95 protein-coding genes and 4 pseudogenes (1 of these 99 only partly in view) are annotated in these 112,578 nt (G+C 72.2%); 45 read left to right on the top strand and 54 right to left on the bottom strand.

Annotated features, from left to right (window positions below; all coding sequences use genetic code 11):
• The 3 genes in view from ACWCRJ_RS27355 to ACWCRJ_RS27345 are tightly spaced (each overlapping or abutting the next) and all read left to right on the top strand, a layout consistent with a single transcriptional unit that may run on beyond the window.
• Positions 1-137, top strand: partial view of an ABC transporter transmembrane domain-containing protein gene (locus ACWCRJ_RS27355; protein WP_450941788.1) — the 3' portion only. It extends 1,633 nt beyond the left edge of the window; 137 of the gene's 1,770 nt are visible here — the last part of the coding sequence; its start codon lies beyond the left edge, outside the window; the stop codon is at positions 135-137.
• Entirely contained in the window at positions 134-2,002 is a 1,869-nt protein-coding gene (locus ACWCRJ_RS27350; protein ID WP_450941787.1) for an ABC transporter ATP-binding protein, read from the top strand. Before ACWCRJ_RS27355 ends, ACWCRJ_RS27350 begins: the two co-directional genes overlap by 4 nt.
• Positions 2,002-3,069: an iron-siderophore ABC transporter substrate-binding protein gene (locus ACWCRJ_RS27345; protein WP_450941786.1), complete on the top strand. Its 1,068-nt coding sequence runs from the start codon at positions 2,002-2,004 to the stop codon at positions 3,067-3,069. Before ACWCRJ_RS27350 ends, ACWCRJ_RS27345 begins: the two co-directional genes overlap by 1 nt.
• A gap of 63 nt (positions 3,070-3,132) precedes the next feature.
• Here the strand turns inward: ACWCRJ_RS27345 and ACWCRJ_RS27340 are convergent, their stop codons facing one another.
• Both ACWCRJ_RS27340 and ACWCRJ_RS27335 read right to left on the bottom strand, forming a co-directional pair.
• On the bottom strand, positions 3,133-3,342 hold the full coding sequence (locus tag ACWCRJ_RS27340; protein WP_450941785.1) for an MbtH family protein: 210 nt from the start codon (positions 3,340-3,342) through the stop codon (positions 3,133-3,135).
• Between the two features lie 31 nt (positions 3,343-3,373).
• Positions 3,374-22,351 (bottom strand): amino acid adenylation domain-containing protein, encoded by an 18,978-nt coding sequence (locus ACWCRJ_RS27335; protein WP_450941784.1) that lies wholly within the window; start codon positions 22,349-22,351, stop codon positions 3,374-3,376.
• Between the two features lie 197 nt (positions 22,352-22,548).
• On the opposite strand from ACWCRJ_RS27335, the gene ACWCRJ_RS27330 reads away from it, so the two are divergent.
• The 3 genes from ACWCRJ_RS27330 (at position 22,549) to ACWCRJ_RS27320 (ending at position 25,879) form a co-directional block, all read left to right on the top strand.
• On the top strand, positions 22,549-23,589 hold the full coding sequence (locus tag ACWCRJ_RS27330) for a FecCD family ABC transporter permease (protein ID WP_450941783.1): 1,041 nt from the start codon (positions 22,549-22,551) through the stop codon (positions 23,587-23,589).
• Between the two features lie 231 nt (positions 23,590-23,820).
• The gene (locus ACWCRJ_RS27325) at positions 23,821-24,930 is read left to right on the top strand and encodes a FecCD family ABC transporter permease (RefSeq protein ID WP_450941782.1); all 1,110 of its coding nucleotides are present in this window, start codon (positions 23,821-23,823) and stop codon (positions 24,928-24,930) included.
• Between the two features lie 4 nt (positions 24,931-24,934).
• Positions 24,935-25,879 carry an ABC transporter ATP-binding protein gene (locus ACWCRJ_RS27320; RefSeq protein ID WP_450941781.1) on the top strand — a complete coding sequence of 315 codons (945 nt, stop codon included), beginning with the start codon at positions 24,935-24,937 and terminating at the stop codon, positions 25,877-25,879.
• Between the two features lie 64 nt (positions 25,880-25,943).
• Here the strand turns inward: ACWCRJ_RS27320 and ACWCRJ_RS27315 are convergent, their stop codons facing one another.
• Positions 25,944-26,891 carry a methionyl-tRNA formyltransferase gene (locus tag ACWCRJ_RS27315; RefSeq protein WP_450941780.1) on the bottom strand — a complete coding sequence of 316 codons (948 nt, stop codon included), beginning with the start codon at positions 26,889-26,891 and terminating at the stop codon, positions 25,944-25,946.
• A 124-nt stretch (positions 26,892-27,015) separates the two neighbouring features.
• On the opposite strand from ACWCRJ_RS27315, the gene ACWCRJ_RS27310 reads away from it, so the two are divergent.
• Positions 27,016-28,350, top strand: a complete 1,335-nt coding sequence (locus ACWCRJ_RS27310) for a lysine N(6)-hydroxylase/L-ornithine N(5)-oxygenase family protein (protein ID WP_450941831.1) — start codon at positions 27,016-27,018, stop codon at positions 28,348-28,350.
• 80 nt (positions 28,351-28,430) lie between these two features.
• Here ACWCRJ_RS27310 and ACWCRJ_RS27305 read toward each other — a convergent pair whose 3' ends face one another.
• On the bottom strand, positions 28,431-29,717 hold the full coding sequence (locus tag ACWCRJ_RS27305) for a streptophobe family protein (RefSeq protein WP_450941779.1): 1,287 nt from the start codon (positions 29,715-29,717) through the stop codon (positions 28,431-28,433).
• Between the two features lie 218 nt (positions 29,718-29,935).
• Between ACWCRJ_RS27305 and ACWCRJ_RS27300 the strand changes: the two genes are divergently transcribed.
• On the top strand, positions 29,936-31,273 hold the full coding sequence (locus ACWCRJ_RS27300) for a DUF6777 domain-containing protein (protein WP_450941778.1): 1,338 nt from the start codon (positions 29,936-29,938) through the stop codon (positions 31,271-31,273).
• A 33-nt stretch (positions 31,274-31,306) separates the two neighbouring features.
• Here ACWCRJ_RS27300 and ACWCRJ_RS27295 read toward each other — a convergent pair whose 3' ends face one another.
• Complete coding sequence (locus tag ACWCRJ_RS27295; protein WP_450941777.1) at positions 31,307-32,776, bottom strand: esterase; 1,470 nt, start codon at positions 32,774-32,776, stop codon at positions 31,307-31,309.
• Between the two features lie 256 nt (positions 32,777-33,032).
• Here ACWCRJ_RS27295 and ACWCRJ_RS27290 point away from each other — a divergent pair, with 256 nt between their 5' ends.
• Complete coding sequence (locus ACWCRJ_RS27290; RefSeq protein WP_450941776.1) at positions 33,033-33,626, top strand: DinB family protein; 594 nt, start codon at positions 33,033-33,035, stop codon at positions 33,624-33,626.
• Between the two features lie 101 nt (positions 33,627-33,727).
• Positions 33,728-34,135 carry a helix-turn-helix domain-containing protein gene (locus tag ACWCRJ_RS27285; RefSeq protein ID WP_450941775.1) on the top strand — a complete coding sequence of 136 codons (408 nt, stop codon included), beginning with the start codon at positions 33,728-33,730 and terminating at the stop codon, positions 34,133-34,135.
• Between the two features lie 16 nt (positions 34,136-34,151).
• Here ACWCRJ_RS27285 and ACWCRJ_RS27280 read toward each other — a convergent pair whose 3' ends face one another.
• Positions 34,152-34,754 (bottom strand): ClpP family protease, encoded by a 603-nt coding sequence (locus ACWCRJ_RS27280; protein WP_450941774.1) that lies wholly within the window; start codon positions 34,752-34,754, stop codon positions 34,152-34,154.
• Positions 34,754-35,410, bottom strand: coding sequence for an ATP-dependent Clp protease proteolytic subunit (locus tag ACWCRJ_RS27275; protein WP_450941773.1), 657 nt, complete (start codon positions 35,408-35,410; stop codon positions 34,754-34,756). Before ACWCRJ_RS27275 ends, ACWCRJ_RS27280 begins: the two co-directional genes overlap by 1 nt.
• 221 nt (positions 35,411-35,631) lie before the next feature.
• On the opposite strand from ACWCRJ_RS27275, the gene ACWCRJ_RS27270 reads away from it, so the two are divergent.
• The gene (locus ACWCRJ_RS27270) at positions 35,632-36,111 is read left to right on the top strand and encodes a VOC family protein (protein WP_046913641.1); all 480 of its coding nucleotides are present in this window, start codon (positions 35,632-35,634) and stop codon (positions 36,109-36,111) included.
• A gap of 157 nt (positions 36,112-36,268) precedes the next feature.
• Positions 36,269-37,285, top strand: a complete 1,017-nt coding sequence (locus ACWCRJ_RS27265) for a TerC family protein (RefSeq protein ID WP_450941772.1) — start codon at positions 36,269-36,271, stop codon at positions 37,283-37,285.
• Positions 37,286-37,292: 7 nt separating this feature from the next.
• Here the strand turns inward: ACWCRJ_RS27265 and ACWCRJ_RS27260 are convergent, their stop codons facing one another.
• The 3 genes from ACWCRJ_RS27260 to ACWCRJ_RS27250 form a co-directional block, all read right to left on the bottom strand.
• Positions 37,293-38,225, bottom strand: coding sequence for an SGNH/GDSL hydrolase family protein (locus tag ACWCRJ_RS27260; protein WP_450941771.1), 933 nt, complete (start codon positions 38,223-38,225; stop codon positions 37,293-37,295).
• 195 nt (positions 38,226-38,420) lie between these two features.
• Entirely contained in the window at positions 38,421-39,113 is a 693-nt protein-coding gene (locus ACWCRJ_RS27255) for a DUF3105 domain-containing protein (RefSeq protein ID WP_450941770.1), read from the bottom strand.
• Between the two features lie 87 nt (positions 39,114-39,200).
• Complete coding sequence (locus ACWCRJ_RS27250; protein WP_450941769.1) at positions 39,201-39,620, bottom strand: DUF6153 family protein; 420 nt, start codon at positions 39,618-39,620, stop codon at positions 39,201-39,203.
• A gap of 194 nt (positions 39,621-39,814) precedes the next feature.
• On the opposite strand from ACWCRJ_RS27250, the gene ACWCRJ_RS27245 reads away from it, so the two are divergent.
• Positions 39,815-40,624: a VOC family protein gene (locus ACWCRJ_RS27245; protein WP_450941768.1), complete on the top strand. Its 810-nt coding sequence runs from the start codon at positions 39,815-39,817 to the stop codon at positions 40,622-40,624.
• Positions 40,625-40,688: 64 nt separating this feature from the next.
• Positions 40,689-41,426, top strand: coding sequence for a ribonuclease H family protein (locus ACWCRJ_RS27240; protein ID WP_450941767.1), 738 nt, complete (start codon positions 40,689-40,691; stop codon positions 41,424-41,426).
• 40 nt (positions 41,427-41,466) lie between these two features.
• Here ACWCRJ_RS27240 and ACWCRJ_RS27235 read toward each other — a convergent pair whose 3' ends face one another.
• From ACWCRJ_RS27235 to melC1, 3 genes are all read right to left on the bottom strand, one after another.
• The gene (locus ACWCRJ_RS27235; RefSeq protein WP_046913635.1) at positions 41,467-41,919 is read right to left on the bottom strand and encodes an SRPBCC family protein; all 453 of its coding nucleotides are present in this window, start codon (positions 41,917-41,919) and stop codon (positions 41,467-41,469) included.
• 102 nt (positions 41,920-42,021) lie between these two features.
• Entirely contained in the window at positions 42,022-42,846 is an 825-nt protein-coding gene (gene melC2 / locus ACWCRJ_RS27230; RefSeq protein WP_450941766.1) for a tyrosinase MelC2, read from the bottom strand.
• Positions 42,847-42,903: 57 nt separating this feature from the next.
• On the bottom strand, positions 42,904-43,269 hold the full coding sequence (melC1, locus tag ACWCRJ_RS27225) for an apotyrosinase chaperone MelC1 (protein WP_450941765.1): 366 nt from the start codon (positions 43,267-43,269) through the stop codon (positions 42,904-42,906).
• Positions 43,270-43,607: 338 nt separating this feature from the next.
• Here melC1 and ACWCRJ_RS27220 point away from each other — a divergent pair, with 338 nt between their 5' ends.
• Positions 43,608-44,825, top strand: coding sequence for an FAD-dependent monooxygenase (locus ACWCRJ_RS27220; protein ID WP_450941764.1), 1,218 nt, complete (start codon positions 43,608-43,610; stop codon positions 44,823-44,825).
• Between the two features lie 29 nt (positions 44,826-44,854).
• On the opposite strand, the gene ACWCRJ_RS27215 is transcribed toward ACWCRJ_RS27220, so the two are convergent.
• Both ACWCRJ_RS27215 and ACWCRJ_RS27210 read right to left on the bottom strand, forming a co-directional pair.
• Positions 44,855-45,484 carry an alpha-ketoglutarate-dependent dioxygenase AlkB gene (locus tag ACWCRJ_RS27215; RefSeq protein WP_450941763.1) on the bottom strand — a complete coding sequence of 210 codons (630 nt, stop codon included), beginning with the start codon at positions 45,482-45,484 and terminating at the stop codon, positions 44,855-44,857.
• 95 nt (positions 45,485-45,579) lie between these two features.
• Entirely contained in the window at positions 45,580-46,257 is a 678-nt protein-coding gene (locus tag ACWCRJ_RS27210) for an AIM24 family protein (protein WP_046913630.1), read from the bottom strand.
• Positions 46,258-46,360: 103 nt separating this feature from the next.
• Here ACWCRJ_RS27210 and ACWCRJ_RS27205 point away from each other — a divergent pair, with 103 nt between their 5' ends.
• Positions 46,361-47,044 carry an NUDIX domain-containing protein gene (locus ACWCRJ_RS27205; RefSeq protein WP_450941762.1) on the top strand — a complete coding sequence of 228 codons (684 nt, stop codon included), beginning with the start codon at positions 46,361-46,363 and terminating at the stop codon, positions 47,042-47,044.
• 10 nt (positions 47,045-47,054) lie between these two features.
• On the opposite strand, the gene ACWCRJ_RS27200 is transcribed toward ACWCRJ_RS27205, so the two are convergent.
• On the bottom strand, positions 47,055-47,963 hold the full coding sequence (locus tag ACWCRJ_RS27200) for a LysR family transcriptional regulator ArgP (RefSeq protein WP_450941761.1): 909 nt from the start codon (positions 47,961-47,963) through the stop codon (positions 47,055-47,057).
• A gap of 79 nt (positions 47,964-48,042) precedes the next feature.
• Between ACWCRJ_RS27200 and ACWCRJ_RS27195 the strand changes: the two genes are divergently transcribed.
• The 3 genes from ACWCRJ_RS27195 (at position 48,043) to ACWCRJ_RS27185 (ending at position 51,161) form a co-directional block, all read left to right on the top strand.
• The gene (locus ACWCRJ_RS27195) at positions 48,043-48,648 is read left to right on the top strand and encodes a LysE/ArgO family amino acid transporter (protein WP_450941830.1); all 606 of its coding nucleotides are present in this window, start codon (positions 48,043-48,045) and stop codon (positions 48,646-48,648) included.
• A 151-nt stretch (positions 48,649-48,799) separates the two neighbouring features.
• The gene (locus ACWCRJ_RS27190) at positions 48,800-50,101 is read left to right on the top strand and encodes an MFS transporter (RefSeq protein WP_450941760.1); all 1,302 of its coding nucleotides are present in this window, start codon (positions 48,800-48,802) and stop codon (positions 50,099-50,101) included.
• A gap of 91 nt (positions 50,102-50,192) precedes the next feature.
• Positions 50,193-51,161, top strand: coding sequence for an aldo/keto reductase (locus tag ACWCRJ_RS27185; RefSeq protein WP_450941759.1), 969 nt, complete (start codon positions 50,193-50,195; stop codon positions 51,159-51,161).
• A 58-nt stretch (positions 51,162-51,219) separates the two neighbouring features.
• Here the strand turns inward: ACWCRJ_RS27185 and ACWCRJ_RS27180 are convergent, their stop codons facing one another.
• Positions 51,220-51,720, bottom strand: coding sequence for a hypothetical protein (locus ACWCRJ_RS27180; protein ID WP_450941758.1), 501 nt, complete (start codon positions 51,718-51,720; stop codon positions 51,220-51,222).
• 392 nt (positions 51,721-52,112) lie between these two features.
• Here ACWCRJ_RS27180 and mraY point away from each other — a divergent pair, with 392 nt between their 5' ends.
• Positions 52,113-53,180 (top strand): phospho-N-acetylmuramoyl-pentapeptide-transferase, encoded by a 1,068-nt coding sequence (gene mraY, locus ACWCRJ_RS27175; protein ID WP_450941757.1) that lies wholly within the window; start codon positions 52,113-52,115, stop codon positions 53,178-53,180.
• Positions 53,181-53,235: 55 nt separating this feature from the next.
• On the opposite strand, the pseudogene ACWCRJ_RS27170 reads toward mraY, so the two are convergent.
• Positions 53,236-53,771: pseudogene (locus ACWCRJ_RS27170) on the bottom strand (GNAT family N-acetyltransferase).
• Positions 53,772-53,917: 146 nt separating this feature from the next.
• Complete coding sequence (locus tag ACWCRJ_RS27165; protein WP_450941829.1) at positions 53,918-54,418, bottom strand: DUF6624 domain-containing protein; 501 nt, start codon at positions 54,416-54,418, stop codon at positions 53,918-53,920.
• Between the two features lie 403 nt (positions 54,419-54,821).
• Between ACWCRJ_RS27165 and ACWCRJ_RS27160 the strand changes: the two genes are divergently transcribed.
• Complete coding sequence (locus tag ACWCRJ_RS27160; RefSeq protein WP_450941756.1) at positions 54,822-55,733, top strand: SDR family NAD(P)-dependent oxidoreductase; 912 nt, start codon at positions 54,822-54,824, stop codon at positions 55,731-55,733.
• A 12-nt stretch (positions 55,734-55,745) separates the two neighbouring features.
• On the opposite strand, the gene ACWCRJ_RS27155 is transcribed toward ACWCRJ_RS27160, so the two are convergent.
• Positions 55,746-57,167 carry a hypothetical protein gene (locus tag ACWCRJ_RS27155; protein ID WP_450941755.1) on the bottom strand — a complete coding sequence of 474 codons (1,422 nt, stop codon included), beginning with the start codon at positions 57,165-57,167 and terminating at the stop codon, positions 55,746-55,748.
• A gap of 304 nt (positions 57,168-57,471) precedes the next feature.
• On the opposite strand from ACWCRJ_RS27155, the gene ACWCRJ_RS27150 reads away from it, so the two are divergent.
• The 5 genes from ACWCRJ_RS27150 (at position 57,472) to ACWCRJ_RS27130 (ending at position 60,623) form a co-directional block, all read left to right on the top strand.
• Positions 57,472-58,293 (top strand): helix-turn-helix domain-containing protein, encoded by an 822-nt coding sequence (locus tag ACWCRJ_RS27150; protein ID WP_450941828.1) that lies wholly within the window; start codon positions 57,472-57,474, stop codon positions 58,291-58,293.
• A gap of 2 nt (positions 58,294-58,295) precedes the next feature.
• Positions 58,296-58,547: a DUF397 domain-containing protein gene (locus ACWCRJ_RS27145; RefSeq protein WP_046916678.1), complete on the top strand. Its 252-nt coding sequence runs from the start codon at positions 58,296-58,298 to the stop codon at positions 58,545-58,547.
• Between the two features lie 221 nt (positions 58,548-58,768).
• Positions 58,769-59,263: a hypothetical protein gene (locus ACWCRJ_RS27140; protein WP_450941754.1), complete on the top strand. Its 495-nt coding sequence runs from the start codon at positions 58,769-58,771 to the stop codon at positions 59,261-59,263.
• A 34-nt stretch (positions 59,264-59,297) separates the two neighbouring features.
• A complete protein-coding gene (locus ACWCRJ_RS27135) occupies positions 59,298-60,107 on the top strand; it encodes an SAM-dependent methyltransferase (RefSeq protein WP_450941753.1) in 810 nt (269 codons plus the stop codon).
• A gap of 90 nt (positions 60,108-60,197) precedes the next feature.
• On the top strand, positions 60,198-60,623 hold the full coding sequence (locus tag ACWCRJ_RS27130; protein ID WP_450941752.1) for a MarR family winged helix-turn-helix transcriptional regulator: 426 nt from the start codon (positions 60,198-60,200) through the stop codon (positions 60,621-60,623).
• Here ACWCRJ_RS27130 and ACWCRJ_RS27125 read toward each other — a convergent pair.
• The 6 genes from ACWCRJ_RS27125 to ACWCRJ_RS27100 are packed head-to-tail and all read right to left on the bottom strand — an operon-like array spanning position 60,616 to position 66,451.
• Positions 60,616-62,361 carry a PP2C family protein-serine/threonine phosphatase gene (locus ACWCRJ_RS27125; RefSeq protein WP_450941751.1) on the bottom strand — a complete coding sequence of 582 codons (1,746 nt, stop codon included), beginning with the start codon at positions 62,359-62,361 and terminating at the stop codon, positions 60,616-60,618. The two genes, ACWCRJ_RS27130 and ACWCRJ_RS27125, sit on opposite strands and share 8 nt — an antisense overlap.
• Positions 62,358-63,428, bottom strand: coding sequence for a SpoIIE family protein phosphatase (locus ACWCRJ_RS27120; RefSeq protein WP_450941750.1), 1,071 nt, complete (start codon positions 63,426-63,428; stop codon positions 62,358-62,360). Before ACWCRJ_RS27120 ends, ACWCRJ_RS27125 begins: the two co-directional genes overlap by 4 nt.
• Positions 63,428-63,868: an anti-sigma regulatory factor gene (locus ACWCRJ_RS27115; protein WP_450941827.1), complete on the bottom strand. Its 441-nt coding sequence runs from the start codon at positions 63,866-63,868 to the stop codon at positions 63,428-63,430. Before ACWCRJ_RS27115 ends, ACWCRJ_RS27120 begins: the two co-directional genes overlap by 1 nt.
• Complete coding sequence (locus ACWCRJ_RS27110) at positions 63,868-64,308, bottom strand: STAS domain-containing protein (protein WP_450941749.1); 441 nt, start codon at positions 64,306-64,308, stop codon at positions 63,868-63,870. The genes ACWCRJ_RS27115 and ACWCRJ_RS27110 overlap by 1 nt, the downstream gene beginning before the upstream one ends.
• Positions 64,305-65,204, bottom strand: coding sequence for an STAS domain-containing protein (locus ACWCRJ_RS27105; RefSeq protein ID WP_450941748.1), 900 nt, complete (start codon positions 65,202-65,204; stop codon positions 64,305-64,307). Before ACWCRJ_RS27105 ends, ACWCRJ_RS27110 begins: the two co-directional genes overlap by 4 nt.
• A 59-nt stretch (positions 65,205-65,263) precedes the next feature.
• Positions 65,264-66,451, bottom strand: coding sequence for a PP2C family protein-serine/threonine phosphatase (locus tag ACWCRJ_RS27100; protein ID WP_450941747.1), 1,188 nt, complete (start codon positions 66,449-66,451; stop codon positions 65,264-65,266).
• Positions 66,452-66,556: 105 nt separating this feature from the next.
• Between ACWCRJ_RS27100 and ACWCRJ_RS27095 the strand changes: the two genes are divergently transcribed.
• Positions 66,557-66,991, top strand: coding sequence for a MarR family winged helix-turn-helix transcriptional regulator (locus tag ACWCRJ_RS27095; protein WP_450941746.1), 435 nt, complete (start codon positions 66,557-66,559; stop codon positions 66,989-66,991).
• Between the two features lie 181 nt (positions 66,992-67,172).
• On the opposite strand, the gene ACWCRJ_RS27090 is transcribed toward ACWCRJ_RS27095, so the two are convergent.
• Positions 67,173-67,577, bottom strand: a complete 405-nt coding sequence (locus ACWCRJ_RS27090) for an STAS domain-containing protein (RefSeq protein WP_450941745.1) — start codon at positions 67,575-67,577, stop codon at positions 67,173-67,175.
• Positions 67,578-67,693: 116 nt separating this feature from the next.
• Positions 67,694-68,521, bottom strand: a complete 828-nt coding sequence (locus ACWCRJ_RS27085; protein ID WP_450941744.1) for an RNA polymerase sigma factor SigF — start codon at positions 68,519-68,521, stop codon at positions 67,694-67,696.
• 385 nt (positions 68,522-68,906) lie between these two features.
• Here ACWCRJ_RS27085 and ACWCRJ_RS27080 point away from each other — a divergent pair, with 385 nt between their 5' ends.
• The 3 genes from ACWCRJ_RS27080 to ACWCRJ_RS27070 are packed head-to-tail and all read left to right on the top strand — an operon-like array spanning position 68,907 to position 70,615.
• A complete protein-coding gene (locus ACWCRJ_RS27080; protein WP_005474205.1) occupies positions 68,907-69,746 on the top strand; it encodes a SigB/SigF/SigG family RNA polymerase sigma factor in 840 nt (279 codons plus the stop codon).
• A gap of 59 nt (positions 69,747-69,805) precedes the next feature.
• Entirely contained in the window at positions 69,806-70,108 is a 303-nt protein-coding gene (locus ACWCRJ_RS27075) for a DUF5133 domain-containing protein (protein ID WP_450941743.1), read from the top strand.
• Positions 70,109-70,150: 42 nt separating this feature from the next.
• Positions 70,151-70,615, top strand: a complete 465-nt coding sequence (locus tag ACWCRJ_RS27070; RefSeq protein ID WP_450941742.1) for an ATP-binding protein — start codon at positions 70,151-70,153, stop codon at positions 70,613-70,615.
• A 75-nt stretch (positions 70,616-70,690) separates the two neighbouring features.
• On the opposite strand, the gene ACWCRJ_RS27065 is transcribed toward ACWCRJ_RS27070, so the two are convergent.
• The 3 genes from ACWCRJ_RS27065 to ACWCRJ_RS27055 form a co-directional block, all read right to left on the bottom strand.
• Positions 70,691-71,125: an ATP-binding protein gene (locus ACWCRJ_RS27065; protein WP_450941741.1), complete on the bottom strand. Its 435-nt coding sequence runs from the start codon at positions 71,123-71,125 to the stop codon at positions 70,691-70,693.
• Between the two features lie 164 nt (positions 71,126-71,289).
• Complete coding sequence (locus ACWCRJ_RS27060; protein WP_450941740.1) at positions 71,290-73,017, bottom strand: SpoIIE family protein phosphatase; 1,728 nt, start codon at positions 73,015-73,017, stop codon at positions 71,290-71,292.
• Positions 73,018-73,230: 213 nt separating this feature from the next.
• On the bottom strand, positions 73,231-74,319 hold the full coding sequence (locus ACWCRJ_RS27055; RefSeq protein ID WP_450941739.1) for a glutamate--cysteine ligase 2: 1,089 nt from the start codon (positions 74,317-74,319) through the stop codon (positions 73,231-73,233).
• Between the two features lie 35 nt (positions 74,320-74,354).
• Between ACWCRJ_RS27055 and ACWCRJ_RS27050 the strand changes: the two genes are divergently transcribed.
• From ACWCRJ_RS27050 to ACWCRJ_RS27040, 3 genes and pseudogenes are all read left to right on the top strand, one after another.
• Complete coding sequence (locus tag ACWCRJ_RS27050) at positions 74,355-74,552, top strand: hypothetical protein (RefSeq protein ID WP_450941834.1); 198 nt, start codon at positions 74,355-74,357, stop codon at positions 74,550-74,552.
• 349 nt (positions 74,553-74,901) lie between these two features.
• Positions 74,902-76,327: pseudogene (rox, locus tag ACWCRJ_RS27045) on the top strand (rifampin monooxygenase).
• A gap of 114 nt (positions 76,328-76,441) precedes the next feature.
• On the top strand, positions 76,442-77,095 hold the full coding sequence (locus ACWCRJ_RS27040; protein ID WP_450941738.1) for a GNAT family N-acetyltransferase: 654 nt from the start codon (positions 76,442-76,444) through the stop codon (positions 77,093-77,095).
• Positions 77,096-77,112: 17 nt separating this feature from the next.
• Here ACWCRJ_RS27040 and ACWCRJ_RS27035 read toward each other — a convergent pair whose 3' ends face one another.
• The 6 genes from ACWCRJ_RS27035 to ACWCRJ_RS27010 form a co-directional block, all read right to left on the bottom strand.
• Positions 77,113-77,868 (bottom strand): class I SAM-dependent methyltransferase, encoded by a 756-nt coding sequence (locus ACWCRJ_RS27035; protein WP_450941737.1) that lies wholly within the window; start codon positions 77,866-77,868, stop codon positions 77,113-77,115.
• A 45-nt stretch (positions 77,869-77,913) separates the two neighbouring features.
• Positions 77,914-79,131: an aminotransferase class V-fold PLP-dependent enzyme gene (locus ACWCRJ_RS27030; protein WP_450941826.1), complete on the bottom strand. Its 1,218-nt coding sequence runs from the start codon at positions 79,129-79,131 to the stop codon at positions 77,914-77,916.
• Between the two features lies 1 nt (position 79,132).
• Entirely contained in the window at positions 79,133-80,452 is a 1,320-nt protein-coding gene (locus ACWCRJ_RS27025; RefSeq protein WP_450941736.1) for a pyridoxal-phosphate dependent enzyme, read from the bottom strand.
• The gene (locus ACWCRJ_RS27020; RefSeq protein WP_450941735.1) at positions 80,449-81,918 is read right to left on the bottom strand and encodes a Y4yA family PLP-dependent enzyme; all 1,470 of its coding nucleotides are present in this window, start codon (positions 81,916-81,918) and stop codon (positions 80,449-80,451) included. The genes ACWCRJ_RS27025 and ACWCRJ_RS27020 overlap by 4 nt, the downstream gene beginning before the upstream one ends.
• A gap of 232 nt (positions 81,919-82,150) precedes the next feature.
• Positions 82,151-82,711 (bottom strand): N-acetyltransferase family protein, encoded by a 561-nt coding sequence (locus ACWCRJ_RS27015; RefSeq protein ID WP_450941734.1) that lies wholly within the window; start codon positions 82,709-82,711, stop codon positions 82,151-82,153.
• Positions 82,712-82,847: 136 nt separating this feature from the next.
• Positions 82,848-83,783: a squalene/phytoene synthase family protein gene (locus ACWCRJ_RS27010; protein ID WP_450941733.1), complete on the bottom strand. Its 936-nt coding sequence runs from the start codon at positions 83,781-83,783 to the stop codon at positions 82,848-82,850.
• 167 nt (positions 83,784-83,950) lie between these two features.
• On the opposite strand from ACWCRJ_RS27010, the gene ACWCRJ_RS27005 reads away from it, so the two are divergent.
• The 3 genes and pseudogenes from ACWCRJ_RS27005 (at position 83,951) to ACWCRJ_RS26995 (ending at position 86,469) form a co-directional block, all read left to right on the top strand.
• Positions 83,951-84,937 (top strand): helix-turn-helix domain-containing protein, encoded by a 987-nt coding sequence (locus tag ACWCRJ_RS27005; protein ID WP_450941732.1) that lies wholly within the window; start codon positions 83,951-83,953, stop codon positions 84,935-84,937.
• Between the two features lie 22 nt (positions 84,938-84,959).
• Positions 84,960-85,420: pseudogene (locus ACWCRJ_RS27000) on the top strand (SRPBCC domain-containing protein).
• Between the two features lie 5 nt (positions 85,421-85,425).
• Complete coding sequence (locus tag ACWCRJ_RS26995; RefSeq protein ID WP_450941731.1) at positions 85,426-86,469, top strand: 2-oxoglutarate and iron-dependent oxygenase domain-containing protein; 1,044 nt, start codon at positions 85,426-85,428, stop codon at positions 86,467-86,469.
• Between the two features lie 72 nt (positions 86,470-86,541).
• Here the strand turns inward: ACWCRJ_RS26995 and ACWCRJ_RS26990 are convergent, their stop codons facing one another.
• A complete protein-coding gene (locus ACWCRJ_RS26990) occupies positions 86,542-87,411 on the bottom strand; it encodes a response regulator transcription factor (protein WP_450941730.1) in 870 nt (289 codons plus the stop codon).
• A gap of 455 nt (positions 87,412-87,866) precedes the next feature.
• On the opposite strand from ACWCRJ_RS26990, the gene ACWCRJ_RS26985 reads away from it, so the two are divergent.
• Complete coding sequence (locus ACWCRJ_RS26985) at positions 87,867-88,733, top strand: LuxR C-terminal-related transcriptional regulator (protein WP_450941729.1); 867 nt, start codon at positions 87,867-87,869, stop codon at positions 88,731-88,733.
• A 76-nt stretch (positions 88,734-88,809) separates the two neighbouring features.
• Here ACWCRJ_RS26985 and ACWCRJ_RS26980 read toward each other — a convergent pair whose 3' ends face one another.
• The 4 genes from ACWCRJ_RS26980 to ACWCRJ_RS26965 form a co-directional block, all read right to left on the bottom strand.
• Positions 88,810-89,082 carry a hypothetical protein gene (locus tag ACWCRJ_RS26980; RefSeq protein WP_450941728.1) on the bottom strand — a complete coding sequence of 91 codons (273 nt, stop codon included), beginning with the start codon at positions 89,080-89,082 and terminating at the stop codon, positions 88,810-88,812.
• 133 nt (positions 89,083-89,215) lie between these two features.
• Complete coding sequence (locus tag ACWCRJ_RS26975) at positions 89,216-90,244, bottom strand: glycoside hydrolase family 5 protein (protein ID WP_450941727.1); 1,029 nt, start codon at positions 90,242-90,244, stop codon at positions 89,216-89,218.
• Between the two features lie 135 nt (positions 90,245-90,379).
• Positions 90,380-91,642 (bottom strand): LmeA family phospholipid-binding protein, encoded by a 1,263-nt coding sequence (locus tag ACWCRJ_RS26970; RefSeq protein WP_450941726.1) that lies wholly within the window; start codon positions 91,640-91,642, stop codon positions 90,380-90,382.
• Positions 91,643-91,705: 63 nt separating this feature from the next.
• Positions 91,706-92,431 (bottom strand): DinB family protein, encoded by a 726-nt coding sequence (locus ACWCRJ_RS26965; RefSeq protein ID WP_450941725.1) that lies wholly within the window; start codon positions 92,429-92,431, stop codon positions 91,706-91,708.
• Between the two features lie 195 nt (positions 92,432-92,626).
• On the opposite strand from ACWCRJ_RS26965, the gene ACWCRJ_RS26960 reads away from it, so the two are divergent.
• Both ACWCRJ_RS26960 and ACWCRJ_RS26955 read left to right on the top strand, forming a co-directional pair.
• Positions 92,627-93,958 carry a cytochrome P450 gene (locus ACWCRJ_RS26960; RefSeq protein ID WP_450941724.1) on the top strand — a complete coding sequence of 444 codons (1,332 nt, stop codon included), beginning with the start codon at positions 92,627-92,629 and terminating at the stop codon, positions 93,956-93,958.
• Between the two features lie 891 nt (positions 93,959-94,849).
• A complete protein-coding gene (locus tag ACWCRJ_RS26955; protein ID WP_450941825.1) occupies positions 94,850-96,427 on the top strand; it encodes an acyl-CoA synthetase in 1,578 nt (525 codons plus the stop codon).
• Positions 96,428-96,454: 27 nt separating this feature from the next.
• On the opposite strand, the gene ACWCRJ_RS26950 is transcribed toward ACWCRJ_RS26955, so the two are convergent.
• On the bottom strand, positions 96,455-97,015 hold the full coding sequence (locus ACWCRJ_RS26950; RefSeq protein WP_450941723.1) for a cytochrome b: 561 nt from the start codon (positions 97,013-97,015) through the stop codon (positions 96,455-96,457).
• Between the two features lie 113 nt (positions 97,016-97,128).
• Positions 97,129-98,163 carry a glycoside hydrolase family 5 protein gene (locus ACWCRJ_RS26945; RefSeq protein ID WP_450941722.1) on the bottom strand — a complete coding sequence of 345 codons (1,035 nt, stop codon included), beginning with the start codon at positions 98,161-98,163 and terminating at the stop codon, positions 97,129-97,131.
• A gap of 189 nt (positions 98,164-98,352) precedes the next feature.
• Between ACWCRJ_RS26945 and ACWCRJ_RS26940 the strand changes: the two genes are divergently transcribed.
• Positions 98,353-99,168 carry a hypothetical protein gene (locus tag ACWCRJ_RS26940; RefSeq protein ID WP_450941721.1) on the top strand — a complete coding sequence of 272 codons (816 nt, stop codon included), beginning with the start codon at positions 98,353-98,355 and terminating at the stop codon, positions 99,166-99,168.
• 99 nt (positions 99,169-99,267) lie between these two features.
• Here the strand turns inward: ACWCRJ_RS26940 and ACWCRJ_RS26935 are convergent, their stop codons facing one another.
• From ACWCRJ_RS26935 to ACWCRJ_RS26920, 4 genes are all read right to left on the bottom strand, one after another.
• On the bottom strand, positions 99,268-100,170 hold the full coding sequence (locus ACWCRJ_RS26935) for a UTP--glucose-1-phosphate uridylyltransferase (RefSeq protein ID WP_450941720.1): 903 nt from the start codon (positions 100,168-100,170) through the stop codon (positions 99,268-99,270).
• A gap of 144 nt (positions 100,171-100,314) precedes the next feature.
• Positions 100,315-100,815 carry a group III truncated hemoglobin gene (locus ACWCRJ_RS26930; RefSeq protein ID WP_450941719.1) on the bottom strand — a complete coding sequence of 167 codons (501 nt, stop codon included), beginning with the start codon at positions 100,813-100,815 and terminating at the stop codon, positions 100,315-100,317.
• A gap of 121 nt (positions 100,816-100,936) precedes the next feature.
• Positions 100,937-102,142, bottom strand: coding sequence for a globin domain-containing protein (locus ACWCRJ_RS26925; RefSeq protein ID WP_450941718.1), 1,206 nt, complete (start codon positions 102,140-102,142; stop codon positions 100,937-100,939).
• Between the two features lie 112 nt (positions 102,143-102,254).
• Positions 102,255-102,695, bottom strand: coding sequence for an RrF2 family transcriptional regulator (locus tag ACWCRJ_RS26920; protein ID WP_450941717.1), 441 nt, complete (start codon positions 102,693-102,695; stop codon positions 102,255-102,257).
• A 151-nt stretch (positions 102,696-102,846) separates the two neighbouring features.
• Here ACWCRJ_RS26920 and ACWCRJ_RS26915 point away from each other — a divergent pair, with 151 nt between their 5' ends.
• Positions 102,847-103,695, top strand: coding sequence for an SDR family oxidoreductase (locus tag ACWCRJ_RS26915; protein WP_450941716.1), 849 nt, complete (start codon positions 102,847-102,849; stop codon positions 103,693-103,695).
• 259 nt (positions 103,696-103,954) lie between these two features.
• Here ACWCRJ_RS26915 and ACWCRJ_RS26910 read toward each other — a convergent pair whose 3' ends face one another.
• The 5 genes from ACWCRJ_RS26910 to ACWCRJ_RS26890 form a co-directional block, all read right to left on the bottom strand.
• On the bottom strand, positions 103,955-104,893 hold the full coding sequence (locus ACWCRJ_RS26910) for a hypothetical protein (RefSeq protein WP_450941715.1): 939 nt from the start codon (positions 104,891-104,893) through the stop codon (positions 103,955-103,957).
• Positions 104,883-105,029 (bottom strand): hypothetical protein, encoded by a 147-nt coding sequence (locus ACWCRJ_RS26905; RefSeq protein WP_450941714.1) that lies wholly within the window; start codon positions 105,027-105,029, stop codon positions 104,883-104,885. Before ACWCRJ_RS26905 ends, ACWCRJ_RS26910 begins: the two co-directional genes overlap by 11 nt.
• Before the next feature lie 129 nt (positions 105,030-105,158).
• Positions 105,159-106,037 carry an SDR family oxidoreductase gene (locus ACWCRJ_RS26900; protein ID WP_450941713.1) on the bottom strand — a complete coding sequence of 293 codons (879 nt, stop codon included), beginning with the start codon at positions 106,035-106,037 and terminating at the stop codon, positions 105,159-105,161.
• Complete coding sequence (locus ACWCRJ_RS26895) at positions 106,034-107,677, bottom strand: phytoene desaturase family protein (RefSeq protein ID WP_450941712.1); 1,644 nt, start codon at positions 107,675-107,677, stop codon at positions 106,034-106,036. The genes ACWCRJ_RS26900 and ACWCRJ_RS26895 overlap by 4 nt, the downstream gene beginning before the upstream one ends.
• Entirely contained in the window at positions 107,670-108,209 is a 540-nt protein-coding gene (locus ACWCRJ_RS26890) for an SRPBCC family protein (RefSeq protein ID WP_450941711.1), read from the bottom strand. The genes ACWCRJ_RS26895 and ACWCRJ_RS26890 overlap by 8 nt, the downstream gene beginning before the upstream one ends.
• A 204-nt stretch (positions 108,210-108,413) precedes the next feature.
• On the opposite strand from ACWCRJ_RS26890, the gene ACWCRJ_RS26885 reads away from it, so the two are divergent.
• The 4 genes and pseudogenes from ACWCRJ_RS26885 to ACWCRJ_RS26870 all read left to right on the top strand — a co-directional run bounded on the left by ACWCRJ_RS26885 (position 108,414) and on the right by ACWCRJ_RS26870 (position 111,703).
• Positions 108,414-109,904 carry an eCIS core domain-containing protein gene (locus ACWCRJ_RS26885; protein ID WP_450941710.1) on the top strand — a complete coding sequence of 497 codons (1,491 nt, stop codon included), beginning with the start codon at positions 108,414-108,416 and terminating at the stop codon, positions 109,902-109,904.
• A 94-nt stretch (positions 109,905-109,998) separates the two neighbouring features.
• Positions 109,999-110,905 (top strand): annotated as a pseudogene (locus ACWCRJ_RS26880) (amidohydrolase family protein).
• Between the two features lie 106 nt (positions 110,906-111,011).
• Entirely contained in the window at positions 111,012-111,314 is a 303-nt protein-coding gene (locus ACWCRJ_RS26875) for an ArsR/SmtB family transcription factor (RefSeq protein ID WP_450941709.1), read from the top strand.
• On the top strand, positions 111,311-111,703 hold the full coding sequence (locus tag ACWCRJ_RS26870) for a VOC family protein (RefSeq protein ID WP_450941708.1): 393 nt from the start codon (positions 111,311-111,313) through the stop codon (positions 111,701-111,703). Before ACWCRJ_RS26875 ends, ACWCRJ_RS26870 begins: the two co-directional genes overlap by 4 nt.
• Before the next feature lie 43 nt (positions 111,704-111,746).
• Here ACWCRJ_RS26870 and ACWCRJ_RS26865 read toward each other — a convergent pair whose 3' ends face one another.
• Positions 111,747-112,391, bottom strand: a complete 645-nt coding sequence (locus tag ACWCRJ_RS26865) for a DNA alkylation repair protein (RefSeq protein ID WP_450941824.1) — start codon at positions 112,389-112,391, stop codon at positions 111,747-111,749.
• Positions 112,392-112,578 lie beyond the last annotated feature (187 nt).

Below are 112,578 nucleotides of genomic sequence, written 5' to 3'. Positions count from 1 at the left end.
TGGTGACCAACAGCCCGGCCCTGCTCGCCGTCACCGACCGCGCGGTCCTCCTTCGCGACGGCCGGGTCACCGCGACCGGCGACCACGAGCGCCTCGTCCACGAGTGCGCCGACTACCGTACGGCGGTACTCACATGACCGAGCCATCCGACGCCGTCGAAGCCGCTCCCCGCGACGACGACCGCACCGGACCCGAACTGCTGCCCGTCGCCACACCCGCCCGCACCCGCGCCGCCGTCGCCGAACTGCTGCGCCCGCAGCGGCGACTGGCGTTGTCCGCCTTCACCGTCATGGTCGCCTCCACCGCCGTCGGCCTGCTGGTCCAGCCCCTGCTGGGGCGGATCGTCGACCTGGCCGCCGACCGTGGGTCCGCCGACGCCATCACCGTCACGGCCGTCCTCCTGGTGTCCGTCGCCGTGGTCCAGGGCGTCACCGCCGGATTCGGGCTGTCGCAGATCGCCCGGCTGGGCGAGACGACCCTGGCCCGGCTGCGCGAACGCTTCGTCGAACGGGCCCTCGCCCTCCCGCTGGAGCGCGTCGAGAAAGCCGGCGCCGGCGACCTGACCGCCCGGGTCACCGCCGACGTCTCCCTCATCGCCGACGCCGTCCGCAACGCGCTGCCCGCGCTGGGCAGTTCCCTGCTCACCATCGTCCTCACCCTCGGCGCCATGGCCCTGCTCGACTGGCGGTTCCTGCTGGCCGCGCTGCTCGCGGTCCCCGTACAGGCGGCCACCGCACGCTGGTACGTCAGCCGCGCCATCCCGCTCTACGCCGAGCAGCGGGTGGCCGCCGGCGCCCAGCAGCAGCAGATGCTGGACACCATCGGCGGCAGCTCCACCGTGCGGGCGTTCCGGCTCGGCCGCGAGCACACCGAGCGGGTCACCGAACGCTCCCGGTCCGTGGTGGCACTGACGATGCGGGGCGTACGGCTCGTCCTCGGCTTCTACAGCCGGCTGCACATCGCCGAGTACATCGGTCTCGCCGCCGTCCTGGTGACCGGATACTGGCTGGTCCGCGACGGCTCGGCCAGCATCGGTACGGCGACCGCCGCAGCCCTGTACTTCCACAACCTCTTCGGTCCCGTCAACGCGGCCCTGGCTCTCCTCGACGACGCCCAGTCGGCCACGGCCGGCCTCGCCCGGCTCGTCGGCGTCACCGACGAGCCCGTGCCCCCGGCGCCGGCGCACACCGTGCGGACCGGCGGCGCCGACGTCACCGTCCGGGGTCTCGGTCACGCCTACCGGCCCGGCCATCCCGTCCTGCACGACATCGACCTGACCATCCGGCACGGCGAACGCGTGGCCCTCGTCGGCGCCAGCGGCGCGGGCAAGACCACCCTGGCCAAGCTCGTCGCGGGCATCCAGCCCCCCACCACCGGCAGCGTCCTGGTCGGCGGCGTCCCACCCACCGAGCTCGGCTCCGCCGCCTCCCGCACGATCGCCCTGATCACCCAGGAGACACATGTCTTCGCGGGCCCCCTCGCCGACGACCTGCGGCTCGCCAAGCCCGACGCCGGCGACGACGAACTGCGCGCCGCCCTCGACCGCGTCGACGCCCTCGCCTGGGCCGAGGCCCTGCCCGACGGGCTCGCCACGGTCGTCGGCGACGGGGGCCACCGGCTCAGCGGCGAACGGACCCAGGCCCTCGCCCTGGCCCGGCTGATCCTCGCCGACCCGCCCCTGGTGATCCTCGACGAGGCCACCGCCGAGGCCGGCAGCGCCGGCGCGCGCACGCTGGAGAAGGCGGTCGCCCGCGCGGTGGACGGCCGGACCGCGCTGATCGTCGCCCACCGCCTCAGCCAGGCCGCCACCGCCGACCGCGTCGTCGTCATGGAGGCCGGCCGGGTGGTCGAGAGCGGCACCCACGACGAACTCCACGCCGCGCGGGGCCCCTACGCCGCCCTCTGGTCGGCCTGGTCCGACGCCCGCGACACCGGCCCTCGGCCGGCCCCCGAGACCCCCACACGTACCGCTCCGCAGAACCCCGAACCGAAGGACCTCTGATGTTCCGCTCCCGCAGAGCGCCACGGCTCGCCGTCGTGCTCGCCTCCGCCACCCTGCTCCTCGCCACCGCGTGCGGTGGCGGCGATTCGGACTCCGACACCTCGGGCGCCGGCGCGGAGGCGAGCACGTCCTCCGACGGGTCCGCCTTTCCGGTCTCCATCGACCACAAGTACGGCAGTACGACCATCAAGGCCGAGCCCGAGCGGATCGTCACCGTCGGCCTCACCGACCAGGACGCGGTCCTCGCCCTCGGCAAGGTCCCCGTCGGCACCACCGAGTGGCTCGGCGGCTACAAGGGCGCCATCGGCCCCTGGGCCGAGGACAAGCTCGGCTCCGCGAAGACCCCGACCGTCCTCAAGGACACGGGCACCGGCCCGCAGGTGGAGAAGATCGCCGCCCTCAAGCCCGACCTGATCCTCGCGGTGTACGGCGGACTCACCAAGGAGCAGTACGAGTCGCTGTCCAAGTTCGCGCCCGTGGTCGCCCAGCCGAAGGCGTACAACGACTACGGCGTGCCGTGGCAGGAGCAGACCGAGACGATCGGCAAGGCGCTCGGCAAGGAAAAGGACGCCACCGAGGCGGTCGCCGACACCGAGGCGAAGATCAAGGCCGCCGCCGACAAGTTCCCGGCGTTCAAGGGCGCGACGGCCGTCATGGCCACCCCGTACGAGGGCATGTTCGTCTTCGGCAGCCAGGACGCCCGCTCGCGGCTCCTGACCGGCCTCGGCTTCTCCCTGCCGACGGACCTGGACAAGGCGATCGGCGACCGGTTCGGGGCGAACATCAGCAAGGAGCGCACCGACCTGCTGGACCAGGACGCCATCGTGTGGATCGTCGGCGACCCGGCCAAGGACGCCGCGAAGCTGCACAAGGACGCCTCGTACAAGGACCTGGGGGTCGTGAAGGAGGGCCGCGAGGTCTTCGTGAACGAGACCAGCGACTACGGCAACGCCACGTCCTTCGTCTCCGTCCTCAGCCTGCCGTACGTCGTCGAGCGGCTGGCCCCGCAGCTGGCGGCGGCCGTCGACGGCAAGACGGACACCGAGGTGGAGCAGCCCGCGTCCTGACACGGCAGAAGGTACGAGGAGGGGGGCCGGTCACCGACCGGCCCCCCTCCTCGTGTCCCTCTGTCAGCCGTCCATCGACTCGGCCAGGCTCCGGGGCCGCATGTCGGTCCAGTGGGTCTCGACGTGGTCCAGGCAGGACTGGCGCGAGTCGGGTCCGTGCACCGCCCGCCAGCCGGCCGGCACCTCCACGAAGTCCGGCCACAGGCTGTGCTGGTTCTCGTCGTTGACCAGCACCAGGTACGTGCCCTCGGGGTCCTCGAACGGGTTGCTCATCGCATTCCTCTTTCTCGCTTCGCGTGCTTTCTCACTTCGGGTTCCGCTCCGCCCACGCGACGAGCCCCTTCAGGGCCCGGAACCAGGTCTCGGCGAGATCCTGGACCATGTCGCGCGGCAGCAGTCCTTCCAGGTACGACCAGTGCGCGGCCAGCACCGGCCCGTCCGCCCGGTCCTCGGTCACCACGTTGATCTCCAGCGCGTGACCCTCCCGCATCGAGTCCTCCGACCCGATGTCCGCCGCGTCCTCCTCCGGCGCGTACGACCAGTCCGTCTCCTCCGGGATGCCGAACCGGCCCAGGTAGTTGAACTCCACGCGCGGCGGCTCGTAGGCCGCCAGCACCTCGCGGGTACGGGGGTTGAGGTGCCGCAGCAGCCCGTACCCGACGCCGTTCGCGGGCAGCGCCGCCAGATGCTCGCGCACCCGTCGGACGGCCTCCTCGGCGGCCGGACCGCCGGCGAAGGCGTCGGCGGGGTCGGCCGGGCCCGCGTCGAGGCGGACCGGGTGGACGCCGGTGAACCAGCCGACCGTACGGGAGAGATCGATCCCGTCGCCGCCCAGCTCCTCCTCGCGGCCGTGGCCTTCGAGGTCGACCAGCACCGAGGTGCCCGTGCCGCCGTCGCGCCGCCGCAGGTCGGCGAAGGCGAGGGCGAGTCCGGCGAGCAGCACGTCGTCGACGGCGGCGCCGAACGCGGCGGGTACGGCCGACAGCAGCGGTCCGGTGTGCTCGGCGGGCAGCCGGAGCACGACCTCGCGCTGGGTGGCGGTGGTGTCGCGGTCGGGATCGCGCTCCCGGGTGAGCGGCAGCGACTCCGCGCCGCCGTCGAGGATCGCCTCCCACACGGGCAGTTCGGCCTCCCGCTCCGGTGCCTGGGCGAGATCCGTGAGCAGCCGGGACCAGCGGGCGAACGACGTCTCGACGGGGAGCAGGCCGACGGGCCGGCCGGCCGAGACGTCCCGCCAGGCCGCTTCGAGGTCGGGCAGCAGCACCCGCCAGGACACCCCGTCCACGACGAGGTGGTGGCCCATCAGCAGCAGCCGGCCGGGCGCGTCGCCCGCGTCGAACCACACGGCCCTGACCATGGTCCCGGCGTCCGGGTCGAGCGACGCCCGCGCCGCGGTGGTGTGCCGCCGTACGGTCTCGCCCAGCGCGGTGGCGTCCAGACCTGACACGTCGACCCGGTCGATCCAGCCGGCCGCGTCGACCGCGCCGACGGGCGGCACGTGCAGCGACCAGTTCTCGGTGTCCTCGCGGGAGGGCCGGACCAGGGTGGCGCGGAGCAGGTCGTGGCGGTCGGCGAGCGCCTGGAGCACGGTCGTCAGACCGGGCAGGTCCAGCTCCGCCGGGGTGCGGACCAGGGCCGCCTGATGGTAGGTGGCGAAGGGGCCGCCCAGTTCGCGCAGCCAGTGCATGACCGGGGTGAGCGGCACGTTGCCGGTGCCGTCGTCCGCCGGGCGCGGCGCGCCGACGTCGGCCGTCTCCGCGACGGTGCAGAGCGCGGCCACCGTGCGGTGCCGGAACACCAGCCTCGGGCTGATCCGCAGACCGGCCGCGCGGGCCCGCCCCACGAGCTGCATGGCGACGATGCTGTCACCGCCCAGGGCGAAGAAGTCGTCGTCCACACCGACCTGTTCGAGCCCCAGCACCTCCGCGACGACCGTGCACAGCAGCTCCTCCACGGGGGTCGCGGGGGCCCGTCCGGAGGACAGGGCGGAGAAGTCGGGCGCGGGCAGGGCGGACCGGTCCAGCTTGCCGTTGGCCAGCTGAGGGAACCGCTCCAGGGCGACGACGGCCGCCGGGACCATGTGGTCCGGGAGCCGGCCGCCGACGTGGGCGCGCAGCCGCGCCGGGTCGGGCGCGGTGTCCGGGGCCGGTACGACGTACGCCACGAGCAGCTTGCGCGGGCCGTCCTGGTGGACGGTCACCAGGGCCTGCCCGACCTCCGGGTGGGAGGTGAGGGCCGCCTCGATCTCGGCGGGCTCGATGCGGAACCCGCGGATCTTGACCTGGTCGTCGGCGCGGCCCAGGTAGTCGATCCGGCCGTCGGCGGTCCAGCGGGCCAGGTCGCCCGTGCGGTACAGCCGTGATCCGGCGGGACCGAACGGGTCGGCGACGAACCGCTCGGCCGTCAGGGCGGGGCCGCCCAGGTAGCCGCGGGCGAGACCGCCGCCAGCGAGGTACAGCTCGCCGGGAACACCGGGCGGCAGCGGCTGCAGACGGTCGTCGAGGACGTAGGCCCGGGTGCCGGCCACCGGCCGTCCCACGAGCGGGCGTTCGCTGTCGCGGACGCGTCCCACGAGGGCGTCCACGGTCGACTCGGTCGGCCCGTACAGGTTGAACGCCTCGGTGCCGGGCAGCTCGGACAGGCGCTTCCACAGGGCGACGGGGACGGCCTCGCCGCCCACGCCGACGACCGCGAGCGGGCAGTCGCCGCCCCGCAGCAGACCGCTGTCGGCCATCTGCGTGAAGAACGACGGCGTGACCTCCAGGAAGTCGAAGCGGTGCCGGAGCACGGCCTCGGTGACCAGTTCGGGATCGCGGCGAACCTCTTCGGACAGCACATGGACGCAGTGCCCGTCCAGCAGCCACAACTGCGGCTGCCAGGAGGCGTCGAAGAAGAACGACCAGGCGTGCCCGACCCGCAGATGCCGCCGTCCGGCCGCCTCGATCGCGGGCGCGTAGAGCGTCTCGCGGTGGCTGTGGAACAGGGTGCCGAGGGTCTCGTGGGTGATCACGACGCCCTTGGGCCGGCCGGTGGAGCCCGAGGTGTAGATGACGTACGCCGGGTGCCGGGGCGTCAGCGGGGCGCTGCGGTCGGCGTCGGTGAGGTCGGCGGGGTCCTGGGCCGCGAGGCGGTCCCGGGTGCCGGGGTCGTCCAGCAGCAGGGACGCCGTGCCGGGCGGCAGCGTGGCCGCCAGGGCGCGGGTGGTCAGGGTGAGCACCGGTCCGGCGTCGGCGAGGACGTCCGCGGTGCGCTCGACCGGGGCGTCCGGGTCGAGCGGCAGATAGCCGGCGCCCGCCTTGTGGACCGCGAGGACGGCCGTGAGGAAGTGCGCGGTGCGGGGCAGCGCGAGCGCCACGAACCGCTCGGGGCCGGCGCCCGCCTCCACCAGCAGCCGGGCCAGCCGGTTGGCGTCCGCGTTGAGTTCGGCGAACGTCAGCTCCACCCCGTCGGACGCGGCGGCGGGCAGGTCACCGTGGAGGCGCGCCCGCTCCTCGAACAGGGCGGGCACCGTGGTCGGCGCGCCGGCCGCGGGCCTGCTGTGCCAGCCGCCGACCAGGCGGGCCCGCTCGTCCGCGCCGAGGATGTCGACCCTCGCGAGTGCCGTGTCCGGGTCGGCGGTCACGGCCCGCAGGACGCGCAGCAGCCGGTCCGCGAACGACTGGGCGGTGTCGTGGTCGAACAGGTCGGCGCTGTACTCCAGCACGCCGTCCACCCCGGTGCCGTCGCCGCGTTCGACGAAGTCGAAGGACAGGTCGAACTTGGCGGTCGTCTGCGCCACGTCGTCCCGGCGAGTGTCCAGCCCGGGCAGTCCGGTGTCGTCGCCGCCCGACGCCAGGTACACGACCATCACCTGGAACAGCGGGTGACGGGCGAGCGACCGGGCCGGGTTGACCACCTCCACCAGCCGCTCGAAGGGCACGTCCTGGTGGTCGAACGCCGCCAGGTCGGCCTCCCTGACCCGGCCGAGCAGCTCCCGGAACGTCGGATCGCCGGAGGTGTCGGTGCGCAGCACCAGCGTGTTGAGGAAGAACCCGACCAGGTCGTCCAGCCCGGCGTCGGTGCGCCCGGAGATCGGACTGCCGATCGGGATGTCGTGCCCCGCCCCGAGCCGCGACAGCAGGGTGGCCACGGCCGCCTGCAGCACCATGAACACGCTGACCCCGTTGTCGCGGGCCAACGCGTGCAGGGCGGCGGCGAGTTCGGCGTCCAGCGACAGGTCGGCGGAGCCGCCGCGGTAGGTCGCCTCCAGCGGGCGGGCCCGGTCCACGGGCAGCGCCAGCTCCTCGGGCAGTCCGGCCAACGCCTGCTTCCAGTACGCGAGTTGGCGGGCGGCGAGACTGTCCCCGTCGTTCTCGTCGCCCAGGACCTCCCGCTGCCACAGCGTGTAGTCGGCGTACTGCACGGGCAGCGGCTCCCACGCGGGGGCGTGTCCGGCCGTACGGGCGGCGTAGGCGAGCGCGAGGTCCCGGTGGAGCGGGCCCTCCGACCACTCGTCCCCGGCGATGTGGTGCAGGAGCAGCAGGACGGTCCAGTCCTCGTCGCCGGTACGGAACACCTGGACCCGCAAGGGGAGTTCACGGTCCAGGGCGAAGCCGTAGGCGCCGGCCTCCGCGAGCAGTTCCGGCAGCAGCGCGTCGTCGGTGTCGACGACCTCGAACGGGACGCGGACCTGCTCGGGCGTCAGCACCAGCTGGTGGGCCCGGCCCTCGTCGTCGGGGAAGACCGTGCGCAGCGTCTCGTGCCGGACGACCACGTCGTGCACGGCGGCCCGCAGCGCCGCCACGTCCAGCGCGCCCGTCAGCCGCCAGGCCGAGGGGATGTTGTACGTCGCGCTGGGGCCCTCCACCTGGTACAGCACCCACAGGCGCTGCTGGGCGGAGGACAACGGCAGCCGCTCGGGACGCGGCCGGACCGTCAGGGCCGGACGGGTCGTGCCCGTGCCGTCGGCGGTGTCGGCGAGGTGCCGGGCGAGCCGGGCCGGAGTCGGCGCGTCGAAGACCGTGCGCAGCGACACCTCGGCGCCGAGCGCCGTCCGGACGCGCGCGGTCAGGCGCATCGCGAGCAGCGAGTGGCCGCCGAGCGCGAAGAAGTCGTCGTCGACGCCCACCTCGGGCACGTCCAGAACGGCGGCGAACGCCTCGCACAGCAGGTCCTCGCGCGGGGTGCGGGGCCCCCGGCCGGAGGTGGGCGCGGCGAGGTCGGGCGCGGGGAGCGCCTTCTCGTCGAGCTTGCCCGCGACCGTGCGCGGCAGGGCCGCCACCGTGACGAAGGCGGACGGCACCATGTGCGCGGGCAGGGCGCCGGCCGTGTGGCCGCGCAGCTCCGCCGGGTCCGGGACGCGCCCGGCGGCCGGGAGGACGTAGGCGACGAGCCTGCGCACGCCCGGGGTGTCCTCGCGGACGACGACGGCGGCCGTGGCCACGTCGGGGTGGTCGGCGAGCAGCGCCTCGATCTCGCCGAGTTCGATACGGAAACCGCGCAGCTTGACCTGTCCGTCGGCGCGGCCCTGGAACTCCAGGGAGCCGTCGCGCCGGCGTCGTACGAGGTCGCCCGTGCGGTACATCCGCGTGCCGGGCGCGCCGAACGGGTCCGCCGTGAACCGCTCGGCGGTCAGCCCCGGACGGTTGAGGTAACCCCGCGCGAGGCCCTCGCCGGCGAGGTACAGCTCACCGGTGACACCCACGGGGACGGGCCGCAGCAGCTCGTCCAGGACGTGGGCGCGGATGTTGTCCAGGGGCGCGGCCCAGCGGCCGGTGGCGTCGCCGTGCCAGCCGTAGGCGTCGACCGCGCTCTCGGTGGGCCCGTACAGGTCGTGGACCTGGGTGCCGGGCAGGGCGCACAGGCGCTCCCAGAGCGGGGCCGGGGTCGCCTCGCCGCCCACGGCGATCACACCGGGGAGGTGGGCGCCGGGCTCCAGGAAACCGTGGTGGATCAGCTCGCGCAGGTAGGTCGGGGTGACGTCGAGGAAGTCGATGTCCTCCCGGCCCAGGTACGCGAGCAGCGCGGCCGGGTCGGCCATCACGGCCTCGTCGGTGACGTGCAGTTCGTGGCCGGCGAGCAGCCAGATCAGCGGCTCCCAGGAACCGTCGAAGCTGAACGAGGCCGCGTGCACGGCCCGCAGCCGGTCCCGGCCGAGGGACCGCTCGGCGGGCCGGATCAGGTCGTCGCGGTGGGCGGCGAAGAAGTTGCTCAGGCCGCGGTGGGTGCCGACGACGCCCTTGGGAGCACCGGTGGACCCGGAGGTGAAGATGAGATAGGCGGAGCCGGCGGAGGCGGGCGGCAGGGCCGTCGGCGCCTCCTCCATGTCCGCGAGCCGGTCGTCGATCAGGACGACCGGGCACCCCTGCGGCAGCCTCGCCGCCAGCTCCGCCGTGGTGAGCACGCACAGCGGGGCCGCGTCGCGGAGCATGAACTCCAGCCGGTCGGCGGGATATTCTGGGTCGAGCGGCAGATAGGCGGCACCTGACTTCAGGACGCCGAGGAGCGACGGGACCATCAGGTGCCGGGGCAGGGCGAGCCCCACCACGCGCTCGGCGGCGGCGCCCCGGCGCAGCAGCAGCCGGGCGACCGCGTCCACCCGCTCGCCCAGCTCCCGGAAGGTGAGCCGGGAGGCCCCCGTGACGAGGGCGGGGGCGTCGGGCCGGGAGCGGACGACGTCGTCGAGGATCTCCGGGACGGACCGGGTCTCCAGGGGCCGGGCGGTGTCGTTCCAGACGGCCGCGAGGGCCGTCTCCTCCGCATCGGTGAGGACGTCGAGGGAGCGCAGCGGCCGGGAGGGCTCCGCGACGACCCGCTCCAGCAGCCGCAGCAGCCGCTCGGCGAGCCCGGCGGCGCTCTCCTCGTCGGTGAGGTCGGCGGCGTACTCCAGCAGCAGGGCCATGTCCTGGCCGGGACCGTGGTCGACGAAGGTGAAGTCCAGGTCGAACTTCGCCATGCCGTTGTCCATGTCGAACCACTCGGTGGGCAGCCCGAACAGGTCCGGGTCGCCGTCGGGCCGGTGGTGGTAGCCGAGCATGACCTGGAAGAGCGGGTTGCGGTCGGCGGTCCGGACCGGGTTGACGGCCTCGACGACCCGGTCGAACGGGACGTCCTGGTGCTCGAACGCGGCCAGGGCCGCCTCCCGCACCCGGCCGAGGAGCCCCTCGAAGGAGGGGGTGCCGGACAGATCGGTGCGCAGCACCAGCGTGTTGACGAAGAAGCCGACCAGATCGTCCACCGCGCTGTCGGTGCGTCCCGCGATGGGCGCGCCGAGCGGGATGTCGTCCCCGGCGCCCAGCCGGTGCAGCAGCGCCGCCGTGGCGGCCTGGAACAGCATGAACATACTGACCTGGTGGGTGCCGGCGAGGTCGCGCAGCGCGTCCCCGGTGGAGCCCGGGAGCGTGGCGCGGACGACCGCCCCGCGCCCGGTGGCGCGGGCCGCTCCCGGCCGGTCCAGGGGCAGCGGGATCTCCTCCGGGAGCCCGCTCAAAGCCTCCTTCCAGTAGGCGAGTTGTGCCTCCTCCACCTCGGCGAGCAGCCGCTCCTGCCAGAGGGTGTAGTCGGCGTACTGCACCGGGAGCGGAGCCCACTCGGGCGCCCCGCCCGCGGCGCGGGCCGCGTACGCGCGGTGCAGGTCGGCGAGGAAGGGACGGTCGGACCACTCGTCGGTGGTGATGTGGTGCAGGACGACGGCCACCACGTGGTCGTCGTCGGCCAGCCGCAGCACCTCGGCCCGCACCGGGAGGTCGGAGCCCAGGTCGAACGGGCGGCGCTGGGCCTCCTCGATCCACCCCGCGAGCCCTGCCTCGGTGCCTTCGGAGATCCGGAACGCGGCCTCGGCCTCACCGGGCGCCGCGACCCACTGGTACGGCTCCCCGTCCGCGTCCACGAACCGTGTCCGCAGCGTCTCGTGACGATCCGTCACATCACGCAGGGCGGCACGCAGGGCGTCGAGGTCCAGGGCGCCGCGAAGCCGGAACACCAGCGGGAAGTTGTACGCGACACCGTCGCCGGTGATCCGCTCCACGAGCCACAGCCGGCGTTGGGCGGCCGACAGCGGTATACGGGCGGGTCGTTCGGCGGCAGGCTCAAGGACGGGCCGGGCCGGCTGCCCGGTGGCCGCCCGCAGCGCCAGCGTCTCCGGGGTGGGTGCCTCGAACAGGTCGCGGATGGCCAGTTCGGCGCCCAGCTCGGTGCGGGCGCGGCTGATCAGCCGGGTCGCGAGCAGCGAATGACCGCCCAGGTCGAAGAAGTTGTCCTCCGCTCCCGTGCGGGGCAGGCCCAGCACCTCCGCGAAGAGGCGGCACAGCACCTCCTCGATGGGGGTGCGCGGGCCACGCCCGGCCGACAGGGCGACCGCGGGCTCTGCGTCCGGCAGGGCGCGGACGTCGAGCTTGCCGTTGTCGTTCATCGGCAGTCCGGGCAGGACCACGAAGGCGGCGGGCACCATGTAGCCGGGCAGCCGCTGTCCGAGGTCGTCGCGGAGCCGCCTGACGAGCGCGGTGTGACCGCGCCCGGCGGCCGGGGTGTTGGCGTAGGGGGCCTCGTCGCCACGGTCGGCGCGCGGCCGGTACAGGCCGGCCGTGCGGGCGGTGTCGGTGCCGGGGTTCCGGTTGCCGGGCACGAAGACGGCCTCGTAGGAGCCCGGTTCGGTGGACCAGGTGGTGAGCAGCCGGTAGCCGTGCGCCTCGGCGGTCTCCCGCAGGTCCTCCGGTTCCACGCCCGTCGCCGCGACGGCCGTCGGCCGGCCGCTGTCCAGGGCGCGCAGTCCGGCGAGGTCACCGGCGGTGCGGGGGTCCGGGACGCCCCGCACCCGGAGCGGCCTCGTGCCGTCGAGCCGGGAGAGGAGCGCGTCCCGTCCGGTCCAGCTGACCGCCGGGACCCCGTCCAGCGAGAGCCCGGCGTCTCCCTCGTACAGCACCACGTCGTACCGGTAGCGGGTCAGCTCGTTGTGGTGGCGGCCCGCCTTGGTGCGCAGGTCGACGCCGACGCCGAGGGTGGTGAACCAGTCCGGGTCGACGAGGAGTTCCTTCTCCAGCGCGAGGCCCCGCTCCACGGCCCGGCGCAGACTCTCCGGCTCCGTGTGCGCGTCGGCGCGGGCCGCCTGGATGCCGGCCTGGAACACCCGGGCCTGGCGCAGGTCGCGGACGTCACCGAGGAACAGGGCACCGCCGGGCGCGAGCAGGTCAAGCGCGCCCCGGATCACCTGGTGGAGGTGGTCCAGGCTCGGGAAGTACTGGACGACGGAGTTGATGACGACCGTGTCGAAGAAGCCGGTGGGCAGACCCTCGGTCACCTCGGCGGGCTGGCAGCGCAGTTCCACCTTGCCCGCCAGCACGGGGTCGCTCTTGATGCCCTCGGTGAGCTTGCGGATCACGGGTGCGGCGAAGTCGGTCGCCCAGTACGCCTCGGCGTCCGGCGCGAGCTTCGACAGCAGCAGACCCGAGCCGACGCCGATCTCCAGGATGCGGCGGGGCCGCAGCTCGCGGATGCGCTCCACGGTGGCCTCACGCCACTCCCGCATGTGCTCCACGGGGATGGGGGAGCCGTCGTAGGAGCTGTCCCAGCCCGCGAAGTCCTCGGTGAAGAGGGCGGTGCCGATCTCGGTGTACTCGGCGGAGTAGATCTCCTGCCACTCACCGATCTGCTCCCGCTCGGCCGACTCGCGTGCCTCGGCGTCGGGTTCGGCCGGGACGACATAGCCGACCAGCCGCTTGGTGCCGGGGGCGTTGAGGTCGTCGCGGGCGACGACGGCTGCCCGGGACACCTCGGGGTGCTGGACGAGCGCGGTCTCGATCTCGCCCAGCTCCACCCGGTAGCCCCGGATCTTGACCTGGTCGTCGGTACGGCCGAGGAAGTCCAGATTGCCGTCCGGGCGACGTCGTACGAGGTCACCGGTGCGGTACATCCGCTCGCCCGGCCGCCCGTACGGGTCGGCCACGAAGCGCTCGGCGGTGAGGCCGGGCCGGTCGAGATACCCGCGCGCCAGACCGACGCCCGCGATGTACAGCTCACCGGCCACACCGTCCGGCACCGGCCGCAGCCAGGTGTCGAGGATGCGGGCCCGTGTGGCGCGGATGGGCTTGCCGACGGTCGGGGTGGCGCTGTCCTCGGTGCCACCGCCGAGCGTGTTGATCGTGTACTCGGTCGGGCCGTACAGGTTGTAGCCGTACGTCCCCTCCGTGTCCCGCAGCGTGTTCCACACCGTCTCGGTGACGGCCTCACCGCCGAGCAGCACCAGCGGCGGCCGGTGCCCCTCCAGCAGGCCCTCCTCCAGCAGGAGATGGGCGTACGTCGGGGTCACATTGACGACATCGACGCGGTGTTCCTCGCAGTACGCCACCAGCGCGGTCGCGTCCCGCCGCAGCTCCTCGTCGCAGACGTGCACCTCGTGTCCCTCGACGAGCCACAGCAGCTCCTCCCAGGACATGTCGAACGCGAACGACACCGTGTGCGCGATGCGCAGCCGCCGTCCGCCCGCCGACGCGATCGCCGGGGCGAAGATCTCCTTCTGGTGGTTGAGCTGCATGTTCGTCAGACCGAGGTACGGCGTGACGACACCCTTCGGGCGGCCCGTCGACCCCGAGGTGTAGATCACGTACGCCGGGTGGTCCAGGCTGAAGGACACCGACACCGGACCGGCCGGGAAGGACGCCAGTTCGGCCGCCACCGCCGGGTCGTCGAGCAGTACGCGGGGCGTGTCGCCCGTCAGCGTCGCCGACACGCCCGCCGTGGACAGCAGGAGCAGCGGCCGGGCGTCCGCCAGCATCAGCGACAGCCGGTCGGCCGGGTGGTCCAGCTCCAGCGGCAGATACGCCGACCCCGTCCGCAGCACGGCGAACAGCGCCACCACCATGTCGATCGAGCGCGGCAGCCCGAGCGCGATCACCCGCTCGGGTCCGGCGCCGCGCGCGAGCAGCAGCCGGGCCATCCGGTCGCAGCGCTCGTCGAGTTCGGCGTAGGTGAGGGTCTGCGCGCCGAAGACGAGGGCGGACTCGTCCGGGGTCCGGGCGGCCTGCGCGGCCAGCATGTCGGCCACCGTCTCGTGCGGCACGGGCTGCCGCTGCTCCGCCTCCTCGTGGGCGAGTGCGGCGGCCTCGGCGGGCAGCAGGGAGTCCAGCGAGCCGACGGGAGCGTGCGGGTCGGCCACCAGACGGCAGACCAACAGCACGAATCGGTCCAACAGGCTCTGGGCGTAGGCGCCGTCCAGCAGGTCGGGCCGGTAGGCGAGGGTGGCCCTGACGCGGTCGCCGGGCGTGACGACCAGGTTCGCCGGGTAGTGCGTGGCGTCCACGTTGGCCACGGCCGTCGCGCCGTGCCGCGCGCGCAGTTCGGCCAGCCGCTCGTCGGTGTCGGCGTTGCGCAGCACGAACAGCGTGTCGAACAGCCGCCGGTGACCCGACTCGGCCTGGAGCACACCCAGACCCAGGTGCTCGTACGGCATGACCTCCAGCCGTTCGCCCTGGATCCGGCGCAGCAGACCGAGGACCGGCTCACGCGGGTCGAAGGCGATGCGCGCGGGCACGGTGTTGAGGAACATGCCGATGACGTTCTCGACGTCCGGCACCTCGCTGGGCCGCCCGGCGACCGTGGTACCGAACGCGATGTCGGTACGGCCCGTGGCGCCGGCCAGGACCAGTCCCCAGGCCGCGTTGAGCACGGTGTTGAGGGTCAGACCGTGGGTGCGTGCGGTGTCCCGCAGCCGCTCCGCGACCGTCACGTCCAGGACCGCGTCCAACTGCTCCGGGATCACCGGCTCCCGCCCCCGGTCGTCGGCGGCCGGCACCAGCAGCGTGGGCTCCTCGAAACCGGACAGGGCCGCCCGCCACGCCCGGGTGGCCTCGGTGTCGTCCTGCCGTTCCAGCCAGGTCAGGTAGTCACGGTAGGAGCCGGGGCGGGCGAGGCCCGCCGGGTCGCCGCCGCTCTCGTACAGCGCGAACAGCTGGTCCAGGAACAGCCAGGCCGACCAGCCGTCCCACAGGATCAGATGACGGCCGACGATCAGCCGGTCGCCGCGCTCCTCGCCGAGCCGTACGAGCAGCATCCGGAAGAGAAGGGGGCTGGTGAGGTCGAAACGGCGGGCGCGTGAGTCGTCCAGCAACTCCCGCATTCTGCGGTCCTGTTCGGCGGCCGGGAGCCCGGCGAGATCCACCTCGGTCAGCGGGACGGCGGCGTCCCGCACGATGAACTGCACCGGCTGGCGCAGCCCTTCGCTGGTGAACCCGGCCCGCAGGCTGGGGTTGCGGGCCAGCAGGGTGCGTACGGCCGCCGAGAGCCGCTCGGCGTCCACGCGCTCGGCGAAGTCGAAGGACTCGTGGACCGTGTAGACGTCCAGGGAGCTGTCGTCGAAGTTCGAGTGGAAGAACAGGCCCTCCTGGAGCGGGGCGAGGGGCCACACGTCCTCGATCCGGCCCGGCGCGAGCCGCTCGACGCGCTCCCGCTCCTCCTCGGTCAGCGCGAACACGGACGCCGCGGGGATGCCGTCCGCGGCCGTCTCGTCGAGGGCGGCCGTCGCCGCGAGCGCCGCCGGGGTGCGGTGCTCGAACACCTCGCGCGGGCCGATCACCAGACCCGCGCGACGGGCCCGGCTGGACACGGCGATCGAGCTGATGCTGTCGCCGCCCAGCAGGAAGAAGTCGTCGTCGACACCGACCTCGGCGAGCTTCAGCACGGCCGCGAAGATCTCGACGAGCAGCTGCTCCCGGGGGTTGCCCGGAGCGCGGGTGACGGTACCGCGTACGGCCCGCGGAGCGGGCAGCGCGGTCCGGTCCAGCTTGCCGCTCGGGGTGAGCGGCAGGGCGTCGAGGAGCACCCAGGCTCCCGGAACCATGGGGGCGGGGAGCGCGTCGGTGACGGCCGCACGGAGGTCGCCCACCTCGGCGGCGTTGCCTGCGGCGGGCACGACGTAGGCGACGAGCGCGTCCTCCCGGACCGTCACCGCGGCCTGCGCGACCTGCGGCAGCCGGACGAGGGCCGCCTCGATCTCGCCGAGTTCGATCCGGTTGCCGCGCAGCTTGACCTGCCGGTCCGTGCGGCCCAGGTACTCGATCACCCCGTCCGCGCGCCGCCGGACCAGGTCACCCGTGCGGTACATCCGGCTGCCGGGCGGTCCGTACGGGTCGGCGGTGAACCGCTCGGCGGTCAGTGCCGGACGGGCGTGGTAGCCGCGGGCCAGCTGGACACCGGTCAGGTACAGCTCGCCGGGGACACCGTCGGGGACGGGCCGCAGACAGGTGTCCAGGACCCGCAGTCCGGTGTTCCACACGGGGCGCCCGATGGGCACCGCGGCGTCCCGGTCCTCGTCGGGGACGTACGGGTGGTACGTGACGTCCACGGCCGCCTCGGTCGGCCCGTACAGGTTGTGCAGTGGTACGCCGGTGAGCGCGTGCCAGCGGCTCGCGGCGGCGACCGGCAGTGCCTCGCCGCTGCTCAGCACGCGGCGCAGCGACGTGGACCAGGCGGGGTCGGAGGTGACCTCGTCGTGCCGGAGGAAAGCCTCCAGCATCGACGGCACGAAGTGCAGGGTCGTGACGGCCTGTTCGCGGACGAGTCCGGCCAGGTGGGCGGGGTCGCGGTGGCCGTCCGGGCGGGCGAGCACCACGGTCGCGCCCGCGAGGAGCGGCCAGAAGAACTCCCACACGGACACGTCGAAGCTGGACGGCGTCTTCTGCAGCACCCGGTCGTCGGCACCGAGCCCGTACTCGCCCTGCGTCCAGGCAAGCCGGTTCACGACGGCGCGGTGGGTGACGACCACGCCCTTGGGCAGGCCGGTCGAGCCGGAGGTGTAGATGAGGTAGGCGGGGTCGTCGGGGCGTGCGTGAACCGGAGGCTGCCCGGCGGGCGGTTCGTGGTCGGGGGCGTCGAGCAGCAGCGCGGCAGGAGCCCGCTCGGGCAGCCGGCCGGCCGTGGCCGACAGCGTGATGACGGTCGTGGCGCCCGAGTCGGTGAGCATGTGGGCCACCCGGTCCGCCGGATAGTCCAGGTCCACCGGCAGATAGGCGGCGCCCGACTTCAGCACGCCCAGCAGCGCCACCATCAGCTCCGCCGAACGCGGCACGGCGACCGCCACGAAGGTGCCCGGCCGGGCACCCCGGTCGCGCAGCCGTACGGCCAACTCCTCGGCTCGGGCGTCGAGTTCGGCGTAGCTCAGCCGCTCGCCCTCGAAGACGACCGCCGTCGCGTCGGGCGTCCGGGCGACCTGCGCCGCGAAGCCCTCGGCCAGGGTGTGTTCCGCAACGAGGCGCTCCTCGCCGGCGGGGTGGGCGCGCAGGGCCTCGTCGGGGGAGAGGAGTTCGACGGAGGCGGCCGTGCGGTCCGGTGCCTCGGCGATGGCCTCCAGGACACGGGCCAGACGGTCGCCCAGCGCGCGCACGGCTTCGCCGTCGAGGCGCTCCGCGTGGTGCTTGAGCCGCAGGTCGAGCCGTCGGCCGGGCTTCACGACGAGGGCGAGGGGATAGTGCACGGCGTCGTGGAAGGCGTCGCCGGTGATGCGCACGGTGCCCGAGGCGTCCCGGAGGTCGGTCTCGGCGGGGTAGTTCTCGAACACCAGCAGGGTGTCGAAGAGTTCCCCGGAGCCCGCGTGGCCGGTGAGCCGCTGGATCTCGGCGAGACCGAGGTGCTGGTGGTCGAGCAGCCGGGCCTGCTCCTCCTGGAGCCGGACGAGCAGCGTTCCGAGGGATTCGCGAGGGGTCCAACGGAAGCGGGTCGGCAGGGTGTTGATGAACAGGCCCACCATGGAGGCGATGCCCTCGACCTCGCCGTCGCGTCCGGAGACCGTGGTGCCGAACACGACGTCGTCGCGGCCGGTCAGTCTGCCGAGCAACAGACCCCAGGCGCCCTGGACGACCGTGCCGAGGGTGACCCCGTGCTCCCGGGCCCGCTCGGCGAGTCGCGCGGTGGTCCGCTCGGACAGCTCCACCCGGACGTGCTCCGGTCGCACGGGAGCCGTGGCGGCCGGGGTGCCGACCAGCCGCGTCGGCTCCTCCAGCCCGGTGAGCGCGTCGAGCCAGGCGTCACGGGCCGCGTCGCGGTCCTGTGCGGCGAGGCGGCGGAGGAAGCCCCGGTAGGGGGCGACTTCTGGAAGGGCGGGCGCGTCGGTGCCGTAGAACGCCATCAGTTCGCGGTGGAGCACCGGCAACGACCAGCCGTCGGCGACGATGTGATGGAAGGTCAGCACGAGGCGGCTGCGCTCCTCGCCGAGGCGGACCAGGGCGCAGCGCACCAGAGGCGGCGCGGACAGGTCGAAGCCCCGGGCCCGCTCGTCGGCGGCCACCGCGTCGCCGAGCGCCTCGCGGACCTCGCCGTCCTGCGCCGACAGGTCGACCTCACGCCACGGCAGCTCCGCGTTCCGTGTGATGATCTGCACCGGGGTGCCGTCCGGGCGCTGCCGGAACGCGGCCCGCAGCGGCGCGTGCCGGTCCAGCAGGCTCTGCGCGGCCCGGCGCAGCACCGTGCCGTCGACGGGCCCGGCGAGGTCCAGTACCTGCTGGACGACATAGGTGTCCCCGTCGGCGCCGCCGGTCAGGGAGTGGAAGAAGAAGCCCTGCTGGAGCGGGGTGAGGGGCAGCAGCTCCTCGACCGGCAGCGGGCGCGTGCCCTGGATCTCGGCGAGTTCGGTGTCGTCGACCACCACGAGCGGCGCGTCGGCGCTGTGTTCGGTGACCCGCTCGACGGCGGCCTCGGCCAGCGCCTCGACCGTGCGGTGCCGGAACACGTCACGGGTGGTGAGCCTGAGGCCCGACTCCCGTGCGCGGATGAGGAGTTGGATGGCGCTGATGCTGTCACCGCCGAGCGCGAGGAAGTCGTCCTCGGCCGTCACCGCGTCCAGCCCGAGCACTTCCGCGTAGAGCGCGCACAGCAGCTTCTCGCGAGGGGTGCGCGGGGCGCGGCCGGCGCTCATGGCGGCGTGGTCCGGGGCCGGCAGGGCTCTCGCGTCGATCTTGCCGCTGGGGGTGACCGGCAGGGCGTGCAGCGGGACGAACGCCGAGGGGACCATGTAGTCGGGCAGCCACTCGGCGGCGTGCCCGCGCAGGGTCCGCATGAGGGCGGCGACGTCACGGAAGGGCGCGGGCCGGTTGGCGTGCGGATGGGCGCCGGCCGTCCGGTACAGCGGCCCGAAGGGCCCGTCGAGGACGAACACGGCGTCGAACGCGCCGTCGTCGGCACTGCCGTTCCAGGTGAGCGCGGCCCGGTAGCCGTGCTCAGCCGCCAGCGCGTGCACGTCCTCCGGGTCGGCCCCCGAGGCCGCCTCCCCGCTGCTGCCGTCCAGCCGCCGCAGGTCCGCCAGGTCGTCCGCGAGGCGCGCGTTGGGCACACCGACGACGCGTATCCCGTCCGGCCGCCCGGCCAGCAGCTCGCCGAGTCCGGCGAGTCCGCCGACGGCCGCCCAGTCGGTCTCCGGCAGCTCCCGGGCCGCCGCCGGAGTTCCGGAGCGCAGCACGACGTCGTACCGGTACCGGCTCAGTTCGTTGTGGTGCGTGGCCCGCTTGATCCGGATCTCCGCGTCGAAGCCGTCGAGAGCGGCGAAGAAGTCCGGGTCGAGGAGGAGTTCGCCCTCCCAGCGCACCGACCGCTCGACGGCCGTCCGCAGCGCGCTCTTGTCCTCGTCCTCGCCCTCGGCGCCGGCCGCCCGCCGGGTCTCCACGGCCGCGCGCAGGGTGCGCAGCAGCCGCAGGTTGCGGACGTCACCGACGAAGATCCGGCCGCCGGGGGCCAGCAGGCCCGCCACCTGGCGCAGCACGTCGACGAGGTATTCCCCGCCGGGGAAGTACTGGGCGACGGAGTTGATGACGACCGTGTCGAAGTACCCGGTGGGAAGACCGGTGGTGTCGTGGGCGGGCTGGGCCCGCAGCTCGACCTTCGCGGCCAGTTCCGGATCGGTGCCGACCTGGGCGCGCAGGGCCGCGACGGCCCGCGCCGAGAGGTCGGTGCCCCAGTACGCCTCGCAGTCGGGCGCGATCCGGGACAGGATCAGACCGCTGCCGACGCCGATCTCCAGGACCCGCCCGGCCGGGCCCAGTCCGCGGATACGCTCCACGGTCGCCGCCCGCCACTCCCGCATCTCCTCGACGGGGATCGGCGTGCCGTCGTACATGCTGTTCCAGCCGGCGTAGTTCTCCCGCAGACCGGAACCGGCGGGGTCCGTGCCGAAATCGCCAGCCAGCGCCGCGTCCCGCGCGTCGCCCGCGTCCTCGGAACCGGCCGCCCCGTACAGGAGTTCGTGCAGTTCCCTCCACTCCTCGACCCGGGTGTCCGGGTCCGCGTCGCGCGGCGCGTCGAGGGCGGGGACGACATAGGCGGCCAGGCGGCGGTCGCCGGGCCGGTCCTCGCGGACGACCACCGTGACCTGGTCGACGGCCGGGTGGCCGCGCAACACCGACTCGATCTCGCCCGGCTCGATCCGGAACCCGCGGATCTTCACCTGGGCGTCGGCGCGCCCGAGGAACTCCAGCCGTCCGTCGGCCCGCCAACGGACCAGGTCACCGGTGCGGTAGAGCCGCTCGCCGGGCTCCCCGAACGGGTCGGCGACGAACCGCTCGGCGGTCAGGTCCGGCCGCCCGAGATAGCCCCGGGCCAGACCCGCGCCGCCGAGGTACAGCTCGCCCGTGACACCGGCGGGCACCGGCCGCAGGAAGGCGTCCAGGACGTACGCCCGGGTCCCCGGGTCGGGCACGCCGATGGGGACGATCGCCCCGGCCGGGATGTCCGGATCGCACAGTCCGAGCGTGGAGTTGGTGGTGGCCTCGGTCGGGCCGTACGCGTTGAACATCATCCGTCCGCGCGCGAACCGCCCCACCAGCTCGGGCGAGACGCGCTCGGTGCCCGCCAGCAGGGTGGCGGTCGGCGGGAGGTGGACGTCGTCGGGCAGGGCGGCGAGCAGCGCGGGCGGCAGGATCATGAAGGTGATGCCGTGCGCGTGCGCGTAGTCGGCGAGCGGGGCGCCGGGCACCCGCAGTTCCGCCGGGACGACGACGAGCCGGCCGCCGGACAGCAGTCCGAGGCACAGGTCCCAGAACGCGACGTCGAAGCTCGGCGAGGCGAACTGCAGCACCCGGCTGTGCGGGCCGATGCCGAACCGCTCGCTCTGCGTGGCCACCAGCTTCGCCACACCGGAGTGCGCGAGGGCGACGCCCTTGGGGCGGCCGGTCGAACCCGAGGTGTAGATCACGTAGGCGGCGTTCAGGACCGTGAGCGGCCCCGAGCGGTCCGCCTCGGTGGGATCGTGGGCGGGCCGCTCGGCCAACTCGGCCGCGACGGCGGGGGAGTCCAGCTCCAGGACGGTCATGCCGTCGGCCGGGCCGGGCAGGTCCCGTGCGGTCTCCCCGGTGGTCACCATGCAGACGGGCCGCGCGTCGCCCAGCATGTACGCGATGCGGTCCGCCGGGTAGTCGTGGTCGATCGGGAGGTAGGCGGCGCCCGACTTCAGGACGGCCACCTCCGCCACGATCAGCTCGGCGGAGCGCGGCAGGGCCAGGGCGACGATCCGCTCCGGACCGGCGCCCCGCGCGAGCAGCGCGTGCGCCAGGCGGTTGGCGCGCGAGTCCAGCTCGGCGTAGGTGAGTTCCTCGTCCTCGAAGACCAGCGCCACGGCGTCCGGCCGCTGCCGCACCTGCTCGGCGAACATCGCGGGCCAGGTGTCCGCCGGCACCGTGTGCGCGGTGTCGTTCCAGTCGAGGACGACCTGGCGGTACTCCTCGGGGCTCATCAGCTCCAGCCGGGCGACCGGGGCCTCCGGCCGGGCCAGCGCGTCGGCGAGGAGCGTGCGGTAGTGGCCGAGGAGGCGGTCGATCGTCGAGGCGTCGAAGACACCGGGGTGGTACGCGGCCCGTGCCGAGTTCTCGCCCACCTCCAGCAGCACGTCGACGGGGGCGGGCAGGTCGGCGGCGGGCCGGGCGGCCGTGGCGAAGGCCGTGTTGAAGAACAGCCCGCCGCCGCGTGTGGGCCGGGGCCGTAGCTCCTCGACCAGGAGCCCCACGGGCACCCGGTGGGTCTGCGCCTCCTCGTGCGCCTGCGTCACCCGCCGCACCAACTCGGCGAAGGAGGGTTCGTGGTCGACGGACACCCGCAGCGGGAGCCCGTCGTGGCCCACGGTCAGATCCGTCGCCCCGGTGTAGCGGTGCAGCAGGGCGACGAAGGCGGCGAGACGTACGGCGTCGGGGGCGTCCGGGACATCCGCGAGCACGCGCGTGTCGCGTTCGAGCAGAGGCTGTGGCGGGTGAGGCCGATCGGCGGGCAGTGAGATCTCGAGCGGCAGCGATGTCAGCAGCCGCCGCCAATAGGCCAGGACTTCCTCGGTACCGCACACAGCAGTGAGCCTTCCCACCAGGTCGGGGCCCGGTTCTGAGCCGGGTCGCCGACATACTAAGGTAAGGGTTACCTAATTCACAGAGTGCTCCTGGTGAGGGTTGTCCCGAGGGCGGGACGGCAATCCACGGAGGATCTACAGTTCGACCCGCACTCGCCCTACAGTTAAGGCAAGCCTCATCAAAGAAAGTTGAAGACGTGGGGACCTCTACGGTCCGGGCGGCGAAAGGCCCCCGCGCGGCACTGCTGCTGACACTCTCGGCCCTGGCCCTGCTCGCCCTGTGCGCCCTGTCGATGGCGTTCGGCGCGCTCGGCGTCCCCCTCGACCAGGTGTGGCACACCCTGCTCGGCGACGCCCCCGACGCCCGTGTCGACAGCGTCATCTGGTCCGTACGCCTGCCCCGCACCGCCCTCGGGCTCGCCACCGGCGCCGCCCTCGGTCTCTCGGGTGCGCTGATGCAGGCACTGACCCGCAATCCGCTCGCCGACCCCGGCATCCTCGGCGTCAGCGCGGGCGCCGCCTTCGCGGTCGTCCTCTCGGTAGGCGTGCTCGGCATCTCCTCGGTGTACGGCTACATCTGGTTCGCCTTCGGCGGCGCGTTCGCCGCCAGCGTCCTGGTGTACCTGCTGGGCGGGCTCGGCCGGTCCGGCTCCACGCCGGTCAAACTCGCCCTGGCCGGGGTCGCCGTGACCTCCCTGCTGTTCTCGCTGACCAGCGCCATCGCGCTCACCGACCCGGACGCCCTCAACCGGTACCGGTTCTGGAGCGCGGGCTCGCTCGCCGACCAGGACGAGGGGGTCCTGCTGCGCGTCCTGCCGTTCCTGGCCGTCGGGGCGCTCCTCGCCCTCGCCTGCGCCCCGGCCCTCAACAGCCTCGCGCTCGGCGACGACGTGGCGAAGTCGCTCGGCCTCAAGCTCGGCCTGGTCCGCGTCCAGGGCGTCCTCGCCGTCACCCTTCTCACCGGCGGAGCGGTCGCCGTCATCGGACCCGTGGTCTTCGTCGGCCTGGTCGTCCCGCACATCGCCCGCGTCCTCGCCCAACTGGCCGGCCTCGGCCCGGACCACCGCTGGCTGCTCCCCCTGTCGGCCGTCCTCGCCCCCTGCCTCCTGCTGGCCGCCGACATCGCCGGCCGCCTGATCGCCCGCCCCACCGAGATCCAGGCGGGCATCCTCGTCGCCTTCCTCGGCGGCCCCTTCTTCATCGCCCTGGTCCGCCGCCGACGCCTCGCGGAGCTGTGACATGACGTCTCGACGACGGAGTCATGAGCCCCGGGCGGACACGCGGCGAGAGCCCCGACTCCTGCCCGCCCGGCCGGCCCGCATCCCGGCGTCCGTGGCTGCACCGCTTCGCGATCACCGACCCCCGCCTCGGCGACCCGCGATCACCGGCCCCTCCCATCGCCAACTCCCCGCCTTCGGAACCGTGGTGACGACGCCCCGTGAAGACCAGACCCATGGAGTGGTGAGCCGATGACCACCGATCTCGTGCCCGTGCCGCCCGCGAAGGGCGTCGCGGAGACGGCCGCCCGGCGCCGCACGGCCGACCGTCTCGCCTTCCGGCTCCCCGTGCCGCCCGTGTCCGGTGTCGTACGGCCCAGGCTGCTGGGCATCTCCCTGCTGCTCGCGGCCGCCGCGTTCCTGGCGTTCGCCGTGGAGACCTCGGTCGGGGACATCGACCTCCCGCTCACCGACGTGCTGAAGGCCCTCGCGGGCACGGGCGACCCCGGCACCGAGCTGATCGTCCACGAACTGCGGCTGCCGCGCGCCCTGGCCGGGCTGCTCGTCGGCATCGCGTTCGGCATCTCCGGAGCCCTGCTCCAGACCGTGACGCTCAACCCGCTCGCCAGCCCCGACATGATCGGCATCACCCAGGGCGCGGGCGCGGTGGTCGTCGCCGGGATCGTCCTCGGCTGGGACGGCGGCCTCGGCACCCAGGCCCTCGGCCTGCTGGGCGCGTTGACCGCAGGACTGCTGGTCTACCTCCTGGCCTGGAAACGCGGCACCACCGGCTACCGCATCGTCCTCGTCGGCATCGGCGTCGCCTGGATCTGCACCAGCATCACCGACTACCTCCTGGCCCGAGGCCAGCGCTTCCAGGCGCAGGCCGCCCTCGGCTGGCTCGTCGGCAACCTCAACGGCCGCACCTGGGACCAGATCGGCCCGCTCGCCGTCACGATGGCCGTGCTCGTGCCCCCGGCGGTCCTGCTCGGCCGGCAGATCCGCGTGCTGCAACTCGGGGACGACGTCGCCAAGGGCCTCGGCACCCGGGTCCACACCGTCCGGGTGGCCGTCCTGCTCATCGCGGTGGGGCTCGTCGCCTTCGGCACCGCGACCGCCGGACCCGTCGCCTTCGTGGCGCTCGCCGCACCGCAGGTCGCCCAGCGCCTGGCCGGCACCCCGTTCCCGCCACCCGTCGCGGCGGGGTTCACCGGTGCCGTGATGGTGCTCGTGTCCGACCTCGCCGCCCGGAAGATCGTCCCGGACACGGAACTCCCGGTCGGGATCGTCACCGGGGTGCTCGGCGCCCCCGTCCTGCTGTGGCTGCTCATCCGCGCCAACCGCGCCGGTTCAGGAGGCTGAAGACGTGTCATCGAAGTACGAACCGGCCACGAAGCGCGAAGCCCGCGCCGAAGCTCCGGTCGCGGGCCCCACCGAGGGCCCCGTCGAAGGCCCCGAGCTGCGCGCCGAGGGCCTGCGCCTGGCCTACGACGACCGCATCGTGGTCGAGGACCTCGACCTGGTCGTCCCCACGGGCCGCGTCACCGCCATCGTCGGCGCCAACGCCTGCGGCAAGTCCACCCTGTTGCGGGCCCTGGCCCGGCTGCTGACGCCCAGGGCCGGCGCCGTTCACCTCGACGGCCGAGCGGTGCACTCCATCCCGACCCGGACCCTCGCCCAGAAGCTCGGCATCCTCCCGCAGACGCCCGTCGCCCCCGAGGGACTGACGGTCATCGACCTGGTGGGGCGCGGGCGTTCACCGCACCAGACGTGGTGGCGACAGTGGTCGCGCGGCGACGAGGAGGCCGTGCACGAGGCGCTGCGGGCGACCGCGATGACCGACCTCGCGCACCGGCCCGTCGACGAACTCTCCGGCGGGCAGCGCCAACGCGCCTGGATCGCCATGGCCGTGGCCCAGGGCACCCCCGTGATGCTGCTGGACGAGCCGACGACGTACCTCGACCTCGCCCACCAGATCGACGTCCTCGACCTGGTCACCGACCTCAACCGGCACCAGGGCCGCACCGTCGTCATGGTCCTGCACGACCTCAACCAGGCCTGCCGGTACGCCGACCACATCATCGCCATGAAGGGCGGGCGCATAGCGGGCGAGGGCGCCCCCGCCGACGTCATCACCGCCGACATGGTCGAGGACGTCTTCGGGCTGCGCTGCCTCGTCGGCGAGGACCCCGTCAGCCGTACCCCCATGGTCATTCCGATGGGCCGGCACCACGAGGGCACCGACGCCGACACGGGCACTCGTACGGACGGGGCCACGGCGGCGGTGCCCGTGTCGGGCGCCGCCGGCTGACCCGCCGCCGACGGCGCCCCGTCCCTCACGCCCGTCCTGACGCCCGTCCCTGACCTCCGGACCGTCACGGGCGGGCCGTCAGGTAACCCCCCATCGTGCGGAAGTAGTCCGTCGCCGTGTGCTCGGTGCCGTCCTCCGTCCGTACCCGCTCGACCACCAGCCCCGGCAGCCGTCCGGAGCGGGCGTCGGCACCCGCCACGATGACGACCCCGTCGCCCTCCCGGATGAAGATCCGCCCCGGTGTGCCGCCGTAGCGTCCCTCGGAGACGGAGGCCGAGACGATCCGGATCCGTTCGCCCCGGTGGTGGGTGAAGGCGTTGGGGTACGGGTCGGACTGGGCCCGTACGAAGCGCTCCAGGTCCTCGGCGGGCCAGGTCCAGTCGATCCGGCTGTCCTCCAGGGACCGCTTGTGGAAGAAACTCGACCGGGACCGGTCCTGTGGCGTCCACACGGCCTTGCCGGAGGAGATGAGTTCGAGCGAGTCGGTGACGAGCGGGCCGATCAGGTCGACCGTGCGGTGGAACAGGTCCGTCGCCGTGTCCTTCGGTCCGACCGGCACCGAACGCTGCAACAGCACGTCACCCATGTCGAGTTCGCCGTCCATGCGATGGGCGGTGACACCGACCTCCTTCTCGCCGTTGATGAGCGCCCAGATGAGCGGGGAGAACCCCGCGTACGTCGGGAGCAGCGAGTCGTGGATGTTGAGCGTGCCGTGCGCCGGCAGGTCGAAGATCTCGGGCGGCAGCCAGGTGCGCCAGTTGTTGGCCACGATGAGGTCCGGATCGGCCTCCTTGAGGGCGCGCAGCAGTTCCTCGTCGCCCGGCCGGTTGCGCAACAGCACCGGCACACCGTGCTGTTCGGCGAGATCGGCGACCGAGTCGTTCCAGATCTTCTCGTACGCGTGATCGCTCTTGGGATGCGTGACGACGAGTACCACATCGTGTCCGGAATCCAGCAGCGCACGCAGCGTCCGATGTCCCCACGTCTGGTATCCGAACATGGCGATCCGCATATGAGCCCTCCTCAACCGTTGCTAGGTAAGGCTTACCTTATCTAACATGTCTCTGCTGGGGGAGGCGGTGTTCCTGCCGGGGCGACTGTGTGGACCCCTTTTCTCGACGAAAGGCGATGACGCGGTGACGATGCTGCACACCGGGCCGGATTCCATCTACGACGTACTGGGGATCGGATTCGGCCCGTCGAATCTCGCGCTCGCCATCGCCCTCCACGAACACTCCGCCGGGGCCGGCGCCGAGGACGAACTCCGGGTCGGGTTCCTGGAGAGACAACCCCGGTTCGGCTGGCACCGCGGCATGCTCATCGACGACGCCACCATGCAGGTGTCCTTCCTGAAGGACCTGGTGACGATGCGTGATCCCACCAGCGACTTCAGCTTCCTGTGCTACCTGCGCGAGCAGGGCCGGCTCGTCGACTTCCTCAATCTGAAGACCCTGTTCCCGCTGCGCATCGAGTTCCACGACTACTTCGAGTGGGCCGCCGCCCGCGTCTCCCACCTCGTCGAGTACTCCGCCGAGGTCGTCTCCGTGCGCCCCGTCACCCGGGACGGCGAGATCCGTTACTTCGACGTCACCAGCCGCACCCCTGGCGACCCGGACCACTTCACCGTCCGCCGCGCCCGCAGCATCTGCGTGGCCGCCGGCCTGGAACCGCACCTCCCGCCCGACGCCGCCCTGTCCGACCGCGTCTGGCACACCAGCGAGTTGCTGCCCCGCGTCGAGCAGGCCCAGCGCACGGGACGGCCGATACGCCGTGCGGTCGTCCTCGGCGCCGGACAGAGCGCGGCGGAGGCCGTCGACTACCTCCACCGCAGCTTCCCCGAGGCCGAGATCTGCTCCGTCTTCGCCAAGTACGGCTACACACCCGCCGACGACAGCCCCTTCGCCAACAAGATCTTCGACCCCGAGGCCGTCGACCTGTACTACGGCTCGCCCCGCGAGGTGAAGCAGTCGCTGTTCGACTACCACCGCAGCACCAACTACTCCGTCGTGGACATGGATCTGATCGAGTCGCTGTCCCGGTCCATGTACCGGGAGAAGGTCCAGGGCCGCGAACGGCTGCGGATGATGAACGTCTCCCGCCTGCGTGAGGTCGAGGAGGGCTCGGACGACGTCAGGGTGACCGTGGAGTTCCTGCCGACGGGAGAGCGCGAGACCCTCTCCTGCGACCTCCTTGTCCACGCCACCGGCTACCGGCCGCGCGGTGTGGGCGACAACCTCGGGGAGATCGGCAAGCTCTGCCTGCGTGACGACGAGGACGCCCTCCGGGTCGGCCGGGACCACCGGGTGGCCACCGCCCCCGACGTCAGCGCGAACATCTACCTCCAGGGCGGCACCGAGCACACCCACGGCCTCACCTCGACGCTGCTCTCCACCACCGCCGTCCGCGCCGGGGAGATCTGCGCCTCGCTCCTCGCGCGCCGCGCGACGGACCTGGCGACGACGGAGGTCTGAGCGTCCGACACCCGGGGTCGAGCACGGGCGGTACGTGCACGGCCCCATGGGCGTCCGAGCCGACCGTGCCCCGCCCACGCCTACCGCCGGCCGGCGTCCCCGTCGACCGCGCCCCGGCGGCGCACTCCCCGGGCCAGCGCGCCGCCCAGGAACCCGGTCACGAGTCCCCAGAGCACGGCGAGCCCGAGCGCGGTCCACAGATGGGGCCGCAGGAACAGTTCCCCGCCCAGGTCGCCGCCGAGGTCGCCGATGCCGATGACCGACAGCCCGTAGTGCGCGGAGATCCGGGCCACGAGACAGACCATGAGGACGGTCAGCGCGAGAGCCGCCGCCATGTGCACGGCGTGCTGCCACAGCCGTACCCGGGCGGGGGAGCGGGCCGCCATCACGAACGCGGCGACGACCAGCAGGACGGCGTTCACGGCGAGCAGCCACCACACCCGGCCGTCGTACTCGGCGAGCGAGCCCAGGTTCAGGGTGGACACGTCGGGCCCGCGCACCACCTCGTCCAGGATCTTCGGCATCGGCAGTCCGAACGGCCCCTCCACCTGGCTGTCCCAGGTGGCGCCCAGGCCGATCGTGAAGGCCAGCCACGTCACGTTCGGCAGGCCCAGCAGGATCACCGCGGCCGTCTCCGCGGCGTGCCCCCGGGTCAGCGCCACCACGACCGCGATCACCAGCCCGAGGCCGACGTACGCCAGCAGCAGCCCGACCATGGCGTACGCGGCCGGGCGCACCGACTCCTGGAACCGCAGCAGCCGCGGCGGAAGCGGCGCCCCGCGCGAGACCAGCAGCGCCAGGACGAGGACCCCGGCGAGCCAGAGCAGTCCGAAGAACAGGGTCGGTGCCATGGCCGTCTCGAACCCCACGTCGGCGGAGGTGCCGAAGAAGTCGCCCACGTCGCCGAGCGGGATGTCGAAGGTCTGACGGGCGGCCAGTGCGAGGCCGATCAGTGCCGCCAGCCACAGGACGGCGATCCGGGCGGCCCAGCCGGCGAGTTCGCCCGCCCCCGTGACCGCCCGGTGGCGCAGGGGCCGCAGGAACCCGGCGGCGATCACCAGCGCGCCCACGAGGGTCACCGACAGCGGGATCACGGTCAGGCCCGCCCGGGTCTCTGCGATGGACCCGGCGCCGCCGGAGAGCTCGATCGTGCCGCCCACCGCCGTCACCACGGTGGCCGCGACGACCCGGGGGAACGCGCCGTCAGGGAGGTCCGCCGCGCCCGCCGCCCACAGCCCGAGCGACGCCACCACGATCATCGCGATCAGCCCGGCCAGCACGGCCGCCAGGGCCTGGAGCCAGCCATGGCGGGCGACCGCCCGCTCGGGTGCGGTCGCCTGCCGGGGAGGCAGGGTCCGGTGACTCACTCTTGCCACGCTAAGCACGGCCGAGACTCTCCGCGCGCCGGGAGGCCCGCCGCCCGCTCGGCTTGCGGGCTGCACGGTGCCAGGGCACACAATGGCCCTGTTGCGCAATAAAACGGCGCAAAACAGATGAAATAGGCCAATATCTGATATTTGCCTATGTGAACCATGTGTGCCGCCGCGAAGTCCTGACGCGAAGTCCCTACGCCGGGAGAAGACCCGTGAGTTCCGAACAGCCGTCCTCCGGCCGCCCGACAGGACCGCCCTCCGGCCCGTTGTCCGGGCCCCAGCAGCCCAGCCCCACCCCGCCCGACCCGACGCGGCCGAGCGGTCAGGTGCCCCCGGAGCCGTCGGGCGACGCCTCGGGCCCCGACGGCACCGGCGGGCCGGGCGGAACGGGAGGCTCGGGCGGTTCCGGCGGTGGACCGAGCGGCCCGGCGGGACCGGGCGGCCAGGGAGGTCCAGGTCACCCGTGGTGGCGGTCCGCCCCTCGCATCGCCCTCATGGTCACCGCGGCCGTCGTCGCGGTGGTCCTGGTCGTCGTCCTCACCCGCTCCGACGACTCCGGCGGCTCGGCCGACGGTGAGGTCTTCCTCCAGGCCGCGGGAAAGTCGGGCCCCGACCCGTTCACCGAGTCGACGGCCACCGACAGCTCCACCCCGCCCGAGACCCCCACGACCACACCGAGCAGCTCGGAACCCGCCAACGTGACGCGTGCCGTGGACGGTTCGTCCCCCGGCCTCTACGGCGGCACCCGCAACGTCTCCAGCTGTGACGTGGAGAAGCAGATCAAGGTGCTCGGGGCGAACCCCGCGAAGAACGACGCGTTCGCCTCCGTCGCCGGAGTCGAGCCCTCCGGCGTACCCGCCTACCTGCGCTCACTCACCCCGGTACAGCTGCGCATGGACACCCGCGTCACCAACCACGGCTACCGCGACGGCGCCGCCACCAGCTACCAGGCCGTCCTCCAGTCCGGCACCGCCGTCCTCGTCGACGACCGGGGCGTGCCCCGGGTGCGCTGCGCCTGCGGCAACCCGCTGAAGCCGCCGGTCGCGCTGAAGACCACGCCGGAGCCCAAGGGCGACTCCTGGCCGTCGTACCGGCCGCAGAACGTCGTGGTCGTCGAGCGCGCGACGACGGTCATCAACGTCTTCGTCCTCTACGACCCCGAGCACGACGACTGGTTCACCCGGCCCGCCGGCGACACGGGCGGGAAGGACAAGAAGACCACCCCGCCCGTCAACCAGCCCTCCCCGTCGACGTCGACGTCGTTCTCCGAGGAACCGCCCTCGAAGTCGCCCAAGCCGTGTCCCTCCTCCCCGGGCGGCGCGACGGAGACCGAGAAGAACAGGGACGCCGACCACAGCGCGAGCCCCTGCCCCTCCTCGTCCTCGGTGACCCCGTCCACCTCGCCCCCGTCGGCGCCGGAGACCCCGTCCACCTCGCCGCCGTCGGCGCCGCAGAGCCCCGAGACGGCCGAGGTGCCGCCGGACGACACCACGACCTCAGGGTCGGCGTCCCTCGACAGCGTCCCGGAGTCGGTCGCCCCGGGTTCCTGACGGGCCGGCGGCGCCGTACGGGGCCCTACCGCCTCACTCGTCGATCGCCGACCCGAACAGGGCGTCCACATGCGGCGCCCCGAGGGAAGCGGCGTTGTACGTCCACGACCCGGCCGCCGTGACGCCGCCCGAGCCCGCCGAGAGCACCCAGACATGACCGTCGCCGGTGTTCTCACCCGGCGCGGCGGCCAGCAGTCCGAAGCGGCCGTCGCTGTTCGGGTCGGTCAGCCGGACCTGGGCGCCCCACTTGTCGCCCTTCTCCGCGGCGCCCGGCACGTCCGTGGAGTTCTGGTCCCAGGACCTGGCCCCCACCGAGGTCAGCCCGGCGGCGGAGCCGCGCAGCACCCACACGGCGCCCGCGTCCTTGACCGTGCCGATGTCCTCGCCCGCCGCGCCGATCGCCACGTCCGCGTACCCGTCCCCGTCGGTGTCCGCGACCGACAGGTCCGAGCCCCAGCCGTCACCGGCCTCGGCGACACCGGGCACACCGGGGGAGTCCTGCACCCACCAGTCCGGATCCGCCGCCGGGCCGTCCGGACCGCCGAGACGCACGCCGACCAGCCCGCCGGTCTGCGTCTCACCCGGCTGGTCGTCCGGGGAGTTCGGCTCACCGGTCACCAGGTCGTCGTACCCGTCGTTGTTGACGTCCCCGGACGCCGCGACCGGACCGCCGCGCAGATCGCGCTCGTACTTCAGCCCGTCCGCGTTGCCCGACAGATACGCGGACCACCCGTACCCGGGCTCGTCGCCCAGGCTCAGCCCGGACACGACGAGGTCGGCGAAGCCGTTCTTGTCGTAGTCGCCGGTGGTCATGGACACGGGCCGGATGTCACGGGCCTCGGCCTTCGCGCCGAACCGCTGGGTGGACTGCCGGCGCATCGAACTCCGCGCCGCGTCGTCGTACGCGAACAGTTCCACGCCGTACGGGTCGAGGACGGCGAGGATGTCGCCGTCCGTCTCGGCGGTGAAGCGGCCGGCGGCCAGACCGGTGCCGAACTGCTCGCCAGCGGCGGGCTCCTCGGTCTCCAGCCAGTCGCTCGCGGCACCCTTGAGCCCGGCCTTCGAGCCCCACAGGACGGCCACGCCACCGGCGTCCTTGACGGTGCCGATGTCCTCGCCGGGGATGCCGACCACCGCGTCGTCGAACCCGTCGCCGTCCAGGTCGCCCGTGGCGACCGCCCGGCCGAACCCGTCGCCCGTCTCGGCCGCGCCCGCGACCCCGGACGTCGACTGGCTGAACCTGGCGACATCGCTGGTGCCGATGCCCTTGGCCGAGCCGTACTGCACGGTCACCAGACCCGCGCCGCTCTTGCCGCTCACGGTGGCACCGGGCGCGCCGACGAGGACGTCCTCGTAACCGTCACCGTTGAAGTCGCTGTTGCGGTCACTGGCCCGCGTACTGCCGGGCGAGCCGGCGTACGCGGACGGAGCGGTGGCGATCGCCGCGCCGGAGACAAGAAGAAATGTGGCAGCGGCCAGCGCTGCCGAACGGCTCTTGCGCATGTTCGGCTCCTCGAAGTAAGAACGGCCGGGCAGCGCGGGGGTGTCCGGAAAGGGCCCGTTCCTTGTCCGGCGCCCTGTTCGACACCGCGTGGTGAACAAGGGTTGTACGGGAGTACACGGCCAATTCAGGAGGCCCGGGTTCCGGACGCGCTCGCGGCGGAGTGGCCGTCCCCGGGGGCCGCGCGGGCCGGGCGGATGGGGTGACCGGCGGAAATGGAGTGGCGAAGCGGCCCGGTGACCGCCGATGCTCGTCCGTATGAGTGACCATGGTGCGACCCGTCCCGACGACCGGCCCCTGCCCGAGAGGAAGCCCGGCTGGGGCGACCGGTTCGTCGGCCCCGAGGGGGACCCGCGCGGCGACGGAGGGTTCGAGGGGGAGCGGGCCACGCTCGTGGGGTATCTGCGCAACCAGCGGCTGACCCTGGAGCTGAAGTGCGCGGATCTGGACGCCGAGGCCCTGGCCCGCCGTTCGGTGCCGCCGTCGAACATCTCGCTGCTCGGCCTCGTGCGCCACCTGGCCGGCGTGGAACAGTACTGGTTCCGCCAGGCGTTGGCGGGCGAGCCGCCGTCGCCGCGCCACTATCGCGCCGGGGACGACCCGGACGGGGACTTCAACGACGCCGTCGCGGACCCCGAGGCCGTCGCCGACGCCTGGAGGACCTGGCGGCGCGAGGTCGACTTCGCCGAACGCTTCGTGGCGGCGGCCCCCGATCTCGCCGTCACCGGCCGCCACGACGGCGAGCCCATCGCCCTGCGCGAGGTCCTCGTCCACATGATCGAGGAGTACGCCCGCCACAACGGTCACGCGGACTTCCTGCGCGAACGCATCGACGGCCGCGTCGGGGAGTGACGCCCGGGAGCGGGTTCCCGACGATGCGGGTTCCCGACGATTTCCCTGAGGGCGGAACGCCGACCCCTTCCCCTCCGGCCCGAGGTTCCTAGGCTGGAGAAGTGAGCCAACACGCCTCGAACGAAGCCCGCGTCATCCCCCTTCGCCCGGCTACGGCGGGTCCGGCGGCGGTCCGCCCGGCGACCCCCCGTCCGGCCGGCCCACCCGCCAGGGAACCCCTCTGGCGTGACCTCGTCGGTGACGTACTGCGCCGCGAACGACTGGCTCAGGAACGCACCTTGAAGGACGTCGCCGACGAGGCCCGCATCTCGATGCCGTACCTCTCCGAGGTGGAACGGGGCCGCAAGGAGGCCTCGTCGGAAGTCCTCGCGGCAGCCGCCCAGGCCCTGGGCCTGAACCTCGCAGACCTGCTGTCCCTGGCGCAGACGGAGCTGACCCGCCACACACCCCGCAGCACCACCCGCACCACGCCCAGGGCCCCCTACAACGGCCTGTGCCTCGTGGCCTGACGTTCGCCGGCGGCCCTCAGACCCCCACCAGCCGCCGGTTCAACACCTCGTCCGCCAGCCCGTACGCCACCGCCTCCTCCGCCGTGAACACCTTGTCCCGATCCATGTCGGCCCGCAGATCGGACACCTCGCGCCCGGTGTGCCGCGCGAGCACGCCCTCGACCTGGGCCCGGATCCGCACCATCTCCTTGGCCTGCAGGGCGAGATCGGAGACCGTGCCCTGACGGCCCCCGCTCGCCGGCTGCCCCAGCAGCACCCGCGCGTGCTCCAGCACGAAGCGCCGCCCGGGGTCCCCGCCCGCCAGCAGCACCGCGGCCGTCGAGGCCGCCTGCCCGACGCAGAACGTCGAGATCGGCGCGCGTACGTAGGACATCGTGTCGTAGATCGCCATCAGCGAAGTGAACGATCCCCCGGGCGAGTTGATGTAGACCGCGATCTCGCTCTCCGGCGCCGACGACTCCAGGTGCAGCAGCTGCGCGATGACGACGTTGGCCACCCCGTCGTCGATCTCCGTACCGAGGAAGATGATCCGCTCGGACAGCAGCCGGCTGAACACGTCGTACGACCGCTCGCCCTGCGGCGTCCGCTCGACCACGTTCGGAATCGTGTACGTCCCCATCACTGCAGTCCCATCCGTCGGCGTGACGAGGCCGGCCGCACGTCGTCGAGCGCCTCGACGACCCGGTCGACCATTCCGTACTCCCTGGCCTGTTCGGCCGTGAACCAGCGGTCGCGGTCGCCGTCACGGGAGATCGTCTCCTCGGTCTGGCCGGTGTGCTCCGCGGTGATCCGCTCGATGGCCCGCTTGGTGAACTCCAGGTTCTCCGCCTGGATCTCGATGTCGGCGGTGGTGCCGCCGATGCCCGCCGACGGCTGGTGCATCATGATGCGCGCGTTGGGCAGCGCGTAGCGTTTGCCGTGGGCGCCCACGCTCAGCAGGAACTGACCCATGCTCGCCGCGAAGCCCATCGCCAGCGTCGAGACGTCGTTCGGGATCAGCCGCATCGTGTCGTAGATGGCGAGGCCCGCGGTCACCGAACCACCGGGGCTGTTGATGTAGAGGCTGATGTCGGTGCGCGGGTCCTCCGCCGACAGCAGCAGCAACTGGGCACAGACCCGGTTGGCGGAGACCTCGTCGACCTGGGTGCCGAGAAGGACGATCCGCTGCGCGAGGAGCTGCGCGGCGAGATGGTCGTCGAAGCGCGACGCCGGGGTGTCGCCCTCCTCGGCGCGCGGGGCGAGCGTCGGGGCCCGGCCGGTGGTCAGTGGAGCCACGGTTCCTCCCTGGGGGTGAACACGACCGCGGTGGCCGCTGTCTCCACTCTCCCCACGAACCGCCCCTCACCTGGCCTTTCTCTGCCCACGGCAGATTCGCCGACAGCAGAGCGGCGACCGCCCGCCGTGATCCGCCACAGCGGATGCCCGCGCCACCGATGAGTTTCGGAAGCAGGATCGGTCGATACAGAGACGACACACCCCCGCCCGAGGAGGCACTCATGTCCAGCGACGGATTCACCATCTGCCTGTGGTTCGACGGCCAGGCCGAGGAGGCGGCCACCCACTACGTCTCGATCTTCAAGAACTCACGGCTCGGCCGCGTCACCCACTACGGCGAGGGCGCGTTCCAGCCGGCCGGCACGGTGCTCACCGTGGACTTCGAGGCCAACGGCCAGCGGTTCGTCGCACTGAACGGCGGCCCGCAGTTCACGTTCACCGAAGCCGTCTCCTTCCAGATCCTCTGCGCCGACCAGGACGAGATCGACTACTACTGGAACAGCCTCACCGAGGGCGGCGAGCCGGGTCCCTGCGGCTGGCTCAAGGACAGGTTCGGGGTGTCCTGGCAGGTCGTGCCCACCGCCCTCATCGAGATGATCAACGACTCGGACGCGCAGAAGGCGGCCCGCGCGACGGCGGCGATGATGTCGATGGGCAAGCTCGACCTCGCCGCGCTGGAGAAGGCGTACGCGGGCGAATAGCCGTTCCGCACATCCTCGTTCCGGTGGGCGGCCCCCGTGGCCGGGCCTCCCACCAGGGCGGCACCGCGATTTCGGCGATTCTTTACCTGAGCCGGGTAGCGGCCGCAAAGGACTCCGGTGAGGCTTGGCCGTGCACCACCTGTTACCCGGAGGAACCTTGAACGTCTCCCTGACCACCTGGCTGCTCACGATCGTCGCCCTGGGCCTCCTGGTGGCCGTCGACTTCTTCATCGGCCGAAAACCCCACGATGTGTCGATCAAGGAGGCCGGCATCTGGTCGGCCGTCTGGATCGCCCTGGCGATCGCGTTCGGCCTGGGGGTGCTGGCCGTCGGCGGGGGCAAGCCCGCGGGAGAGTTCTTCGCCGGCTTCATCACCGAGAAGTCCCTCAGCGTCGACAACCTCTTCGTCTTCGTCCTGATCATGGCGAAGTTCGCGGTGCCCTCGCAGTACCAGCAGCGCGTCCTGATGGTCGGCGTCCTCATGGCCCTGGTGCTCCGCGCGATCTTCATCGCGGCCGGCGCGGCGATCATCTCCAGCTTCTCCTGGGTCTTCTACATCTTCGGCGCGTTCCTCATCTACACCGCCTGGAAGCTGGTGGAGGACGCCCGTAAGGGCTCCCACGAGGAGGAGTACGAGGAGAACAAGCTCCTCCAGGCCGTGGAGAAACGCTTCGGGGTGGCCGACCGGTACCACGGCACCAAGCTGTGGATCGAGGAGAACGGCAAGCGCGTCATGACGCCGATGCTCGTCGTGATGCTCGCGATCGGCTCCACCGACGTCCTCTTCGCGCTCGACTCCATCCCCGCGATCTACGGCCTCACCCAGGACCCGTACATCGTCTTCACCGCCAACGCCTTCGCCCTGATGGGCCTGAGGCAGCTGTACTTCCTCATCGGCGGCCTGCTGAAGAGGCTGGTCCACCTCTCCTACGGCCTGTCGATCATCCTCGGCTTCATCGGGGTCAAGCTCGTCCTCCACGCCCTGCACGAGTCCGGGGTCCACGTCCCGGAGATCTCCATCCCCTTCTCCCTCGGCTTCATCGTCCTGGTCCTGGCCGTGACGACGGTGACGAGCCTGTGGGCCTCGAAGCGGCAGCAGCAGCGGGACCAGCGGGACACGACGGCGGGCGCGGGGGACGACGAGCACACGTCGCAGCCGGTCCAGGGCCCCTAGGAGACCCCTAGGAGACCTCGTCGGCGATGGCCCGCGTGATCTCGCGGGCCATCCGCGTGATGCCGGGCGACACCACCGGGCACGGCCTCGGCGTGGACGTCGTCGGGGCCAGACAGAAGTGCAGGTAGTCCTTGTCGTGGTGGAGCGCGGTGCGGGCCCGGTCCGGCTGGGTGCAGTAGCCGTCGTGCGCACGCTCGTAAGGGGTGCACGGCAGGTACTGGGTCCAGGTGTAACGGCCGGAGGCCGGGCTCACGGCCCGGCCGGCGTCGGCCGTGATGTCATCGGAGGCCCTGGCCTGCCTCTCGTAGAGGGCGTTCACCCGGCGCACCCGGTCCGGGGTCATCGGGTCCGGGCCCTGGAGCACCCACACGATCGTCGGCCGGTGCTCGCCGCCCGCGTTCGCGATCTGTTCGGTGAGCTGCTCGGCGGCGGCCTCGTACCGCCGGAAGTACTCCGTACGGGCCTTGCCGTAGGTGACCCCGTCCATGCAGGGCGTGTAGTCCCAGGAGTTGCCCCAGAACTGCAGGACCACGTAGTCCGGGCTCAGCCGCCGCACCAGCGCGGCCGCCTTGTCCCGGGGCGGGACGAGCGACCGGTCGGCCGTGCCCTCCAGGTAGTCGCACAGGGTGGTGCCCCCGTACGGCACGCTCGTGTAGACGGCTGCGAGGTCGTCCTTCAGCTGGGCGCCGAGGACCTTCTGGTTCTCCACGGCGAGCGAGTCCCCGAGGTACAGCACCTCGGGCGCCGGCTTGGCCGTACCGGCGTCCCCGCCGCCGTCCGGGGGCATGGTGGCGGCCCGCTGACGGGTGGTCGGTGACGGGTCGGGCGCGGTGGCCGACGAAGGCGCCCCCTCGGGCGCGGACTCCGGATCCCCGCACGCGCCCAGCGACAGCGCGGCGAGCACCGCCCCGGCCACTCCCACGATCCACGCCCTGCGCATACGGCGACTCCCGCCCCGGCCGTCGAAACGGTTCCCCAGGCAAGCACAGCCCGGGCCGGGGCGGAAGACATGTGTCGGCCACGCGTGGGGGTCCGGCCGAGGCACGGCCACCGCACGGGCGCCGGAGCCGAGGCGCTCATGCCTCCGCGCCGACCCCACGGGACCCGGTCCGGCCGGACGCCCCACCCGGCCGGGTCAGGGGGTCATGCCACCGCTGCACGCGGCACCCGGCTCCGGGGTCTGCTCGCCCTGGACGTACTTGGTGAGGAACTTCCGCACCCGAGGGTCGGACGCCTTCTCCACCTTGAGCTGGTGCTCCCAGGCGCTCAGCACGATGGGTGAGGACTGGTCCTCGTAGGGGCTCATGAAGGTGTACGTCGTCTTCTTCACCAGCCCGGTCAGCGACTCGACGTCGGCCTCGGCCGCCTTGTCGTTGTACGTGACCCAGACCGCGCCGTGCTCCAGCGCGTGCACCGCGTTCTCGTTCGGCACCGCCTTGGTGTACACCTGCTTGTCGCAGTTGACCCACACCTGGTTGTGGTCGCCGCCCACCGGCGGGCTCATCTTGTACGTGACGGGCTTGCTGACGTGGTTCTGGGTGAGCTTCGACCAGCTCTTCACACCGTCGACCGGCGCGGCCTTCGCCGCCGCCTCCGCCGCCTCCTTCTCCTGCGCGGAGTCGATGAGGTACCAGCCGCCGCCGACGAGGCCGGCGAGAATGGCGGTGGTGACGCCGATCATGAGCACGCGCGAGCGCCGCTCACGGGCCTGCTCGGCCTTGCGCAGCTCCTCGACGCGGGCACGCCGCGCCGCGTCCCTGGCCTTGGGGCTGTTCTTCCCGCCCTTGGGGCCGCCGCCGCTGTTGCTCTTCGCCTTGGATGAAGCCATGGGGTTGTCCTTCTCCCCGCCGTGACTCCGTGAGGGCCCGGCGGTGCTGCTGGTCGTCCGGAATGTGTCGCGCGGGCCGGTACCGGCCTAGACGCGGAGCAACTGCAGCTCGTGGAGATCGGGAGGGCGGGAGCGCCCCGGCTCACCCGAGCCGTCGAGCGCGGCCGGGGCCGCGGCCGTCGCGGGCTGCCAGGAGACGGCGGTGGGGGCGCCGGGCAACGGCGCCTGGCCCAGCACCGCGGCCGGGTCGGGGGAGTGACAGGCGTGTCCGCCGGGACTGTGCTCACAGGGGTCGCGGTCCACCTGTCCCGCACGCGCGGCGGCGGGCCCCTCCGCCACGGGCACGGCCGACACCGTGTGCGGGCGCTGCGCCGGAGCCTCACCGGGAGGCGAGCCCGCGCAGAACATGAGGAACGTGGTCAGGGCCGAGGCGACCACCAGCAGCGCGCGCGCCGACCGGGCCCGGGCGCACGGCAGCACCGTACGTCTGAACGGCCGGCCGGGCATGGAGCCACCTCACGAGTCGAGGCGAACGGGAGTACGAGCGTCGCTGAAATTATCAGACGACGCATGGCCGTGGTCCCGCCCCGGGGATCCCGTGCCGGTTTCACGCGGTCCGTCCCCTTCGACGCGCGTCCGCGAGCGGCCCTGGTTAGCGTGAGAGCCGGGAAACCACCTGTCGGACCGAGGAGAGACGCGCGATGGCCGCATATCCCGAGGGAACGCCCTGTTGGGTCGACGCGATGTTCGGCGACGTCGAGGGGGCGAAGAGTTTCTACGGCGACGTACTGGGCTGGACGTTCGGCGAGTCGTCGTCCGAGTACGGCAACTACACCCAGGCGTACGCGGACGGCAAGGCGGTGGCCGCGGTCGTCCCGCCGATGCCCGGCCAGGAGGGCCAGTCGGCCTGGTGCCTGTACTTCGCCTCGCCGGACGTGAACGCCACGGCGGCCAGGATCCGTGACAACGGCGGCGAGGTGCTGATGGAGCCGATGCAGGTCGGCGAGTTCGGCTCCATGCTGCTGGCCCGTTCCCCCGACGGCGTCGTCTTCGGGGTCTGGCAGGCGGGCGTCCACGAGGGCTTCGAGGCCATGGGCGTGCCCGGCGCGTATGTGTGGGCCGAGGTCTTCACCCGCGAACCCGAGAAGTCCGACGCGTTCTTCCCGGCCGTCTTCTCCTTCCGGGCCAAGCGGATGGACGACCCCCACAACCCCGAGATGGACTTCCGGGTCTTCGAGCTGGGAAAGGGTCCGCTGCTCGGCAGGATGAAGATGACGGCGGAGGACTTCCCGCCCGAGGTGCCCTCGTACATCAATGTGTACTTCACCGTCCCCGACTGCGACGCCGCGGTCGCCCGGGCCACCGAGCGGGGCGGGATCCTGCGCTTCGGACCGATGGACACCCCGTTCGGCCGTTTCGCGGCGCTCAGCGACCCGCAGGGCGCGTCGTTCTCGGTCATCGACGTCAGCCACACGAAGGGCGAGATGCCGGCGCTCTCCGACGTCGACTGAGCGGGCCCGGCCGGACACGTGGGGGCAGGGGACCCATGGACGGTCCCCTGCCCCCACCCATGGCATGATCGAGCGCATGCCGGAACGTGTTGTGGCCGCCTGTGACGGGGCCTCCAAGGGAAACCCCGGACCAGCGGGCTGGGCCTGGGTGGTCGCCGAGGACGCTGAGATCCCCACCCGGTGGGAGGCCGGCCCGTTGGGCAGAGCCACCAACAACATCGCCGAACTCACCGCGCTGGAGCGGCTGTTGGCGGCCACCGACCCGGCCGTCCCGATCGAGATCCGAATGGACTCCCAGTACGCGATGAAGGCGGTCACCACCTGGCTGCCGGGCTGGAAGCGCAACGGCTGGCGCACGGCCGCCGGCAAGCCGGTCGCCAATCGGGAACTCGTGGTCCGTATCGACGAGTTGCTCACCGGTCGCACCGTGGACTTCCGCTACGTGCCCGCGCACCAGGTCGACGGCGACCCCCTCAACGACTTCGCCGACCGTGCGGCCAGCCAGGCGGCCGTCGTCCAGGAGCCGGCCGGCACCGAGCTGGGCTCCCCGGAACCGCCGGCCGCGCCCGACACCGTCCCGTCGCGCTGGAGCGCGGCGAAGAAATCAGGAAAGTCCGGGAAGTCCGCCAGGCCCGGCAACCGGACCGGCTCGTCCTCGGCGTCGTCCCGCACCATCAAGGCGAAGTTCCCCGGCCGCTGCCTGTGCGGCCGCCCCTACGCCGCGGGGGAGCCCATCGCCAAGAACGACCAGGGCTGGGGCCACCCGGAGTGCCGTACGGCGGCGTCGGCCGGAGCCGAGTAGCCGCCGCACGGCACGGCGCTGTCGCGGGAGGGCGCGGTCGTCACACGACGGCGCCGCGCCACTCCCCGCTCTCCCGGCCGCGCTTCTCGATGAACGTCTTGAAGCGCTCCAGGTCGCCCTTGGTCTGCCGCTTCACGACCCCCAGCTTGTCGGCCACCTTCTCGGCGGTGCCCGTGGGCTCGAAGTCCATCTGCAGCATGACCTTCGTGCGCTCCTCGGAGAGGTGGTGGAAGGTGACGACGCCGGCCTGACGGGCCTCGCCGCCGACCGTCGTCCACGCCACCCGCTCGTCCGGGACCTGCTCGGTGATCTCCGCGTCGAACTCCCGCCGCACGCCGTCCACCTTGGTCACCCAGTGCGTGAGTGTGTCCGAACGCTGCTCGATCCGCTCGACCCCGCTCATGAACTCGGGAAACGTCTCGAACTGCGTCCACTGGTTGTAGGCGGTCCGGACGGGGACGTGGACCTCGACGGACTCCTCGATCTGGGTCATCGGTCGCCTCCTCACATCGGTTGCGTGTCGATCGCGTCCGGGTCGCCCCGGGCGCGTCCGGAGCGGGTACCCAACTCCCCGAGGATCAACGCGTCAACGTGGTCAGGCGGCGTCGAACGTGTAGTGCGCGGTGTGGTCCAGCAGCGCCGCCGGAGTGGTGTCGTTCCACGGCTTCATCCGCTCGTTCAGGTCGACCACGTTCGGCGTCCCGACGGCCGGCACGTACGCGGCACCGGGGTGCAGACGCTGCCAGTCCGCCCACAGCTTGTCGACGAACGCGTGGTGCAGCCAGAAGACTGGGTCGTTGGGGGAGACCCCGGTGCCCATCTGGCCGCCCACCCAGACGTGCACCCTGTTGTGCAGGTTGACGCCCCGCCAGCCCTCCAGGTGGTTGCGGAAGCCGTCCGAGGCGCTGTTCCAGGGCGCCATGTCGTAGGTCGGCATCGCGAGCACCGAGTCCACCTCGGCGCGGGTCGGCAGCTGCCGCACCGCCGCGCCGAGGGAGCGGCGCAGGTAGGTGCGGCCGTCGACCCGTACGTTGATCGGCCAGTTCCCGGTGGCCGCCGCGAAGGGCCCGTCCATCACCTGTCCGTCGCGGCTGCGCCCGGTGCCGCCGAGGAAGTCGGGCGCCCACAGGGACGCGCGGGTCGTGCGGTCGGCCGTCCAGTCCCAGTAGGGCAGGGCGACGGCCGGGTCCACGGACTGCAGGGCCCGCTCGAACTCCAGCAGGAATCTGCGGTGCCAGGGGAGGAAGGACGGCGAACGGTGACCCGTGCGTTCGCCGTTGTCGGTGTCGCCGAGGATGAACGCGTTGTGCGTCGTGACGAACTCGTCGTAGCGGCCGGAGCGCTTCAGCGCGATCAGCGCGTCGACGAGGCGCCGCTTCTCGTCGGCGGTCAGGGTCGCCTGGTTCTTGCGTACGGTCATGGCTCTGCGGCTCCTTGCGGTGGTTCCGGTTGGTCCGTGGTGCGGTGCGGGTGCGGGTCAGTTGAAGGGGACGAGACGGGCGCCCTGGAGTTCGTCGACCGCCGCGCGGGCGGCGGCGCGTGGGGTCGGCACGGGGGAGTAGTGGCTGACGACGCTGATCCAGCTGCCGTCGGCGTTCCGCATGACGTGCAGTTCGGCCCCGTCGACGAACACGGCGTACCCGGCGCCGTGATGGTGGCCGCCGCCGTCGGTCGCGTGCCCCTGTATCCGGCGGCCCCGGTACACCTCGTCGAAGGTCTGCGGGGCCTTGTGGTCCTGGTGGGTGGTGTGGTCGTCGGCGACGGCGGCGGTGAGCGGGGCGCCGACGGTCGCGGCGAGGGCGGCCGCGGCGCCGAGGGCGTGGCGGCGGGTGATGTCGAGCATGCGAGATCCTCCTGGACATGGGGGGATTGATGACTCGTCATGCCTATCGATCAGGTGGGGAACGGGAGAAATCCCCGGAAGCCGGTTGGCCGCGATCAGGACAATCACGTATATGTCGTGCAAGGTTGAACAAAGATGATCTTGCTGTTGTGGATCTTCGCTCGGGGGTGGAGTGGGAAATTCCGCCCGGCGGTGGGGCCGCGGCCGATGATCTTGCGGTGGATGCGCGGATCCTGTGGCCGGTGTCACGCGCGCAAAGTGGCGTGAATCCTGGGCGCGTCCGCACTGCTACTCTTCGTGGTCAATTGATCGCTTTGCGCAGCGAAATGGGAGTGTGCGTGAAGATCGCGTGCGTCGGCGGCGGACCCGCAAGCCTGTACTTCTCGATCCTGATGAAGCGGCAGGACCCGTCCCACGACATCACCGTCCATGAACGGAACCCGGCCGGATCGACGTACGGCTGGGGCGTGACCTACTGGTCGGAGCTACTGGACAAGCTCCGCGAGCAGGACCCCGAGACGGCCCTCGCCATCAGCGAGAACTCCGTCACCTGGGACCGCGGGGTGGCGCACGTTCGCGACCGCAGGACGGTCCAGCCGGGCGACGAGGGCTTCGGCATCGGCCGGCGCCGGCTGCTCGAACTGCTCGCCGAACGGGCGCGGGCCCTGGGCGTCCGCGTCGAGTACGAGGACGCGATCACGGCCGACGGCCTGCCGGACGCCGATCTCGTCGTCGCGGGCGACGGGGTCAACAGCACCGTGCGCGAGCGGTACGCCGACCGGTTCGGCAGCGACATCACGCTCGGCCGCAACACCTACATCTGGCTCGGCACCACCAAGGTCCACGACGCCTTCACCTTCTCCTTCCAGGAGACCGACCACGGCTGGATCTGGGCCTACGCCTACCCGTTCAGCGACGAGCAGAGCACCTGTGTCATCGAGTGCTCCCCGCGGACGCTGAACGGCCTGGGCCTGGACCGCCTCGGCGAGGCCGACGGGCTGGCCCTGCTGGAGAAACTGTTCGCCGACATCCTGGACGGCCACCCCCTCCTCGGACGGGCCCAGGACGACGGCACCGCCCAGTGGCTCACCTTCCGCACCCTGACCAACCGCGCCTGGCGCCACGGCAACCTCGTCCTGCTGGGCGACGCCGCCCACACCACCCACTACTCCATCGGCGCCGGCACCACCCTCGCCCTGGAGGACGCGATCTGCCTGGCCGAATCGCTCGGCGCCCACCCGGACACGGAGGCGGCACTCGCCGCCTACGAGCGGCGGCGCAAGTCCGAGCTGCTGCGGCTGCAGAGCGCGGCCCGCCACAGCGCGCAGTGGTACGAGAACATCCAGCGGTACATCGACCTGCCCCCGGAGCAGATGTTCGCGCTCCTCGGCCAGCGCCACTCCCCGCTGCTCCCGTACGTGCCGCCGCAGCTCTACTACCGCCTCGACCGCGCGGCCGGCCGTCTGGAGGCCCTGCGCCGCCTCAAGCGCTGGCTGGGCCCGAAGCTGGCCCGGTCGTCACAGGCGCGTGCCCTCGCCGACGCCGACCGGAGGTAGCGCGCCCCCGGCCTCCCCGGGCCGTACGGCTAGCGCACGCCGCGCGGCCGGAACTGGACGCTGATGCGCGGCCCCACCGCCCGCGTCGACTTGGGGACCGCGTGGTCCCAGGTGCGCTGGCAGGAGCCGCCCATCACGATCAGGTCGCCGTGCCCCTGCGGAAACCGCAGGGTCTCCCCGCCGCCGCCGTGCGGGCGTAGGGCCAGATCGCGGGGGTCGCCCAGGGACAGGATGGCCACCATCGTGTCCTCCCGGGCGCCCCGCCCGATCCGGTCGCCGTGCCAGGCCACGCTGTCCCGGCCGTCGCGGTAGAAGCACAGCCCCGCCGTGGCGAACGGTTCGCCCAGCTCGGAGCCGTAGTGCGTGGACAGCGCCTCCCGGGCCTCGTCCAGGACGGGGTCGGGGAGGGCGTCCTCGGCGCCGTAGTACGCGAGCAGTCGCGGTACGTCCACGACCTGCTCGTACATCTGCCGCCGCTCCGCCTTCCAGGGCACCTCCTCGGCGAGCCGAGTGAAGAGGGTGTCGGCGCCGGTGAGCCAGCCGGGCAGCAGGTCGATCCAGGCCCCGGCGCCCAGCTCGCGCCGGCGCAGCCCGTCGAGGGGGCCGAGGCGGAGGTCGTCGGACTGGTCGAAGAGGGAGCCCTGGAGGTGCGTGGCCATACGGTCAGCGTACTCCCGGATTCGAAAACATGTTCGCTCGGGAGGCCGGGGCCGTCGAAGGGCCCGGACGAGTCGGCTCCCTCCTCCGCCGTCGATCAGTGCTGCTGGGCCTTCTGTGGCGTCAGCTCGCTCGGTCGTACGACCACGAAACCCTCGCCCTCCAGCTTCAGCTGCACGGCCTCCCCGGAGCCGCCCCGGATCATCGAGCCGAAGGACTGGGAGCGGTGCAGCGAGGTGCTCAGGTGCGCCGTCCAGCCCACGACCGCGTCCGTGTCGACGAACACGGGCAGCTGCGGGGAGACCGGGATGACCAGCGGATTGCCGTCACACACGAGACCGAGTCTGCCCTGCCCGGTGAACACGCTGTTGAACAGGCCGCCGCCGGTCATGCCGGCGCCCTTCACGGTCTTGATCTCGTAGGACAGCGAGGCGTCGAAACAGAGCACGTTGCGGCCGTTGACGGTGAACACGTCGCCCGGCTCGACGTCGACGATGAAACAGTTCTGCGCCTCGTGCGCGAACCAGGCCTCGCCCTGACCGCGCACCGCCATCAGCGGCAGCCCCTCCCCGGTGACCGCGCGCTTGAGCATGCCGCCCACGCCCTGGCCCTTGCGTTCGAACTGCAGGTTTCCCCGGTAGGCGATCATCGCGCCCTGCCGGGCGAGCATCTCGCCGTTGACGGCGTACTTGATGGACTTGGCGTTCTGGACGGTCATCCCGGGCGCGTGCGCCGGCTGGACCATGTTCTCGTGGGAGAAAAGATCACTCTTCATACGGGCATGCTGTCCCGGAGTGCCCGATTCCGCCAAGCGACGCGCGGAGCAGGCGAATTGGGGCGCCTGACAACGCCGTGATCGGGATGGTAGAAGCGGACACATGACCAACAAGACCGTCGGCGTCGACCTCCCGGACCGCCGGGGCCGCACCGGACTCGACCGCACCGGCCGGGACCTGACCGGCAACCCCCGCGTCAAGGTGCGGGACGTGCGACTGCTGTCCAGCCACTGGTACGTGGAGCGCACCACCACCTTCGACTTCCAGCACGCCGACGGCACCTGGAGCACCCAGGAGCGCGAGACGCACGACCGGGGCAACGGCGCCACCGTCCTGCTCTACGACGCCGCACGCGAAACCGTCCTGCTCACCCGGCAGTTCCGCTACCCGGTGTACGTCAACGGGCACCCCGACGGGATGCTCGTCGAGACCCCCGGCGGCCTGCTCGACGAGGAGGACGAGCACCCCGAGGTCGCCGTACGCCGCGAGGTGATCGAGGAGACCGGCCACACCATCGGCGAGATCCAGCACGTCTTCGACATCTACATGAGCCCCGGCTCGGTCACCGAACGCGTCAGCTTCTACGCCGCCTCCTACGGCCCGTCGACCCGCACCCACGAGGGTGGCGGCCTCGACGAGGAGGGCGAGGACATCGAACTCGTCGAACTGCCCTTCCGTCAGGCCCTGCGAATGATCCGCAGCGGCGAGATCGCCGACGCCAAGACCATCATGCTGCTCCAGTGGGCGGCGCTGGAAGGGCCGTTCGCCGCCGGGGACCGGGCGTAACGGGGTCGGCTCACGGGTCGAGCGCCTCGGCGGCCTCCGCGGCGACCGCGTCCGCCACGGCCGTCAGCGTCGGGGAGTCGAGCTTCCACTGCTGCCAGAACAGCGGGGTGTCCACGGGCCGCTCAGGCGCCAGGTTGACGAGCCGTCCGGCGGCGAGCAGCGGCTCGGCCTGCGCCGCCGGCACCATGCCCCAGCCCATCCCGGCGGCCACGGCGTCGGCGAAGCCCTCGGACGTCGGCACGTAGTGCCGCCGCGCCCCGGCCGGACGGCCCCGCGTCAGCCGGCGGACGAAGACGTTCTGGAAGTCGTCCCGCCGGTCGAAGAACACCACCGGCGCGTCCCCGATCACGTCCTGCAGCGGCACACCCGAACCGACGCCGAGCCGACGCTCCGCGAACGCGGGCGAGGCGCACGCCACGTACCGCATCCGGCCGAGCGGCCGGACCGAACACCCCGCCACCGCGTCCGGCGCCGAGGTGACCGCGGCCGTCACCAGACCCTCGCGCAGCAGCCGGGCCGTGTGCTGCTCGTCCTCGCGCAGCAGCTCGTAGCAGGGGCGCAGCTCCTCGGGCACGCGGGTGAGGGCGGGCAGGAACCAGGTGGCCAGCGAGTCGGCGTTCACCGCGATGGACACCCGCGTGGTCTCGCCGGCGCCGGTCATGCCGAGCGCGGTGTGCGCGTCGTGTTCGAGGCGGGCCAGCTGGCGCGCGAACCGGACGATCACCTCGCCGGACTCGGTCGTCCGCACCGGCTTCGCACGGACCAGCAGGACCCGCCCGACCCGCTGCTCCAGCGCCTTGACCCGCTGACTCACCGCCGACGGCGTCACATGCAGGGCGGCGGCCGCCGCGTCGAACGTGCCCTCGTCCACCACCGCGAGCAGGGTGCGCACCAGATCGGCCGGAAGCTGAGACATCACGAACGCTAATGATACGTAAGAATCTTTAGCTGTACGCATGGGTGCCGCGTTTCCTAGCGTGAGGGGCGTGTTCAGCGAAATGACCGCCCTCGCGGCCGGATTCGGCACCGGCCTGTCCCTCATCGTCGCCATCGGCGCCCAGAACGCCTTCGTCCTGCGCCAGGGGCTGCACCGCGACGCCGTGCTCTCCGTCGTGGCCATCTGCGCCCTCTCCGACGCGGTGCTGATCGCCCTCGGGGTCGCCGGGGTCGGTGCGGTGGTCGTCGCCTGGCCCGGCGCGCTCAAGGCGGTCGCGCTGGTCGGCGGCGGCTTCCTCCTGGTCTACGGCGCCCTGGCCGCCCGCCGCGTGCTGTGGCCCGGCGACGACGCCCTGCGCGCGGACAGCGGCTCCGCGGGCTCACGGCGCCGGGCCGTCCTCACCTGTCTGGCCCTGACCTGGCTCAACCCCCACGTCTACCTCGACACCGTGTTCCTGCTCGGCTCCATCGCCTCCGACCGCGGCCCCCTGCGCTGGACCTTCGGCCTCGGCGCCGGCCTCGCCAGCCTCTGCTGGTTCGCCGCCCTCGGCTTCGGCGCCCGGCTGCTCAGCCGCTTCCTGGCCCGCCCGTCGGCCTGGCGGGTCCTCGACGGCCTGGTCGCGGTGACCATGCTCGCGCTCGGCGGCATGCTGATCGCCGGAGCGTGACCCCCGGCGGGCGCGGATCCTTGACCCCCGGTGGTGGTCGCGGGTCGCGGCGACAGCATGTGAGACGGCCGCCCGGCCGCCTGTCCCGGCGGTGGCGATCTCCGCGATAGTGGTGCCCGAATCGAAAGATGTATCGAGCATCAGGATGCCCGTGGACACCACCCAGAGCAGCGCAGGCGACGAGACCGCACCGGAGGACGACGCCCCGACGCCACCCCGACGAGGCCGGCGCCGCTGGGCGATGGACACCCGCCCCCTGCGCCGCCCCGCCTACCGGCGCCTGTGGTCGTCCACCATCGTCACGGCGGTCGGCAGCCAGCTGACCGCCGTGGCCGTACCCAAGCAGATCTACGACATCACCGGCTCCTCCGCCTGGGTCGGTTACGCGAGCCTCGCCGGCCTGCTGCCCCTGGTGGTGTTCGCGCTGTGGGGCGGCGCGGTCGCCGACAGCGTGGACCGCCGCACCCTGCTGCTCGTCACCAACACCGGTATCGCCGTCACCTCGGTGCTGTTCTGGGTGCAGGCCGTCACCGGCCTCGAATCGGTGTGGACGCTGATGGCCCTGCTCGCCCTCCAGCAGGCGTTCTTCGGCCTCAACTCACCCGCCCGCAACGCCTCCGTGGCCCGGCTGGTCCCCGCCGACGAACTGGCCGCTGCCGCCGCCCTCGGCTCGACCGTGATGCAACTCGGGCTGGTGGCAGGCCCCTTGCTCGCCGGCGCCCTCATCCCGGTCATCGGCCTGGCCGAGCTGTACCTGATCGACGCGCTGGCCCTGTGCGTCACCCTCTGGGCGGTCCACAGGCTGCCCTCCCTGCCACCCCTGGACGACACGACGACCCGGCGCGCCGGCTGGCGGGAGGTCCTCGCGGGCTTCCGTTACATCGCCCTGCACAAGGTGCTCCTGCTGTCCTTCCTCGCCGACATCATCGCGATGGTCCTGGGCATGCCCCGAGCCCTCTTCCCCCAGCTCGCCGACACCACGTACGCGCCCTACGACGAGGGCCTCGCCCTCGGCCTGCTGTTCGCCGCCATCCCCATCGGCGCCGTCCTCGGCGGTCTGCTGTCGGGCACCTTCTCCCGCTCCCGCCGGCACGGCCTGATGGTGATCGCGGCCGTCATGGGCTGGGGCGCGGCCATCACGGGCTTCGGGCTCAGCACCAGCCTCTGGTTCGCCGTGCTCTTCCTCGCCGCCGCCGGTGTCGCGGACATGGTCTCCATGATCTTCCGCGGCGCCATCCTGCTGTCCGCCGCGACCGACGAGATGCGCGGCCGGATGCAGGGCGTCTTCACCGTGGTCGTCGCCGGCGGGCCCCGCCTCGCCGACGTCCTGCACGGCACCGCCGGCGCGGCCTTCGGCGCCAGGGCGGCCGTGGTCGGCGGCGGCCTGCTCGTCATCGCCGCGATGCTGCTCCTGGCGACCCTGACACCGGCACTGAGGCGGTACCGGATCTGACCGATCGGCACATCCGCCCCCCGGCCGGTCTTCCGTACGCTGGGCAGCCGCACACCCCACAGGCAGCACCCCACAGGCAGGAGTCGCAACGATGCGGTACGTGAAGCTCGGCTCGACAGGTCTGGACGTGTCCCGGATCTGTGTGGGCTGCATGAGTTTCGGGATCCCCGACCGGGGCCCGCACGAGTGGACCCTGGACGAGGAGGCCTCACGCACGCTGATCCGGCAGGCGCTGGACGCCGGGATCAACTTCTTCGACACGGCGAACGTCTACTCCGACGGCACCAGCGAGGAGATCGTCGGCCGTGCGCTGGCGGAGTACGCACGGCGCGAGGAGATCGTCCTCGCGACCAAGGTGAACGGCGCCATGCACCAGGGCCCCAACGCCCTGGGACTGTCCCGCAAGGCGATCATGACGGAGATCGACGCCAGCCTGCGGCGCCTCGGCACCGACTACGTGGACCTCTACCAGATCCACCGCTTCGACGCGCACACCCCGGTCGAGGAGACGATGGAGGCCCTGCACGACGTCGTGAAGGCGGGCAAGGCTCGCTACATCGGGGCGAGTTCGATGTACGCCTGGCAGTTCGCCAAGATGCAGCACACCGCCCGCCTGCACGGCTGGACGCGGTTCGTGTCCATGCAGAACCACTACAACCTCCTCTACCGCGAGGAGGAGCGCGAGATGCTGCCGCTGTGCGAGGACCAGAGCGTCGCCACCCTGCCCTGGAGCCCGCTCGCCCGCGGCCGTCTCACCCGTGACTGGGACACCGTCACCGCACGCGCCGAGAGCGACACCTTCGGCAAGACCCTCTACCAGGAGGGCGACCGCGAGATCGTCGACGCCGTCACCCGGATCGCCGGCGAGCGCGACGTGCCCCGCGCCCGGGTCGCCCTGGCCTGGCTGCTGAGCCGTCCGACCGTCACCGCGCCCATCGTCGGCGCGACCAAACCCCACCACCTCGACGACGCCGTGGCCGCGCTCGACGTCACCCTGACGGAGAAGGAGATCGAGGAACTGGAGCGGCCCTACACGCCCCGCGCGATCAGCGGTCACTGAGCCGGGGCGGCGCCCGGCTCCCCCGAGGCGGGCACCTTTCGCGCCGGGAGCGCCGGCGTCACAGCCGGGAGTACTCCAGGCGCACGGTGGTGGCGAGGCGGGCCAGCGCCTCCTCGGCGCCCTCGCGGTCGGTCTTGTCGAGGCGGGCCAGGGCGTCCGCGGCGGCCACACGGACCTTCTGGGGCACCTCGTCGAGGGCGGCCATGCGGTAGGCGATGGTGCGGCGGGCCGCGCGCTCCTCGGCGCTGACGCCGTGCGGCCCGGTGCGGGGGAAGACGGCGGCCTCGTAGGCGGTGACGTGGATGAGCACGCCGTGCGCGATGCCCTCGGCGTAGCCCCGCTGCCCGGCCTGCCGCTGGGCCATGGCGAAGTGCGCCATGGCCCGTCGCCGCACGATGAGCGAGCCCACCGTGCCGACGAGCCCGGCGCACACCGCCGCCCCCAGGGCCACGGGGCCGCCGCCGATCAGCGCGCCTATGAGGGCGCCGACCGCCATCAGCAGACAGGTCAGCCCGGTGGTGAGCATCAGCAGGGCGCGCGCGGGTGTGAAGGTGGCCATGACGTGCAGTGTCTCAGCCCCGCGCGGGGGCGGGCGCGGTGGCCCGGTGGGGGAGGGGGCGACGCGGGCCATGCCGAACGGTCGGTCCGCGCCCGGACGGCGGGCCGCCCGGCACCGGAGCGCCCCGGGCGCCGCCTGCGTGCCGGTCACGCCGTGAGCACCGTTTCGAGTGACCCGGCGGTACCCGCCCCGGCCGGCCCGCCTCCCACGGGGAAGTGGAACGACCACCGCCGCGGGGACCGTGGAGACCGCCCGGCGCTCTCCGTTTCGTCGTCAACTACCCGCCGCCGTACGAAGATCAGGTGTCTGCATAGGGTGGGGCCTGTGAGAACCAGCGACACCGGTGAGGCCGTCGCGTACCAGAGCGCGACCGAGGGGGAGACCGCCGTCCGATGAACCAGATCCTGTTTGCCGGGGCCATCGGCCTGTTCCTGACGCTGATCGGCACCCCGCTGCTGATCAAGCTGTTGGCGCGGAAGGGCTATGGGCAGTACATCCGCGACGACGGCCCGCGCGGCCACGCCGGCAAGCGCGGCACCCCCACGATGGGCGGCATCGCCTTCATCCTGGCCACGGTCGTCGCCTACGTCGCGACCAAGATCATCACCGGCGAGAGCCCGACGTACCCCGGTTTCCTGGTGCTGTTCCTGATGGCGGGCATGGGTGTGGTCGGGTTCCTCGACGACTACATCAAGATCGTGAAGCGGCGTTCGCTGGGGCTGCGGGCCGGGGCGAAGATGGCCGGTCAGCTGATCGTGGGCATCGTGTTCGCCCTTCTCGCCATCAGGTTCGCGGACGAGCGGGGCCAGACGCCGGCGTCCCTGAAACTGTCGTTCGTCACCGACTTCGGCTGGACCATCGGGCCGGTGCTGTTCGTGGTGTGGGCCCTGTTCATGATCCTGGCCATGTCGAACGGGGTGAACCTGACCGACGGTCTGGACGGTCTCGCCACCGGGGCGTCGGTGATGGTCTTCGGCGGCTACACCTTCATCGGCCTGTGGCAGTTCCAGAACTCCTGCGCCAACGCCATGGAACTCACCGACCCCGCCTCCTGCATCGAGGTGCGCGATCCGCTCGACCTCGCCGTCGTCGCGGCCGCGCTGATGGGGGCCTGTTTCGGGTTCCTGTGGTGGAACACCTCGCCGGCCAAGATATTCATGGGGGACACCGGGTCCCTCGCCCTCGGCGGCGCCCTCGCCGGCCTCGCGATCTGCTCCCGCACCGAACTGCTCCTCGCCGTCCTCGGCGGGCTGTTCGTCCTGATCACCCTGTCGGTGGTCATCCAGGTCGGCTCGTTCAAGCTGACCGGCAAGCGGGTCTTCCGCATGGCCCCGCTCCAGCACCACTTCGAACTCAAGGGCTGGTCCGAAGTCCTGGTCGTGGTCCGCTTCTGGACCATCCAGGGCATCTGCGTGATCGCCGGCCTCGGCCTGTTCTACGCGGCGTGGGCCGCGGGCTGAGAGGAACGAGCGACGGGTCCGGGGCGGCGGCCACCGCCCGGACCCGCCCCGTGTCCTACGGGATGCCGGCCGCCGACCGGAACACCACGCCCCGTCGCAACGGCCCCTCCGGCACGCTCGGGTCATCGAAGTCGTCGGACGGTCCCGGGTCATGCCGAGACGCCGCATCACCGCCTGGGAGCGGAGGTTGCCGGCGGTGGTCACCGCGAGGACCTCCGGCAGACGCAGGCGCGTGAGGCCGAAGTCCACGACGGCCCGCCCGGCCTCGGTGGCGTAACCGTGGCCCCAGGCCGTACGCGCCAGCCGCCAGCCCGCCTCCACGCCTGAGAACGGCATGTCCTCGTCCACCGGGTCCAACCCGGCGAAGCCGACGAACTCGCCCGTGGCGCGCACCTCCACCGCCCACCAGCCCCACCCCCGCCCGTCGATGTCGCTCTGGAAGCGGGCGACGGACGCGGCGCTCTGTTCCCTCGTGAGGACACCCGGAAAGTGTTCGCGCACCTCGGGATCGGCGTTCAGGGCCGCCCAGGGAGCCAGGTCGGACTCCCGCCAGGTGCGCAGGAGCAGGCGGTCGGTTCGCAGTTCGGACATCGCGCCAACCTGACGGCGTCTTGGAGCGCGGGCGATCGCATTACCGTGCCGGACAAGGCGGTTGCCGCCACGGCTCCCTCGGCGCCGGACGGCTGCGGTGTCGCCACCCGCTCGTCGGCAGGCCCCGCCGCCGTCGTATCCGCCGTCTACAGCCCTCCGCCGGCCCCCAGCCCGCACCGCACCGCTCGCAGATGGTCGGTCAGCGGGCCGAGGCCCACGTCGTGGCGGCGTTCGTCGACCGTCTCGGCGTGGCGGACGGGATACGGGAAGAGGGTGCCGGGGTCGATCCGGGTGCCGTAGAACTGGGGCTGGCCCAGGGCCACGGCACAGTGGTCGGCGATGTAGGCGTGGTGCACGGCGGGACAGCTGCCGTCCGCGACCGCCTCGGCGATCAGATCGCGGCAGGTGAGCTGGAAGCCGAGGTCGGGGGAGTGCAGGAGGAGCATCAGGGCCGCCGTGGAGGCGGTTTCGCCGACCGATTCGGCCGTGGGCCAGCCGTGGCGGGCGACGATCGCGCGGAGGGCGTCCCCGTTGCCGGCCCGGCACTCGGCGATACGGTCCCGGGCCTGCGCGGTGGGCGCGGACCGGGCCTCGTGGGCCAGTCGCCGCTCGTCCTCGGCCCTGCGCACCAGTTCGGCCGCGACCACCCCGCGACGCGGTGGTGCCGCGCCGGGCGTGGGTTCCGTCGTGTTCTCTCTGGCCGGGGCGCCCCTCACATCGGCTCCCGGACGGCGTGCGAGAACCGCTCCTCGCGCGGGATCACGGCAGCCTCACCGTGTCCCGGGGGCGGGCTGCCCCGCCGTACGGGGCCTCGTGGACGCTTCTCCGGGGGCCGTGCGCCGTCGCGGCAGGGATCCGTCGGCGGGGCGCGCCGACCCTGACTGCCGTCATCGGGTTCCTCCGTGTCCTCATGGTGGCGGGGTCGACCGGCGTGGCGGGCCGCCGGTGCTGTTGTCGCAGACAACAGCACCGGTCCCACATAACGCCAGGTGGTGGAGGGGTTGTGCAGGTGCGGACGGGTAGTGGCGCGCGCTGTACAGGTTCCCGACCATGGTGAACGTCGACGAGAACCCGCCCCTTCGTGAGCGGGACGTCCCCGCCGGACGGCCCGGCATGCGCGGCAAGAGGGTGCTGGTCACCGGGGGCACCCGGGGGCTGGGCGAGAGCGTCGTACGCCTGCTGCTCGCCGAGGGCGCGAAGGTGGCGACCTGTGCGCGCGAGCGGGCGGGGCTGGCGGCGCCGGCGGACTCCTTGGCGGGGGCGCAGCGAGACCGGCTGTTCACCGACCGGCTCGACGTCACCGAGCCCGGACGGCTGGAGGACTTCGTCACGACTGCGGCGAAACGTTTCGTCGTCGCTGGGCCCGCGGAATTGGCCGGACCCGACGGACCGGCCGGACCCGCTGGACCCGTTGGACCCGCCGGAGCCGTCGGATTCGATGGCGTCGTCGCCTGCGTCGGCGGTTCGCGCGGTGGCACCTTCGAGCAGGCCGACGGTGTCGACTGGGCGGCCACCTGGGAGCTGAACGTCGGACACGCCGCCCGTCTCGTCCGGGCCGCGCTGCCGTTTCTGCGTGCGGCCGGCGGCGGCTCGGTCGTGCTCGTCGGCTCGATCTCGGGCTGGAAACCGGGACCACCCGCGCAGTACGGGGCGGCGAAGAGTGCCCTCATCCATCTGGCCGCCTCCCTGGCCCGCGAGCTGGGTCCGGACCGTATCCGCGTCAACGCCGTGTCACCGGGTTCGATGCTGATCCCCGGCCGCCGCTGGGACCGTATGCGCCGCGAAGATCCACCGGCGTACGAGAACTTCGCCGCGGCGGAGCTGCCGACCGGTGCCCCCGTCACCCTGCACGAGGTGGCGCGCACGGTGGTGTTCCTGCTCTCCGACTGGGCGACAGGTGTCTCCGGCGCCCACCTGCCCGTGGACCGGGCCCAGAACGCGCCCTCGCCGGACGGATACTGAGCCGCGCCCCCCTCAGGCGGCCGCCCCCAGCACCACCCGCGACCGGCGTTCGAAGTCCTGCACGAGCGGCTCGTCGCGGCGGGACGTCAGCCGGCCGCGGAAGTCGCGCAGGGCCTGGATGGACCGTTCGCTGTGCACACCGCTGAGCGCGTCGAGCGCGACGGTGGCCGTGGCGATCGCCTCGTCCAGACGGTTCTGCTGGAGGTGGGCCGTCGCGAGGACGGACCGGCTGATGGCCTGGCGGCGGCGGCGGTCGGCGTGCGCGCGCACCGACTCGCCCGCCGTGTGCTCGGCCTGCGCGGCGAGACCCAGATCGCGGAAGCAGAGGGCGGACTCGGCCTGGAGGTAGTGGTGGTCGAGGAACCGCACCCAGGGCGACTCCTGGGCGGCGCCCCGGCTCGCGTCGAGCTGCTTCTCGGCGGCGCGCAACGCCTCGGCCGTCTCGCGGGGGCGGCCCAGTGCCGCGTGGCCGCGCGCGGACATGGCGTGCAGGCGCATCAGACCGAGGGGGCTGCCCGAGTCCCTGGCGGTGGCCACCCCGGCCCGGGCCAGCGCCACACCCTCGTCGGGGCGGCCGAGGCTGGTCGCCAGATGGGACAGCCCGGCCAGGATCTGGCCGCCCAATACGTGGTCGCGGCCCTCCGCGCAGAGCCTGAGGCCCTGCGTCATGTACCGCTGGGCCAGGCCGTACTCCCCGGCGTCGTAGGAGCTCCAGCCCGCCATGGCCGCGAGCCGGGCGGCGGCGGCGAACAGTTCGCGCCGGTGGTGCGGGGGGATGCCGCGCTGCTGGAGCAGCGGGACGACCTCGGTGGTGAGGTACTGCACGATGCTCGTGCGGATACCGCCGCCGCCGTAGTGGTTGTCCATCTCGTCGAACATGCGGAGCATCGCGTGGACCTGTTCCACCGGCCCGCCGCCCGCCACCGGAGCGAGTCTCGGGGCGTCCCGGCTCTCCACCAGCCACAGCAGCCAGGCCCGTTGCGGGTTCGTCAGCGCGCCCGGCACGAAGGGCACCGAACCGAGCAGACTGCGCCGGGAGATGTCGGTCGAGCCCAGCTCCGCCAGGGTGTGCAGGGTCTCCGCCACGTTCTCGACGTACATCAGCGCCCGCCCCGTCACCGGTCGTCCGCGGTCGAGCGGGAAACCGAGGTCGGCCGGAGTGAGCGCGCGGCCCAGCCGTTCGCCGAGGACCGCGGCGATCAACTCCGGTGTGTTGCCCCGTGGTTGCTGGCCCTGGAGCCAGCGGGTGACGGAGGCCTTGTCGTAGTTGGTGTCCGCGCCCTGGCAGCGGCCCAGGTCGTTGACCCGCAGGGCGAGGGAGGCGTACGAGCAGCCGGCCTCCTTCAGGGCTGCCGCCAGCGGCTTGTTGGGCCCGCCGGCCCCCTTGGCCGGGTTCCTCGGTAATCCCTGTAATCCGTTCGTCACGGCGGCCATCCAGGTTGTCGCATCGTGTCGGCGCGCGGCTTGAACCGTGCCCGCCCTGGCGCCAACTCCTGGGCGGGCCGGAGGAGTTCGAGGGACGCTGCCCGCGATGTGCGGCAGGTCACTCGGTCACTATGGTGGCCGAAGAACTCAGCCCGCAACCTGCGTTCTGATAATTTCAGAATGAACCGCGAAGACCTGTTGGTGTCAACGGATCGCATGGCACACTGCACGCTGTGAATCCCGCCCCGGGAGGTTGCACGTGAGTGAGACCCGCGTCGGAGGGAGCGCTCCCGCGGCGCCCACGGTCCTGCGCATGGTCCTCGGTAAACGGCTCCGCCAACTGCGGGAGCAGGCGGGTGTCTCCTTCGACGACGCCGCCCGCGCCATCGAGGTCACCGCGCTGACGGTCCGCCGTATGGAGAAGGCCGAGGTCGGTCTCCGCATCCCCTACGTGAAGGAGCTGCTGCGCACCTACGGGGTCTCCGGAGGCGAGATCGAGGACTTCCTCGCCCTCGCCCGCGAGGCCAACCAGCCCGGCTGGTGGCACAAGTTCCGTGACGTGCTGCCCGAGTGGTTCAGCGCGTACGTGAGCCTGGAGAGCGAAGCCGCCGTCATCCGTCTCTACGAACCCCAGTACGTGCCCGGTCTGTTGCAGACCCACGACTACGCCGCCGCGCTGATGCGGGTCGGCTTCCCGAACGCGGCCCCCGAGGACGTCGACCGCCGGGTCGCCCTGCGCCTCAGGCGTCAGGACCTGCTGGTCAAACCCGAGGCGCCGGCCGTCTGGGCCATCCTCGACGAGACCGTGCTGCGCCGGCCGGTGGGCGGCCCCGAGGTGATGCGGGCCCAGATCGACCGGCTCGCCGAGGCGACGGACCGGCCCAAGATCAGGATCCAGATCATGCGGTTCGCGGCCGGACCCCACCCCGGGGCGTACGGCCCCTTCCACTACTTCCGCTTCGGATTCTCCGAACTCCCCGACATCGTCTACACCGAGGGCCTCGCGGGTGCCCAGTACGTCGACCAGCCCGCGGACGTCGTGACCTATCTGGAGGTACTGGACCGGATGTCCGTGCAGGCGGAACCGGTCGCTCGTACCAGGGACATCCTGGCGGCACTACGCAAGGAGTTGTGAACATGGCAAGGACACCCGACAGCCCCGTCCACAGCGGCATGCCCGCTCCCGAACTCGGCGCCGAGGGCTGGCGCAAGCCCTGGAGCGGCACGAACGGCGGTTCCTGTGTCGAGGCCAAGCGCCTGGCCGACGGCCGCGTGGCCTTCCGCCAGTCCACCGACCCGGACGGCCCCGCCCTCGTCTACTCCCGGGAGGAGATGGTGGCGTTCCTGAACGGTGCCAAGGCGGGCGAGGCGGACTTCCTCATCGCCTGACCGCCCGCCCACCCGCCCAGCGGGTCACTACGCGCGCACAACCGGACACCCCGTGCGCGTACTCCCCTCGGCCGTCGGCCGTGACCAGACTGGGTGCACCTCCAGGCCGTGAACGGGACCGTCGGGCCGGCGCCCGTCGCCCACCACCCGAAGGGAGCGGCATGGTCGCGCCGCCTCGTGTTCCGGGCCGAGCCCGGCCGGTCGCTCCCGAGGAGCCTGGGATGATCCCGCCGCCCGTGCTCACCCGGTACCGGACCCTGATCGTCGAGGGGTGCGAAGGGCCCGGCCGTGACCGTCTCGTCGGTGAACTGGCGGACCTCGGCTTCGAGGTCCGGCGCATGCCGCCCGCCCTGCACCACCTGGACCCGGCCCTGCCCTACCGCGAACTCCTCGACGGACCCGGCCGACTGGCCGTCGACGGGCACCTCATCGCGGAACTCGTGCACGGACCACTGCGCCGGGGCCGCTCCCGGGTGACCTGGATACAGGCCCTGGACCTCGCCGACGTCGTGGCCGAACGCGACGGGGCCATGCTCCACCTGACCACGCCCGAGGCCACGGAGGCGGCCACCGCCTACACCCGGGTCTTCCGCACCCTCGCCCAGCACGTACCCGTGGTCACCCTCGACGTCGGCGAGCCGGCCGGCCCCATCCGTGCCCCCGTTGCTCGTCCGTCCCAACTCTGGCCAAACGCAGGACAGTTGACGATAGGTTAGCGACGACCACGCGATGTGAGGCAGGAGAGTACCCATGGCAGACGGCCACCCCACTCCCGACCAGGAAGCCCTGTCGAAGATCGACACCACGGTGCCGCACTCGGCCCGCATCTGGAACTACTGGATGGGCGGCAAGGACAACTACGAGGTCGACCGCGAGGCGGGCGACGCCTACCGCGAGATCGCCCCCAACATCGAGACGATGGCCCGCGCCTCCCGCGTGTACCTCATCCGCACGGTCACCTTCGTGGCCCGGGAGCGCGGCATCCGTCAGTTCCTGGACATCGGCACCGGCCTTCCGACGTACGACAACACCCACCAGGTCGCCCAGAAGGTCGCCCCGGAGTCCCGCATCGTCTACGTCGACAACGACCCCCTGGTGCTGCGGCACGCGCAGGCCCTGCTCACCAGCACCCCGGAAGGCGTCACCGATTACGTCGACGCCGACCTGCGCGACCCGGACACCATCCTCGAAGCCGCCGGGAAGGTCCTCGACTTCGACCAGCCGGTCGCCCTGATGCTGATGGGCATCCTCGGCCACATCCAGGACTACGAGCAGGCGCAGGACATCGTCCGCCGCCTCCAGGCCGCCCTCCCGTCGGGGAGCTACTTCGTCCACTACGACAGCACGGACACGGACGCCGAACTCAAGCGCGCCCAGGACGGTTACGACGACACCGGCGCCGTTCCCTACGTGCTGCGCAGCCCCCGGCAGCTGCACGCGTACTACGAGGGCCTGGAGCTGCTGGAGCCCGGCATCGTGTCCTGCCCGCTGTGGCGTCCGGAGCCGGGTACGAACCCGGAGCCGACGGACGTGTACGGGGGAGTGGCCCACAAGGCGTAGCGGCACCGGCCCGGCGCGGGACGGGCCGGGGACGCGGGAGGCGCGGGAGGTCACCCGTGTACTCCCGGGCACTTCGGGTAGGCCCCCCGCATGACGGGCCCCCACGACATCGACCGCCGGCTCCTCGACGCCGTGGAGAACCTGGTGCCGCTGTGGTTCTCGGCCGTCGGCGACGTCTCCCCCCGGTTGTCCCCGCGACAGATACTGGCACTGCGCGCGATACGCAGGCAGCCCGAGCTGAACCTGACCGCCCTGGCCGAGCAGCTCGCGATCGGCCTGCCCACGGCCAGCCGGCTCTGCGACCGGCTCGAAGCAGCCGGCCTGCTCCGCCGGGGCGTCCGTTTCGACGACCGGCGCGAGGTGCACCTGATGGTCACCGAGCGCGGACACGGGTTCCTCACCGACCTCACCGGGAGGCTGTCGGCGCGTCTGACCGACGTCCTGGCGGCGATGCCGGCCGCCGAGCGCGCCCGGGTCGAGCAGACGCTGCGGGCTCTGGGAGGACCCGTCAGCTGACCCGTGCAGGGATTCGCCCGCCGTCACTGTGCACATGGCAGAGCAGCAGGCACACGTCGTCCTCGTGCTCGTCGTCCAGCAGCGGCTGGAGCAGCCGGTCGGCGGATTCCGCGAGATCGTCGTCGAGCGTCGCCGACGGGAGGCCTCCGAGGGTGGTCGCCAGCCGCTCGATGCCGGGGTCGATGCCCTGGGCGCGGCGCTCCACCAGCCCGTCCGTGTAGAGGGCCAGGGTCGAGCCGGGCGGCAGCGGCACGGTGTGGTCGGGGATCTCCTGGTGGAGAGGGATGCCGAGCATCGCGCCGGGTTTGGCGTCCAGGATCCGCACCCGCCCGTCGGGCGAGCGCAGCACCGGCGGCGGATGCCCCGCGGCGGCCCAGGTGAGGGTGGGCTCGCTCGGATGGAACCGGGCGATGACGGCGGTGGCGTACAGGTCGGGCTGCAGATGGTGCAGGAACAGATGGAGACGGGTCAGGAGCTGTCCGGGGGTCTTGCCGTCGACGGCGTAGGCGCGCAGCGCGGTGCGCAGCTGGCTCATCATCACCGCGGCGCGCAGACCGTGCCCGGTGACGTCGCCGATGACGGTGATCAGGCTGCCGTCGGGCTGGCGGAAGGCGTCGTACCAGTCGCCGCCGATGTTCAGGCCCCGGGTGGCCGGCAGATAGCGGGCGGCGAGCCGCAGCCCCGGGGTGGTGGGCAGCTCGGTGAGCAGGGCCCGTTGCAGGGTCTCGGCGATGTCACGGTTGTGCTCGAAGCGGCGGGCGTTCTCCAGCGCCACGCCGGCGCGCCGGGCCAGCTCGATCAGCATGACGGCGTCGTGGGCGTCCCACCGCTGGTCGTCCGGCGGGGACAGCGTCAGCACCCCGAGGGGCGCGCCCCGGGTCACCAGGGGCACGCACAGCAGGGGCCGGGCGGGGTCGAGCGCCGAGGGCGGATGGTCGTCGACGCCGGGCAGTCCGCCGGGGTGGTCGGCGGCGTACTGGGGGCGCCCGCGGCGGGCCGCGACGACGGCGGCGGCCGGTCGCGGGCCGCCCCGGGCCAGGTCGCCCTCCCCGTCGAACAGCCATACGTCGGCGGTGTGCGCGTACCGGGGGACCAGGAGGGTGGGCAGCAGCCGCACGATCGCGTCCGGGTTGAGGGAGGCGGTCAGAGCGGCGCTGGCGTCGGCGAGGAAGGTGAGCCGGCCGCGCGCGTTCTCGGCCTCCTCACGGGCCTTCTGCTCGGCGGCGAACAGTTCGCGCTGCGCGATCCCGGCCGCGTCCAGCTCGGCGTGCAGGGCGAGGACACCCTGGTTGGTCTGGTGGAGCTCCTCACGGTGGAAGGCGACCAGCGCCTCCTGCTCGTCGAGTTTCTCCAGCAGCAGCGCGGCGTCCTCGTCGGCCCCGAACAGGGCCTCCGCGAGCGTCTCCGGATCACCCGGCACATGCCCGCTGTCCGGCAGACGCCCCTCCTGCGAACAGGCGACCGTGAGCCGCCACGGCTGCCGGAACTCGCCCGGCCGCCGGTTCGCCGACGTCACCTCGACCAGGAACCGGCTGCCGCCGGGCCCCGCCGTCGAGACCCGCGCGGTCAGCAGCCACGCGCCCCCCTTGGTGAGGCACTGCCGCAGCTGCGCGGAGAGCACCGACACCAGCCGCGCCCGGTCGGTCGCGGAGACCCCGTGCGCGGTGGCCAGCCGCGCGGTGGCGATACGGGCCCGGGCGGCGTCGATGACGGAACTGACATGCCAGGTACGGGTCATGGAAAGTGGTCCGGCGGGGAGGGGCTCAGTACGGCGACGGTGGTGTCGTCGCGTACCGGCCGGGCGGGGCTGCTCGCGTCGCGCACGATCACGGCGGCGATCACAGCGGGGTCGAGGGAGGGACTGTGGGCGGCGGGTCCGGGACTCCAGCGGCTGGGCAGACCGTCACTGTGCAGCACGAGCAGACAGTCGTCCCCCCATTCCGCCGTGTGCTGCGGGAGGTGGGCGGCCCGGTGGGCGCCGACTATGCCGGGCCGTGACAGCAGCGGCTGCCAGTTCGCGCCGGTACGCAGCCGCGCCCCGATGTTGCCGATGCCGGAGAACAGCAGCCTGCCCGCGGCGACGTCGAGTTGGGCGACGGCGACGGCGGCGCCCCGGGTGTCGCGCAGCGCGCCCTCCAGCCGCCGCAGCAGCTGGGCGGGGGGCAGTCCGGGCGCCCGGTACAGCTGCTCCACGGCAGCCGAGGAGGCGCGGGCGGCCGCCACGCCGTGGCCCAGACCGTCGGCCAGCATCAGTGTGACGAGATCGCCCTCCCGGCCCCACGCCCAGGCGTCGCCGGAGAACTCGGCCCCGGCGAAGGGCACGTTGACACCTCCGGCGCGCACGGCCGCGGCGGGGGAGGGGGCCGCGCCGGCCCGGCGGCGGGGCCGGGCTCCGAGCCGGGCCAGGGCGACAGTGCCCCGGCCGACCGTGCTGTGCAGGTCGAAGTCGTCGGCGACCCGGCGGCAGGTGCCGAGGCCCGCCCCGAGCGAGGACGTCGTGGAGAAACCGTCGCGCAGCGCGCCCGCCACGTCGCGTACCCCCGGACCGTGGTCGATCGCCACGATCTGCACCATGGGGGCCGCGCCGTCCGCCCGCTCCGGCGCGGGGCGGGAGACGACGTCCAGCAGTATCAGTCCGCCATCGGCGTGCTTGAGCAGGTTGGTAGCCAGCTCGGTGGCCACCAGCGCGCAGCCGGCGGCACGGTCCGCGTCCAGCCCGGCCCGTGCCGCCGCGGCCTCGGCGGCCACCCGGGCGTCACGCACCCGGGTGGAGTCGTGCACCGGAACCTCCCAGACGCGCGGCATCACCGCTCCTCGCGCGGGCGCGGCGCACCCGCCATCCAGGAGGTCACCGTGACGGCGGTACCCGAGCCGGGGCGGCTGTCGATGGCGAACTCGTGGACCAGCCGCCGGGCGCCGCCGAGGCCCATACCGAGGCCCTCGCCGGAGGTGTAGCCGTCGATGAGGGCCTGGTCGAGGTCCGGGATGCCGGGTCCCTCGTCGCTGAAGACCAGGCGCAGCCCGCGTGCGCCGCCCTTGTCCACGGGCTCGCACTCCATCTGTCCCCCGCCCCCGTGGACCAGGGTGTTGCGGGCCAGTTCGCTGGCCGCGGTGACGAGTTTGGTCTGCTCGACCAGACCGAAGCCGAGCTGGGCGGCCGCCTGCCGCACATGCTGACGTACCCACACCAGATCGAGATCCGAGCGGATCGGCAGGCAGGCGGAGAGGCCGCCGGCGGTCTGCATCACGGACTCTCCTGGCGGGCGTGTCCTCGGCGGGGATAGGTCGGATGCGGTTCGCCGAGGAGCCGGAACGCGTCCTCGGTGCTGAGCGCGGTACGCAGGCCCGGCAGGGTGAGACCCAGCTCCACCAGGGTGATCGCGACGGCCGGACGCATGCCCGCGACCACTGTCCCGGCGGCGAGCAGACTCGTCTGGGCGGCGATGTCGCCGAGCACCCGGCCCAGGAACGAGTCCACCATCTCCACACCGGAGAGGTCGATGACCACGCCCGTGGCGCCGCTGCGCGCCACGGTGGAGCTGATGTCCTGCTGGAGCTGCTCCGCCGCGCCGTCGTGCAGATCGCCCTGCAGCGACACCAGGAGCACGTTGCCCAGCTTGAGCACCGGCACGGGTGTCCCGTAGGAGGACGGACCGCCGTACGCGGCGAAGAGATCGCCGCTCACCTGCGCCCCGAACCGGCCGGGTCGCGGGACACGATGTCCGTGCCCAGCTCGCGCAGCGCGTAGGCCAGGGCGTCCGCGAGGCTCGTGCGGGTGAGCACCGAGCTGAGGTCGATGCCCAGGTGGACGATGGTCTGCGCGATCGGCGGCCGGATGCCGGAGACGATGCACTCGGCTCCCATCAGCCGCGCGGCGGCCACGGTCTTCATGAGGTGCTGGGCCACCAGGGAGTCGACGGTCGGGACCCCGGTGATGTCCAGGATGGCGAACCGGGCGTGCTGCTCGACGATCGAGTCGAGGAGCCGCTCCATCACCACCTGGCTGCGCGCGCTGTCCAGGGTGCCGATCAGGGGGACGGCGACGATGCCCTCCCACAGGCTGATGACCGGCGTGGCGACCTCCATCAGCTGCAGACGCTGCCGGTGGATGACTTCCTCGCCCTCGTTGAGCGCCGTCTCCAGCACCACCAGACGCAGGGTGCCCATCAGGACCGTCAGCGTCGTGGTGCACTCCCGCAGATGGGTGGCCGGCGCGGCGGCGAGCTCGGCGACCAGCAGCTCGGTCACGGGCGGCCGCAGCGCGTCCACCTCGGCGGAGATCTGCGTGACGGTGGAGCCCGCCCGCGCCCGGGAGGCGGCCGTCCGCGCGAGCTGTTCGCGCACGACGTGGAAGCCGCCGGACTCCGCGTCCTCGACGCTCTCCGCGGCGGCCACGGCGGCGAGCGCGTCCACGACGGCCCGGCCCGCCTCCACCGCCTCGTCCCGGGAGTGGGTGAAGACGGTGCGGAACAGCGCCGCGTCGGCCCAGCGCTGCGCGATCTGTTCCTGGCGGTTGCGCAGGAACTCCGCCACCTCCTGTGCCGGGGTCGACTGCCGGTCTGCCGTGTCCTGTTCCGGCACGGATCTCTCCTCACATACGGGCGCGTCTCCCTTCCGCGGGAAACGACGGTCGGTCGAACTCATGGGCGGGTGCGGTCGGACTCCCCCCGACCGAACCAGTCGAGGCAGACCACGAGCGCGTCGTCGTCCGCCACGGGCGTGCCGCGGTGACCGGAGAGTTCCCTGAGCACCGCGCCGGGGACATCGGCGGCGGGCAGCAGCCGCGTGGCGTTGACCGCGCGGGCCAGCGCACGTTCGCCGTACTCCTCGCCGCCGGGGGCGGCGACGGAGTACACCCCGTCGCTGACGAAGACGAGCCGGTCTCCGGGCTCGACGATCAGCTCCTGGGCGGTGTACTCCGTCTCCTCGAACATGCCCAGCGGCAGTTGGGCGTCCAGGGCGATCGCGGAGACGTTCCCCTCGCGCAGCAGCAGCATCCGCGGGGAGCCCGCGTCGACGATGCTCAGCCGCCCGGTGGTCAGGTCCAGGTCCAGCAGCAGCACCGACAGATGCTGGGCCCCGCCGTACTGGGCGTGGAGGGCCTGGTCGGCCAGGGCCGCCTGGTCGGCGATGGGGACACCGGCCCGCCGGGCGTTGCGCAGGGCGTTGATCCCCAGGTTGGTCAGCAGGGCGGCCTCGATGCCCTCGCCCATGCCGTTGGTGACGTACAGCATCAGATGGTCGGCGTCGGCGGACCAGTCGAAGTTGTCGCCGAAGATCGCGTAGGCGGGTTCCAGCTGGCCGCCGAGCGCGTACTCGGTGGTGGTGGAGGAACGGCCCGGCAGCAGCTGCCACTGCATCTCCGCCGCCAGGGTCAGCCGGCTGGAGCGACGCGCACGGACATACAGGTCGGTGTCGCGCTCCGCGACGACCAGCTCATGGGCCAGGACCCCGGCCAGCTCGGTCAGTTCGGCCAGGCCCTCCTCGGCGTGCGCGGCGGAAGACAGCGTCAGACGCAGCACGCCCAGCCGGTCGCCGCGCACGGTGACCGGCAGATGCGCCCGGACCCGGCCGTCGCCGCGCTTCTCCAGGTACGGCTCCTGCGACCCGAACGCCCGGCCGGTCGGGCCGCCGTGCATCGGCAGGGGTTCCGGCGCGTCGGGGTGTGTGGAGACCGGCCGCAACGCGGTGAGCGAGTAGTCGGCCAGGTACAGCTCGACCTCCCGCGCGGACCAGGCGTCCTCGCCGAGTACGTCGCGCAGTGCGTCCAGCAGGTGGTGCGGAGCAGCGGCGCGAAGTGCCCGTTCGGCTGCCACGAATCTGTTCACGATGTCGGATACGCCATTCTTTCCAGAGCTGACAGTGTTCGGGATGCCTGGAAGAGTGGGCCTGTGACTTCCTCCTCCAACCCGCGGCCGGACGAGGTGGCTCGTGTGACCTCCGAGACGGCCGAGCTGCTGGAGGTCCTGTGGGGGCGCGCCTCGACGGCTCCGGTGTCCGCCTCCCAGCTCCGCGTGCTCTTCATCCTGGAGCACAACGACGGCATCAACCTGCGGATGCTCGCCGACGCCCTCGGCTCCACCCCGCCCTCCACCAGCCGGCTCTGCGACCGGCTGGAAGCGGTGGGCTTCGTCGAGCGCCATGCCAGTACGGCGAGCAGGCGCGCGCTGTGTCTGCGGCTGAGCCGGCGCGGACAGGCCTTCCTGGTGGACCTCCGCGCCCGTCGTGAACAGGCCCTGCGGTCGGTGCTGGAACAGATGCCCGCCGTGAAGCGGACCGCGCTGCTGGAGGGGCTGGAGGCGTTCTGCGCCGCCGCGGCGGCGGAGATCCACGAGGGCGACGCCGACGCCGCCGTCCGGAGCGCCTGACCACCGCGGACCTGGTCCGACAGCCTCATCCCAACCCTTCCCACACTCTTGGCCCGGCTCACTCTGTTGCCTTCCGGCCATAGTTGTCAAACGACAACTGTTGGCCATGGCTAAGCCGTGACGCACCGACGGAAATGGCCGATCGGCTCGGCCCGTCGGTACGTCGACGCGTCGTCAACGGCTATTCCTCCGCCGGTTGTTCGTCCGGGAGCGTGGCGACCTGTCCGGAGTCCACGGCGGCCAGCGCCTCGTCCACGCTGTCCACCGTGGCGACGGTGAGACTGACACCGGTCAGGTCGAGTATGCGCCGCACGGCCGGTGTCGGGGCGATGACATAGACCCCGCCCGGGATCCGCCGTACCTCCTGGTACGTCCGCAGGATGATGTTCATGCCCGACGAGTCCATGAAGGGGACGGCCGACACTTCGAGCAGGAAATGGCGTCGGCCGTGGCGCAGCTGGTTCGCGACATGATGTTGCAGCTCGGTCGCCGTGTCGATGTCCAGTTCCCCCTCGATCGTGAGCAGCACGGCGTCGTCCCGAGGAAGGTCGACCTTGATCGACAGCGGGTTCTGGGCAACGGACACAGGAGCCTCCAAGGCACTAACCGATCGGGACGGGTGCCCCGATTCACGGATTCGACGCATCGCCCGGCGATGCGCCCGTGCGCATACCCGCGAATCGTCCGGACACACCGCCCCGATCAGGCGACACCGGGTTCCAGGAGCCCCGTGCGCAGCCGCTTGATGATCCGGCTGATCAGCCGGGACACATGCATCTGCGACACCCCCAGCTGCTCGGCGATCTGCGACTGGGTCCGCTCCTCCACGAACCGCAGGTGCAGGATGCGCCGCTCACGGTCGTCGAGCTGGGCGATCAGCGGCGCCAGCGAGTGGAAGTCCTCGACGAGTTGCAGCGAGTGGTCCTCCTCGCCGATGAGGTCGCCCAGTACGGCGTCACCGTCCTCGCCGCCGTCGGAGGTGAGGGCCGCGTCGAGCGAGGAGGTGTTGTAGCCGTTGGACGCCTTGCGCGCCTCGATGACCTCCTCCTCCGACAGCGACATCAGCTCGGACAGCTCACGCGTCGTCGGCATCCGGCCCAGCCGGGACTGCAGCTCGTCCGTCGCGCGGGCCAGCTCCACCCGCGCCTCCTGCAGTCGCCGCGGCACATGCACCGCCCAGCTCGTGTCCCGGAAGAACCGCTTGATCTCGCCGACGATGTACGGCACGGCGAACGTGGTGAACTCCACCTCCCGGGACAGCTCGAACCGGTCGATGGCCTTGATCAGCCCGATCGTCCCCACCTGGACGATGTCCTCCAGGGAGTCCTCGCGCCCCCGGAAGCGCGAGGCCGCGTACCGCACGAGGGACAGGTTCATCTCGATGAGCGTGTTGCGCACGTACTGATACGTGTGCGTGCCCTCCTCCAGCACGGCCAGCCGGTCGAAGAACTGCCGCGACATCGCCCGCGCGTCCTTGGGCCTGACCTGTGAAGGGTCCTCGATCAGCGGGAGGTCCACTTCCTCCGACATGACCCTCCCCCTTGCCGTGGCCGTAGTAAGTGCCGTCACGGCTGCCATGCTGTCCACCCCTCTCGCCCGAAGCCTCGTTGCCAACCCACGCTTGCCCCCAAAGCCGCGACTCAGTCCCCCTCTGACACGAAAGGGACCGTGTCGCTCCCCACTCTGGCCGGAAGTCGCCGTCGGCTCCGGAAGCGGGCGACGCCGCGGCCGACCCGTTCCGTCACCGTGAATACGCGAACCGTTGTTTGTCCACGGAATCGCGGGGCAATCGGAGTTCCACGCCTCCGGATCGGAGGTCGGTCGGCGGGAGCGGTCGTCCGCGCACGGGCCTGGTCGCCCATTCACCGTTCCCCGCCGCGAAGTCCCTGAAAGCGTCGTTCAGGAGCGAATTCCCATGCTGGTCAATGTGTCCGCAAACGGTTCAGGCACCCCCGTACGTCCCGGCACGCCCGACAGGAGGACGCACGACGACGCCCCCGACACCGCCACCGCCTTCGCACGGCTCGCCGCCATGGACCCGGGGCCGGAACGCGACCACGTCCGGGACGAACTCGTCCGCGCCTGGCTGCCCATGGCCCACCGCATCGCGAGCCGCTTCCGCAACCGCGGCGAGTCGCTGGAGGACCTGCGCCAGGTCGCCGCGATGGGCCTGGTCAAGGCGGTGGACCGCTACGAGCCCGAGCGGGGGGCGTTCGAGAGCTACGCCGTGCCCACCATCACCGGCGAGATCAAGAGGCACTTCCGCGACCGGATGTGGACGCTGCGCGTCCCCCGGCGGGTCCAGGACCTCCGCAACAAGGTACGTGTGGCGCGCCGCGAACTCAGCCAGACCTCCGGCGGCGCCACCGAGCCCTCGGTCGCCGACATCGCCGCCCTGGCGGGACTCACGGAGGAGGAGGTCCACGCGGGGATGGAGGCGCTCGACAGCTTCAGCGCCCTGTCGCTGGACGCCGAGATGTCCTCCGGCGACGACGGCTACAACCTCGCCGACACCCTCGGCGCACCGGACGCCGCGTACGACGTGGTGGTGGACCGCGAGGCGGTCAAGCAGGGGCTGCGCCGACTGCCCGAGCGCGAGCGCGCCATCCTCTACATGCGCTTCTTCGAGGACATGACGCAGAACCGTATCGCCGACCGCCTGGGCATCTCCCAGATGCATGTCTCCCGCCTCATCAGCCGCAGCTGCGCCCGCGTCCGCGAGGAGGCCCTCGGCCGCACCACGCCTTCTTCCTGACCCTCGCCGCCCCACCCGTGTCCCCCTGCCGTCATCGGATCACCCAGGAGCGAAAACAGATGCTGATGCCCCACCCCGCGACCCTGCGCAGGCTCGTCGAGGAGTACGAGTCACTAGCGGCCCACGAGGGTGAGCAGAGCGATCCGCAGACCACGCGGCGCGCGCAGGACCTGGCCTACACGCTGTGCGTGTCCACGGGCACCCGCGACATACGCCAGGCCCTCGAAGCGGCACGCGGGCAGCTCGCCGCCGCCCAGGCCACCGCTACCGCGGAGCTGTGCGGGAAGCGGGTGATCCTCTCCCCGGAAGCCGACAGCCATGGTTCGCGCGCGAGCGGGTACGCGGCGTTGCATGAACAGTGACCAGCCGGGCCCTTGCGAGTCGTCGACCCCGCACGTCCCGTGATGCCGAGGGAACGCCACCACCTCACCGAACACGGCACAGCCGCCGCGGAGGAACCGCCCGGCCGGCCGGTAGGGCCGCCGGGCGCGATCACCACCGCCGGGGCGGCCCGCCGCCATGTGCGGACGTTCGTGGGGGAGCGGTGGCGTTCCTCGGCCGGGCCGCCGACCGAGGCGGCCATGATCGATCTCCTGCTCGTCGTGTCGGAACTGGTCACGAACGCGGTCCGGCACGGCGGCGGGATCGCCGGTTTCGACGTCGGCCTCACCCCTGAGGGCGTGTGGCTGAACGTGCGGGACAACAGCGCCGCCGTGCCCGTGGACCTCCACGGGCACGGCGCGCTGCCGCGTGTCCACGAGGGCAACGGCTACGGATGGCCACTGATCAACCGGCTGTCCCGCGAGGTCCGCGTCGAGTGCCCCGCGGCGGGCGGCAAGACGATCAGTGTGCTGGTGCCGCTGACCTGATCGCGGCACCCCGCCTTTTTCCCTGTTCTCTCCCCCTGGCTTCCTGGCTTCTTCGCGTGTTTTTCCCGCGCCGCCTCACCAGGGCAGGAAGACGTGCACGTCCTTGCCGTGGTCGTGCACCACCACGCTCACCTCGTCGCACAGTGTGTGGATCAGGTACCAGCCGATACCGCCGCCGCCCTTGCTGGGACTGAAGGGGCGCGGCGCCGGCGACGTCGTGCTCGTGTCCCCGAGCGTCACATGGACCCCGTCGATGGTGCGGCGCATCGTCAGCTCGAAGCGCCCCGGAGCGTACTGCACCGCGTTGGCGGCCAGCTCCGTGACCACCAGCAGGATGTCGTCCCAGTGCTCGACCGCCGCCGGCGGCGAGGTGCGTGAGAGAACGCCCAGGAACCCTTCGGCGGCCGTACGGGCGCCCGTCACGTCGCCCAACTCTCCGTCGAAGGCGGCGTGTCCGTCGTAGATCTCCTCGGCAGGCAGTTTGTCGTCCCTACGTGGCTCTGTTGCCAACTTGGCTTCCCCCGCTCGGCTTCTTGAGGCGGACGCGATGTCGCTTCCCCCTCCGACGCTCGTGTTTCCCGTGGGCCGAGTGGCTACGCGTGCGAAAGCGTAGGGATGTGTGGGGCCTTGGGGAAGAGAGTGGCTCTCCGGTGCTCCTGGTGAGCGTCGGCGCACTAGCGGTCACCGGTCTCACCGTCCCCGTCCGGTGTGCGCAGGACCAGCAGGGCCACGTCGTCGTCGTTGTCGACGGGACGGGCGCGGTCCAGCAGCAGGTCGCAGAAGACGTGCAGGGGCCGGTGGGCGAGGGCCGCGGCATGCTGGCGCAGCCGGGCCATGCCCCGGTCGAGCGTCTGCCCCGGCGACTCGATCAGACCGTCCGTGTACAGCACGAGCGTGGACAGCGGCGGCAGCCGCGTGAGGGTGTCGGAGCGCGCCCGGACCAGGCCCGTGCCGAGCAGGTGGTCGTGTTCCTCGTCCAGGAACCGGGACCGGCCGTCGTGCGTGATCAGCAGCGGCGGCGGATGCCCGGCGTTGGTCCACCGCAGGATCCAGTCCTCGTCGCTGCGCTCCACGCGGCCGAAGATCAGGGTCGCCATGGACGCCTCGGCCACGTTCACCACGGCCTGGTCCAGCCGCTCCACGATGATGCTCGGCGGCTCGTGCAGGGCCCAGGCGTAGGCCCGGAGCATGTTGCGGACCTGCGCCATGCCCGCAGCGGCGTCGATGTTGTGCCCGACGACGTCGCCGATGGCCACCGCCGTGGCACCGTCGGACAACGAGAACACGTCGTACCAGTCGCCGCCGACCTGGGAGGACTCCGACGCCGACTCGTAGCGGGCGGCCATCTTCAGGCCCGGCACCTCCGGCATCTGGGGCAGCAGATGGCGCTGCATGGTCTCCGCGATGTGCCGCTGACGCTGGTACAGGCGCGCGTTCTCCAGCGCCAGCCCGGCCCGGCGCGCGATGTCCTCCAGCAGGGACAGCTCGGCGTCGGTGAAGGAACCCGGCCGGTCGCTGAGGCCCAGGGTGAGAGCGCCGAGCACCGCGCGCGGCCCACGGATGGGCGCGATCGCCGCCGAGCGCAGACCCGTGACCTGGAACAGCTTCTGCTGTGCGACCGTGATCCCGGAATCGGGCGGCCCCTGGTAGGTCTCCGGCCCGGCGAGGGCCGACGCCGCCCCGCGCAGGGCCCGGGACAGCGGCATGAACGACTCCTCGTGCACCGGCGGCAGCGGGCCCTCCAGCTCCTCGCGCCGCACCACGGCACCGTTGTGGTGGGTCGCCACCGTGTCCCGCCAGACGTCGTCGCTCTCGGTGATCAGGTCCACGACGGCCCAGTCCGCCAGCCGCGGTACGACCAGCCGGACCAGGCGCGCGATCGCCTCGTCGGAGTCCAGCGTCGAGGTCAGCCGGGTCGTCGTCTCCGCGAGCAGCGCCAGCCGGTCCAGCTGGGACAGCGTCGTCGACTGGACGGACCGGAGCGATTCGTTCCCCGTGGCGCACTCGTAGAAGAGGACGGCGGCGCCGGTCGCCCCGTCGTCGAGCCGGCACGGGGTCACCAGCCAGGTCACGGGTAGCAGCGTGCCGTCGCCGCGCTCGAACCACTCGCGGTCCCCGCCGCCCGTACGGCCGCTGACGAACACCCGCGTCATCGTGCACGACGACCGGGCCATCGTCTGTCCGAGGTGGTCGCGGTGCAGCAGGTCGTGGGCGTCGTGGCCGACGAGTTCGTCGGCCGTGCGGCCGAGCAGTTCCTCGGCGCGGGCGTTCACCGAGACGATGGAGCCGTTGTCGTGCACCAGATACATGCCCGCGTCCGAGAGATCGGGCAGCCCGTCCGAGGACCGCGCAGCCGGGCCGGGCGGCTGCCGGTCGACGTGATCCGGACTCCACGCGCTCATGTTCGGGCTCCTCCTGCTCCGGTCGCGGACGGGACTGTAGTACGCCTCGGCGGGCGTGTCCGCCCTACGTGCCTCACGCAGTACCCCGCTACCCGGCCCCCTACGCGCAAAAGGTCCGAGACAGCAGGTCAGAGCCCGTCCCGCGGACCGCGCACCGCCGCGACAGCCGCCGGCGACAGCGGGCGCCAGCCCCGTCGCCCACGGCCCGCCGCCTCAGGCCTGAGTGTGCCTTACGCACGCCGAGACGACCTCGCGCAGACTCCCCGTGCGCTCCATCACCTCGCGCTGCACCCGGGCCCCGTTGCCGCGCCCCATCAGCTCCGCGACGGACGCGCGGGCCGACTCGGCGTCACCGTGGTCGACGAGAGCCTCCTCGACATGGTCGAGCAACGCGTGGATCACCTCGCCGGCGGGCCGGGGCCGCATCGTCGCGGGGTCCAGGAGGGTCTCCGACATACCGGAACGGGCGGCCCGCCAGGCGGCCAGCCGCAGCAGCCCGGCACTGTGCGGGAGAGGTTCCAGACCGGCCCGCCACTCGCGGGCCGCGGTCTCCACGAGCCCCCGGGCGAGGGTCGCGATCAGGACCGCCGTGTCGGGGTGCAGACAGACGTCCGCGACCCGGATCTCGACGGTCGGATACCGCTGGGACAGCCGTGCGTCGAAGTAGATCATGCCCCGGTCGCGCACGATCTCCGTGGAGATCAGATCCTCGACGCACCGGTGGTACCGCTCCGCCGAACCGAAGATGTCGGCGGGCCCGGCCATCGGCCACATGTCCCACACCTGGGTGCGGTAGCTGGCGTACCGGCTGTCGCGGCCCTGCCAGAACGGGGAGTTCGCGCTCAGCGCCGTCAGGACCGACAGCCACGGCCGCATACGGTCCAGGACGGCGACGCCCTCCTCGTCGGACTCGACCGACACATGGACATGGCAGCCGCACACGAGCTGCACCTGGGTGGGCAGGCCGAACTCCCGCGCCATCCACAGATACCGGCTGTTCATGGTGATGGTCGGGCTCACCGGCAACGGCGACGAGGCCAGCGCCACGACCGCGCCGCCGAGCCCCTCCGCATGGCGCGCCGCGTCCTTGCGGCAGCGGATGATCTCGGCCCCCAGATCGGCCATCGACGACTGCGGATGGGTGGCGAACTCCAGCTGCTCGTCGTGCAGCTCCTTCTCGAACACGTCCTGGCCGGCGCCCTCCTGCGCGGCCCGCGCGAGCACCGCCGCGGCCTGTGCCCGCGGCTCGCCGGTCTCGGGGTCGACCAGCAGGAGTTCCTCTTCCACTCCGACGGTACGCACGTCATCAGGCCCTTTCGCGCTAGGTGGTGACAGCCGTGTGCCCTCGGACGGCGCCGGAACACCTCACCGGACGACGCCGGGCCGGATCCGTGTACGCGGTGTCGCTGACGGGCGAGGACGCGGAGCGGGAGAAGGACACCGAGGTGGCCGAGCTGTTCCGCACGGCACAGGCCGACAGCCGCAAGGGCGCCGACCTCGGCAAGCGGCTCCTGCACCGACGCCTGAGCGACTGACGGCCCGACCCCGGGCCGCCCGCGGTTCGGGAGACCGTCGGACAGTCCGTTCCCGGCATGCGCCATTGTGGGCACGGCCGGGGCCGTCACGCGAACCGGCCGGAGCAGTGGCGCCGGGAACGGAAGTACGCCACGGCGGGCCGTGGCATCAGCGGGCAGAGGGACCGGATGCGACCAAGGCGCGGAGAGTCCTGAGACAAGGCGCAAAGAGTCCTGAAACGACGAAGGCAAGGAGTCCACCACTCCTTGCCACTCTCAACTTATAGCGCACCGGGGGGCTTGCGGCAAGACCCCGCCCGTGCCGCAGAATCGCCGACCGAAACGCGAATCCGCGCACATGGGGGTTGTGATGATCGACGTGATCGTCGTCGGCGGCGGGCCGACCGGGCTGATGCTGGCGAGCGAACTGCGGCTGGCCGGAGTGGGCACGGTGGTGCTGGAGAAGCTGACCGAACCGACCGGCGAGTCCCGCGGGCAGGGCCTGCACGCGCAGTGTCGAGATCATGGACCAGCGCGGACTGCTGGACCGCTTCCTCGCGGTCAGCGAGACGTTCCGGGTGGGCGGTCTCTTCGGCGGGATCATGAAACCGTGGCCCGACACCCTGGACACGGCCCACGCATACGGCGTGGCCACCCCGCAGCCGGTCACCGAGCGTCTGCTCCACGAGCGCGCCGTCGAACTGGGCGCCGACATCCGGCGGGGCGGCGAACTGGTCGGACTGAGCCAGGACCCGGACGGCGTGAGCGCCGAGCTGGCCGACGGCACACGGCTGCGCGCCCGCTATCTCGTCGGCTGCGACGGCGGCCGCAGCGCGGTGCGCAAGCTCCTGGGTGTCGCCTTCCCCGGCGAGTCCGCCACGGTGGAGACACTGCTGGGCGACATGGCCGCGACCGAGGATCCGGCGACGATCACCGCTGTCGTCGAGGAGGTCCGCAGGACCGAGCTGCGGTTCGGACTCGCCCCTCTCGAGGACGGGCACTACCGCGTTCTCGTGCCGGCCGAGGGGGTGGCGGAGGACCGTACGGCCCCGCCGACCCTCGACGAGTTCAAAAAACAGCTGCGGGCTTTCGCGGGCACCGACTTCGGGGTGCACTCACCGCGCTGGCTCTCCCGGTTCGGCGACGCAACCCGGCAGGCCGAGCGCTACCGCGTCGGCCGGGTGCTGCTGGCCGGCGACGCGGCGCACATTCACCCGCCGACCGGCGGGCAGGGGCTGAACCTCGGTGTGCAGGACGCGTTCAACCTCGGCTGGAAGCTGGCCGCCGCGGTCCACGGCTGGGCGCCGGAGGGCCTGCTGGACAGCTACCACGCCGAGCGGCATCCGGTGGCCGCCCGCGTGCTGGTCAACACCCGCGCGCAGATCACCCTGCTGGGATCCGATCCGGGTCCGACCGCGCTGCGGGAGCTGCTGTCGGAGCTGATGGACTTCGAGGAGGTGAACCGGTACATCACCGGGATGATCACCGCCGTCGACGTCCGCTACGACTTCGGCGAGGGCCATGACCTCCTCGGCCGGCGCATGCGGGACGTGCGGCTGAAGCGGGGCCGCCTGTACGAGCTGATGCGCGAGGGCCGCGGCCTGCTGCTCGACCCGACCGGCACCCTCTCGGTCGAGGGCTGGGCGGACCGGGTCGACCACGTCGTCGACACCGCCGAGGACCTGGACGTCCCCGCGGTACTCCTGCGCCCCGACGGCCATGTGGCGTGGGCCGGTGCGGACGGCCGGGAACTCCTCGACCGGCTCCCGCGGTGGTTCGGGGCCGCCACCGGCTGACCACGCTCGCGCCGGGAGGCGAGGGCGTACGGGGCGGGTGCCGAAGGGAGCGGGCGCAAGACCGCCCGCCCCGGACCGTTGTGGGGACCGTCCCGCACCGCGCAGGATGCTGTGATGACCTCGCCTCCCGCAGTACGCCCGTACCGCCCCGGGGACGCCGACGCCGTCCACGAGATCTGCGTCCGTACCGCCCACAACGGCGGCGACAGCCGGCCCTTCCACTCGGACCCCGACGTCTTCCCGGCCACCTTCGCCACGCCGTACGCCCACCTGGAACCGGAACTGACCTTCGTACTGGACGACGGTCGCGGGCGGGCCGTCGGCTACATCCTCGGCACCGCGGACACTCCCGCCTTCGTGGACGCCTTCCGCGCGAAGTGGCTCCCGCTGGTCGCCGAGCGCTTCCCGGCGCCCCTCGGCCCGCCCACCACCCCCGACGAGGCGATCGCCGAGCTGCTGCACCGTCCCGAACGCATGGTTCTGCCCGAACTCGCCCCGTATCCGGCCCACTTGCACATCGACATCCTTCCCGCCTGGCAGGGCCGGGGCCACGGCCGGGCCCTGATGCACACCTTCCTGCGGGCCCTGCGCGCCGGAGGGGTGCCGGCCGTCCACCTCTGCATGGTCACCGCCAACACACCGGCCCGTGCCTTCTACGACCGCCTGGGATTCCACGGGATAGCGGTCCCGGACCCCGGCCCGGTGACCTACCTGGGGCGCGCGACGACGCGGAACGAGGGGCCGCCGGGCGGCGGGACGCGCTGCTGACTCCGGCCCCGCGCGGCTCACCGCACGGCGGCCAGAACGTGGCTGGGACCCACCTGCCAGACCGCTCCGACGTGCTCGAAGCCCGCCTCGCGCAACAGCGCGACATGGCCGGACAGGGTCAGATCGTTGCCCTCGCAGCGGGGACGCCCGCCGTCGTCGCCGCGCGTGAGGAAGGGGGCCAGCTCCGGGTCCGAGGCCGCGCCGGACCACCAGGAGTCCCAGTCCTCGGCGAGGGAGGCGGCGCTCCGGGCGGCCCGGCGGCGGCCGAGGTCGACCGCGAGTTCGGACACCTTCGTCGAGTCCGGGCTGATGTGGTCGCCGTTGACCAGGATGCCGCCGGGGCGCAGCAGCCCGGCCAGCTCCCCGTACACCCGCCGCAGCGTGTCCGTGCCCAGGTAGTGCAGGGCGGTGGTCGACACCACCGCGTCCGCGGGGCGGGCCAGGTCGAGCGCGTCGAGCCAGCCGGGGGCGCCGATCAGGGTCCTGACGTACCGCAGGGCGCTTCCGTAGTGGGCGCTGCCGAGTTCCAGGAGGAGCGGGTCCGCGTCCACGGCGAGCACCTCGGCCCCGGGCAGGCGGCCGGCGAGCCGCGCCGCCAGGCATCCGGGGCCGCTGCCGAGGTCCAGGACGAGGGGCGCGGGGCACTCGCGCGTCACATGCTCGACCAGGTCCGCGATGACCTCGAAACGCTCTTCGCGGTCGACCGCGTACCGCTGCTGCTGACGTTCCCAGCGCTCCACCCATCGCGCCGCCGTCGCCGTGCTCACATCCATGCCGGTCGCACTGCCTCCGCCCCGTCCCGCCGCTGCTAATGGAAATCATTGCAGATTGGCGAGGGTGGTGAGCAACGCGTCGATCTCCTGCGGGGTGTTGTACACATGCAGGCTGACCCGTACCGAGCCCTCCTCCTCCGCCCGGCCCGCCTGGCAGTGGCCGTCCGTGCGCACCATGAATCCCTGACCGAAGAGGATGAAGCCGAGGTCCTGTGAGCCGATCTCGCGGTGCCGGAAGGTGACCAGACTCCGGCGCCGCTGCACCTCGGTGCCGGCGGTGAGGCTGGACCGGCAGCCGAGCACCTCATAGGCGTCCATCCGCGCCAGTCCGTCCGTGAGCCGGGAGGTCAGGGCCACCGTCCAGCGTTCGATCCGGTCGGTCCCGGCGGCGTCCAGCCAGTCGAGCGCCGCCGTCAGCGAGACCACGCCGGCCGTGTTGGGCGTACCGCTCCAGCCACCCGGCCGGAACTCCGGTCCGCGGAGGTTCCGGGACCAGACGGCACCGGTACCGGGCAGCGCCATCGCCTTGTGACCGGAGAACACCACGAGGTCGACGTCCAGGGCGGCCGTGGAGAGCGGCAGATGGCCGATGCTCTGCGCCGCGTCCAGACAGATCGGCACCTCGGGCCCGACGACCTGCCGGATGCGGTGCACGTTCATGTCGACGCCGTAGACGTGATGGACGTGGGTCGCGGCCACGAAGCGGGTGCGGGGACCCACGACCCCGGCGAGCGCCTGTGGATCGTAGTCACCCGAACTCTCCTGGTACGGCACTCCGCGCACCCGGACGCGCACCCCGCGCAGGGCCAGCAGTTCCTGGGCCTCCAGCCACGGCGACAGGTTCGCCCGGTGGTCGGCGAAGGGCACGACGATCTCGTCGCCGTCGCCGAGGAGAGCGGGCAGCCAGTCCCGGGCGACGCTCCGCAGCCCCTCGGTGGTCCCGCTGGTGAAGTGGACCGACGACCGCCCGGGGTCCGGGTCGTCCAGGAACGCCTTGATCCGGTCCCGGGCGTTCTCCACCAGCGCCGTCGTGGCGTTGGCCCAGGGATACGAACCCCGTCCGGCGTTGGCGTTCGACGTCGTCAGATACGTCTGTACGGCGTCCAGGACGGCCCGCGGCTTCTGGCTGGTGGCCGCGCTGTCCAGATAGACGAGGTCCGGATGCCCGACGACGATCGGGAACTGGGCGCGCAACGACCGCTGCCACGAGACCGGTTCACCTGCTTCCCCCGGCTCCGCCGGGTGTACGACGGGACCGGCCACGTCAGTCACGCACCAGTGGGGCGCCGGCGTCCCGCCAGGCGATGATGCCGCCGGCCAGGCTGCGCACATCGGGGTGGCCCATGCGGGTGAGCAGGGCCGCGTACCGGGCCGACTTCTCGCCGACCGGGCACGCGAGCAGCACGGGCTGCCGTCTGCCGAAGGGCAGCCCGCCCCGGAGGAGTTCGTCGAACAGCTCGTCGACGATGTTGACCGAGCCGTCGATGTGGAGTGCCGCGTACGCGAAGGGGCCGCGCAGGTCGATCACGAGAGGGCGGTGCGCGGCGATCCACTTCTGGGCGTCCTCGACGTCGACGACGGCCGCCGAGCGGACCTCGTCGTCGGTCACCGTGGTGACCGAGTTCTTCACGGGCGGGCGGCCCAGCAGGTCCGGGCGGCGCCGGCGGACGTAGTCGAGGTAGCTCTCCACCCGGTCGCAGACGATGAAGACGGCGGTCCGCCGCTGCGTCAACCCGGCGTCCAGCGCCCGCAGATGACGGACACCGCCGTAGTAGGCCGCCCCTCCGGTGGGGCCGGCGAGCAGGCCGCAGCGGCGGAGCAGGGTGAGCATCCCCTCGATGGCCTCGTCGGCGCCCACCGCCTCCAGGGTGTCGTAGGTGGCCGGGTCGAAGATGCCGACCTCCCGTACCTCGTCGACGGTACGGATGCCCGGGATGAAGTCCGTCTTCTCCCCGACGAGTCCGACGACACGCACCGCCGGGTCGTGCGCGCGCAGCGCCCGGGCCACGCCGGTGGAGGAGCCGGCCGTGCCCACACAGGCGATGAACCAGTCGGGCGCCCGGCCGTCCAGGTCGGCGATGATCTCCGGGCCCGTCCCGGTCGCGTGCGCCTCGGTGTTGAGAGCGTTGAAGTACTGGTCCGTGTGCAGATGGGTGCCGCCCGGGCGGTTCAGCCGCTGGTGGAAGAGGGTCAGCGGATCGTCGGTGTCGGTCGGGTCGAGACATTCGGTCCGGCCGGGCAGTTCCTCGATCTCGGCGCCGAGCAGCAGGAGCAGGTCCTTGATCTCGGGGACGCGCATCCGGTTGGTGACACTCTTGAAGGGCAGTCCGTGCAGCCCGGCGATGAGCGCCAGGGCCTTGGCGGTGTTCCCGCTGGACAGCTCCACGATCGTCTCGCCGCGCTCCTTGGCTCCGGCGATCTCCGGGCGGGTCATGCTCCACGCGGCCCGGTCCTTCAGCGAGCCGAACGGGTTGAGCATCTCCAGCTTGGCGTACAGGTCGATGTTGCGCAGGCCGTGCACGGCCGGGTCGATACGGACCAGTGGCGTGTCGCCGATGGCGTCGGTGATGTTGTCGTACCTCATCCCTGCGGGTCCCCCGTACGGTCGAACGGCCAGTACTCCTCGTCCAGACACCACCGCGCGCGGCCGTCCTCCTCGTGGACGGCCACCTTGCGTGCCATGGGCTGCTGTTGGGCGTGCGTGGCGGTGAAGTCCATGCAGTAGGCGGCCGTGTTGACGAAGGCGAGGAGGTCGCCGGAGCGCGGCAGCCGGGGCAGGAACACGGTGCGGCGGGTGAGGAGATCCGACTCCAGGCAGAGGTTGCCCACGAGATGGACCGCCACCGGGTCCGCCGGGCCGGGCGGGCCCGGGGCGCGGGGCAGGACCACGGGGTCCAGCAGTACGCCGTGGTCCTCCAGGCCGACATCACCTGCGTTCATCGCCAGGCGCACCAGGGGCCCTCCCGTGTCCGTGGGCCGCACTTCCAGGACCTTGCCGAGCGTGAGCCCGCACTGGTCGGCCAGGGCGCGGCCGGGCTCGACGTAGAGGTCGTACATGCTTTCCAGCAGCAGGGTGCCCAGGGGGCGGCCCAGGCTCGGCGCCGGGTGGGAGAGCAGGTCGTCGAGGTATGCGGCGCCGGCCGTGGGCCGATGGGCCGGGTAGAGGCTCAGGGCGCCCTTGAGGGTGCCGTTCTCGACCCGGAGGCCGTAGCCGTGGCCGCCCCAGGTCAGGGGTGGCCGGTCGCCCAGGACCGCCGAGGTCAGTTCGGTCGTCCAGCGCTCCCACTGGGCCGCGTGCGCCAGGTAGGAGACGCCGAAGCCGCCGCCGACGTCGATCGCGCGTGGCCGGAAACCGCGGATCCGCAGCTCCTCCATGGCCTGGAGACATCCTTCGAGCGCGGCCGCCTTCTCCTCGAGGCTCGTGGTGTCGAGGTGGTAGCCGACGCCGATCGGCTCCAGCTCGTCCCGGTGCCGTTCGAGGACGTCCAGCAGGTGATGCAGGGACTTCACCGGCGTACCGAAGCGGCTTCTGCGCGACAGCCTTCTGGCTCCGGCCGTCTCGAAGCCGCTGAGGCGCAACAGGACGCGGACGCGCGGCAGCCCATGGGCGCGCACGAGACCCGCCGCCCGCTCCAGCTCGGCGGGACCGTCGGCGTTGAGACACGCCCCGCTGTACGCGGCGAGCCAGAGGAACTCGGGGTCCTTGGGGCCGGTCGCCATGATCCGGGAGCCCGCGAAGCCGGAGCCGAGAGCATGCCGCAGCTCGCCGAGCGACGCGGCGTCCAGGGCCGCGTCCGTCGTGGTGAGCCGGCGCACCAGGGAGGCCGCACGGTTCGCCTTGTGGGCGAAGTAGATCCGCCCGGCCAGCCGGTGACGGTCGAGAACCGAACGGAAGCGCCGTACGTTCTCGGCGATCTGGTCCGGCAGAAGGACGTTCAGCGGGGAGCCCAGGGCGTCCACCAGATCGTGCAGCAGCGGTGCCGAGTCCAGGAGGGCCGCCGTGCGCGGCTCCAGCCGGGGTTCCAGGTACAACGGGTCGTCGTCGCTCATCCCAGATGTTCCTCCCCACCGAGGAAGACGTACCGGTGTCGGCAAACGGCCATAACGACCGTAACCCTCCCCTCGCCGGGCCTTCGGGAACCGGGCACGGTGGGGGAGGGGCTGTTTCCCGACCTCCGACGGCTGGAACGGGACGGTCGACGCGGAGGAACGGGTCGATGGGTGAACGAACGGCGAGCCCGGGTGGGGCCGGTGGGTTCGCAGGGCCGCGTGGGGCGGACGGTCAGCCGGGGCGCAGGGCGAGGCTCATCAGGATCGCGTCCCGGTCGTCACCGGGGGCGATCCGCAGCGCGCCGGGCCAGCGGCCGACCTCCACCCAGCCGACCTTGCGGTAGAACTCCTCCAGGCCGACGCCGCCCCGGGTGGACAGGGAGAGCCGCTCCAGGCCCATCTCGTCCCGGGCGATGCCGTGGACGCGGTGCATCAGCGCGACCCCGATGCCCCGGCCGCGGAAGCGCGGATGGGTCTGGACGTGGTTGACGGTGCCGCAGTGCGCGCCGAGCGGATGCGACTCCCGGCGGACGATCAGCCAGCCGGCGAGCGCGTCACCGACGAGGGCGACGAGCAGTCTGCCGCGCGCGGGATGCAGCGAGTGGACGAGCGAGTCGACCACGGGGGCGACGTCGTGGGCGCTCACCGGAAGAGGGGGGAACTCGGTCGCGAGGACCGCGCCACCAGCGTTCGCCACGACCTCCCAGCAGCCGGCGATCTCCCCTCTGAGCCCCGGGGTGACCTCCTCCGGGCTGGTCAACTGCAGAAAGGTGGAGACTTGATGCACCGTCATGTCCCTCAGACTGGCACAGGGGCCGTCGGCCGCCGGGCTTCTGCCTGCTCCAGCGGGTGAGTCGTACTCCTCCAGGCGGACGGCTTCGGCGCCGCCGTCGCCGGGCCGCCGCGACACCACCGCCCGAGCGTGGGTCCTACCTGGCTCCGTGTGTACCCCCGGCCCAGCGCATGCGCCGGGCCTCGCGCCGCGCCCTCAGCAGCGTCCGTGCCGTGGCCGGCACGGGCGGGGACGCCGAACCGCGCAGCAGCCTCGCGCCCCGCGCGAACGCCGCGTCCGCGGTGAGCAGTTCGATGTCGACGACCGTCCGCAACAGCACTCCACCGAGGCCCTGCGTGAGCACGGGCAGAGCCCTCGCCGCACGCAGGCGGACGCGGGCCTCCTCGATCTGGTCCTCCACCAACTCCCTTACGCGCGACGACTCGCGGCCCTCCGCGAGATCATCCGCCGTGACCGAGAAGCGCTTCAGCGTCTCCTCCGGGATGCCCAGGCGTCCTTCCGGGAGGTCCTCGGCCAGATCGTTGACGAAGTCCAGCCGCTGGCTGCCCTCCATGAGCGTCCGGCAGGCCGCGCGGAACCGCCCGTCGTCGCCCTCGGGGCCCAGCAGCGACGCGACCAGCATGAACGCGGGCAGCGAATAGGCGTCCACATAGGCCTGGTAGTCGGCCTCGGTGGCGAAACCGGTGAACTCCAGATCGGCGGTCGCGGTGCCCAGATACTGCTCCACCGCCCCGCGCAGACCCGGACAGGCCGCCGCACTGTTCAGCAGCGCGCGGATCAACGGATCGGCGCTCACACCCGTCTCCAGCGCGCCGCGCACCTCCCGCTCCCACGACGCCCACGCCGAGACCCGCGACGGCTTCGGGCCGGTGTCCAAGAGGTCGTCGCTGTGGTGCATGATCGCCGTCGCCGCCACGACGTGCGGCAACAGCGCCCGTGGCAACAGCAACCGGGCGGCGAGGTAGGAGGTGCGCCGGGCCCGCGCCACCAGGTCCCGCTGTCTGTCGTAGTCCCGCCGCGACTCCGGCTGCCGCACACCTGCTGCGTCCAGGCTCTGCTTCCACGTGCTCATACGCCGATCGTAGGCGGGACGCCGAGGCACGCCTGATGCCCTCGGACCTGCCCCTTCGGCTCTCGCGCGAGCCGGTGCGCGGGAGCGGAGGCGCCGCGACCGAGGTGATCCGCGCGTGCAAAAATGTCGGCGCGAAGACCCGGCGGGGACATCGGAGATGGGACGCAATGATCGGGACCGTGTTCCGCAGTGCGGACGTGCCGGCGGAGGACAGATTCGACTTCTGGCGGGAACTGCTCGGCGCGACACGGGCGAGCGAGGCGATCAGCCCTCATTCGGCGGACTTCTGGGGGGAGTTGCGCCTGATGGAGCTGGGCCCGGTGACCGTGTGGCCGGCGTCGTTCCTGCCCTCGCGCTACCGGCGTGACCAGCGGATGGTGCGCCGGTCCGACCCCGAGCTGTACCACCTGACACTGCTGCTGGACGGGAGCCTGGCCCTCGACCACGCCGACCGGCGCGACACGTTCGGCCCGCGCGATCTGCACCTGGCCGACAGTTCGCGGCCGTACGACATCCGGTCGGCGGACGGCGGGGGGACCGGGGTCATCAAGGGGGTGGGCGTCGACTTCCCCAAGGCGCTGTTTCCGCTGCCGCCGCACCAGGTCCGGGAGTTGCTCGGCCGGGGGCTGTCGGGCCGGGAGGGCATGGGCGCCCTGCTGGCGGACTTCCTCATCGGCCTGGAGCGGCAGGCCGACTCCCTCCAGCCGTCCGACGCGCCACGGCTGGGCACGGTCGTCCTCGATCTGCTGTCGGCCTGGTTCGCCCACGCGCTGGAGGCCGAGACGGCCCTGTCCCCGGAGACGCGTCTGCACGCGCTGACGCGACGCGTCCAGGCGTTCATCCGGCAGAACCTGCACGACCCGGAACTGACGCCTCCGGTGATCGCCGCCGCACACCACATCTCTCTCAGCTACCTCCACCGCGTCTTCCAGCAGCAGACGGACGGCGAGACGGTGGCCGCCTGGATCCGCGCCCGGCGCCTGGAGGGCGCGGGCCGCGACCTGGCGGACCCGTCCCTGCGCACCATACCGATCCATGCCATCGCCGCCCGCTGGGGCATGCCCCGTGCCTCCGACTTCACCCGCGCCTTCCGTACCGCCCATGGAATCGCACCCAGCGAGTTCCGGCTGCGGGCGTTGTCCGAACGTCGATGAGCGCGGACGTCAGGTCGGGTCCATGTACGCGACGCGCCTCTCCGGACATGTGAACGCCGCACGTGCGGACGTGTACCGGGCGCTGGTGGACGCCGACGCGGTCGCGCGATGGCGGGTCCCGGACGGCATGAGCGCCGAGGTGCACGAGTTCGACGCCCGTGAGGGAGGCAGGTTCCGTGTCTCCCTCACCTACGACACGCCGGCCGGGACCGACAAGTCGGCGTCACACATCGACACCTGACACGGCCACTTGCGCGGCTCGTGCCCGACGAGGAGGTGGTCGAGGTCCTCCGGTTCGAGTCGGACGACCCCGCCCTGCGCGGCACGATGACGATGACCACCCGGCTCACCGACGCGGACGGCGGCACCGAGGTCTTCGTCGTGCACCCTCGGACACACAGCCGACGTCGCTTGCGCGTGGGATCGCGAGCGGCGCTCCCCTCAGACGGGGGTAGTGGATCGAGAGGCTCCGGTTCAGGGTGAGGGGCATGACAGAACTGCAGACCTTCGTCCTGCCCCCCGTGGTTGACGGCAGTGACGTGGACAAGGCACTGGGCCAGGCGCTGATCGCCGCCTGGCAGGCGGACGGCATCTTCCAGATCCAGGCGACCCCGGAACAGGAAGCCGTCACCGAACGGGCCCTCGAAGCCTCCCGGGGCTTCTTCGGCCGCCCGTTCGAGGACAAGGCCGGGCACGTGTCCGACCTCACCTACAGCGGCTACGTCGCCTCGGGCGAGGAGGAGACGGCCGGGGAGAAGGACGGCTCGGAGATCTACACCGTCTGCCCCGACATCGCCGAGGACGACGCCCGGGTCGTCGACAAGTGGCCGTGTCACGGGCCCGCCCCCTGGCCCTCGGAGCAGTACGCCGGTGCCATGAAGGACTACATGGGCGCCGTGGGCGACATCGGCGAGCGACTGCTCCGCCTGGTCGCCCTGGGCCTCGGTCTGGACGACATGGACCACTTCACGAAGCTCACCGAGGACGGCTGGCACCACATGCGGGTCCTGCGCTTCCCGCGGGCGGACGCCACCTCCGAGCGGGGCATCGGCTCGCACACCGACTACGGTCTGCTGGTCATCGCGGTCCAGGACGACGTGGGCGGCCTCTACATCCGCCCGCCGGTACCGGGCGAGACCCGCGGCCGCAACTGGCTGGCCGACGAGTCCATGGCCGGGCGGTACGAGAACGAGGAGCCCTGGACCTTCGTCACCCCGGTCCCCGCGGTGTTCACCGTCTTCCCCGGTGACATCATGCAGTTCATCACCGGCGGCACCCTGCTCTCCACCCCGCACAAGGTGCGCCTGGCCGACCGCGAGCGGTACACCATCGCGTACTTCCACGAGCCGTCCTTCCAGGCGGTCGCGCGGCCCCTGGACGGGGGCGGCCCGGACGAGTTCATCCACTACGGGACGCACTTCACCAACATGTTCATGCGCTGCTACCCCGACCGCGCCGCCACCGCGCGCATCGAGAACGAGGACCGGCTCGCCGTGCTCGAACGCCTGCGCAAGGAGGCCCTCAACTCCTGAACGGCGTGCCGAGGAAGCCGCCCGGCTCATGCCGGGCGGCTTCCTCGGGCGTCCGCGCCGGTTTCCCCGCTCTCAGGGCAGCAGGCCCAGACGGCGGGCCGTCATGACCGTCTCCATCCGGGTGTGGCAGCCGAGCCGGCGCATCGCGCTGCGCAGATAGCTCTTCACCGTCTCGGCGCGAAGGCCGAGTTCATCCGCCACGTCGGCATTGGTCCGCCCCAGCGCGACGCAGGACAGCACGTCGAGTTCGCGTGCCGAGAGAGCGCTCAGGGGCTGGGAGGCGGGGGCCCCGGTGCCGGCGCCGGCCAGTTTGTCGCACACTCCGACGACCCGGTCGCGCGACTCGTCGTCCGGGAGTCGCTGGGCGAGGATACGCAGTTCGGCGTAGGCCTCACGGATCGTCTCCCACCGGGGGGATGTGGGACGCTCGGACCCCTCGACACGTTCCGAGGAGGCGCGCAGGCTGTCGAGGCGGCGCGTCACCTCGTCCCGCACCGCCAGGCTCTGCTCCAGATCGCGGGCGGCCCGCATGACCGAGTCGACGGTCCGGTCGCCGAGGGCCACGGACCTGCGGACCGCGCCGTACATGACCGCGCGCACCGCCCGGTTCACCACGACGGGCGCGGCCACGACGGCGTGGATGCCCTCCGCCGCGACCATGAGGTCGTAATGGTGGCTGATCTGCTTGCAGTTCGCGTAGTCGTTGACGGCGATGGGGCGGTGCAGGGCCACCACCTTGCCGCCGAGCCCCATGCCGAATCCGAGGGTGAGTCCGGACAGGGCGTTGGTGTCGTTCCCCGTGAACTCGGTGAGCTGCGCGTGCCGGCCCCTGACGACGACGCCGCCGAAGGCGAGATCCACTCCGGCGGTGTCCCGTAACGCCTGCACACCGCGTTTGACTTGGCGGTCGTCGTCCGGAACAAGGGGTGATGTCACTGTCATTGCGGCTACCTCGATCTGCCCGGGGGCAGAAGTGCGCCCCCTGCCCGCGTCGTGCGCGGGCCTCGTGCGGGAGTGGTGCGGTGCGGCGACCGCTGAGAGCGTGTACCCGGGTGCTGTCCACGTACAAGGAGCGGACAACGACCCGGCGTCCACAGGGCCTTGGGCCACCATGAGGGAGACCGAGCCCGTCCAGCTACCCCCGTGTGAGGGGGGTGCGCGGGCGGCATGGCGACGTGGACCGGGTCGAAGCAGAGCCGGTCGCGACTCGGCCCGGCAGGGGTGCGACTGTCCCGGGTGTGCGTGCACGTGTCACCTCCGGGCTGTACTGACAGATCGTCAACTACGTTTTCTCCGACGTCTCTTGACGTACTTGAGACTTCTACAGAACTGTTCTTCTGACGACGGGGGAGTCGGCGCGTTCCCCACTGTCGGTCAGATAAGGAGTCGACCCGGTCGTGTTACCGGCGGAAGACAGCGAAGAGGCGGCGGCCGCCCGCGCCGCGGTCCTGGCTCTGCGCAGGGAGAGCGGGATGTCCGTCGCCGGGGTCGCCTGGGTCGTCGGACCGGGGCAGCTCCGGATCAGCGAGACGAGCGGAGTGAGATCACGGGACCGCCGGGGACTGTCCGTGCCGGCGGGGGCCGGACTGATCGGCAAGGTGCTGACGACCGGCCGGCCGGCGGCGGTGAGCGACTACCGGTCGGCTCGGCGGATCAGCCATGAGTACGACTCCTTCGTCGCGGCCGAGGGGGTGCGGGCGATGGCGGCGGCGCCCGTGATCGTGGGAACCACGTCCCGGGCGGTGGTCTTCGTGGGATCGCGCGACGCGGTACGTCTCGGCGACCGGGTGCTGACGGCGGTGACGCGGGCGGCGCGCGATCTGGAGCAGTTCCTCGCGTGCCGGGAACAGGTCCACCGGCTGCTGTCGGAGGCCCGGGCCGGCCGCGTCGGCACCGCGCCCCGCGACGACGCCGCCTGGGAACGCGTCCACGAGGCCCACGCCGACCTCCTGGAACTCACCGCGGCCCTCGACGACGGACACCTCAAGGAGCGTTTCCACGAGGTGTGCCGTCTGCTGGAGCGGGGCTGCTGCTCAGAGGGGCCCGGGGAATCGGTGCCGGAGAGGCGGGCGCGGCTGTCTCCCCGGGAACTCGACGTCCTCGCCGCGGTCGCCGCGGGCTGCACCAACCTCGACATCTCCACCCGGCTCGACATCGGCCTGGAGACCGTGAAGGGTCATCTGCGCTCGGTCATGCGCAAACTGGGCACCACCACCCGCTTCGAAGCGGTCACCGCGGCGCGGCGCGCGGGACTGCTGCCGTGACCCGGGCGGGCCCGCCGCTCACGGGGCCCGGTTGCCTCGGCAGGACGCCGGTTGCCCGGCAGGGCCCGTCGTTCCGTCAGTTCCGGTGTGTGCCGGCGACCCGCACGATCAGCGTGCCACTGTGGTTCTCGGAACAGGAGCCGGCGGCGTCGTTCATGCCCAGGTGCAGGGTGCCGTGCCCGGTGGCCACGAACGTCAGCTTCCGTCCGACGGTGTGGACGGGGAACTTCCGGTCGCCGGTGAGGACGGCGAGGAGAGTGCCGAAGGGCGCCGCCGCCTTGACCTTGCAGTCCTTCGCGCCGTCGAGCCGCGCGTCGGTGGCCGCGTCGTAGCCGGCCGGCCCGGTCATGAGCATGTGCCGTGGCAGCCGTCAACTGCGGTGCCGGACAGGGCCTTTCAGTGGCGAGCGGAAGCGCGCAGGTCCGGGTCCGGGCCACCGGGGGGCCGGACCCGGACGGGTCAGCGGGGCTGTCGTGCCGCCGCTACTTCTTCCACGCCCAGTGCAGGCGGTCGAGCCCGCTCTGGTTGTTGACCTTCAGGCTGAGACGGGTGCCCGTGCCCTGGAGGGTGGTCAGCGAGTAGGTGTCGCCGTTGCGCAGGCCGGGCCAGTAGACCGAGCCGAGGCGCAGTTCCCGGATGACGTCGGTGGCGGCCTGGATGTAGGCGACCTCGTTGGAGCCGTTGACCGGGCCGTTGTAGTCCAGGCCGGTCGTCATGGAAGCGCCGAACTCGTCCAGGATCGTGCGCGAGGCGCAGGTGCCGATGCGCTCCTTGAAGTCCGCCTTCCACTGGTCGACGCTGGTCCAGTCGGTGTGCCAGAAGCCGTAGTTGTGCAGGGCGATCCGGGTGCCGTCGAGCCGCTTGTCGGCGCAGACCGGCTTGACGTCCTCGCTGTACTTGTAGCCGCCGATGAGGACCCGGTCGCGGGGAATGGAGCGGTGCTTGTCCAGCCAGCGGGCGGCCACGTCGCGCCATTCCTGGGAGGTGTAGCCGAACGGCTCGTTCATCGGCTCGAAGTACACCTTGCCGTTGTGGCCGTAGGCGGAGGTGATCCGCCGCCACATCCGGTCCCAGGTCGCCTGGTCGTCGATCTTGCCGTCCTTGGCGTTGTCGGCCTCCCAGTAGCCCAGGACGACCTTGAAGCCCTTGGCGGTGGCGGCGTCGATCGCGCCCCGGTACGACTTCCAGAAGGGGCCGTTCACGGAGGTGGGGTTGACCGGGAGGCGCACCGTGTTGGCGCCGAGTTTGGAGAACCCGCCGATGATCGCCTTGGACTTGGCGTAGGCCGTGGCGTAGCCGTCGGTGGTGGACAGGCCCGAGGGCACGACCGCGTCGTCGGCGTAGTTGTCACGCGGGTCGGCCCAGTTGACGCCGCGGAACTCGCTGACGGGCGGCGGCGAGGCGTGGTGGGGGGCGGCGGATGCGGGGGAGGCGACGAGTCCGCCGAATGCCGTGACGCCGGCCAGCGACGCCGCGAGGCAGGCTGTCCCGCGATGGTTCTTGAGTGGCACCGGATCCCTTTCTGGGCGGTTGCGTCCGCGAAACCTGGAAGGGCAGGTCGGCGGATCTGTAACTCCCGCAAAGTAGAAGAGATCTCGAACAGAGGTCAACACATCTGCACACCAAATTTCATCAAGAACACAGAACTATGAGCCGCCCACAGCCAGTTCCGACCCGATGAGCCGCACCCGGATGCCCTCCTCCTCCACCCGGACGTCCCGCAGCCGCATGGTCCCGCGCTCCGGCTCGGGCAGTTCGAAGGACAGGGACAGCTGGTCGGCGAGGACGGGCCGGGTGAGCTGGGACAGGGCGTCCAGGAGGTTGGGGTCCAGGCCCAGGTCGCGCAGCAGAGCGGGGTTGTCCAGGGCGAGATCGATGAGGTTGAGGCTCCGGGCCTGGCGCGCGAACCGCGGTGAGCCGGTGAGTTCGGCGAGTTCGCCGTCGTCGCTCAGGGCGGCGCGCGCGGTCGCGTCGGGCACCCCCAGCCGCTTCACGATCGCCGGGACCGACAGCAGTGCCTTCGCCCTGCGGGTCTCCCGGGCGAGGCCGGCGGCCGCCTTCGGCGTCAGGTGCAGACCGTCCGAGGCGCGCGTGCCGGGGCGGTAGGTGGCCAGGTCCCCGATGTCCAGGCGCATGCCGCCGATCCGCGTGGCGATACCCCGCTCGCCCTCCCGCTGGATCGTGGCCTCGGCGCGCAGCCGCAGATCACGTCCGGCGACCGGCAGGGTGCCGCGCGCCCGGACCCGGTCCCGGCCGTCACCGGTGAACGTCACCTGGGACGCGCCGAGTTCACGATTGAGGTCGGCGAACGACAGCAGCACATCGCCGTCGAGGCGCGGGACGCGTGCGCCGCGCACGGAGGTGAGGCCGTCGGCGTCCAGCCGTACGTCGTGGGCCGTGGCCGACACCTTCGCCAGCGACACCCGGTCGGCCGCCACGTCCGGCACGGTCACCCGCACCGAGTCCAGCCGCTTGCCCGCGAGTTGGGTGAGGAAGGGGAAACCGCCGATCTCCACCTCGGGCGCGGCCGCCAGGTCCAGCCGGTCCTCCAGGGTGTCCGCGGCCCGGTGTTCGGCGTACAACACGGCCCAGCGGTCGGCGAGGGTCACGAAGGAGGCGAGGACGACCATGCCCACCACCGCCTTCACCGCGAGGGGCAGCCCCGCGAAGCGCCCGCGCCCGCGCCGGCGCCGGCCGCCGCGACGGTGGACGGGCGGAGTCCACTCCGGCTCCTGCTCGTCCCCCTCCCCGGTGGCCGCCTCGGTGGTGTCCTCGTCGAAGAAGTCCTCCAGCGAGGTCGCCTCCAGCGGGCCGTCGTCGAGGGTGCCGAGTTCGTCGTACGGATTGCGGGGCGCGGTGGAGCGGTCGAGGGCCGGTTCGTGTGGATCTGTGCGGTGGGGGGAGCGCATCGTCTCATCCGAACATGTGCACCACCCCTGCCCGCAACTCGAACCCCGGGTATGCGATCTAGTTCACGATTGCGACGCGGCGTCGGCGCGGGCCCGCCACAGGTCGCGCAGCAGGGCGATCTCGGCCATGTGGTGAATGAATTCGAGGTTGCTCCCCGACAGGACACCCACGAACGGGTCGTACGGGGCGGAGCCGTACGGATACTGCGAGAAGCCGATCGTGTCGAGTTGCTCGTCGGTGACGCCGGCGACGCTTTCGCGCCACCGGTCGACCACGGGCCAGAACCGGTCGAGTGCCGAGGCGGCGGACGGCTGGAAATCGACCGCCAGCCGCGGATCCTGCCGCCGTCCGCCGAAGGTCCACTCCCAGCCGCCCGCGAACTGGACGTGCAGGTGGGCCAGTCGCCACGCGATGGTCGTGACCGGCGTCCGGTCGGGCTCCGGGGTGCCTGTGTGGGCGAGAACCTCCTCGACCCGTTCGACGCTCACACTCCAGTCCTCGGCGATCGCGGCGACGCTCATTCCGTCGGCGGCCTGCCGGGCGACCTCGGCGTACTCGCTCGCGGGGATGGCCGGGGCGCCGAGGTCGAGCACCCACTCGCCCGGCCCGAACGCCCCGGGCGTCGTCGCCTCGCCCCGGCGCCGGACCGACCAGCAACCGGGCACCGGCTCCCAGAGGTACTCCGCGTCGCCGAGCCCCGCCAGCCGTACCCGGGCCATCTCGCGGGCCTGGTCGAACTGGTCGAGCAGCAGCCCCAATCGGTCGCTCGGCGCACCCTGCGTCTCCATCTGCGGCTCCCTTTTCCGGTGGCGCACTTCGCTGTCACGCGCAGAGGGAAGCTAACGACCTCCCTCGCGAAGGGCCACCGCATTTACGGGGCACCCTCCGGCGACTGTCACGCGATGTACCTGTTCGCGTACAGTCCGTGCCGTACGTCCTCGACGGTTCAGGGCCGGCTCAGCGGTCGATCAGGGGGAAGACAGATGGACACCGACGCCGGTCTCGGCGCTCTTCCGTACGCTCCCGGGGCGGCAAAGCCGATCCCCGAGGCCGAGCCGGGGCTCGTGGAGCGGTGGCGGGCGGACGGAGGCGAACTGGTCGCGCTGCTGACCCAGGTTCGCGAACGGCTCGGCGGTGTCGCCGCGTTCCGTCTGGGCCCTGCCCCCACCGTCCTCGTCACGGACCCGGCCGCGGTGCAGCACGTCCTCGCCCGGCGGCCGGAGCGGTACGTCAAGCGTTCGCATCGGGCGCGTCTGCTGATCGGCGACGGTGTCCTGGCCGCCACCGGCGCGGCGTGGCAACGGCAACGCCGCTTGCTGCAGGCCCAGTTCACCGGCACCGGGATGCGCCGCCACGAACAGCGGATCACCGCCGCCGCCCGGACCACGGCGGAACGCTGGGACGCGTACGCCCGCACCCGGCAGACCTTCGACGTGGGCCAGGAGATGCGCCGCTTCGCCCTGGACACCATCTGGCGCTCACTCACCGGCCACCCCCTCGACGACGCGACCGAGCGCGAACTGGCAGCCGTGGACACCGTGGGCGCCGCCCTGCCGACCCTGCCCGCCGACGCCGACGAGGCCCGCGAAGCCGTCGCCGCCGATCTCGCCCGGATCGACGCGGTCGCCCGGCACGCCATCGAGGCCGCCCGCGGCGGGGCGGCAGGCCCGCACGGTCCCGGCCTGCTGCACCTTCTGACCGACGCCGCCACCGAGCGCCCCGAATACACCGACCGGCTGATCCGCGACGAGTTCGTCACCCTGCTCGCGGCCGGCCACGAGACCACCGCGACCACCCTGACCTGGCTCCACCTGCTCCTCGACCGGCACCCCGAAGCCCGCGAACAGGCCCTCGCCGCCGGTGCCGAGGGCTCGGCCGAGCGCCGCCGGGCCGTCCAGGCCCTGATCCACGAGACGCTCCGGCTCTACCCGCCCGCCTGGATCCTGCCCCGCCACGCCGCCGAGGACGACATCCTCGCCGGCCACACCGTCGAGGCGGGCACCGACCTCCTGGTCTGCCCGTACCTCACGCACCGCGATCCCGGACCGTGGCCGGACCCGGAGCGCTTCGACCCCCGGCGCTTCACCACCCCGAACGGTCGCTCGACCCACCCGGGCGCGTACTTCCCCTTCGGTATCGGCCCCCGCGCCTGCCTCGGCCTGCAGTTCGCGCTGCGCGAGTCGACCGTCCTGCTGGAACACCTGTTGCCGGCCCATGTCCCGGCCTTCCGCTCCACCCCCACCACCGCCGTGTTCGGCCTCACCGTTCGCCCCGACGGATCCAGCCCCGCGACCCTGGGTCCGTCCCTGGACTGAATTCCCGGGCTGAAATCCCGGGCTGACAGCGACGACGGGCGCACGGCGCGGGGTGCGCCCGCCGAGCGGCTCCGGTGCTGATGTCGCTCGTCGGTGGGTTCCCGGCCGAAGGCCCGCCGCGAGCGGCGTCGTCTCCTGGACTCCCGCGGCAACCGGTCGCGCCCGGGTTCGTAGCGCTCGACGAAGTACGCGTGGGCCGGATGATCCGGGCGTGAGGCCGCGGCGGCCGGCTCGATCCACAGGCGCATCAGCTCGGGCGGCTCCTGGCGGAAGTGGTGCAGGAGACCCGCGTGGGTGATGCCGGCGCGTGCCGCGATGTCGCGCAGGGAAGCCTTGACGTCGCCGTTCTCCGCGAAACGGTGTGCCGCCCGTACGATCTGCGCCTTGGGGGCGGCTGTCCCGGCGTACGGCCCGCGCGCTTTCGCCTCACCAGCCGGAATGGCACTCTTCCTGATCGTGCGAAACGCGACGCCGGTGGAGGACCGGGGCCGCGAGTACGAGGATCATGGTGCTGCGTGAGCACATGGCCAGGACGGACGGTGAGGAACCCGAGAAGGCCGAGGGGCGCGGCGACCGTCGTCGTCCTCGTCGTGAGCCGGACGGCCCTGCGACGGACTTCGTGGACGGCGTCCCCCACCTCTGCGTGTCGCACGCGCGGTTACCTCCTCCACCGACCCGCTCCGCAGGTCCGCGTCGACGGCGTAGCCTGCGGCGGCATGAACACCGCTCCGCGCGGCCCGAGGCCCTGGCCCCGGGTCGCGCGTTCTCGGCTCGCCCGTGCGTAAGCGCGCCGACCCCCCGCTGTCGCCGCTGCCGCCGACCGTGACCACTCGCGACGCCCGACCCCTGACGCTCGATGAGGAGCCGCTCGTGACCACCCCTGAAGCGACGATGCCGCACCCGCGCAACTCGGGCCTGCGGGTCGACCTCAACCCGGCCGCGGCCGTCGCGTACAACGCCCGCCACCACGGCGACTCGGTCGTCATCCGCTACGCGGGCGGCGATCTCACCTACGCCGAACTCGACGACAGGGCAGCCCGGTTGGCCACCGTCCTGGCCGACGGCGGCATCGGCGACGGGGACCGGGTCGCCTACCTCGGCCTCAACAGCGGCTCCTTCGTCGTCACGCTGCTGGCCGCCCACCGGCTGGGGGCCGTCTACGTCCCGGTCAACTTCCGCCTGGCGGCAGCCGAGTTGGAGGCCGTCCTCGTCCGCAGCGGCGCGACCGCCCTCGTCTGCGAGGAGGGGCACCGAAAGAGCGTGGACGCGGTACGCGAGCGGACCGCCCTCACACGCTTCCTCCTGGTGGACGACGACCCCGAGGTGCCGGCCGGGAGCGCGGCGGGCTGGGAGCCGTGGGCGCCCCTTCTCGCGGCCGCCGCACCCGCGTCCTGCGTGGCCGCCAAGTACGCCGACGACCCGGCGATCCTGATGTTCACCTCGGGCACCACCGGCACACCCAAGGGCGTGGTCCTCACCCACGGCAACGTCTTCTGGAACGCCGTGAACGTGGACCTCCGACTTGACACCCGCCGCGGAGATGTCACGTACGCCGTCGCTCCGCTGTTCCACATCGGCACCCTGAACAGCTTCGTGCTCCGTACCCTGGTGCGCGGGGGGACCGTGGTCGTCAGACGTGCCTTCGACCCGCGGACGTGCCTCGACGACCTGGTCACCCATCGCGTCAACTCCCTGTTCGCCGTCCCTCAGATGTTCGCCGCCCTGGCCAGGCAGCCCGGCCTGTTCGACCAGGATCTGAGTCGTCTGCGGTCGATCGTGGTCGCGGGCGCCCCGGTGCCGCCCGCGCTCATCGAGCAGTACGCCGATCACGGGGTGGTGCTGCAGCAGGCGTGGGGCCTGACCGAGACCGCCCCCTTCGCCACGCATCTGCCGGCCGAGCGGACCCGGGACAAGCTCGGCTCCGCCGGTGTCCCCATGCCGTTCACCGAGGTCCGGGTCGTGGACATCGTCACCAACACGCCGCTGGGACCGGGGGAACCGGGGGAGATCGTCGTACGTGGCCCCAACGTCACGCCGGGCTACTGGAACGACCCGGAGGCCAACCGGGCGGCCTTCGACGACGAGGGGTGGTTCCATTCGGGCGACATCGGCCACCTCGACGAGGACGGCTGTCTGTACATCGTCGACCGGCTCAAAGACATGATCATCAGTGGCGGCGAGAACATCTATCCGGCGGAGGTCGAGCGGGCGCTGGCCCCCATGCCGGGTGTGGTCGACATCGCGGTCGTCGGGGTCCCCGACGAGGAGTGGGGCGAGACCGTGCAGGCCGTCATGAGCGTGGACGGCACGACGGACGTCACCCTGGAGGCCGTCCACGCGTACGCGGCGAAGACGCTGGCCGGCTACAAACTGCCCCAGCACCTGACCATCGTCCCGGCCGTCCCGAGGAACGCCTCCGGGAAGCTGGACCGGACCGGCGTGCGGCGACTGCTCGACGAGGCGGACTGACGTCATTCGGGGGAGCGGGCCTGCCCGTCACAGCATGCGGCGCAGGAGACGGTCGCCGTCGACCAGCTGGTGCTTGAGCACCAGAGCGACATGTGCCGCGAGGGCGGCGTAGAGGACGGCCTGGGCGGCGATGTGCGGGACGAGCAGGTCCTCGCCCGAGAGGAGCAGGGCGACACCGGTGAGCGGGACGGCGAACGTGGCCGCGTACAGGGCGGTCTCGGTGCCGTGTGCGAGGCGTCGCTCCGCCGGGGTGAGGGTGGGCGCCCACGGGGGCAGGGGCGTGGTGAGGCGCCAGGCGAGGCGGGCGGCGCCGAGCAGAAGGACGGTGGCGCCCAGGACGACGTGGACGGTGAGCAGCGTGTCGTCACCGAAGGGCTCGTACGCCTCCTCCCCGCCCCTGCCGCGGCCTCGCCCTCTGCCCGAGCCCTCACCGCGTCCGCGTCCACGGCCTCGGCCACGACCACTGTCGTCGATGTCGAGCAGATAGCCCACGGCGAACTGCACGGCGATGGCCACGAACACCATCCAGTGGAGCGCTTTCGTGACGATCCCATAGCCGTGCGGGCCGTTGCGCAGAGGGGAGGACATTTCCCCAAGTTGCCCCATCGGCGGACCTGCGCCCGCCTCGACACGGGGGAGCCGGCCCGTGGGTGCGGTGCGATGTACCGGTGGGCCGGGCTCCCGTCGCGCTTTCGTAGGGGTCAGAAGTCGTCCGGAGTCCTGACGCGTTCGCGGACCCAGACGCCCGCGGGCTTGAGGGGGGAGGTGCCGGTCCACGGACCGCTGGCGGCGCAGGTTCCCTGCTTGAAGACGGCACCGGAGCGTTCGTCGTCGGAGTAGTTCCAGTTGACCCAGCTGATCTTCTTGGCCGCCATCAGATCGAGGTAGCGCTGCGACATGGTGAAGTCGTTCGCGCCCTCACCCGCGTAGTTCTGGGTGCCGAACTCCGTGACGAAGACGGGTATGCGGTCGGCCGCGCGGGAGAGGGTCTGGAGGTACTCGTCGCGGTGCGAGTACGCGTAGAAGTGGAAGGTGTACATGATGTTGGCCGCGTTCACCGGGTTGTTGACCACCTCGGACTCGTTCGCGCCGTCCGACACGCCGAGTGAGGACCAGGCGCGGGTGCCGACCAGGATCGGGGTGTTCGGGTCCTTGGCCCTGATGACGGGGATCAGCTGCTCGGCATAGCTCTTGATGCGGGACCAGCTCACTCCGCTGGGCTCGTTCGCGATCTCGTACAGCACGTTGTTCTTGTCGCGGTGGCGCTGGGCGATCTCGGAGAAGAAGGTCTTGGCGCGGGCGAGGTTCTGGTGCGGGTCGCCCGGGTCGAGCATGTGCCAGTCGACGATGGCGTACATGCCGCGGGCCGTGGCCTGTTCGATGGCGGCGTGGACCAGGTCGGTGAAGCGACGCGGATCGGTCTCGTAACCGCCCTCCTGGATGTACATGGAGACGCGCAGTACGTCGGCCCGCCAGTCGGTGGCGAGGGCGTTGAGCGAGCCGTTGGTGACGCACTGGCTGTACCACTGCAGGCCGTGCGTGCTCATCCCTCGGAGCTGGATCGTTTTTCCTTGCTGGTTGCAGAGCTTGGTACCGCACACCTTGAGCTGTCCGTTGGCGGCGACGGGTGTGACCGCTCTCGGGGCTGTGGGGCCGGCCTGCGCGGTGTTGGGGGTCAGAACGAGGCCGAGAAGGAGCAGCACGGCGACGAGCGGAACATGTCGTGCCGGTCTCATGGGGGACTCCTGGCGGTCTGTGGCCGACCGGCGGTCACCGATCGGCCATTCGGGGAACACAACTGGTAGGAAACTTTCCTAACAGAAAGGGAATTATCAGTTGGTCCGGACCTTTGCAAGAGGTCTGACAAGACCGCCGCACGTGGATCGGCGTCGACGACGCACGCGAATTCGGCTACGGTCGGGCGGATGGGTCGCCTGTCCGAGATCACCTTCCTCCTGCCCGACGCACCGGAATCGCATCGCTTCCTCGGCGAACTGCGCTCCTTGTTCGCCGAGGTGGCGTACGCCGACCTCACCGGATCCGCGCGTACGCCCGACCGGGTGGGGAACCGCTTGACGCTCACCCCGCCGCGGCCGGCCGATGCCCGTCCCGTGACGGCGTTCGAGCTGGCCGACGTGGGCGCCCCTGAAGTCGCCTTCGGCGCGCACCTGTCCGTCTCCGCTCGGGCTGCGGCCGACACGCGCGAGACTCGGGCCTTGCCGGCCCGGGTCGACTTGGCGGACCTGACCCGCCGCGTGGCCGGGCATGTCCGGCGAGTCGATCACACCGGGGTGAACGTGCCCGCCTGTGTCACTTCGCGCGAGCAGTGGCACGAGCTTGTGAGCGCGATCGCCTCGACGTCCACCATGTACCGCTATCCCACCGGCGAGGACTGGCCCTTCGTCCTTCCGTCGACATCGGACGAACTTCTCGACGACATCCATGACTTCGTCGTCGGCCGCGAGCCACGGTTCGAGCTCGTCCACGACCAGTGGCTGACGCAGCCGCAGTGGCAGTTCGCGCTCTGGACCGACCTGACCCGCCCGGAACTGGAGCAGCTGTTCCCCGAGCCCGAAGGGATGACGTTCCCCGAACTCGAGGAGGTCTTCCGCGTCGTACCGGTCCGCAGTCCTTGGCCGGGGCTGGATATCCGATTCGACCTCTGTTATCGGACGGAAGACGGTCCGTCCGACTGGGAAACCGGCGCATGGCTGGTCTCGGAAGGCGGCCGCGTGCGCTGACGCCGGCCTGTGGAGTGATGTCGTGCGTCGACAGGCGCGGTCGGGTGAGGGTTGTTCGCGGGCCGCGCGGTATGTGCCCGTGTCGCTCGGGGCGCGGTGCTAGGCCGTGTCGGCGTCGAGGCCGTTGACCAGGCCGCGCAGGAGGGGGCCGTACTCCGGGTGGGAGAGGGCGAAGGCCATCTGGGCGACCAGATAGTCGGCGGGGTTGCCGGTGTCGTACCAGCGGCCCTTGATGACCTGTCCGTACACCGCGCGGGTGGCGGCGTAGGCGTTGATGGCGTCGGTCAGGTAGACCTCGCCGGTGCGGTGCTCGTACCAGCGGCGGGTCTGCTCGCGCAGTTCGTCGATGATGCCGGGGGTGACGACGTAGCCGCCGATGGCCGCGTACGCGGAGGGTGCGGCGGCGGGCTCGGGCTTCTCCACCAGGCCGGTGATGCGCAACTGGCCGTCGCCGAGGTCCTCCTTGACTATGGGTACGCCGTAGCGCTGGGACTCGGTGGGGTCCATCGGCAGGAGGGCCAGCACCGGGCAGCCGGTCTGTTCGTAGGCGCGGATCAGCTGCTGGGCGCGGGGGGTCTCGGCCACGAAGACGTCGTCGGGCCAGAGCACCAGCACCGGCTCGTCGCCGAAGGCCCGGGCGGCGTTGAGCACCGGGGTGCCGTTGCCGTACGGGCCGTACTGGTCGAGGTAGGTGATGTGGCCGCGCCGGGCCAGCTCCGCGACCTCCTCCACCGCGTCCGCGTAGGCCGTCTTGCCGTCCTCGCGCAGTTGCCCGACCAGGGCGGGGTTGGGGCGGAAGTGGTCCTGGATGAGGCTCTTGCCGCCGGAGACGACGATGGTGATGTCGGTGATGCCGGAGTCGACCAGCTCACGGACCGTGTGCTCGATGACCGGCTTGTCGCCGACGGGGAGCATCTCCTTGGGCGTCGCCTTCGTCAGCGGCAGCAGACGGGAGCCGAGGCCGGCGGCGGGGATCACAGCCCTGCGAATCGTCGGGGACATCATGTCTCTCTCGGTCGAGCGGCACACCGCACCGGTTGGCAGGGCGACCTGGGCGCACACGGTCGCGCGGCCCGGGAGAAAGCCTACCCAGGCCCTTCTGGGGCGCCACGTGGCCGTCCCCCGCCGCGCCGTCGACGAAGGTGCTCAGCTCCGTGGAGCGGATGGCGGGCGTCTCGTCGGTGGTTCGAGGTCGACGACGACTGGACCGCGCACCGCGGGAGGCCGTCCGGCACCGGCCGTGTTGTGCAGCAGTGCCCCGGCCACGGCCCGCGCCTTGATGACCGCCCGGTCGGCCACCGGCCCGGCGTGACGCCCTCGTACGGCGACGGTCCACAGTTCCAGCCAGCGATCGAAATGCTCGGCGCGCAGCGGGCTCCTGGCGTGCAGGTCGCGGTGTGCGCGCAGGGCGTTGCGGCGGTAGACACCAGGGGTGAGCAGGGCGCTCTCCCAGAAGTCGGCCATGACGGGCAGATGGGTGGCCACGTCGATGCGGGCCACCTCCGTGAAGAGCCGTCCGATCAGCGGGTCGTCGAGGACCACGTCGTAGAACGCCCGCACCAGGCGTTCCACGTCCTCGCGGCCCGCGATGTCGGGGAGCTGCTCCGCCGGGCCGGCGGCCGGCCGCCGTCGGTCGTCGTGGGTCATGCGGTTCCTCCGGGCGTGCGGACGGCCGTGGCCGGCGCCGGCTGCTCTTTGTCGCGTGCGAGCTGTGCGCGGGGTGCGAGTGGTGCGAGTGGTGCGAGGGGCCGCCGTGGGGCTGCCATGCCTACTTGCCGAGCCAGAGGTCGGGGCCGAAGACCTCGTAATGGACGGCGGACGGGTGGAGTCCCTCGGCGAGCAACGCGCCCCGCATCAGGCGCATGAAGGGCAGCGGACCGCAGAGGTAGGCGGTGGTGTCGGCGGCCAGGGTCAGGTGGTCGAGCGTGGCGCGGCCGGCGTAGACATGGGCGCCGGGGGCGAGATGGGCGTCGTTCTCGTACCACAGGTGCAGATCGGCGCTGGTCAGGCGGCTGACGAGGTCCGCCTGTTCGTCACGGTGGACATGGTCGAGAGGGCTGCGGTCGGCGTGGACGACGGTGACCTGGCGCGAGGAGGAGGTGAGGGCGAGATGGTCGAGCATCGACAGCATCGGGGTGATGCCGATGCCGGCGGAGGCGAGGAACAGGGGCGTGCCGGCCTCGGGCAGCACGAGGTCACCGGCGGGCAGTGAGACGTCCAGGAGGTCGCCCGCCTCGGCGTGGGCGTGCAGCCACGACGAGACCTCGCCGTCGGGTACGCGGCCGTCGGTGGCCCGCTCGCGCTTGACGGTGATGCGCCAGGTCTTGTGGTCGGGTGCCGTGGACAGGCTGTACTGGCGGATCTGGTGGGCGCCGTCGGGCAGTTCCACCCGCACACCGATGTACTGGCCGGGGCGGAACGGCGCGGTGGGGCGGCCGTCGGTCCGGCGCAGGACCAGGGAGACGGCGTCGGGGGTCTCCTGGTGCCGCTCGGCGATCTCCATGCGTCGCCACACGTCGCCGTTCTCCACACCGGCCTCGGCGTACAGGCGCCCCTCCATGGCCATCAGGGCGTTGGCCATCAGCCAGTAGACCTCGTCCCAGGCGGCCGCGACCTCGGGGGTGACGGCGTCACCGAGGACCTCGGCGACCGCGCCGAGCAGGTGGCGTCCGACCAGCGGGTACTGGTCGGCGGTGATGCCGAGCGAGACGTGCTTGTGCGCGATGCGCGCGAGGACGGCGTCCGGCCGCTCCTCGGGCCGCTCGACCAGCAGGGTGGCGAAGGCCGCCACCGAGCCGGCCAGTGCCTCGCGCTGGGCGCCGGTCGCCTGGTTGGTCCGGTTGAACAGATGCCGCAGCAGCTCCGGACGCTCCTCGAACATCCGCCGGTAGAACAGCTCCGTGACGGTGGTCAGCGAGGCCCCCACCACGGGAAGCGTCGCCCTGACGACGGGGGCCGACTGCGCGGAAAGCATCAGACACACTCCTGGACCTGATCGAGGTTCGATTGCATGGGTTTTGAATTGGTAGCAAAGATGCATATTTTTGACTGCGCGGGCCGCGCGCGCTGCTCGATACCGCGACGGGTCAGCCCGGTGGTGCACCCAGCGCCAGCAGTATCGGCCCCGTCGGTGACGCCACCAGATCGCCGACGGTCACGCCGTTGAGCGAGGAGTAGAAGGCCTCCTGCGCCTCGCGCAGCGCTCGCCGCAGCCGGCAGGCGCCCGACAGGGGGCAGGGGGTCTCGCCTTCGCACACCACGGCTTCCCGGGCCCCCTCCAGAGTCCTGACCAGATTCCCCACCGGGGTGCTCCGGCCCGCGTCGGTGACGGTCAGTCCGCCGTTGCGCCCGCGCCGCGCCTCGATCACCCCGAGGCGCTGCAACTGTGCGATGGCCTTCGCCATGTGGGTGTAGGGGACGTTCATGGAGTCGGCGATCTGCCTCGTGGTCAGCAACTCCTCGCTGTCCACGACGGCCAGGCGCATCACTGCCCGCAGTGCGAGATCCGTGTATCTGGTCAGCCTCACGGCAGCACTCTAGCAATGTTGCATATCAGATACGTATTTGAGGGGGAGTGGTCTGCGTCTCCTCGCCCGTGCACGCTCGTGCCCGGCATCGGCGATCCGAACTCCGGCCTTGCGGACGGAAGTTGACCTCAAGGCTCCGTACGGTCGTGTCATGACTCAGACCCAGAAGCTCCTTGTCACCGGCGCCACCGGAACCGTCGGCCGTCAGGTCGTCGCCGAACTCCTCGCCCGCGGCCACGCGGTCCGCGCCCTCACCCGGGACGCGTCCAGGGCCGACTTCCCGGCCGAGGTCGAGGTCGTCCAGGGCGACCTGGCCGAACCGGACAGCCTGATCCCGGCCCTGGCCGGCGTCACCGGCGTCCATCTGATCACCTTCGGCGGTGCCTACTTCGCTCCACTGGAGACCGGCCCGCGGCTCCTGGAGCTGGCCCGCGCCGCCGGCGTACGCCGGATCACCGTGCTGCACGGCGGCGGACCGACCCCGCTGGAGGACGCGGTGCGGGCCGACGACGGTGTGGACTGGACCGTGCTCATGCCGGTCGAGTTCATGGCGAACGCCCTGGAGTGGGCGGACGGGATCGTGGCCTCGGACGAGGTCCGCGAGCCGTTCGTCTCCAGGCTGAGCGCCATGGTCCACGAAGGCGACATCGGAGCCGTCGCCGCCGTCGCGCTCACGGAGGAGGGCCACGCCGGCCAGGAATACGTCATCACCGGTCCCGAGCTGCTGACCGTCGCCGACAAGGTGGCCGCGATCGCCGCCGCCCGGGGCAGGGAGATCGCCCTCACCGAACTCACCGAGGAGCAGGCCGTCGCGCAATGGCGGGCGGCGGGCCACCCGGACGAGGTGATCGGCTTCCTGGTCGAGGCGTACGGCAACACCCCGGAGGTGGGCAAAACGGTCGTCGACACCGTGGAGAAGGTCACCGGCAACCCGGCCCGCACCTTCGCCCAGTGGGCCGCGCGGCACGCGGACGTGTTCAGGCCGGCGGCGTCCGCGTGACCTGACGGGCGCGTGGCGGCCGGTCGCGGGGTGCCGGGGCCGGTCGATCCGTGCGCCGAGCCGGCGTGGGCGTGCCCCCGATGGTGAGCGCGGGCCCCTTCTCTGTGAGGCGCCCGCGCTCACCGGGCGAAGACCGTGCACACCGGTCTGCCCGGCGTCCTGCGCACCGAGCCCCACCTGACGATGAAGAAGATCAAGGCGCTCGGCTGAGTGCGGCCCCGACAGCCCCCTCCCGCCGGACGCCGGACGGGAGCCCGCGCTACCTGACGGACCGCCCGGACAGACGTTTCACTTCCCGGGCGGCCTCGCGGGCCGCCCGCTCGGCCCGGGACACCTCGTCGGCAGTCGCCGCGCAGCGCTCCTGCGCCTCCTGCCGGTCGTGGTCCGCCCGTCGCTGGTCCTCCTGAGCCTGCCGCAGCCGCCGCTCGGCGGCGGACACGTCGTTCCCCGCCCGGTCGTGCCGGTCACGCGCCCGCTCCAGCAGTGCTTCGGCCTCCGTCCGCGCGGTGCGCAGATCACGCAGCCGGCGGTCGGCGGCCTCGGCCGCCTCACGGGCCCGGCCGAGCTGCTCCTCCTTCCGGCGGCGCCGCTCGGCGACCTCGTCCTTCGCACGGGACCGCGCGGAAGCCGGCGGATCCACCGCTCGGGCCGGTGCGCGGGGTGGGGCGGCCGGCGCGGTCGCGGAGGCCCGCCCGGGAAAGTCCGTCGGCGGGGTGAGGGCGCTCTCCAGCCGTCCGGTGGCCCACCGGTCGGCTGCCTCCTGGTCGGCGAGCACGGCACGCAGGGTGGCCTCGACGTCCCGCCGTACCGGCTCCGACAGCCGATGACCGGCCTCGGCGGCCTGAGCGACGGCCTGCCCGGACATGGCCGCAACGATGCTCCGGCGCTGCTCGGACAGCGCCTTGATTCCCTCGGCGTCCAGGCTCTGATAGGCCTCGCGCAGCGCCCGCCCCAGTTCCAGGAACCGGCCGCACTCCTCGGGTTCGGAGCGCCGCAGCAGGTTCACCGTCCAGGCGGCGAGGGAGGGGCGCCGGGCGGCATGGAGTCGACGCGCGTCCTCCGCGCGTCCATCGGTCCTGGCCTCCAGCGCCAGCTCCTCGCGGCGTGAGACGAAACGCGGGGGCGGCGTGGCGTAGAGCTCGTCGAGCGCCTTCTCCACGTCGTGGCCCCCGCCACCCCGCGCACCCTTACGCGGCATGGTCGCCGGGGGTGCCGTCGGGGAGTGCCTCGCGCAGCCGCCGGGCCTCCTGGGAGATGCGGTTCGTGAGGCCTGCCGGGACACCGCCCAGGTGCGGCTCCGGGGTGGAGAGGGGTGCCGAGACTCCCGTCCCCACCGCTCCCCACCTGCCGAGAAATCGTCGCCTGCCCGCGTCCATCCGCGTCTCCCCGCCCGATGTCAGCCGTGTCGTCGATTTCGCAGAGTATCCGAATCATTACGTTAGGTCATCGAGCCCGCCTGCGGCTCAGCCGCCCGCCCGCGTGGCGCCGTCGGCGCGGCCGCCCGGGCCCAGCAGGCCGGTGGGGTGCAGGGGCTGCTCCGCTTCGAGGCGGGGGAGAGCGCGGCGGGTGGCGCGCAGGACGACGGGCGGGATCGCGGCTCGGGTCAGCTGGGTCAGGCGCAGCCAGCGGGGGACGTACACGGCGGTCCGCCGCTGTTCCACCGCGTGGGTGAGGCGCGCGGCGACCATCTCGGTGGGGTGGACGCGCCGGGCCGGCGGCGGCATGTGGGCGCGTAGCTCCCGCATGGTCACGTAGTGGTCGGCGTCGCGGATCAGCTCGGTGTCGGTCCAGCCGAGATAGGCGATGCCCACGGCCACACCGTGCTGGGCCGTCTCGGCGCGCAGGGTGTGGGTGAAGGCCTCGACGCCGGACTTGGAGGCGCAGTACGCGCTCATCATCGGGGCGGCGCCGATCGAGGCCAGCGAGGCGATCTGCAGGTGGTAGCCGGCGGTCCGTATCAGGTCCGGCAGGAAGGCCCGGGCGGTCTGGGCGCTGCCGATCAGGTTGACGTCGATCACCCGGCGCCAGGTGCCGGGGTCGGACCGGGCGAAGGGGCCGCCCTCGGCGATGCCCGCGTTCGCCACCACGACCGAGGGCGGCCCCAGGCGGCTACGGACGGCTTCGGCCGCGTCGGCGAGGGCGGCGGCGTCGGACACGTCGGCGCGGATGGCCAGGGCCTCGCCGGGGAGGGCGGCCGCGGTCGCCCTCAGCGCCGGTTCGTCCAGGTCGAGGAGGGCCAGCCGTGCGCCTCGCCGGGCGAGCGCGTTCGCCAGTGCCGCTCCGATGCCGCGCGCCGCGCCGGTCACCACGACCGTGCGGTCCTTGAGGGGGCTGTCGTTCACGGCTGGTCCCTTCCTGTCCGGCCCTGTCTGCGGCCGGTGCGGTCCCGGCGGGCGAGGACGCGTTGGGCGAGGGTGAGCCCGGGCAGCCGGTGTCGGCGCAGTGCCGCGCGGGCGGCGTTGGCGCCGGGCGCGCCGTGCACCCCGCCGCCCGGGTGGGCGGAGGCGGAGGCGAGATAGAGGCCGTCCACGGGGGTCTCGGGGCGGCCGGTGCCGGGGGCGGGGCGGAAGAACAGCTGCTGGTGCAGTGCCGCGGTGCCGCCGTTGATGGCGCCGCCGTGCAGATTGCGGTCCAGCGCCTGGAGAGTGGGCGGTGCCAGCACCCGGCGGGCGCGGATGCGCGAGCGGAATCCCGGCGCGAACCGCTCCACCTGACCTTCGACACGGTCGGCCATCACCTCCTGCTCCGTGCTGCTCCAGCTGCCCGTCAGTCCCTCGTCGCCCGCGTCGGACTTGATGACGTGCGGCACATGGGTGTACGCCCAGGCGGCCTCGGTGCCCCGGGGCGAACGGGTGGGATCCGCGGTCGTCATCTGGCCGAACAGGGCGAAGGGGCGGTCGGGGACCTGGCCCATGGCGATCTGCGCGGCGCAGCGGGTGAGTTCGTCGACGCCGTCGGCGAGGTGGACCGTTCCGGCCCGAGCCGCCGCCTCGGCCCGCCAGGGCACCGGCCCGTCGCAGGCCCAGTCGACCTTGAAGGTGGCGAAGTCCCACTCGAAGCGCTTCAGGTCGGCCATCAGCTGGGCCGGGAGGTGCTCCGCGTCGACGAGCTCGCCGTAGAGGGCCGGCGCGGACACGTCCGCCAGCACGGCGCGGCGCGCGGCCACCTTCTCGCCGTCGGAGGTGAGGACCCCGGCGGCCCGTCCGTTCCGTACCAGGACGCGACTGACCCGATGCCCGCAGCGGACGCTCCCGCCACGCGCCCGCAGCCGGCTGACGAGGGCCGCCGTCAGGGCGCCCGCGCCACCGGCCGGCACGGGAAAGCCGTAGGTCTGGCCGAGCATGCACAGCAGCCACCCGTATCCGCCGCTGCCCGCGGCCTCCGGCGCGAGGTCGGCGTGCAGGGCGTTGCCGGCCAGCAGCAGTCTGCCGCCCTCGCCGCGGAATTCCTCCTCCCCCATGCGGCGGACCGGCGCGACCAGGGTGCGGGCCATCCGCAGGCCGCCGGCCGCCTTCAGCCTGACGGCGAGACGGGCGGTGGCGCGCACCGGCGGGAAAGGGGTGAACAGCGCGTCGACGATGTCGGGGCCGAGGTTCTCCCATGTGGCGTGCAAACGTTTCCAGGCGTCTCCGTCGCCCGGGTGGAAGGCGTCGAGGGAGGCGGCGGTGGTGTCGATGTCCCGGGACAGGACCGCGCACCTGCCGTCGCCGAGGGGGTGCGCCAGGACGTGCGGCGCGTGGCTCCATCGCAGGCCGTACTCGTCGAGGCCGAGCCGTGTCAGTACCGATGACGCGGCGGTGAGGGGATAGAAGGAGCTGAACAGGTCGCTCGCGAAGTCGGGGTCGACCCCCCTGTCGTGGCGCACCGCGCCGCCGGGTTCCGGCTGTTCCTCCAGGACCTCGACGCTCCATCCGGCGTCGGCGAGCAGGTTGGCGGCCACCAGTCCGTTGGGGCCGGCTCCGATCACCACCGCGTCAGGCATGGCCGCCGGTGCCGTGGCCCGCGGCCCTGCGCCGCCCGTGGAGCTTCGTGGGCTGTTCGGCCTCGGTCCGCGCCTCGGCCTCGGCGCCGCCGTCGTCCTCGGCCCGCTTCTCGCAGAGCCGGGCGAGCCGGGCGAGCATCGCGCGGTGCCGGAGCTGGATCAGTGCCTCCACGCCCACGTTGTGGAGCGCTCCGCCCACTCCCTGCAGCGGGTGTTCGTCCGCGATCACCAGGCAGTACGGTCCCCAGGGGCGGAGCCGGAGGGAGATCCGCGCCGTCCCCAGCACACCCGCCCGCGCTTCCAGCCCCAGTTCGGCGCCCTCGTCGCAGTACCGGACGACGGTCTCGTTGTTCAGGCGCAGCGGGCCCACCCGGACTTCGTACTCGATCGCCGAGCCCACCTGCGGCCACCGCCCCCGCAACGGCTCGGCGGCCGACGTTCCCACCACCCACTCCGCGTACCGGGTGCCGTCGGCGAGGACGGCCCACACGACCTGCGGACTCACCTTGATCAGACGATGCCGTACCGCCATGCCACACCTCCAGCCGGTCCCATCCCGGTCGACGGCCGAGTGCCCGGCCCGAGGGGATCCACACCAGGTCAAGCGGCGGGCGTCGCGTCGACCGGTGCCGTTGCCCGATCGGATGCCGAGGTCTGCCCCGAGGGACCTTCTCGAACGCGCCGGCGCCGGTGTATCAAGAAAGGTCGAGTCGTTGATCATGGAAGAGGGCTGTCAGTGCGGACACGCGGTAGCGACAAGGCAGGCGACGAGACGAAGGCCGTCCGGGTCCCCGCCGTCACGACGATGGAAGCGCCCGCGCGGCGGCGACCGGATCTGTCGTCGCCGCAGGGGCTGCTCGCGCTCCAGGGCACCACGGGCAATGCCGCGGTCGTCCAGTTGCTGCGCCGGGCCGGCCATTCCTGGGCCCAGGAGGAGCACCGGCACGGTGCCGACTGCGGACACCGAGGTGCCGCGGAGCCCACCGTGCAGCGCTCGGCCGTTCACGACGTGCAGCGCTCGGCCGTCCACGAGGTGCTGCGCGCCCCCGGCCAGCCCCTGGACAGCGCCACCCGCACGGACATGGAGGCGCGGCTCGGCGCCGACTTCTCCGACGTCCGCATCCACGACGACAGTGCGGCGAAGGCGTCCGCCGCCGAGGTCGGCGCCCGCGCCTACACGTCCGGCAGCCACGTGGTCATCGGCGACGGCGGTGCGGACAAGCACACCCTCGCCCACGAGCTGACCCATGTCATCCAGCAGCGTCAGGGTCCCGTCGCCGGCACCGACGACGGCGGCGGGCTGAGGGTCTCCGACCCCTCCGACCGGTTCGAGCAGGCCGCCGAGGCCAACGCGCGCAAGGTGATGTCAGGCCCGGCACAGCCCGCCGTGCAGCGTGCGACCGACTCCTCTCGGGCGCCGGAGGAATCGCGCGGCGCTCACGGAGCACCCTCCGGAGCCTTTGTTCAGCGGATGCTCGGCGACCCGCAGGAATTGTTCCAGGAGGATCACTGGAAGAACAAGATGACGGAGGCCGGGCACTCGCTGCTTCCGCCCAAGGCGCCTAAGAAGAAGGCAAAGGGCGCCGCACCCGCGAAGCGGAAGCTGGAGGATGTTCTGCACACCGTGGGGCCGGCTCTCCTGGCTGAACTGGCCGAGCGGAGCGGAAAGGGAGAGACCGGGCGCCTGAAGCTCTACAGGTCGATGTTCACGAGCGAGGCCGTCGCCATCATGGAGTGGAAGGGACGGGGAAAGGCGGCCGAGACGGAGGAATGGATGAGGACCGAGAGCAAGAACCCCGTCGGGATCGCGAAGCGCTATCGCGAGACGGAGGCGGGGGGCAGCGGCCCGATCGGCGCCATGCCCGTGAAGAACCACCTCGGTGACATCGGCCAGGCCGAAGAATATTTCAAGGACGAGGATCAGCAGGTGATGATGGAGTTCACCCTCAAGGAGGGCGCGCATGAACTCCTGTTCCACCCGAATTACATGGCGATATCAGGAGACAAGGGCACTCCCTATCACATCAGGAAGACCCGCGAGGAGGAGACCGGGAGTACCTTCCCGCAGGCCGCGGCCGGCGAAGGGGCCCTTCCTGGCTATGTCGGCCTGAAGCCCGAGAAGAAAGAGCCGTTCAGTCTCTCCCTCGGGGACACCGACATCACCCGCCTTCTGTTCCAGTTGTTCGTCGAGGACGTGCAGCCGGTGAAGGGCGGCCAGAACCTGTAGCCGACCGGCCGGGAACGGCCGGTGACGGATCCCTCATCGGTCACGCGCGCGCGGTGGTGGACCCACCACCGCACGGGAGTCGATCGTGTAAGGCATGAGTGATCACCCCAGTGACGTGCCCGTGGGCGAGGAGGCCGGAGAGATCCGCCGGTTCGCCGGGGCGCTCGGTCTGCCCGGCCTCGTCGATGTCCACACACACTTCATGCCCGAGCGCGTCCTGCGCAAGGTGTGGGAGTACTTCGACGCGCTCGGACCGCTGACCGGTGGCATGGAGTGGCCGATCACCTACCGCCAGGAGGAGACGGAACGGGCGGACCTGCTCCGGGCCTTCGGCGTGCGGGCGTTCACCTCGATGCTCTACCCGCACAAGCCGGGCATGGCCCGCTGGCTGAACGGCTGGGCGGCCGACTTCGCCCGCCGTACCCCCGACTGTCTGCACACCGCCACCCTCTACCCCGAGACGGACACCGCCGCGTACGTCCGGGAGGCCGTCGAGGCGGGTGCACGCGTCTTCAAGGCGCACATACAGGTGGGGGCGTACGACCCGGCCGACCGACTCCTCGACCAGGCATGGGGGTTGCTGGCCGAGGCGGGTGTCCCCGTGGTCATCCACTGCGGTTCCGGGCCCGCGCCCGGCAAGTACACCGGCCCCGGGCCGATCGCGCGCGTACTGGCGTGTCATCCCCGGCTCCGGCTGGTCGTCGCGCACATGGGGATGCCCGAGTACGAGGAGTTCTTCGGCCTCGCCGAGCGGTACGGAGAGGTGCGGTTCGACACGACGATGGCGTTCACCGATTTCAGCGAGGGGTTCATGCCGTTCCCCCGCCGAGCCCTGCCACGGGCTGGCCGCCCTCGGCGACCGGGTCCTCCTCGGCTCCGACTTCCCCAACATCCCCTACCCGTACTTCCACCAGCTGCACGCCCTGGAGCGCCTGGGTCTGGGGGAGGAGTGGTTGCGGGCGGTGTGCCACGACAACGCGGCAGAGCTGTTCGGGCTGTGACCGGCACGGCGGCGGCGGGTCCACACGGAAGGCGGTGGCGGGTCCACACGGCAGAGGAACGCGGAAGGACTTGATAGGCAAGTTATTGCTTGCCTATGGTGGGGTCGTGGCCGACGACCTGTTCAAAGCCCTGGCCGACCCCACCCGCCGGACCATCCTCGACGAGCTGACCGAGAAGTCCGGACAGACACTGTTCGAGATCTGTTCGCGGCTGACCATGAAGCACGGGCTGGGCAGCTCGCGCCAGGCGATCTCCCAGCACCTCGCCGTGCTGGAGGCCGCCGGGCTCGTCGAGACCAGGCGGGAGGGCCGCTACAAGTTCCACGACCTGAACACCGCCCCGCTGCGGCAGATCACCGAGCGGTGGCTCATGCACGACCCCTCCGGACCGCAGGAGAGCACCTCATGAAGATCCGTCTGACCAGTGTCTTCGTCGACGACCAGGCCAAGGCCGAGCACTTCTACACCGAGATCCTCGGCTTCGTGAAGAAGCACGACGTCCCGCTGGGCGAGAAGGACCGCTGGCTGACCGTCGTCTCGCCGGACGAGCCCGACGGCACCGAACTTCTCCTGGAGCCCGCCGGACATCCGGCCGTCAAGCCCTACCGCGACGCACTCGTCGGGGACGGCATCCCGCTCGCCCAGTTCGCCGTCGACGACGTGCGGGCGGAGTACGACCGCCTGCGCGGCCTCGGTGTGCGCTTCACCCAGGAGCCGCTGGAGATGGGCCCCGTCACCACCGCCGTCCTCGACGACACCTGCGGCAACCTGATCCAGATCGCGACCCAGCCGCAGTAGGAACCGGCAGGGTAGGGGCGCGGCGGACCGGCGCGCCGCGCCCCTACGTCGCCTGCTGCCGCCGCACCATCTCGGCGATCCAGGCCGGCGCGAACGGGGATGTGCAGCCCGGGGAGGTCGGATAGTCCCTGAGCACCTCCAGGCGCTCGCCGATGTCGATCGCACGGGCTCGGTGCTCGGCGTGTTCGATGCCGATCTGCGCGAGGCAGTGGTTCATCGCCCACTGCAGGCGGTCCGGGGCGTCCTTCATCCGTGCCTCGATGACGTCGAGCAGCCCGGGGAGGTCGAGGCCCTCGGGCCTCTTCGCCACCCGTTCGGTGGTGAGGGCCCAGCCGGCGCTCGCGACCACGGGGTCCGGATCGGCACACCACGCCAGGCGGAGTTCCTCGGCGTGCGGGCTCTTCTTCACCACGTAGTTCACGAGCCAGTCGTGCACCTTGGGGGTGCGCGCCTCGCGCAGCATGGAGTCCAGCTCGTCCCGCCCGAACGCCTTCGGCCGGCAGATCAGGAGCGCCAGCAGCCTCGCCGCGCCGTCGCCCGTCGCCCACAGCCCGCACGCGAGGTCCTGCTGCGTCCTGAGCTGCTTCGCGAGGGCGCGCAGGCTGCCGAGGTTCACACCGTGGTCGTCGCCGTGTCGCTCGTTGACCTCGCGCGCTTTCGGGTCGTCGAGTGCGGCCAGCTCGGCCATCACCTCGGCGACCGTCGTCCCGGTCCGCGTCGTCTCGGTCACCTCGGTCTCCCGTCCCTCACGTGGCGGATGCACCCTACCCGTGCCGGGGTCGCGCGGCCGGCGCCCCCCGCCCGCCGGCGCGGGGCGGCGGGGGGGCCACCGGGGACCGTTCCGCCCCGCCCCGCACGGCGTACACAACACGTTA

This window comes from Streptomyces sp. NPDC002324 (genome assembly GCF_053593335.1).
The sequence above is the reverse complement of the archived record's forward strand: the minus strand, read 5'-3'. Positions and strand labels throughout refer to the sequence as shown.

What these genes read in the sequence shown, in the direction of transcription:
- ACWCRJ_RS27350 (WP_450941787.1), top strand. Translation starts at nt 134, where the DNA reads ATGACCGAGCCATCCGACGCCGTCGAAGCCGCTCCCCGCGACGACGAC.
- ACWCRJ_RS27345 (WP_450941786.1), top strand. Translation starts at nt 2,002, where the DNA reads ATGTTCCGCTCCCGCAGAGCGCCACGGCTCGCCGTCGTGCTCGCCTCC.
- ACWCRJ_RS27340 (WP_450941785.1), bottom strand. Translation starts at nt 3,342, where the DNA reads ATGAGCAACCCGTTCGAGGACCCCGAGGGCACGTACCTGGTGCTGGTC.
- ACWCRJ_RS27325 (WP_450941782.1), top strand. Translation starts at nt 23,821, where the DNA reads ATGACCACCGATCTCGTGCCCGTGCCGCCCGCGAAGGGCGTCGCGGAG.
- ACWCRJ_RS27315 (WP_450941780.1), bottom strand. Translation starts at nt 26,891, where the DNA reads ATGCGGATCGCCATGTTCGGATACCAGACGTGGGGACATCGGACGCTG.
- ACWCRJ_RS27295 (WP_450941777.1), bottom strand. Translation starts at nt 32,776, where the DNA reads ATGCGCAAGAGCCGTTCGGCAGCGCTGGCCGCTGCCACATTTCTTCTT.
- ACWCRJ_RS27290 (WP_450941776.1), top strand. Translation starts at nt 33,033, where the DNA reads ATGAGTGACCATGGTGCGACCCGTCCCGACGACCGGCCCCTGCCCGAG.
- ACWCRJ_RS27280 (WP_450941774.1), bottom strand. Translation starts at nt 34,754, where the DNA reads ATGGGGACGTACACGATTCCGAACGTGGTCGAGCGGACGCCGCAGGGC.
- ACWCRJ_RS27270 (WP_046913641.1), top strand. Translation starts at nt 35,632, where the DNA reads ATGTCCAGCGACGGATTCACCATCTGCCTGTGGTTCGACGGCCAGGCC.
- ACWCRJ_RS27260 (WP_450941771.1), bottom strand. Translation starts at nt 38,225, where the DNA reads ATGCGCAGGGCGTGGATCGTGGGAGTGGCCGGGGCGGTGCTCGCCGCG.
- ACWCRJ_RS27255 (WP_450941770.1), bottom strand. Translation starts at nt 39,113, where the DNA reads ATGGCTTCATCCAAGGCGAAGAGCAACAGCGGCGGCGGCCCCAAGGGC.
- ACWCRJ_RS27250 (WP_450941769.1), bottom strand. Translation starts at nt 39,620, where the DNA reads ATGCCCGGCCGGCCGTTCAGACGTACGGTGCTGCCGTGCGCCCGGGCC.
- ACWCRJ_RS27245 (WP_450941768.1), top strand. Translation starts at nt 39,815, where the DNA reads ATGGCCGCATATCCCGAGGGAACGCCCTGTTGGGTCGACGCGATGTTC.
- ACWCRJ_RS27240 (WP_450941767.1), top strand. Translation starts at nt 40,689, where the DNA reads ATGATCGAGCGCATGCCGGAACGTGTTGTGGCCGCCTGTGACGGGGCC.
- ACWCRJ_RS27235 (WP_046913635.1), bottom strand. Translation starts at nt 41,919, where the DNA reads ATGACCCAGATCGAGGAGTCCGTCGAGGTCCACGTCCCCGTCCGGACC.
- melC2 (WP_450941766.1), bottom strand. Translation starts at nt 42,846, where the DNA reads ATGACCGTACGCAAGAACCAGGCGACCCTGACCGCCGACGAGAAGCGG.
- melC1 (WP_450941765.1), bottom strand. Translation starts at nt 43,269, where the DNA reads ATGCTCGACATCACCCGCCGCCACGCCCTCGGCGCCGCGGCCGCCCTC.
- ACWCRJ_RS27215 (WP_450941763.1), bottom strand. Translation starts at nt 45,484, where the DNA reads ATGGCCACGCACCTCCAGGGCTCCCTCTTCGACCAGTCCGACGACCTC.
- ACWCRJ_RS27210 (WP_046913630.1), bottom strand. Translation starts at nt 46,257, where the DNA reads ATGAAGAGTGATCTTTTCTCCCACGAGAACATGGTCCAGCCGGCGCAC.
- ACWCRJ_RS27205 (WP_450941762.1), top strand. Translation starts at nt 46,361, where the DNA reads ATGACCAACAAGACCGTCGGCGTCGACCTCCCGGACCGCCGGGGCCGC.
- ACWCRJ_RS27195 (WP_450941830.1), top strand. Translation starts at nt 48,043, where the DNA reads ATGACCGCCCTCGCGGCCGGATTCGGCACCGGCCTGTCCCTCATCGTC.
- ACWCRJ_RS27185 (WP_450941759.1), top strand. Translation starts at nt 50,193, where the DNA reads ATGCGGTACGTGAAGCTCGGCTCGACAGGTCTGGACGTGTCCCGGATC.
- ACWCRJ_RS27180 (WP_450941758.1), bottom strand. Translation starts at nt 51,720, where the DNA reads ATGGCCACCTTCACACCCGCGCGCGCCCTGCTGATGCTCACCACCGGG.
- mraY (WP_450941757.1), top strand. Translation starts at nt 52,113, where the DNA reads ATGAACCAGATCCTGTTTGCCGGGGCCATCGGCCTGTTCCTGACGCTG.
- ACWCRJ_RS27160 (WP_450941756.1), top strand. Translation starts at nt 54,822, where the DNA reads ATGGTGAACGTCGACGAGAACCCGCCCCTTCGTGAGCGGGACGTCCCC.
- ACWCRJ_RS27155 (WP_450941755.1), bottom strand. Translation starts at nt 57,167, where the DNA reads ATGGCCGCCGTGACGAACGGATTACAGGGATTACCGAGGAACCCGGCC.
- ACWCRJ_RS27150 (WP_450941828.1), top strand. Translation starts at nt 57,472, where the DNA reads ATGGTCCTCGGTAAACGGCTCCGCCAACTGCGGGAGCAGGCGGGTGTC.
- ACWCRJ_RS27145 (WP_046916678.1), top strand. Translation starts at nt 58,296, where the DNA reads ATGGCAAGGACACCCGACAGCCCCGTCCACAGCGGCATGCCCGCTCCC.
- ACWCRJ_RS27140 (WP_450941754.1), top strand. Translation starts at nt 58,769, where the DNA reads ATGATCCCGCCGCCCGTGCTCACCCGGTACCGGACCCTGATCGTCGAG.
- ACWCRJ_RS27135 (WP_450941753.1), top strand. Translation starts at nt 59,298, where the DNA reads ATGGCAGACGGCCACCCCACTCCCGACCAGGAAGCCCTGTCGAAGATC.
- ACWCRJ_RS27130 (WP_450941752.1), top strand. Translation starts at nt 60,198, where the DNA reads ATGACGGGCCCCCACGACATCGACCGCCGGCTCCTCGACGCCGTGGAG.
- ACWCRJ_RS27125 (WP_450941751.1), bottom strand. Translation starts at nt 62,361, where the DNA reads ATGACCCGTACCTGGCATGTCAGTTCCGTCATCGACGCCGCCCGGGCC.
- ACWCRJ_RS27120 (WP_450941750.1), bottom strand. Translation starts at nt 63,428, where the DNA reads ATGCCGCGCGTCTGGGAGGTTCCGGTGCACGACTCCACCCGGGTGCGT.
- ACWCRJ_RS27115 (WP_450941827.1), bottom strand. Translation starts at nt 63,868, where the DNA reads ATGCAGACCGCCGGCGGCCTCTCCGCCTGCCTGCCGATCCGCTCGGAT.
- ACWCRJ_RS27085 (WP_450941744.1), bottom strand. Translation starts at nt 68,521, where the DNA reads ATGTCGGAGGAAGTGGACCTCCCGCTGATCGAGGACCCTTCACAGGTC.
- ACWCRJ_RS27080 (WP_005474205.1), top strand. Translation starts at nt 68,907, where the DNA reads ATGCTGGTCAATGTGTCCGCAAACGGTTCAGGCACCCCCGTACGTCCC.
- ACWCRJ_RS27075 (WP_450941743.1), top strand. Translation starts at nt 69,806, where the DNA reads ATGCTGATGCCCCACCCCGCGACCCTGCGCAGGCTCGTCGAGGAGTAC.
- ACWCRJ_RS27070 (WP_450941742.1), top strand. Translation starts at nt 70,151, where the DNA reads ATGCCGAGGGAACGCCACCACCTCACCGAACACGGCACAGCCGCCGCG.
- ACWCRJ_RS27060 (WP_450941740.1), bottom strand. Translation starts at nt 73,017, where the DNA reads ATGAGCGCGTGGAGTCCGGATCACGTCGACCGGCAGCCGCCCGGCCCG.
- ACWCRJ_RS27040 (WP_450941738.1), top strand. Translation starts at nt 76,442, where the DNA reads ATGACCTCGCCTCCCGCAGTACGCCCGTACCGCCCCGGGGACGCCGAC.
- ACWCRJ_RS27035 (WP_450941737.1), bottom strand. Translation starts at nt 77,868, where the DNA reads ATGGATGTGAGCACGGCGACGGCGGCGCGATGGGTGGAGCGCTGGGAA.
- ACWCRJ_RS27025 (WP_450941736.1), bottom strand. Translation starts at nt 80,452, where the DNA reads ATGAGGTACGACAACATCACCGACGCCATCGGCGACACGCCACTGGTC.
- ACWCRJ_RS27020 (WP_450941735.1), bottom strand. Translation starts at nt 81,918, where the DNA reads ATGAGCGACGACGACCCGTTGTACCTGGAACCCCGGCTGGAGCCGCGC.
- ACWCRJ_RS27015 (WP_450941734.1), bottom strand. Translation starts at nt 82,711, where the DNA reads ATGACGGTGCATCAAGTCTCCACCTTTCTGCAGTTGACCAGCCCGGAG.
- ACWCRJ_RS27010 (WP_450941733.1), bottom strand. Translation starts at nt 83,783, where the DNA reads ATGAGCACGTGGAAGCAGAGCCTGGACGCAGCAGGTGTGCGGCAGCCG.
- ACWCRJ_RS27005 (WP_450941732.1), top strand. Translation starts at nt 83,951, where the DNA reads ATGATCGGGACCGTGTTCCGCAGTGCGGACGTGCCGGCGGAGGACAGA.
- ACWCRJ_RS26995 (WP_450941731.1), top strand. Translation starts at nt 85,426, where the DNA reads ATGACAGAACTGCAGACCTTCGTCCTGCCCCCCGTGGTTGACGGCAGT.
- ACWCRJ_RS26990 (WP_450941730.1), bottom strand. Translation starts at nt 87,411, where the DNA reads ATGACAGTGACATCACCCCTTGTTCCGGACGACGACCGCCAAGTCAAA.
- ACWCRJ_RS26980 (WP_450941728.1), bottom strand. Translation starts at nt 89,082, where the DNA reads ATGACCGGGCCGGCCGGCTACGACGCGGCCACCGACGCGCGGCTCGAC.
- ACWCRJ_RS26970 (WP_450941726.1), bottom strand. Translation starts at nt 91,642, where the DNA reads ATGCGCTCCCCCCACCGCACAGATCCACACGAACCGGCCCTCGACCGC.
- ACWCRJ_RS26965 (WP_450941725.1), bottom strand. Translation starts at nt 92,431, where the DNA reads ATGGAGACGCAGGGTGCGCCGAGCGACCGATTGGGGCTGCTGCTCGAC.
- ACWCRJ_RS26960 (WP_450941724.1), top strand. Translation starts at nt 92,627, where the DNA reads ATGGACACCGACGCCGGTCTCGGCGCTCTTCCGTACGCTCCCGGGGCG.
- ACWCRJ_RS26955 (WP_450941825.1), top strand. Translation starts at nt 94,850, where the DNA reads ATGCCGCACCCGCGCAACTCGGGCCTGCGGGTCGACCTCAACCCGGCC.
- ACWCRJ_RS26950 (WP_450941723.1), bottom strand. Translation starts at nt 97,015, where the DNA reads ATGTCCTCCCCTCTGCGCAACGGCCCGCACGGCTATGGGATCGTCACG.
- ACWCRJ_RS26945 (WP_450941722.1), bottom strand. Translation starts at nt 98,163, where the DNA reads ATGAGACCGGCACGACATGTTCCGCTCGTCGCCGTGCTGCTCCTTCTC.
- ACWCRJ_RS26940 (WP_450941721.1), top strand. Translation starts at nt 98,353, where the DNA reads ATGGGTCGCCTGTCCGAGATCACCTTCCTCCTGCCCGACGCACCGGAA.
- ACWCRJ_RS26935 (WP_450941720.1), bottom strand. Translation starts at nt 100,170, where the DNA reads ATGTCCCCGACGATTCGCAGGGCTGTGATCCCCGCCGCCGGCCTCGGC.
- ACWCRJ_RS26930 (WP_450941719.1), bottom strand. Translation starts at nt 100,815, where the DNA reads ATGACCCACGACGACCGACGGCGGCCGGCCGCCGGCCCGGCGGAGCAG.
- ACWCRJ_RS26925 (WP_450941718.1), bottom strand. Translation starts at nt 102,142, where the DNA reads ATGCTTTCCGCGCAGTCGGCCCCCGTCGTCAGGGCGACGCTTCCCGTG.
- ACWCRJ_RS26915 (WP_450941716.1), top strand. Translation starts at nt 102,847, where the DNA reads ATGACTCAGACCCAGAAGCTCCTTGTCACCGGCGCCACCGGAACCGTC.
- ACWCRJ_RS26910 (WP_450941715.1), bottom strand. Translation starts at nt 104,893, where the DNA reads ATGCCGCGTAAGGGTGCGCGGGGTGGCGGGGGCCACGACGTGGAGAAG.
- ACWCRJ_RS26895 (WP_450941712.1), bottom strand. Translation starts at nt 107,677, where the DNA reads ATGCCTGACGCGGTGGTGATCGGAGCCGGCCCCAACGGACTGGTGGCC.
- ACWCRJ_RS26890 (WP_450941711.1), bottom strand. Translation starts at nt 108,209, where the DNA reads ATGGCGGTACGGCATCGTCTGATCAAGGTGAGTCCGCAGGTCGTGTGG.
- ACWCRJ_RS26870 (WP_450941708.1), top strand. Translation starts at nt 111,311, where the DNA reads ATGAAGATCCGTCTGACCAGTGTCTTCGTCGACGACCAGGCCAAGGCC.
- ACWCRJ_RS26865 (WP_450941824.1), bottom strand. Translation starts at nt 112,391, where the DNA reads ATGGCCGAGCTGGCCGCACTCGACGACCCGAAAGCGCGCGAGGTCAAC.